112 protein-coding genes, 4 tRNA genes and 1 riboswitch (2 of these 117 cut by a window edge) are annotated in these 110870 nt (G+C 65.6%); of the genes, 67 read left to right on the forward strand and 49 right to left on the reverse strand.

Annotated elements, in window-relative coordinates; genetic code table 11:
- From KQ910_RS23985 to KQ910_RS23995, 3 genes are all read left to right on the forward strand, one after another.
- Positions 1-49, forward strand: the 3' portion of a protein-coding gene (locus tag KQ910_RS23985; protein WP_068193962.1) for an integration host factor subunit alpha. The gene continues 263 nt to the left of window position 1, outside the view; the window shows 49 of its 312 coding nt (coding positions 264-312); its start codon lies off the left edge, out of view; it ends in the stop codon at positions 47-49.
- Positions 50-70: 21 nt separating this feature from the next.
- Positions 71-601: a MerR family transcriptional regulator gene (locus tag KQ910_RS23990; RefSeq protein ID WP_068193965.1), complete on the forward strand. Its 531-nt coding sequence runs from the start codon at positions 71-73 to the stop codon at positions 599-601.
- A gap of 183 nt (positions 602-784) precedes the next feature.
- Positions 785-1096, forward strand: coding sequence for a hypothetical protein (locus tag KQ910_RS23995; RefSeq protein ID WP_216966783.1), 312 nt, complete (start codon positions 785-787; stop codon positions 1094-1096).
- Here the strand turns inward: KQ910_RS23995 and KQ910_RS24000 are convergent.
- Both KQ910_RS24000 and KQ910_RS24005 read right to left on the reverse strand, forming a co-directional pair.
- On the reverse strand, positions 1059-2267 hold the full coding sequence (locus KQ910_RS24000; RefSeq protein WP_216966080.1) for a TCR/Tet family MFS transporter: 1209 nt from the start codon (positions 2265-2267) through the stop codon (positions 1059-1061). The genes KQ910_RS23995 and KQ910_RS24000 overlap by 38 nt on opposite strands.
- 28 nt (positions 2268-2295) lie before the next feature.
- Positions 2296-2372 (reverse strand) — tRNA-Pro (locus KQ910_RS24005).
- A gap of 107 nt (positions 2373-2479) precedes the next feature.
- Between KQ910_RS24005 and KQ910_RS24010 the strand changes: the two genes are divergently transcribed.
- Complete coding sequence (locus KQ910_RS24010; RefSeq protein WP_216966082.1) at positions 2480-3736, forward strand: MFS transporter; 1257 nt, start codon at positions 2480-2482, stop codon at positions 3734-3736.
- Between the two features lie 3 nt (positions 3737-3739).
- On the opposite strand, the gene KQ910_RS27305 is transcribed toward KQ910_RS24010, so the two are convergent.
- The 4 genes from KQ910_RS27305 to KQ910_RS24030 form a co-directional block, all read right to left on the reverse strand.
- Complete coding sequence (locus KQ910_RS27305; protein ID WP_216966084.1) at positions 3740-4348, reverse strand: glutathione S-transferase family protein; 609 nt, start codon at positions 4346-4348, stop codon at positions 3740-3742.
- A 68-nt stretch (positions 4349-4416) separates the two neighbouring features.
- A complete protein-coding gene (locus KQ910_RS24020; RefSeq protein WP_229600956.1) occupies positions 4417-5751 on the reverse strand; it encodes a Rieske 2Fe-2S domain-containing protein in 1335 nt (444 codons plus the stop codon).
- Entirely contained in the window at positions 5751-7085 is a 1335-nt protein-coding gene (locus tag KQ910_RS24025; protein WP_216966086.1) for a Rieske 2Fe-2S domain-containing protein, read from the reverse strand. Before KQ910_RS24025 ends, KQ910_RS24020 begins: the two co-directional genes overlap by 1 nt.
- Before the next feature lie 13 nt (positions 7086-7098).
- The gene (locus KQ910_RS24030; protein WP_216966088.1) at positions 7099-8391 is read right to left on the reverse strand and encodes an O-acetylhomoserine aminocarboxypropyltransferase; all 1293 of its coding nucleotides are present in this window, start codon (positions 8389-8391) and stop codon (positions 7099-7101) included.
- Positions 8392-8828: 437 nt separating this feature from the next.
- Here KQ910_RS24030 and KQ910_RS24035 point away from each other — a divergent pair, with 437 nt between their 5' ends.
- Positions 8829-9278 carry a tripartite tricarboxylate transporter TctB family protein gene (locus tag KQ910_RS24035; RefSeq protein WP_216966090.1) on the forward strand — a complete coding sequence of 150 codons (450 nt, stop codon included), beginning with the start codon at positions 8829-8831 and terminating at the stop codon, positions 9276-9278.
- Between the two features lies 1 nt (position 9279).
- Positions 9280-10782 carry a tripartite tricarboxylate transporter permease gene (locus KQ910_RS24040; protein ID WP_216966092.1) on the forward strand — a complete coding sequence of 501 codons (1503 nt, stop codon included), beginning with the start codon at positions 9280-9282 and terminating at the stop codon, positions 10780-10782.
- Positions 10783-10786: 4 nt separating this feature from the next.
- Here KQ910_RS24040 and KQ910_RS24045 read toward each other — a convergent pair whose 3' ends face one another.
- Both KQ910_RS24045 and KQ910_RS24050 read right to left on the reverse strand, forming a co-directional pair.
- Positions 10787-11887, reverse strand: coding sequence for a lactonase family protein (locus KQ910_RS24045; protein WP_216966094.1), 1101 nt, complete (start codon positions 11885-11887; stop codon positions 10787-10789).
- A 7-nt stretch (positions 11888-11894) separates the two neighbouring features.
- Entirely contained in the window at positions 11895-12809 is a 915-nt protein-coding gene (locus KQ910_RS24050) for a DMT family transporter (protein WP_216966096.1), read from the reverse strand.
- A 105-nt stretch (positions 12810-12914) separates the two neighbouring features.
- On the opposite strand from KQ910_RS24050, the gene KQ910_RS24055 reads away from it, so the two are divergent.
- The 5 genes from KQ910_RS24055 to KQ910_RS24075 are packed head-to-tail and all read left to right on the forward strand — an operon-like array spanning position 12915 to position 17618.
- Entirely contained in the window at positions 12915-14186 is a 1272-nt protein-coding gene (locus KQ910_RS24055) for an ABC transporter substrate-binding protein (RefSeq protein ID WP_216966098.1), read from the forward strand.
- Between the two features lie 30 nt (positions 14187-14216).
- Positions 14217-15119: a branched-chain amino acid ABC transporter permease gene (locus tag KQ910_RS24060; RefSeq protein WP_216966100.1), complete on the forward strand. Its 903-nt coding sequence runs from the start codon at positions 14217-14219 to the stop codon at positions 15117-15119.
- Between the two features lie 6 nt (positions 15120-15125).
- Positions 15126-16133, forward strand: a complete 1008-nt coding sequence (locus KQ910_RS24065; RefSeq protein WP_216966102.1) for a branched-chain amino acid ABC transporter permease — start codon at positions 15126-15128, stop codon at positions 16131-16133.
- 1 nt (position 16134) lies between these two features.
- Positions 16135-16905 carry an ABC transporter ATP-binding protein gene (locus tag KQ910_RS24070; protein WP_216966105.1) on the forward strand — a complete coding sequence of 257 codons (771 nt, stop codon included), beginning with the start codon at positions 16135-16137 and terminating at the stop codon, positions 16903-16905.
- The gene (locus KQ910_RS24075) at positions 16902-17618 is read left to right on the forward strand and encodes an ABC transporter ATP-binding protein (RefSeq protein WP_216966107.1); all 717 of its coding nucleotides are present in this window, start codon (positions 16902-16904) and stop codon (positions 17616-17618) included. Before KQ910_RS24070 ends, KQ910_RS24075 begins: the two co-directional genes overlap by 4 nt.
- On the opposite strand, the gene KQ910_RS24080 is transcribed toward KQ910_RS24075, so the two are convergent.
- Together KQ910_RS24080 and KQ910_RS24085 are read right to left on the reverse strand one after the other, a co-directional pair.
- Positions 17603-18988 carry a sensor histidine kinase gene (locus KQ910_RS24080; protein WP_216966109.1) on the reverse strand — a complete coding sequence of 462 codons (1386 nt, stop codon included), beginning with the start codon at positions 18986-18988 and terminating at the stop codon, positions 17603-17605. The genes KQ910_RS24075 and KQ910_RS24080 overlap by 16 nt on opposite strands.
- Positions 18966-19640, reverse strand: coding sequence for a response regulator (locus KQ910_RS24085; RefSeq protein WP_216966111.1), 675 nt, complete (start codon positions 19638-19640; stop codon positions 18966-18968). The genes KQ910_RS24080 and KQ910_RS24085 overlap by 23 nt, the downstream gene beginning before the upstream one ends.
- 135 nt (positions 19641-19775) lie before the next feature.
- Between KQ910_RS24085 and KQ910_RS24090 the strand changes: the two genes are divergently transcribed.
- On the forward strand, positions 19776-21290 hold the full coding sequence (locus tag KQ910_RS24090) for a Do family serine endopeptidase (protein WP_216966113.1): 1515 nt from the start codon (positions 19776-19778) through the stop codon (positions 21288-21290).
- A gap of 285 nt (positions 21291-21575) precedes the next feature.
- Here the strand turns inward: KQ910_RS24090 and KQ910_RS24095 are convergent, their stop codons facing one another.
- Both KQ910_RS24095 and KQ910_RS24100 read right to left on the reverse strand, forming a co-directional pair.
- Positions 21576-22592: an LLM class flavin-dependent oxidoreductase gene (locus tag KQ910_RS24095; RefSeq protein ID WP_216966115.1), complete on the reverse strand. Its 1017-nt coding sequence runs from the start codon at positions 22590-22592 to the stop codon at positions 21576-21578.
- A gap of 296 nt (positions 22593-22888) precedes the next feature.
- Complete coding sequence (locus KQ910_RS24100) at positions 22889-23377, reverse strand: CoA-binding protein (protein ID WP_216966117.1); 489 nt, start codon at positions 23375-23377, stop codon at positions 22889-22891.
- A 13-nt stretch (positions 23378-23390) separates the two neighbouring features.
- Here KQ910_RS24100 and KQ910_RS24105 point away from each other — a divergent pair, with 13 nt between their 5' ends.
- Together KQ910_RS24105 and KQ910_RS24110 are read left to right on the forward strand one after the other, a co-directional pair.
- Positions 23391-24551 (forward strand): NADH:flavin oxidoreductase/NADH oxidase, encoded by a 1161-nt coding sequence (locus KQ910_RS24105; RefSeq protein ID WP_216966119.1) that lies wholly within the window; start codon positions 23391-23393, stop codon positions 24549-24551.
- 84 nt (positions 24552-24635) lie between these two features.
- On the forward strand, positions 24636-25175 hold the full coding sequence (locus tag KQ910_RS24110) for a peroxiredoxin (RefSeq protein ID WP_216966122.1): 540 nt from the start codon (positions 24636-24638) through the stop codon (positions 25173-25175).
- Here the strand turns inward: KQ910_RS24110 and KQ910_RS24115 are convergent.
- From KQ910_RS24115 to KQ910_RS24135, 5 genes are read right to left on the reverse strand one after another with little or no spacing between them, the layout of a single operon-like run.
- Positions 25153-25962: an ABC transporter permease gene (locus KQ910_RS24115; RefSeq protein ID WP_216966123.1), complete on the reverse strand. Its 810-nt coding sequence runs from the start codon at positions 25960-25962 to the stop codon at positions 25153-25155. The two genes, KQ910_RS24110 and KQ910_RS24115, sit on opposite strands and share 23 nt — an antisense overlap.
- Positions 25959-26855, reverse strand: a complete 897-nt coding sequence (locus KQ910_RS24120) for an ABC transporter permease (RefSeq protein WP_369408439.1) — start codon at positions 26853-26855, stop codon at positions 25959-25961. Before KQ910_RS24120 ends, KQ910_RS24115 begins: the two co-directional genes overlap by 4 nt.
- Positions 26856-26863: 8 nt before the next feature.
- Positions 26864-28000, reverse strand: coding sequence for an ABC transporter ATP-binding protein (locus KQ910_RS24125; RefSeq protein WP_216966125.1), 1137 nt, complete (start codon positions 27998-28000; stop codon positions 26864-26866).
- A gap of 4 nt (positions 28001-28004) precedes the next feature.
- On the reverse strand, positions 28005-29108 hold the full coding sequence (locus tag KQ910_RS24130; protein ID WP_216966127.1) for an ABC transporter substrate-binding protein: 1104 nt from the start codon (positions 29106-29108) through the stop codon (positions 28005-28007).
- A gap of 25 nt (positions 29109-29133) precedes the next feature.
- Positions 29134-30450, reverse strand: a complete 1317-nt coding sequence (locus KQ910_RS24135; RefSeq protein WP_216966129.1) for an NtaA/DmoA family FMN-dependent monooxygenase — start codon at positions 30448-30450, stop codon at positions 29134-29136.
- Between the two features lie 179 nt (positions 30451-30629).
- Between KQ910_RS24135 and KQ910_RS24140 the strand changes: the two genes are divergently transcribed.
- The gene (locus KQ910_RS24140) at positions 30630-31379 is read left to right on the forward strand and encodes a class II aldolase/adducin family protein (RefSeq protein WP_216966131.1); all 750 of its coding nucleotides are present in this window, start codon (positions 30630-30632) and stop codon (positions 31377-31379) included.
- Positions 31380-31580: 201 nt separating this feature from the next.
- Here KQ910_RS24140 and KQ910_RS24145 read toward each other — a convergent pair whose 3' ends face one another.
- Complete coding sequence (locus KQ910_RS24145) at positions 31581-32558, reverse strand: Bug family tripartite tricarboxylate transporter substrate binding protein (RefSeq protein WP_216966133.1); 978 nt, start codon at positions 32556-32558, stop codon at positions 31581-31583.
- A gap of 29 nt (positions 32559-32587) precedes the next feature.
- On the reverse strand, positions 32588-33385 hold the full coding sequence (locus KQ910_RS24150; RefSeq protein ID WP_216966135.1) for an enoyl-CoA hydratase: 798 nt from the start codon (positions 33383-33385) through the stop codon (positions 32588-32590).
- 33 nt (positions 33386-33418) lie between these two features.
- Between KQ910_RS24150 and KQ910_RS24155 the strand changes: the two genes are divergently transcribed.
- The 4 genes from KQ910_RS24155 to KQ910_RS24170 all read left to right on the forward strand — a co-directional run bounded on the left by KQ910_RS24155 (position 33419) and on the right by KQ910_RS24170 (position 35538).
- On the forward strand, positions 33419-33838 hold the full coding sequence (locus KQ910_RS24155; RefSeq protein WP_216966137.1) for a PaaI family thioesterase: 420 nt from the start codon (positions 33419-33421) through the stop codon (positions 33836-33838).
- 116 nt (positions 33839-33954) lie between these two features.
- A complete protein-coding gene (rplM, locus tag KQ910_RS24160; protein ID WP_068194977.1) occupies positions 33955-34434 on the forward strand; it encodes a 50S ribosomal protein L13 in 480 nt (159 codons plus the stop codon).
- Position 34435: 1 nt separating this feature from the next.
- Positions 34436-34918, forward strand: coding sequence for a 30S ribosomal protein S9 (gene rpsI / locus KQ910_RS24165; protein ID WP_216966139.1), 483 nt, complete (start codon positions 34436-34438; stop codon positions 34916-34918).
- An 83-nt stretch (positions 34919-35001) separates the two neighbouring features.
- A complete protein-coding gene (locus tag KQ910_RS24170; protein WP_216966141.1) occupies positions 35002-35538 on the forward strand; it encodes a gamma carbonic anhydrase family protein in 537 nt (178 codons plus the stop codon).
- Between the two features lie 27 nt (positions 35539-35565).
- Here the strand turns inward: KQ910_RS24170 and KQ910_RS24175 are convergent, their stop codons facing one another.
- Positions 35566-37383, reverse strand: a complete 1818-nt coding sequence (locus KQ910_RS24175) for a PHA/PHB synthase family protein (protein ID WP_229600957.1) — start codon at positions 37381-37383, stop codon at positions 35566-35568.
- A gap of 205 nt (positions 37384-37588) precedes the next feature.
- On the opposite strand from KQ910_RS24175, the gene KQ910_RS24180 reads away from it, so the two are divergent.
- From KQ910_RS24180 to KQ910_RS24215, 8 genes are all read left to right on the forward strand, one after another.
- Complete coding sequence (locus KQ910_RS24180; protein ID WP_216966145.1) at positions 37589-38869, forward strand: OmpA family protein; 1281 nt, start codon at positions 37589-37591, stop codon at positions 38867-38869.
- Positions 38870-38887: 18 nt separating this feature from the next.
- Entirely contained in the window at positions 38888-40144 is a 1257-nt protein-coding gene (locus tag KQ910_RS24185) for an LL-diaminopimelate aminotransferase (RefSeq protein WP_216966148.1), read from the forward strand.
- 25 nt (positions 40145-40169) lie between these two features.
- Positions 40170-41462, forward strand: a complete 1293-nt coding sequence (locus KQ910_RS24190; RefSeq protein ID WP_216966150.1) for a homoserine dehydrogenase — start codon at positions 40170-40172, stop codon at positions 41460-41462.
- A 60-nt stretch (positions 41463-41522) separates the two neighbouring features.
- Positions 41523-42491 carry a class II fructose-bisphosphatase gene (glpX, locus tag KQ910_RS24195; protein WP_229600958.1) on the forward strand — a complete coding sequence of 323 codons (969 nt, stop codon included), beginning with the start codon at positions 41523-41525 and terminating at the stop codon, positions 42489-42491.
- A 62-nt stretch (positions 42492-42553) separates the two neighbouring features.
- Positions 42554-44374, forward strand: a complete 1821-nt coding sequence (gene recJ, locus KQ910_RS24200) for a single-stranded-DNA-specific exonuclease RecJ (RefSeq protein WP_216966153.1) — start codon at positions 42554-42556, stop codon at positions 44372-44374.
- 46 nt (positions 44375-44420) lie between these two features.
- Positions 44421-44496 (forward strand) — tRNA-Glu (locus KQ910_RS24205).
- 399 nt (positions 44497-44895) lie between these two features.
- Positions 44896-46317 (forward strand): DUF2252 domain-containing protein, encoded by a 1422-nt coding sequence (locus KQ910_RS24210; protein WP_216966155.1) that lies wholly within the window; start codon positions 44896-44898, stop codon positions 46315-46317.
- Positions 46318-46340: 23 nt separating this feature from the next.
- The gene (locus KQ910_RS24215; RefSeq protein ID WP_216966156.1) at positions 46341-47435 is read left to right on the forward strand and encodes a hypothetical protein; all 1095 of its coding nucleotides are present in this window, start codon (positions 46341-46343) and stop codon (positions 47433-47435) included.
- A 124-nt stretch (positions 47436-47559) separates the two neighbouring features.
- Here KQ910_RS24215 and KQ910_RS24220 read toward each other — a convergent pair whose 3' ends face one another.
- Complete coding sequence (locus KQ910_RS24220) at positions 47560-48714, reverse strand: patatin-like phospholipase family protein (protein WP_216966158.1); 1155 nt, start codon at positions 48712-48714, stop codon at positions 47560-47562.
- Positions 48715-49150: 436 nt separating this feature from the next.
- Here KQ910_RS24220 and KQ910_RS24225 point away from each other — a divergent pair, with 436 nt between their 5' ends.
- The 9 genes from KQ910_RS24225 to KQ910_RS24265 all read left to right on the forward strand — a co-directional run bounded on the left by KQ910_RS24225 (position 49151) and on the right by KQ910_RS24265 (position 54792).
- Positions 49151-49372 carry a YMGG-like glycine zipper-containing protein gene (locus tag KQ910_RS24225; protein ID WP_216966160.1) on the forward strand — a complete coding sequence of 74 codons (222 nt, stop codon included), beginning with the start codon at positions 49151-49153 and terminating at the stop codon, positions 49370-49372.
- A 16-nt stretch (positions 49373-49388) separates the two neighbouring features.
- On the forward strand, positions 49389-49727 hold the full coding sequence (locus KQ910_RS24230; RefSeq protein WP_216966162.1) for a hypothetical protein: 339 nt from the start codon (positions 49389-49391) through the stop codon (positions 49725-49727).
- A 20-nt stretch (positions 49728-49747) separates the two neighbouring features.
- On the forward strand, positions 49748-50842 hold the full coding sequence (cax, locus tag KQ910_RS24235) for a calcium/proton exchanger (RefSeq protein WP_216966164.1): 1095 nt from the start codon (positions 49748-49750) through the stop codon (positions 50840-50842).
- 8 nt (positions 50843-50850) lie between these two features.
- Positions 50851-51303: a potassium channel family protein gene (locus KQ910_RS24240; protein WP_216966165.1), complete on the forward strand. Its 453-nt coding sequence runs from the start codon at positions 50851-50853 to the stop codon at positions 51301-51303.
- A gap of 190 nt (positions 51304-51493) precedes the next feature.
- Positions 51494-52138, forward strand: a complete 645-nt coding sequence (locus KQ910_RS24245) for a Crp/Fnr family transcriptional regulator (RefSeq protein ID WP_216966166.1) — start codon at positions 51494-51496, stop codon at positions 52136-52138.
- A 165-nt stretch (positions 52139-52303) separates the two neighbouring features.
- Positions 52304-52939 (forward strand): hypothetical protein, encoded by a 636-nt coding sequence (locus tag KQ910_RS24250; protein ID WP_216966168.1) that lies wholly within the window; start codon positions 52304-52306, stop codon positions 52937-52939.
- Positions 52940-53100: 161 nt separating this feature from the next.
- Positions 53101-53919, forward strand: a complete 819-nt coding sequence (gene ppk2, locus KQ910_RS24255; RefSeq protein ID WP_216966170.1) for a polyphosphate kinase 2 — start codon at positions 53101-53103, stop codon at positions 53917-53919.
- A 34-nt stretch (positions 53920-53953) separates the two neighbouring features.
- Positions 53954-54391 (forward strand): hypothetical protein, encoded by a 438-nt coding sequence (locus KQ910_RS24260; protein ID WP_216966173.1) that lies wholly within the window; start codon positions 53954-53956, stop codon positions 54389-54391.
- Entirely contained in the window at positions 54388-54792 is a 405-nt protein-coding gene (locus tag KQ910_RS24265) for a hypothetical protein (RefSeq protein ID WP_216966175.1), read from the forward strand. Before KQ910_RS24260 ends, KQ910_RS24265 begins: the two co-directional genes overlap by 4 nt.
- Positions 54793-54795: 3 nt before the next feature.
- Here KQ910_RS24265 and KQ910_RS24270 read toward each other — a convergent pair whose 3' ends face one another.
- From KQ910_RS24270 to KQ910_RS24285, 4 genes are read right to left on the reverse strand one after another with little or no spacing between them, the layout of a single operon-like run.
- Positions 54796-55977, reverse strand: a complete 1182-nt coding sequence (locus tag KQ910_RS24270) for an acetate/propionate family kinase (protein WP_216966177.1) — start codon at positions 55975-55977, stop codon at positions 54796-54798.
- A 10-nt stretch (positions 55978-55987) separates the two neighbouring features.
- Positions 55988-56767: an enoyl-ACP reductase FabI gene (fabI, locus tag KQ910_RS24275; protein WP_216966179.1), complete on the reverse strand. Its 780-nt coding sequence runs from the start codon at positions 56765-56767 to the stop codon at positions 55988-55990.
- A 6-nt stretch (positions 56768-56773) separates the two neighbouring features.
- Positions 56774-57727: a phosphate acetyltransferase gene (locus KQ910_RS24280; RefSeq protein ID WP_369408440.1), complete on the reverse strand. Its 954-nt coding sequence runs from the start codon at positions 57725-57727 to the stop codon at positions 56774-56776.
- Between the two features lie 18 nt (positions 57728-57745).
- Positions 57746-59896, reverse strand: a complete 2151-nt coding sequence (locus tag KQ910_RS24285; RefSeq protein ID WP_216966181.1) for a DUF3141 domain-containing protein — start codon at positions 59894-59896, stop codon at positions 57746-57748.
- Positions 59897-60104: 208 nt separating this feature from the next.
- Between KQ910_RS24285 and oxlT the strand changes: the two genes are divergently transcribed.
- Positions 60105-61340: an oxalate/formate MFS antiporter gene (gene oxlT, locus KQ910_RS24290; protein WP_216966183.1), complete on the forward strand. Its 1236-nt coding sequence runs from the start codon at positions 60105-60107 to the stop codon at positions 61338-61340.
- Positions 61341-61343: 3 nt separating this feature from the next.
- On the opposite strand, the gene KQ910_RS24295 is transcribed toward oxlT, so the two are convergent.
- Positions 61344-62321 carry a tripartite tricarboxylate transporter substrate binding protein gene (locus KQ910_RS24295; protein ID WP_216966185.1) on the reverse strand — a complete coding sequence of 326 codons (978 nt, stop codon included), beginning with the start codon at positions 62319-62321 and terminating at the stop codon, positions 61344-61346.
- A 36-nt stretch (positions 62322-62357) separates the two neighbouring features.
- Between KQ910_RS24295 and KQ910_RS24300 the strand changes: the two genes are divergently transcribed.
- Both KQ910_RS24300 and KQ910_RS24305 read left to right on the forward strand, forming a co-directional pair.
- Positions 62358-63635: a hypothetical protein gene (locus KQ910_RS24300; protein WP_216966187.1), complete on the forward strand. Its 1278-nt coding sequence runs from the start codon at positions 62358-62360 to the stop codon at positions 63633-63635.
- Positions 63625-63954: a hypothetical protein gene (locus KQ910_RS24305; RefSeq protein WP_216966189.1), complete on the forward strand. Its 330-nt coding sequence runs from the start codon at positions 63625-63627 to the stop codon at positions 63952-63954. Before KQ910_RS24300 ends, KQ910_RS24305 begins: the two co-directional genes overlap by 11 nt.
- On the opposite strand, the gene KQ910_RS24310 is transcribed toward KQ910_RS24305, so the two are convergent.
- Positions 63951-64388 carry a VOC family protein gene (locus KQ910_RS24310; protein ID WP_216966191.1) on the reverse strand — a complete coding sequence of 146 codons (438 nt, stop codon included), beginning with the start codon at positions 64386-64388 and terminating at the stop codon, positions 63951-63953. The two genes, KQ910_RS24305 and KQ910_RS24310, sit on opposite strands and share 4 nt — an antisense overlap.
- 14 nt (positions 64389-64402) lie before the next feature.
- Positions 64403-65944, reverse strand: coding sequence for a DHA2 family efflux MFS transporter permease subunit (locus tag KQ910_RS24315; RefSeq protein ID WP_216966193.1), 1542 nt, complete (start codon positions 65942-65944; stop codon positions 64403-64405).
- 46 nt (positions 65945-65990) lie between these two features.
- On the opposite strand from KQ910_RS24315, the gene KQ910_RS24320 reads away from it, so the two are divergent.
- Positions 65991-66440, forward strand: a complete 450-nt coding sequence (locus tag KQ910_RS24320) for a MarR family winged helix-turn-helix transcriptional regulator (protein WP_216966195.1) — start codon at positions 65991-65993, stop codon at positions 66438-66440.
- On the forward strand, positions 66437-67543 hold the full coding sequence (locus KQ910_RS24325; protein ID WP_216966197.1) for an HlyD family secretion protein: 1107 nt from the start codon (positions 66437-66439) through the stop codon (positions 67541-67543). Before KQ910_RS24320 ends, KQ910_RS24325 begins: the two co-directional genes overlap by 4 nt.
- A 40-nt stretch (positions 67544-67583) precedes the next feature.
- Here the strand turns inward: KQ910_RS24325 and KQ910_RS24330 are convergent, their stop codons facing one another.
- Positions 67584-68636 carry a WD40/YVTN/BNR-like repeat-containing protein gene (locus tag KQ910_RS24330; protein WP_216966199.1) on the reverse strand — a complete coding sequence of 351 codons (1053 nt, stop codon included), beginning with the start codon at positions 68634-68636 and terminating at the stop codon, positions 67584-67586.
- A 14-nt stretch (positions 68637-68650) separates the two neighbouring features.
- Complete coding sequence (locus tag KQ910_RS24335) at positions 68651-69865, reverse strand: ABC transporter substrate-binding protein (protein ID WP_216966201.1); 1215 nt, start codon at positions 69863-69865, stop codon at positions 68651-68653.
- A 78-nt stretch (positions 69866-69943) separates the two neighbouring features.
- Between KQ910_RS24335 and KQ910_RS24340 the strand changes: the two genes are divergently transcribed.
- The gene (locus tag KQ910_RS24340; protein WP_216966203.1) at positions 69944-70684 is read left to right on the forward strand and encodes a dienelactone hydrolase family protein; all 741 of its coding nucleotides are present in this window, start codon (positions 69944-69946) and stop codon (positions 70682-70684) included.
- A 19-nt stretch (positions 70685-70703) separates the two neighbouring features.
- On the forward strand, positions 70704-71591 hold the full coding sequence (locus tag KQ910_RS24345) for a dienelactone hydrolase family protein (protein ID WP_216966205.1): 888 nt from the start codon (positions 70704-70706) through the stop codon (positions 71589-71591).
- Positions 71592-71620: 29 nt separating this feature from the next.
- On the opposite strand, the gene KQ910_RS24350 is transcribed toward KQ910_RS24345, so the two are convergent.
- Positions 71621-72124: a VOC family protein gene (locus KQ910_RS24350; protein WP_216966206.1), complete on the reverse strand. Its 504-nt coding sequence runs from the start codon at positions 72122-72124 to the stop codon at positions 71621-71623.
- Positions 72125-72166: 42 nt separating this feature from the next.
- Positions 72167-73753, reverse strand: a complete 1587-nt coding sequence (locus KQ910_RS24355) for an ABC transporter substrate-binding protein (protein ID WP_216966208.1) — start codon at positions 73751-73753, stop codon at positions 72167-72169.
- A gap of 61 nt (positions 73754-73814) precedes the next feature.
- Between KQ910_RS24355 and KQ910_RS24360 the strand changes: the two genes are divergently transcribed.
- Complete coding sequence (locus tag KQ910_RS24360) at positions 73815-74765, forward strand: Bug family tripartite tricarboxylate transporter substrate binding protein (RefSeq protein WP_216966210.1); 951 nt, start codon at positions 73815-73817, stop codon at positions 74763-74765.
- A gap of 7 nt (positions 74766-74772) precedes the next feature.
- Here the strand turns inward: KQ910_RS24360 and KQ910_RS24365 are convergent, their stop codons facing one another.
- The 8 genes from KQ910_RS24365 to KQ910_RS24400 all read right to left on the reverse strand — a co-directional run bounded on the left by KQ910_RS24365 (position 74773) and on the right by KQ910_RS24400 (position 82528).
- Positions 74773-75927: an MFS transporter gene (locus KQ910_RS24365; RefSeq protein WP_216966212.1), complete on the reverse strand. Its 1155-nt coding sequence runs from the start codon at positions 75925-75927 to the stop codon at positions 74773-74775.
- A 76-nt stretch (positions 75928-76003) separates the two neighbouring features.
- Complete coding sequence (locus KQ910_RS24370; protein WP_216966215.1) at positions 76004-76918, reverse strand: HpcH/HpaI aldolase/citrate lyase family protein; 915 nt, start codon at positions 76916-76918, stop codon at positions 76004-76006.
- Positions 76919-76928: 10 nt separating this feature from the next.
- Complete coding sequence (locus KQ910_RS24375; protein ID WP_216966217.1) at positions 76929-78155, reverse strand: CaiB/BaiF CoA transferase family protein; 1227 nt, start codon at positions 78153-78155, stop codon at positions 76929-76931.
- Complete coding sequence (locus KQ910_RS24380) at positions 78152-78631, reverse strand: MaoC family dehydratase (protein ID WP_216966219.1); 480 nt, start codon at positions 78629-78631, stop codon at positions 78152-78154. Before KQ910_RS24380 ends, KQ910_RS24375 begins: the two co-directional genes overlap by 4 nt.
- Entirely contained in the window at positions 78631-79791 is a 1161-nt protein-coding gene (locus KQ910_RS24385; protein ID WP_216966221.1) for an acyl-CoA dehydrogenase family protein, read from the reverse strand. Before KQ910_RS24385 ends, KQ910_RS24380 begins: the two co-directional genes overlap by 1 nt.
- Positions 79791-80279, reverse strand: coding sequence for a MaoC family dehydratase (locus KQ910_RS24390; protein ID WP_216966224.1), 489 nt, complete (start codon positions 80277-80279; stop codon positions 79791-79793). Before KQ910_RS24390 ends, KQ910_RS24385 begins: the two co-directional genes overlap by 1 nt.
- Positions 80280-80286: 7 nt before the next feature.
- The gene (locus KQ910_RS24395; protein ID WP_216966225.1) at positions 80287-81639 is read right to left on the reverse strand and encodes an MmgE/PrpD family protein; all 1353 of its coding nucleotides are present in this window, start codon (positions 81637-81639) and stop codon (positions 80287-80289) included.
- Positions 81640-81922: 283 nt separating this feature from the next.
- Positions 81923-82528, reverse strand: coding sequence for a class I SAM-dependent methyltransferase (locus tag KQ910_RS24400; RefSeq protein WP_216966228.1), 606 nt, complete (start codon positions 82526-82528; stop codon positions 81923-81925).
- 129 nt (positions 82529-82657) lie between these two features.
- Here KQ910_RS24400 and KQ910_RS24405 point away from each other — a divergent pair, with 129 nt between their 5' ends.
- Genes KQ910_RS24405 through KQ910_RS24435 form a run of 7 tightly spaced genes read left to right on the forward strand, consistent with a single transcriptional unit; the run spans position 82658 to position 90132 of the window.
- Positions 82658-83644 (forward strand): ABC transporter substrate-binding protein, encoded by a 987-nt coding sequence (locus KQ910_RS24405; protein WP_369408449.1) that lies wholly within the window; start codon positions 82658-82660, stop codon positions 83642-83644.
- Positions 83645-83660: 16 nt separating this feature from the next.
- Positions 83661-85394: an ABC transporter permease gene (locus tag KQ910_RS24410; protein ID WP_216966232.1), complete on the forward strand. Its 1734-nt coding sequence runs from the start codon at positions 83661-83663 to the stop codon at positions 85392-85394.
- Positions 85391-86452: an ABC transporter ATP-binding protein gene (locus tag KQ910_RS24415; protein ID WP_216966234.1), complete on the forward strand. Its 1062-nt coding sequence runs from the start codon at positions 85391-85393 to the stop codon at positions 86450-86452. Before KQ910_RS24410 ends, KQ910_RS24415 begins: the two co-directional genes overlap by 4 nt.
- Positions 86453-86476: 24 nt before the next feature.
- Positions 86477-87655 carry a CaiB/BaiF CoA transferase family protein gene (locus KQ910_RS24420; protein WP_216966236.1) on the forward strand — a complete coding sequence of 393 codons (1179 nt, stop codon included), beginning with the start codon at positions 86477-86479 and terminating at the stop codon, positions 87653-87655.
- A gap of 2 nt (positions 87656-87657) precedes the next feature.
- Entirely contained in the window at positions 87658-88452 is a 795-nt protein-coding gene (locus KQ910_RS24425) for an enoyl-CoA hydratase (protein WP_229600959.1), read from the forward strand.
- Between the two features lie 10 nt (positions 88453-88462).
- Entirely contained in the window at positions 88463-89344 is an 882-nt protein-coding gene (locus KQ910_RS24430) for a phytanoyl-CoA dioxygenase family protein (protein ID WP_216966238.1), read from the forward strand.
- On the forward strand, positions 89341-90132 hold the full coding sequence (locus tag KQ910_RS24435; protein ID WP_216966240.1) for a hypothetical protein: 792 nt from the start codon (positions 89341-89343) through the stop codon (positions 90130-90132). The genes KQ910_RS24430 and KQ910_RS24435 overlap by 4 nt, the downstream gene beginning before the upstream one ends.
- Before the next feature lie 22 nt (positions 90133-90154).
- Here KQ910_RS24435 and KQ910_RS24440 read toward each other — a convergent pair whose 3' ends face one another.
- Positions 90155-91012, reverse strand: coding sequence for a polysaccharide deacetylase family protein (locus tag KQ910_RS24440; RefSeq protein ID WP_216966242.1), 858 nt, complete (start codon positions 91010-91012; stop codon positions 90155-90157).
- A gap of 83 nt (positions 91013-91095) precedes the next feature.
- Between KQ910_RS24440 and KQ910_RS24445 the strand changes: the two genes are divergently transcribed.
- The 7 genes from KQ910_RS24445 to KQ910_RS24475 all read left to right on the forward strand — a co-directional run bounded on the left by KQ910_RS24445 (position 91096) and on the right by KQ910_RS24475 (position 97382).
- Positions 91096-92127, forward strand: a complete 1032-nt coding sequence (locus tag KQ910_RS24445; protein WP_216966245.1) for a hypothetical protein — start codon at positions 91096-91098, stop codon at positions 92125-92127.
- Between the two features lie 11 nt (positions 92128-92138).
- Positions 92139-92885 (forward strand): SIR2 family NAD-dependent protein deacylase, encoded by a 747-nt coding sequence (locus KQ910_RS24450; RefSeq protein WP_229600960.1) that lies wholly within the window; start codon positions 92139-92141, stop codon positions 92883-92885.
- Between the two features lie 62 nt (positions 92886-92947).
- On the forward strand, positions 92948-93955 hold the full coding sequence (locus KQ910_RS24455) for a TAXI family TRAP transporter solute-binding subunit (RefSeq protein ID WP_216966247.1): 1008 nt from the start codon (positions 92948-92950) through the stop codon (positions 93953-93955).
- A gap of 15 nt (positions 93956-93970) precedes the next feature.
- Positions 93971-94711, forward strand: a complete 741-nt coding sequence (locus KQ910_RS24460; RefSeq protein WP_216966751.1) for an SDR family oxidoreductase — start codon at positions 93971-93973, stop codon at positions 94709-94711.
- Between the two features lie 2 nt (positions 94712-94713).
- Positions 94714-95340: a bifunctional 4-hydroxy-2-oxoglutarate aldolase/2-dehydro-3-deoxy-phosphogluconate aldolase gene (eda, locus tag KQ910_RS24465; protein ID WP_216966248.1), complete on the forward strand. Its 627-nt coding sequence runs from the start codon at positions 94714-94716 to the stop codon at positions 95338-95340.
- Positions 95341-95392: 52 nt separating this feature from the next.
- Complete coding sequence (locus KQ910_RS24470; RefSeq protein ID WP_216966250.1) at positions 95393-96397, forward strand: YncE family protein; 1005 nt, start codon at positions 95393-95395, stop codon at positions 96395-96397.
- 7 nt (positions 96398-96404) lie between these two features.
- Complete coding sequence (locus KQ910_RS24475) at positions 96405-97382, forward strand: sterol desaturase family protein (protein WP_216966252.1); 978 nt, start codon at positions 96405-96407, stop codon at positions 97380-97382.
- Here KQ910_RS24475 and KQ910_RS24480 read toward each other — a convergent pair.
- Positions 97357-98289 carry a sugar kinase gene (locus tag KQ910_RS24480; RefSeq protein WP_216966254.1) on the reverse strand — a complete coding sequence of 311 codons (933 nt, stop codon included), beginning with the start codon at positions 98287-98289 and terminating at the stop codon, positions 97357-97359. The genes KQ910_RS24475 and KQ910_RS24480 overlap by 26 nt on opposite strands.
- Positions 98290-98388: 99 nt before the next feature.
- Between KQ910_RS24480 and KQ910_RS24485 the strand changes: the two genes are divergently transcribed.
- A complete protein-coding gene (locus tag KQ910_RS24485; protein ID WP_216966256.1) occupies positions 98389-100188 on the forward strand; it encodes an IlvD/Edd family dehydratase in 1800 nt (599 codons plus the stop codon).
- Between the two features lie 19 nt (positions 100189-100207).
- Here KQ910_RS24485 and KQ910_RS24490 read toward each other — a convergent pair whose 3' ends face one another.
- Together KQ910_RS24490 and KQ910_RS24495 are read right to left on the reverse strand one after the other, a co-directional pair.
- On the reverse strand, positions 100208-100843 hold the full coding sequence (locus tag KQ910_RS24490) for a hypothetical protein (protein WP_216966257.1): 636 nt from the start codon (positions 100841-100843) through the stop codon (positions 100208-100210).
- Between the two features lie 191 nt (positions 100844-101034).
- Positions 101035-101913 carry an SDR family oxidoreductase gene (locus KQ910_RS24495; protein WP_216966259.1) on the reverse strand — a complete coding sequence of 293 codons (879 nt, stop codon included), beginning with the start codon at positions 101911-101913 and terminating at the stop codon, positions 101035-101037.
- A gap of 124 nt (positions 101914-102037) precedes the next feature.
- Here KQ910_RS24495 and KQ910_RS24500 point away from each other — a divergent pair, with 124 nt between their 5' ends.
- A complete protein-coding gene (locus KQ910_RS24500) occupies positions 102038-102556 on the forward strand; it encodes a cold-shock protein (protein ID WP_082751885.1) in 519 nt (172 codons plus the stop codon).
- 10 nt (positions 102557-102566) lie between these two features.
- Here the strand turns inward: KQ910_RS24500 and KQ910_RS24505 are convergent, their stop codons facing one another.
- The 3 genes from KQ910_RS24505 to KQ910_RS24515 all read right to left on the reverse strand — a co-directional run bounded on the left by KQ910_RS24505 (position 102567) and on the right by KQ910_RS24515 (position 104952).
- The gene (locus KQ910_RS24505; RefSeq protein WP_216966261.1) at positions 102567-103508 is read right to left on the reverse strand and encodes an ABC transporter substrate-binding protein; all 942 of its coding nucleotides are present in this window, start codon (positions 103506-103508) and stop codon (positions 102567-102569) included.
- Positions 103509-103510: 2 nt separating this feature from the next.
- A complete protein-coding gene (locus KQ910_RS24510; RefSeq protein WP_216966264.1) occupies positions 103511-104248 on the reverse strand; it encodes an ABC transporter permease in 738 nt (245 codons plus the stop codon).
- Positions 104245-104952, reverse strand: a complete 708-nt coding sequence (locus KQ910_RS24515) for an ABC transporter ATP-binding protein (protein WP_216966266.1) — start codon at positions 104950-104952, stop codon at positions 104245-104247. Before KQ910_RS24515 ends, KQ910_RS24510 begins: the two co-directional genes overlap by 4 nt.
- A riboswitch (TPP riboswitch) is annotated at positions 104949-105052 on the reverse strand. Its footprint overlaps the gene before it by 4 nt.
- An 81-nt stretch (positions 105053-105133) precedes the next feature.
- Between KQ910_RS24515 and KQ910_RS24520 the strand changes: the two genes are divergently transcribed.
- Positions 105134-105628 carry a DUF192 domain-containing protein gene (locus KQ910_RS24520; protein ID WP_216966268.1) on the forward strand — a complete coding sequence of 165 codons (495 nt, stop codon included), beginning with the start codon at positions 105134-105136 and terminating at the stop codon, positions 105626-105628.
- An 8-nt stretch (positions 105629-105636) separates the two neighbouring features.
- On the opposite strand, the gene KQ910_RS24525 is transcribed toward KQ910_RS24520, so the two are convergent.
- Positions 105637-106296 (reverse strand): O-methyltransferase, encoded by a 660-nt coding sequence (locus KQ910_RS24525; protein ID WP_216966270.1) that lies wholly within the window; start codon positions 106294-106296, stop codon positions 105637-105639.
- A gap of 72 nt (positions 106297-106368) precedes the next feature.
- On the opposite strand from KQ910_RS24525, the gene KQ910_RS24530 reads away from it, so the two are divergent.
- Both KQ910_RS24530 and KQ910_RS24535 read left to right on the forward strand, forming a co-directional pair.
- Positions 106369-108036, forward strand: a complete 1668-nt coding sequence (locus KQ910_RS24530; protein WP_216966274.1) for a formate--tetrahydrofolate ligase — start codon at positions 106369-106371, stop codon at positions 108034-108036.
- A gap of 1 nt (position 108037) precedes the next feature.
- Entirely contained in the window at positions 108038-108931 is an 894-nt protein-coding gene (locus tag KQ910_RS24535) for a PhzF family phenazine biosynthesis protein (RefSeq protein WP_216966276.1), read from the forward strand.
- On the opposite strand, the gene KQ910_RS24540 is transcribed toward KQ910_RS24535, so the two are convergent.
- Positions 108928-109335, reverse strand: a complete 408-nt coding sequence (locus KQ910_RS24540; RefSeq protein ID WP_216966278.1) for a DUF2237 family protein — start codon at positions 109333-109335, stop codon at positions 108928-108930. The two genes, KQ910_RS24535 and KQ910_RS24540, sit on opposite strands and share 4 nt — an antisense overlap.
- Positions 109336-109418: 83 nt before the next feature.
- Here KQ910_RS24540 and KQ910_RS24545 point away from each other — a divergent pair.
- The 4 genes from KQ910_RS24545 to KQ910_RS24560 all read left to right on the forward strand — a co-directional run.
- Positions 109419-109495 (forward strand) — tRNA-Pro (locus KQ910_RS24545).
- A gap of 26 nt (positions 109496-109521) precedes the next feature.
- Positions 109522-109824, forward strand: coding sequence for an ETC complex I subunit (locus KQ910_RS24550; RefSeq protein WP_216966280.1), 303 nt, complete (start codon positions 109522-109524; stop codon positions 109822-109824).
- Positions 109825-109858: 34 nt separating this feature from the next.
- A tRNA-Arg gene (locus KQ910_RS24555) sits at positions 109859-109935 on the forward strand.
- Between the two features lie 156 nt (positions 109936-110091).
- Positions 110092-110870, forward strand: partial view of a TonB-dependent receptor gene (locus tag KQ910_RS24560; RefSeq protein ID WP_216966282.1) — the beginning only. 1510 nt of this gene lie beyond the right edge of the window; 779 of the gene's 2289 nt are visible here — the first part of the coding sequence; the start codon lies at positions 110092-110094; its stop codon lies off the right edge, out of view.

A 110870-nucleotide genomic window follows, 5' to 3' on the forward strand; every position in this document is an offset into this window, starting at 1 on the left:
TGTCCTGAAATCACTGATCAACGGGGCGCCCGGCGAGAACAAGGGCTGATGGGGACACGAGGGGAAATAGATGGCCGTTTCTGTTCAGACCGTCGAAAGGCGGGTTGAGAAATCGGCGCAGGCTTTTCGGACGATCAGCGAGGTCGCGACCGAGCTCGACGTGCCGCAGCACGTTCTGCGTTTCTGGGAGAGCAAGTTCACCCAGGTCCGTCCGCTGAAGCGGGGTGGCGGCCGTCGCTATTACCGGCCGGAGGATATCGACCTCCTGCGGCGTATCCGGACGCTTCTCTATGAAGACGGCTATACCATCAAGGGCGTGCAGCGCCTCCTGAAGGAAGGCCGCGGCCGCCTGCCGGCCCAGCGTCTCGACATCGCGGCCGAAAGTGCGCTGGAGAGCCTGCGTATCGTCTCGGCGCGCGCCGAGGCCATGGCCAGCGGGGCCGCCCGGCAGCCGCTGCCGCGCACCGGTCCGCAGCCGTCGACAACCACGCCGCGGGCGGCCGTTCTCGACCTGCACAAGCGGCGTGAGATCGAGTCGGTTCTCGAGGACCTCGAACAGGCGCTGACGCAGTTGCGTAGCACGCTGAAGGCCCAGCACTAGGATTCAAGTCGCGAGAGCCGCCGGGGGGGCGGCTCAAGGGCTTGCAGGTGTTGTGCTTTAAGGCCACCAGATCGGGTGGGCCTTGTAAGAAAGTGTATCAAGTCTCTGATTTTATTTGGTTTCTGGCCGGGCGGGCGTATCGTGCCCGGTGAGGGGTCTCTTGCGGAATCGTCAAAGGGGGACGTGACCGTGCTTGTGAATCGCGATTTCGCGCGCCTACGGGCGCGCTCATTTGATTTATCTTCAATTAATGACAATGGCTTAGAGGATGAATCTCCCACAATAGGTGAGATTCTTTACCTCCGCCGGGGGCTGACGCAGCCTGGCGGCAAGCTGCCCTTGTTCGATCTTGATGGGCAGGACGTCGATATTGACGTTGTCAAGAAATGCCTCAGCCGCGGCTGGGCCAAGCCATGGTTCAAGAATCCGCTGAAGCCGGACTGGATGGTCTGCAGGCTCACGGAGCTGGGGCGGCAGGTCGCGTCCGCGACGTAGCGATCCAGGCGACGGCGGCCGCCGCGAGGAGCAGCAGGCCGGCGAGCAGGAAGGCCGCGCCCGGCAGGGTGTCGATGGTCCACGCGAACATCACGGCGAAGAGACCGGGCGAGACCAGCCCTGCAATGCTGCGCGACGCCGAGTTGGCGCCCTGGAGCTGGCCCTGTTCGGAGCCGCCGACCCGGCGGGTCATCATGTCCTGTACGGCCGGCCCCGCAAGGCCCCAGAACGCCATTACCGGCACGCCGGCCCAGAACCACGGACCGGTTTCGGCCAGCCCGTAGATCGACATGCCGAGCGCGCCCGCCAGCAGGCCCGCGATCAGGGCCCGGCGCGAGCCGAAGCGGCCGACGATCGGCCCGATCAGAAGTCCCTGGACGATGGCGGTACAGATGCCGACGAAGGCGAGGGTGAGACCGACCGTCATCTCGCCCCAGCCATAACGGTGGCCGGCATAGAGCACGAAGACAGCCGGCAGGACCTGGTGGGCGAAGTTGCCGAGGAAGTCGACCGCGGCGAGGCCGAGCAGCTGGCGGTGCGAGGCCAGCAGCCTGAGCGACCCTATTGGGTTGGCGCGCTTCCAGGCGAATTCCATGCGCTTTTCCGGCGGCAGCGATTCGGGCAGGACGAACCAGCCGAACGCTGCATTGGCGAGACAGGCGGCCGCCGAGATCCAGAACGGCAGGCGTGGATCGACGCTGCCCAGCAGTCCGCCGATCGCCGGCCCGACGACGAAGCCCAGCCCGAAGGCCATGCCGACCAGGCCAAAGGCCCTGGCCCGCTCCTCGGGTTTCGTCACGTCGGCGATGTAGGCGAAGGAGGTGCCGATGGTGGCCGAGGTGATGCCCGAGATCACGCGGCCGACCAGCAGCAGCAGGAGCGAAGGCGCCAGTGCCATGAAGATGTAGTCGAGCCCGAGTCCCAGGCAGGAGATGAGGATGACCGGCCGGCGGCCGTACCGGTCCGACAGGGCGCCGAGCAGGGGCGAGCAGAGGAATTGCATCAGCGCCCAGACGGTCGCGAAGACCCCGAACATCTCGGCCGCGCCGGCCGTATCGCCGCCCATGAAGCCCAGCACGATCGTCGGCAGCACCGGGATCATCACCCCGAGCGCCAGCACGTCGAGCGCCACCGTGCAGAAGATGAAGGCAAGCGCCCGGCGCGTGTTCATTGGGATACAATGGAGGGGGGAGATGAATTGGTCGGGGCGACAGGATTTGAACCTGCGACCCCCAGTCCCCCAGACTGATGCGCTACCAGGCTGCGCTACGCCCCGACCGGTGCCGCCGGCTGGTCGGCCCGCAGCAGGGGGGCTTTAGCGCGAATGGCAGCGTTGCCGCAAGCCGGCTTGCACGAGGTGCGGCGACAAAGGATACAGGCCCCATGATCGATTTCGGCCAGCGCGTCCTTCTCTTCTCGTCGATCGGCCACGCGCTGATGCACATGATGACGGCATTCTACGCCGTCATCGTCTTGACCCTGGCGGTTTCCTGGAACCTGCCGCCCGAAGACCTGCTGCGCCTCTACGCGCCGGCCACGATCCTGCTGGGCGTCGTGTCGCTGCCGGCCGGCTGGGCATCGGACAAGTTCGGCGCCCCGGCCATGATGGTCGTGATGTTCCTCGGCCTCGGCCTGTCGTCGATCGCCTGCGGGCTCGTGCCGACCGGCGACACGCTGGCGCTGTCGCTCGCCCTTTGCGGGATCGGTGCATTCGGCGCCTTCTACCATTCGGTCGGCATCGGCTGGGTGATCCGCACGGCCAAGGAACAGGGCCACGCCATGGGCGTGAACGGGCTGTGGGGCAGCGCTGGCCTCGCGCTCTACGGGATCGTGCCCGGCGTGCTGATCACGCTGGCCTCGTGGCGGGCGGCCTTCATCGTCCCTGGCATCGTCTGCCTCGTCGTCGGCGCCGTCCTCTGGGTGCAGATCCGCCAGGGCAAGGTCGGCGACCGGGCGATGCCGCAAGCCAAGGGCACGCAGGTCGGTCGCCGCGACTTCTGGCGTGTCTTCTCCGTGCTCTCCGTCACCATGGCGCTGGAAGGCGTGATCTGGCAGGCGGTGATGTTCGGCGCGGCGATGGTCTTCGAGGTGAAGCTCGCACCCGAGATTTCGGCGCTGCGCGACGGGCTCGCCTCGTGGGGCGTCGCCACCCAGATCGTGCTGTGGGTCGGCCTGGCCACGTCGATGATCTATGTCGTGTCGGGCGTCGCGCAGTACGCGATGGGCCGCCGTATCATCGACCGCTATCCGCTCAAGGCCACGTACATCGTTGCCTCCGCGCTGCAGGTGGTGGCGATGCTGGCGCTCGCCATGGGCAACGGCTACGTCGCGCTGCTGGGCGCCATCGGCTCGGCAGTACTCAGCTCGGCAGCGGGCCCGATCGAGAACATCCTGATCGCCCGCTATACGCCCAGCCGCTATCACGGGCTGGGCTTCGGCGCGAAGTTCGTCGTGGCGTTCGGGGCGGGGCCGCTCGCGATCCTGCTGATCGCCTGGGTGCGTGAGACGACGGGAAGCCTCGAACTGCTGTTCCTCGGCCTCGCCGTCATCTCGGTTGTGATCACGCTGGTCGCCCTGCTGCTGCCCGGCAACGAGCGCGATGCGTCGTTGCCGGCGCCGCAGGCCGCGCCGGCGGAGTAGGCGCTACTTCGAGCCGCGCGCCGCCTTGAAGGCCGGACGCGACAGGCAGCGGTCGAGCCAGGCATTCACGTTGGGGAAGGGTGCGAAGTCGAACTTGATCGGCTTGGCCCAGCTCAGGATCGAGGCGAGGTTGAGGTCGGCCACCGTGAAGGTCGAGCCCAGCAGGTAGTCGCGGCCCTCGAGCGCACCGTTCAGCACGGCCAGCGGCTTGGGCAGCATCTTCTGCGCCTCGGCGACGGCCTCCGGCTTGCGCTTGTCCGGCGCGGTCATGAACATGTCGATCAGGATGGTGAGCAGCGGCTTCTCGACCTCGGTCATGCCCCAGTAGCTCCACTGGTTGCACAGGGCCTGATCCTCGAGGCTCGACGGCATGAAGCCATCCTTGCCGTGCTTGGCGGCGAGGTAGAGGTTGATCGCCATCGACTCGAACAGCTTGAAGTCGCCGTCGACCATCGCCGGGACCTTGCCGTTCGGATTGACCTTCAGATAGTCGGGATTCTTCAGGTCCTTCATCTCGACCGCGATGTGCTCATACGGGATGCCGAGCTCATGTACGATCCAGAGAGCGCGCGCCGCGCGCGAGGCCGTCGGCCCGTAAATCTTGATAGTCACGTCTGATTCTCCCCAAGTTCCAATGTCGGTGCGGACGATAATGCAGTGCCCGGTGCGGGTCTAACCTTCTATTCCGCGAGCCCGTATTCGCCGCCGACATAGCCGTTCCGGTGGCCGAAGCGTTCGGTCATTACGGTCGCAAGATCCTTCTCCGGCCCGGCGATCCAGCCCCCGGCCCGGACGGCGTAGCCCGTCGCCGAGGCAGCGGCACGCGGCGGTTGGCCTTGCTGCAGGGCGCGGGCCGCGGCCATCACCAGCTTGCGGAACTCGACGATGCCGACGTCGGTCGGTCCGAGATGCTCGCGCGTGCGATCCTGCACGGCACCCTGGCTGTCCTGGATCGCGGCGTCCTGGTCCGACACCCCGCTGATGCCGGTGTAGCTCAGCGTCTTCTGCAACTCGCGGTCGATCATGTAGTCGTTCCGCATGTTGCGCTTGGGCACGTAATGCTCGTCGATCTCGGCATGGAGGCTGAGGCCCGACGCGTACTTGGCGCGCTCGGCGTTGGTGAGCGGCCGGTCGGGCACCCAACTGTAGGTGTAGATCCAGCAGCTCGTGTCATCGACCGGGACCCAGGTCTGCCCGTGATAGACCTCGCCGGGGAAGGCGACCGGCACCAGCGCATGGTTGGGCGCAAGATACTGCGCGATGCGCCAGTAGACGTCCGTCGTGTCGGTCTTTCGACCGGCGGCGATGACCAGTCCGGCATCGTGGCTCTCGATCCTGAACCTGGGCCGGGGATCCTCGGTGACCCAGCGGCTGCGATCGGCGAGGCCGCCTTCCTGGCCGATCGCCGACGTCTTGCGCAGGATGTCGAGGCGCGCGGCCTCGTCCTTGGTCGGGATCGCATGCAGGAAGGAGAAGTGCGCGGTGTCGATCGCGCCTTCCAGGCTCTGCACCCAGTTGCAGTCTTGCCATTTCTTCGAGACGAAGCGATGCCCCGCGGGGACGAGACCGAGCTCGAGTTGAGGCAGTTCCGGCATGTGCTCGCGCGGGCCCATGTAGACCCAGACCATGTCGGCCCATTCGCGCACCGGATAGGACAGGAGCTTGATCGTGTCCTTGTACGCCGACTCCGGCGGCGAGGTCGGCAGGTCGACGCAGTTGCCGTCGATGTCGAACTTCCAGCCGTGGAAGGCACAGCGCAGGCCGCACTCCTCGTTGCGGCCGAAGTAGAGATTGGCGCCGCGATGCGGACAGTGCGGCTCGACGATGCCGACGCGGCCGTCGGTCTGGCGGAAGGCGAGAAGGTCCTCGCCGAGGATGCGGATCTTCTTCGGCGGTCCGTCGCGTTCGGGAAGTTCCTCGGAGAGCAGGGCCGGCATCCAGAAGCGGCGCAGCAGGTCGCCCATTGGCGTGCCGGGGCCGCCCTGCGTTAGAAACTCGTTGTCGGAGCCGAGCATCAGTCACCCAATCCGTACTGGTTGCCGATATAACCGCGATCGTGGCCGAAGCGTTCGGCCATGACCGTGGCGAGGTCCTTATCCGGCGCCGCTATCCAGCCGCCTGAGCGCACGGCGTAGCGATTGGCCTTGTGGGCCGCGGCCGGGGGCTCGCCCGAGGCGAGGCGGCGCGCCGTACCCATCACCAGCTTGCGGAACTCGACGATGCCGATGTCGGTCGGGCCGAGGTGCTCCCTGGTGCGATCCTGGATCGGTCCCTGACTGTCCTGGATGGCGGCGTCCTGCTCGGACACGCCGGTGATGCCGGTGAAGTTTTCGGAGAGCTGCACGCTGCGATCGCGCAGATAGTCGTTATCCCTGTTGCGCAGCGGCCTGTAGTCGGCGTCGACCTCGGAATGGACGTTGAAGCCGCCGCGATACTTGGCGCGCTCTGAATTGCTGAGCGGCCGGTCGGGCTGCCAGCAATAGGTGTAGATCCAGCAGTTCACGTCGTCGACCGGCACCCATGTCTGTCCATAATAGATCTCTCCGGGGAAAGCGGCGGGCGTGTAGGCGTGGCTGGGCATCAGGAACTGCGCGATGCGCCAGTAGAGTTCGGGCCCGTCGGTCTTGCGGCCGCCCCCTATGACGAGACCGGTATCGTGCCCCAGCACGCTGAAGCGCGGCCGTGGATCGTTCTGCACCCAGCGCACGCGGTCGTCGGGCTTGGCCTGGTCGCTCAGCGCGGCGCGGCTCATCGCCCGGCGCGCGGCCTCGTCGTCGGTCGCCAGCACCTTGTGCAGGAAGGAGAAGTGCGAGGTGTCGATCGCGCCTTCGAGGCTCTGGACCCAGTTGCAGTCCTGCCATTTCTTGGTGACGAAGCGCGAGGCGGCGGGGACAAGGCCGAGTTCGAGCTGGGGCAGCTCTGGCATCGTCTCGCGCGGGCCCATGTAGACCCAGATCATGTCGGCCCACTCGCGCGTCGGATAGGCCAGCAGCTTGATCGTGTCCTTGTACGCGGACTCCGGCGGCGAGGTCGGCAGATCTACGCAGTTGCCGTCGACGTCGAACTTCCAGCCGTGGAAGGAGCAGCGCAGGCCGCAATTCTCGTTGCGGCCGTAATAGAGGTTGGCGCCGCGATGAGGACAGTGCGGCTCGACGAGGCCGACCCTTCCGTCGGTCTGCCGGAAGGCCAGCAGGTCCTCGCCGAGCAGGCGGATCTTCTTCGGCGGTCCGTCGCGTTCGGGAAGTTCCTCCGAAAGCAGCGCCGGCATCCAGAAGCGCCGCAGCATCTCACCCATCGGCGTGCCCTTGCCGGCACGGGTCAGGAACTCGTTGTCCTCCTTGCTGAGCATTTCCTTCCTCTTTTCATTGGCTTGTCGCCTTGGCCAGAGCCTGATCCAGATCGGCGATGATGTCTGCAACCGTTTCGATGCCGATCGACAGGCGCAGCACGTCGGGCCCGGCGCCCGCGGCGACGCGCTGCTCCTCCGACAACTGGCGATGGGTTGTCGAGGCGGGATGGATGATCAGGCTCTTGGCGTCGCCGATGTTGGCGAGATGCGAGAAGAGCTCGACGCTGTCGACCACCTTCATGCCGACGTCGTAGCCACCCTTCACACCGAAGGTGAAGATCGAGCCCGCGCCCTTGGGAAGGTACTTCTTCGCCAGCGCATTGTACTTGTTGGAGGGCAGGCCGGCATAGTTCACCCAGGCCACGGCCGGATGCTTCTCGAGGTGCTGTGCGACGGCCAGCGCATTGGCGCAGTGGCGCTCCATGCGCAGTCCCAGCGTCTCCATGCCCAGCATCGTCAGCCAGGCATTGAACGGCGCCTGCGTCGGACCGAGATCGCGCAGGCCGACCGCGTGGCTGTGGAACGTGTAGGCCATGTCGCCGAACGTCTCGTAGAAGTTGAGCCCGTGATAGGCGGGCTCGGGGCCGGCGAGACTGGGGAATTTCCCGCCCCTCGACCAGTCGAACTTTCCGGAGTCGACAATTGCGCCGCCCATCGACGTGCCGGTTCCGCTAAGGAACTTGGTGGTCGAATGCACCACCAGCGTCGCGCCGTAGTCGATCGGCTTGCAGAGCCAGGGCGTCGCCAGCGTGTTGTCGACCAGCAGCGGTACGCCGGCATCCTCCGCAATGCGGGCGATGGCCTCGATGTCGCTGATCACGCCGCCGGGATTGGCGAGGCTCTCGATGAAGAAGGCCTTGGTCTTGTCGGTGACGGAGCGCTTGAAATTGTCCGGCGTGTCAGCGTCGACGATGTTCGCCGTCCAGCCGAACTTCGGATAGGTGTTCTTCATCTGCTGCAGCGAGCCGCCGTAGAGGCGCGAGGCCGCGACGATCTCGGCACCGGGACCCATCAGCGGGAAGAGGGCGAGCACCTGTGCCGCGTGACCCGAGGAGGCGACGGTGCAGCCGCGGCCGCCTTCCAGCGTGGCGAGCCTGGTCTCGAGCGCGGCGTTGGTCGGGTTGGTCAGGCGGGAATAGATGAAGCCGACGGTCTGCAGGTTGAAGAGAGCGGCGGCGTGGTCGGCGTCGTCGAAGACATAGGCCGTCGTCTGATAGATCGGCAGGGCGCGCGCCCCGGTCGTCGGATCGGGCGCGGCGCCGGCATGCAGCGACAGGGTCTCGAAGCCGTAGGTCTTGTCGCTCATTTTTCTCTCCCTTTCATTCCTCGCCAGCGGAACGCTACGTCAAACGCATGTCCATGTGCCGTAGCATACGTTGAGAAGTTTCGTATGGCGCAAGTGCAGGACCCGAAAGGTGGCCTGAAGGTGTAGCCGGTAAGGCTGCGAATGAGCGGCTGCGGCGATGTTGCACTGACTGATTTTCAGGCAGCTTTCTTCAGCCACACCACTACCGAGCGCGGTTTCGTTGGGATTCCAGACGACAAAACGCAGCAACGGCGGTGTCTCGGCTGGCCCAGATTGCGGCAGGAAGTGGACTTTGCAGCGACCGTGTTTCGTTCCGGCCAGCGGGGCTCGCTGACGCCGCGTCAGCTTGGCGTAAGCATGGGCAGATACGGTCGCTTGCTGTGATTTGCGACGGTTGCCGTCGCGGCACAGCGTAAATGTTTAGGGAGCGAAACACCGTGCAACGGTTTCTGACCAAGGACTTCTTGTCCGGGTTGATGTTTGTCGCCTTTGGTCTGGGCGCTCTCTATATCGGCCAGCATCTCGCCGTGGGCACACCGGTCCGCATGGGACCGGGCTACGTGCCCCGCATGCTCTCGCTGATCTTGCTGGCGCTGGGCGTTGTGATCTGCATCGTCGCCGTGATCAGCGGCAGCGAACCGGTGGAGCGGCCCAAGTGGAAGCCGATCACGCTGGTGACCATCGGCATCGTCTGTTTCGCACTTCTCTTCGAGCGCGCCGGACTGATCCCGGCGCTGGTCGTGCTGGTCCTGATCTCGTCGCTGGCCGGCGAGGAATTCAAGCTCATGGAAGTGATCGGCAACATCGTGGTGCTTTCCATCCTTTGCACGGTCGTCTTCAAGGTCGGACTCGGAATGAACATTTCTGTCGTGCAGGGGATTTGGTGACATGGATCTCCTTGGCAACCTCGGGCTGGGCATTACAGTCGCCTTCACCTTCCAGAACCTGACCTACGCCCTGCTGGGCTGCATGGTCGGCACGCTGATCGGCGTTCTTCCGGGCATCGGGCCGGTGGCGACCATCGCGATGCTGCTGCCCATCACCTTCCACCTGCCGCCCACGGCGTCGCTGATCATGCTGGCGGGCATCTACTACGGCGCGCAATACGGTGGCTCGACGACGTCGATCCTTGTGAACCTGCCGGGTGAAGCCTCCTCGGTCGTGACCTGTCTCGACGGCTACCAGATGGCGCGGAGGGGACGCGCGGGTGCCGCGCTCTCGATCTCGGCCGTCGGCTCGTTCTTCGCGGGCACCGTCGGTACGATCATCATCGTCATCTTCGCCGAGCCGCTGACGCGCATGGCGCAGAAGTTCGGGCCGGCCGACTACTGCTCGCTGATGGCACTCGGCCTCGTCGCTGCGGTCGTCCTGGCCAGCGGCTCGATCACCAAGGCGATCGCGATGGTGTTCCTCGGCCTGCTGTTCGGCCTGGTCGGCACCGACGTGAACACCGGCGCCCAGCGCTTCACCTTCGACGTTCCGGAGCTGAGCGACGGCATCGACTTCGCGCCAATCGCGATGGGTCTATTCGGTATCGCCGAAATCGTGGTCAACCTCGAACGACACTTGGAACGCGGGGGAGCGATCAAGGTCGGATCGCTATGGCCAACCCGCGAAGAAATCCGGCGCTCGATTCCGGCGATCCTGCGCGGCACCTTGCTGGGGTCGCTACTCGGCGTGCTCCCCGGCGGTGGTCCGACCCTCGGCGCCTTCTCGGCCTACACGCTCGAGAAGAAACTCTCGAAGACCCCCGGTGAGTTCGGCAAGGGTGCGGTGGAGGGCGTCGCAGCCCCGGAGGCGGCCAACAACGCCGCCGCCCAGACCTCCTTCATCCCGATGCTGACCCTAGGCATCCCGTCCAACGCCGTCATGGCGCTGATGGTCGGCGCCATGATCATCCAGGGCATCCAGCCGGGGCCTGAGGTCATGACCAAGAAGCCGGACCTGTTCTGGGGCATGATCGTCTCGATGTGGATCGGCAACGCCATGCTGGTCGTCATCAACCTGCCGATGATCGGCATGTGGGTGAAGCTGTTGACCGTGCCATACCGCTTCCTGGCACCGGCCATCCTGCTCTTCTGCTGCATCGGTGCGTACAGTCTGCAAAACAGTACGTTCCATGTCATGCAGGTCGCCGCCTTCGGTGTGCTGGGCTACATCTTCGTCCGCCTGGGCTGCGAGGGTGCGCCGTTCCTGCTCGGCCTCGTGCTGGGGCCGCAGATGGAGGAATACTTCCGGCGCGCCATGCTGCTCTCGCGCGGCGACGCCATGGTCTTCCTGGAGCGGCCGATCAGTCTCGGCCTGCTCATCACGACGACGCTGCTGCTGATCCTGATGGCCTTGCCGAGCATCAAGAAAGCCCGCGAGGAGGCCTTCCAGGAGGAAGGCTGACCTTCTAGCGGGAGAACACGATACACGCCGGGCTGCCGACCTTGGTCTGCAGCTTGGTGGGGGCCAGCAGTCCCGTGCGGCCGACCTTGTAGGCGATGATCGAATCGCCACCCTGGTTGGCGACATACAGAAAACGCTCCGCCGGATCGAAGGCAAAGAAGCGCGGCACGCTTCCCCTGGTCGGCACCCACTGGCGCGGCGTCAGCGTCCCCCTGGCCGGATCGATCCCGAATACCCCGATACTGTCGTGACCGCGGTTCGAGACGTAGACGTTGCGTCCCGCGCGGTCGACCCAGATCTCGGCGCCTGTGCTGTAGCCAGTGAAGTCCGAAGGCGTCGCCGGCAGGGTCTGGAACGGCGTCAGCGCACCCGTCGATACATCCTGTCGATAGCTCGTGATCGTCGAGTCGAGTTCATTGATGACATACGCGAAGGGCTTTCGCGGATGGAAGTCGATGTGCCGCGGGCCGGAGCCGGGTCGCGCGGCGACTCGGCCGGTCTCTACCAGAACGCCTCGCCTGGCATCCAGGCGGTAGCCGATCACGCAGTCGGCGCCCTTACACGGGAGGTAGAAGGTGCGGCCCGCGCGATCGAGTGGATTGTGATGTGGCCGGACGTTCTTCTGCTCCGTGCGGTGCGGCCCGAGAGGCGCCGCGACCGCGGTGAGCGTGGAGTAGGGCGAGAGGCTGCCGTCCTTCGCGATCGGCAGGGCTGCCAGCGAATCCGAGCCGTAGTTGCTCACGACCAGGAAGCGCTGCTTCGCGTCGAACGCGAGATGGATCGGATTGTATCCGCCAGTGGGCTGCCGGTTCAGGACGGCGAGACGACCGGTTTCCCGGTCGACCGCAAAGGACGTCGCCTCGCTGCGATCGCCATGCACCGAATAGAGGCGGGTGCCCGCCTCGTTCATCGCCAGGAACGACGGATTCTCCAGCCCGCCCAGATGCTGGACATGCCGGAACGCGCCGTTGCGCGGATCGACGCGATAGACGTTGATCCCGTTGCCATGGCCGTTGCGTTCCGGCGAGGTGTAGCTGCCGACATAGGCGAAGATCGGATGTGTTGTCATGGCGGCATAGTCGGCGCCGCGACCGAGCGAGGTCAACGCCCCTTCAGTGTGCGGTCGAAACGATCAGCACGACGCCCGCCATGACGAGGAGAATGCCGGCAAGTTCGCGGCGGTTCATCGATTCATGGAAGACGCGACGCGAGACGACGTAGCTGAACACGACCTCGATCAGGATCAGCGTGCGCACCTGGGAGGCGGGGGCGAGCGCCAGCGCTGTCACGTTGGCCAGCGAGGCGGACGCGCCGGCGACGCCGGCGAAAGCCGAGATGCGCCATTGGCGCAAGACGCCCAGTACGATGGAAGGATTGCGGGCCAGTAGCCAGGCCGTCAGCAGCACCGCCTGCAGTAGTTGGCTCCAGAACAGTGTCTCGGCAGCGGCCAGGAACGGCGAGCCGGCATGAAGCGCCAGGTTGGCGCCACGATAGCCTACCACCGAGATGGCGAACGCCGAACCCGAGGCGAGGCCGTAGAACGCCGCCGGATCGGCCCAGCTTCGCTTCTTGCCGTCGAGGGCGGGCGGTCGCGGCGAGAGCAGCACCACGCCCAGAGTCGCCACGACGATGGCGGAGATCGCCAGCATCGAGATCGTCTCACCGAGGAAAAGGACGGAGAAGAGCGCGACCTGGATGACCTCGCTCTTCGAATAGACGAGGCCGATGGCGAAGCTGCGCTCCTCCATGGCCCTGAGAAGAAGCGCCGTGCCCGCCATCTGGCTCAGGGCCGCGACAACGACCCAGCCGCCGAATGCCGAGGTGAGGGTGGGCTGAGGATGACCGCCGACCAGGAGCACGAGGCAAAGCCACACTGCGAGAACGGGCATGCCGTAGAGGAAGCGGACGAGAGTCGCGCCGAGTGTTCCCAGTTCGGCCGTCAGGTGACGTTGCGCGGTGTTGCGAACGGTCTGCGCCGCGGCGGCGAAGAGCGTGAGGGGAATCCAGAGCCAGGACGGAGAAATCATTTCCCCGACTCGAAGGACGGTTGTCGTTTGACCATGTCGAAGGATTGACCATAGGATCGCGCCAACCGGTCACGGACCGCATAAGAATTTTCGGGAGTGAGCACCATGGCATCCATCGAGTCACGCCGCGCGAGTCGTCGTCAAGTTCTCAAGGGTGCTGGCGCCATCGCGGCAGCCGGATGGATTGGCGCTCCGGCGATCAGCAGGGCGCAGACCGGCGCCATCAAGATCGGCGTACCCACGATCCTCTCCGGGCGTGTGGCGATCCTGGGTCAGACCAGCGTCGGCGGTCTGAAGGTGGTGTTCGACAAGTTCAACGAGGCCGGCGGCATCAACGGCCGCAAGATCGAGATGGTGGTCCGCGACTCCAAGGGCGCGCCGCAGGAAGCCGCCAAGGTGACGCGAGACCTGATCAACAACGACAAGTGCGAGATCATCCTCGACGCAGAGGCGTCGAGCGGCGCCTTCGCCGTTCAGGAGGTCATCCGCGAAGTGGGCGTGCTCTGCCTCCATTCCAATTCAGAGACCTCGTCCCTGACCGCCGATCCCAAGCTGCACGTGCCGACCGCCTTCCGGACGGCCCGACAGGGTATCCATGATGCGATCGGCGGCGGCGACTACGCCGCGAAGATCGCCAAGGCCAAGGGGCTGAAGAAGTGGGCGACCTGCTCGCCGGACTATGCCTATGGCCGCTCGAACACCGCCGAGTTCATGGAGTACGCCAAGCACTTCGACGGCAGCATCCAGGTGGTCGAGGAATCCTGGCCCAAGCTGTTCCAGCCGGACTACACCGAGGTCGTGACCAAGCTGCTCAACGCCAAGGCCGATGCGATGTACTCGGCGCTGTGGGGCGGCGATCTCGTCGCCTTCATCGACCAGGCGAACCTGTACGGCCTGTTCGACAAGCAGGCGTCTTTCATGGTGAACCTCGGCGACTACGGTGTCGTCGACCAGGTGAAGCAGTTCCCCCAGGGCGTCTACTCGGGAGGCCGCTACAACCGCACGGTGCCGGCCACCAAGGAAAACGAGGAGTGGTACCAGAACTACGTCAAGACGCAGAAGCACAAGCCCACGAACTGGTCGTGGGAGAACGCCGTCGCCGCCGAGTTCATCGTCGAGGCGCTGAAGAAGACCAACGGCGACACCAACGGCAAGAAGATGGCCGAGGCCATCAAGGGCATGACACTCAAGAGCCAGTTCGGTACCAAGGGAACGGTGACGATGCGCGCCGAGGACAACACCCTGGTCGACTACATCATCGGCTACGGCGTCTCGCTCTCCAAGGATCCCTTCGTGAAGGACTTCCAGGCCTCGGCCTGGGAACCGATCTTCGAGCTCGAGAAGCAGTGGAAGAAGAAGCAGGGCTACATTTCCTGACCGCACACGGCTTTCGAGTAGGATAATCAGGTGGATCTCGACGCGTTGCTACGCTGCGTCGGGACGACGTCATGCGTCGTCACGCAGCTCACCAGTGGCATGATCATCGGCATGCTGCTGTTCCTGATCGCGTCGGGTGTGACGCTGATCTTCGGCGTGCTGAACGTCATCAACTTCGCGCACGGCTCCCTCTACATGATCGGAGCGTATGCGGCCTGGACCTTCTACCAGATCACCGACAGCTACTTCGTCTCCGCACTGGGGGCGGCCGTGGCGGTCGGTTTGCTGGGGGTCCTGTTCGAGCGCGCGCTGATGAGCAAGGTCTACGGCTCCAACGTGCTGATGCAGCTGCTCGTCTGCTACGCCGTCGTTCTGATCTCCGACGATCTCGTCAAGATCATCTGGGGACCGGTCCCGCTCTCGATGGGCATGCCGCCCGAGTTCCGGCTGCCGCCGATCCGCTTCATGGGCGGCGTCATTCCGCCGTTCTATCTCTTCATGATCATCGCGGCGATGGCGATCGGGCTGCTGCTGTGGCTGGTCATCGTGCGCACCCGCTTCGGCAGCATCGTGCGGGCCGCGGCCATCAACGGCCCGATGGTGTCGGCGCTGGGTATCCGGGTGAACCTCTACTATGCGGCCGTGTTCGGCATCGGCAGTGCGCTGGCCGGAGCGGCGGGGGCCCTTGCGGCGCCCGTGCGCTCGCTGACGCCGGGCATGGGCTTCTCGATCCTGATCGAGTCCTTCATCGTCACGGTGATCGGCGGGATGGGGTCTATCGTCGGCGCCTTCGTGGCCTCGATCATCATCGGCCTCACACGCTCCTTCGGCAGCATCGGCTTCCCGTTGTTCGTCGACGGGGTGATGTTCCTGATCATGGCGCTCGTCCTGATCTTCAAGCCCAGCGGCCTGTTCGGCCGCCCACACCGGTAGGCGGCGATGGCGGGACGTTGGCGTGATCTCGGCCTCGCGCTACTGGGGCTCCTGCTGTTGCTGCTGGTGCCGCTGTTCGGTGCCTCACCGGCAATCCGCGACTTCATCATGTTCGGCATGGCCTATGGGCTGCTGGCCATGTCGCTCAACCTGCTGATCGGCTACACCGGACTTGTGTCGTTCGGCCATGCGATGTTCTTCGCCGCCGGTGCCTATGCATTCGGCCTTGCGATGCAGTCGGGCAAGTTTTCGATCCCGGGTGCTTTCCTGCTGGCGATGGCGTTCACGGCGACGATGGCGCTGGTCGTCGGCGCCATCTGTGTGCGGCTGAACGAAATCTACTTCGCGTTCCTCACGCTCGCCTTCCAGATGCTGTTCTACAACGTCATCCTGGGCTGGGTGTCGTTCACGGGCGGCGACCAGGGATTGATGGGCGGTATCCCGCGGCCGAAGTTCCTGGGCATCGACCTCGCCGACCGGACACAGCTCTACATCTTCTGCTCCGTGGCGTTCGTCGTCTGCATCGCCATCCTGCGGCAGGTCGTGACATCCCCGTTCGGCTACACGCTGCGCATGATCCGCGACAATCAGGAGCGGGCGGCGTTCCTGGGCATCAACGTGCCGATGGTGAAGCTCGCGTGCTTCGTAATCTCCGCCTGCATCGCGGGCGTGGGCGGCATCCTGCTGACCCTGTTCGTGTCCGGCGCCTATCCCAACTTCGGCTTCTGGACGACGTCGGGCGAGGCGATCTTCATGATCATGCTGGGGGGATCGAATGTCTTCCTGGGGCCGCTGGTCGGGACGGTGATCCTGCGCCTGCTGAACGACATCACGGTCAGCTACACCAGCCACACTGAACTCGTGCTCGGAGTCGTGATCCTGGTGCTCGTGCTCGGCCTGCGCAAAGGCCCGCTCGACCTGCTGGCCGAGCGCTGGGAGAACCGGCGCCAGGCGGCGGCTCAGGCGGTGCGCGATGCGGCCGACAAGGATGCGCAAAAGGGCAGGGACGGCTGAGATGCTCAAGCTCGAGAATCTCAAGAAGTCCTTCGGCGGCGTCGCGGCCACCCGCGACGTGACGCTCGACTTCGCCGACGGCTCGCTGAGCGCCATCATCGGTCCCAACGGCGCCGGCAAGACGACGCTGTTCAACCTGATCACCGGCCGCTTTCCCCCCGACTCCGGGCGCATCCTGCTGGCGGGCGAGAACATTGCAGGCCTGTCGCAACGGCGGATCGTGCGGCTTGGCATCGGCCGCGCCTTCCAGGTCGCCAGCCTGTTCCCGACGCTCACCGTGACGGAGGCCCTCGCGGCTGCGGCTCAGGCGCATCAGCACCGCGAAACCGTACTCCGGTCGCCCTTTCCGCTCGCCGCGACCACGCGACAGGGCGATGAGATCATGGAACTGCTGGGGCTCACGCGGGTCGCCGGCATCCTCAGCCGCAATCTCAGCCACGGCGACCAGAAGCTGCTCGACATTGGCCTGGCGCTGGCGCTGGAGCCGAAGGTGCTGCTGCTCGACGAGCCGACCGCCGGCATGGGGCCCGAGGAACGCTGGCGGATGATCGAGACGGTCCAGCGCCTGTGGCGCGCCCGTCGCATGACCCTGATCTTCATCGAGCACGACATGGATATCGTCTTCAAGGTCGCCGAGACCGTTCGGGTCCTGTCCTACGGCGCGGTGCTCGCCGAGGGCACGCCCGACGAGGTCAGAACCAACCCGAAGGTCATCGAGGCCTATCTCGGCAAGTCCGCGCACGGAACTTCCGGACAAGGGGCGGCGGCATGAGCGCCGCGGAGATCCTGCGCGTCGAGGACATCGACGTTTTCTACGGCGCCAGCCAGATCCTGTTCGGCGTATCGTTCGGGGTGGAGAAGGGCCAGTCGCTCGCGCTGCTCGGCCGCAACGGCGCGGGCAAGAGCACGACGATGAAGTCGATCATCGGCATCGCGCCGGCCAAGCGTGGCACGGTCACCGTGCGGGGAACGCCGGTGCAGATATTCACGCCCGATCGCATCGCGCGCGAGGGTGTCGGGTTCGTGCCCGAGGACCGGCAGATCTTTCCCGAGCATTCGGTCGACGACAATCTCAGGATTGCGATCAAGCCGGGCATCGGCGGCCGGATCGACTGGACGCTGGAGAAGATCTACGACGTTTTCCCGATACTGGCCTCGATGCGCGGCCGCATGGGCGGTCGCCTGTCCGGCGGCGAGCAGCAGATGCTCACCATCGCGCGCACGCTCATGGGCAATCCGGACGTGGTGCTGCTGGACGAGCCCAGCGAGGGGCTGGCGCCGATCATCGTCGAGAAGATCGGCGAACTGATCCAGCGCCTGCGCGACATGGGCACGACCCTGATCGTGGCCGAGCAGAACATGCATTTCTGCCTCGATATCGCCAGCCATGTCGCGGTGATCGACAAGGGTCATATCGTCTTCCGCGGCTCGATCGACGAGCTGCGCGCCAACGACGACGTGAAGAAGCGCTACCTGGCCGTCTGAAGGACGACGCGCAGCCCGGGCTTTGCATCCTCGAGCCGGATCGTGAGCCCATGCAGGCCCGCGATCGCCTTGACCATGGCGAGGCCGAGGCCGCTGCCGGAGGTCGATCGGCTGCGGTCGAGCCGGTAGAAGCGGTCGAACACCTTGTCGCGCTCGGAAGCGGGGATGCCGGGGCCATTGTCGGCCACCTCGATCTCGAACCCGTCGTCCTGGCGCTTCAGGCCAAGCCGGACTTTCGTGCCCGCTTGCGTGTGGCGCAGCGCGTTTTCCAGCAGGTTGGAGACGAGCTGCGCGATCAGCTGGCGGTCGCCGGTCATGGTGGCGCCGGGCTCCACCCGCACGTCGAGAGCACGCTCGCAATCCTCCGCGACAGGCTCGTAGGTCTCGCCCAGGCTCGTCAGCAAGGCCGAGACGTCGAACGGTGCGAAGCCGCTCTTCTGGGCTCCGGCCTCGACCTGGGCGATGCGCAGCAAGGCCGAGAAGGTCTCCAGCAGCGCGTCGGCCTCCTCGATGGCGGCGTCGGTGGCGGCGCTGTAGTCGGCCACCGTGGTGGCTCGTTCGCGGGCATCCTCGAGCTGCTGGCGCAGCCGGCCGAGCGGGGTGCGCAGGTCGTGGGCGATGTCGCTCGATACCTGCCGCAGCCCATCCATGAGCTGCTGGATTCGCGCCAGCATGGCGTTGAGGCTGGCCACGAGCTGGTCGATCTCGTCGTGGGTGCCGCGCTCGGGGATTCGGGCGGAAAGATCGCCTTCCATGATCGCGCGGCTGGTGCGCGTGATCGTGTCGATGCGCCGGAGGAAATTGCTGCCGAGCAGCGCGCCGCCGGCGATGGCGAGCAGCAGGGTGAGGCCGCCGGACCAGGCGAAGGCGCGGATGATGGCGCGCTGCATGTCGACCAGGCGATTGGCGTCCTGCGCCACCAGCAGGAACGATCCGTCGGGCAGCGTCAGGCCGAAGCCGGTAAGCTTGGGGCGCTCGCCGGCGCGCTCGGGGTCGATGGGCTCCGGCTGTTCGCCCTGGGGCTCGAAGTCGACGGCGCCGTTGACCGGCGGCATGCCGGGCAAGTTGCCGACGACCACCCGGCGGTTGGGTGCCTGCAGCAGGTAGAAGATCGGTCCCTTGGTGCGGAAGTTGATTCGCCGGGTGATCTGCTCGGCCAGTCCCGCGAGCCCGGTGCGGCGATGGACTTCGGCGAGCTGGTAGGCCTCGGAGCGCAGCACCGCCGCCATGTCGTTCTGCATCGCCGCGGTCGCGGTCCAGTAGACGCTCACGAACAGCACGGCCGCCGACAGGATGAACAGCACCGCGTAGAGCAGCGGCAGGCGGAAGCTCGCCGAGCGCAGGATCCTAGTCAGGCGCGCGGATGACATAGCCGGCCCCCCTGATCGTATGGAGAAGCGGCTTGTCGAAGCCCTTGTCGATCTTGGAGCGGAGGCGGCTGATGTGCGTCTCGACGATGTTGGTCTTGGGATCGAAATGGAAGTCCCAGACCTTCTCCAGCAGCATGGTGCGCGTCACCACCTCGCCGGCATGGCGCAGCAGGTATTCGAGGACCTTGAACTCCTGGGCCAGCAGCTCGATGCGCTTGCCGGCGCGCGTCACCGTGCGGGCCAGCAGGTCCATCTCCAGGTCACCGACGACCAGTGACGTGGCGGCCACGATCGGCGGACGCCGCGAGAGGGCGCCAATGCGCGCCCGGAGTTCGGCGAAGGCGAAGGGCTTGGTGAGATAGTCGTCGGCGCCGGCTTCGAGGCCGGCCACCCGGTCGTCGACGCCGCCCATGGTCGTCAGGAACAGGACCGGCGCCTTCACGCCGGAGGCGCGGGCCGCCTTCACGAGCGACAGCCCGTCCATCTGCGGCAGCATGCGGTCGACGATCAGAACGTCGTATTTCTCGCCGGTGGCGAGGTACAGGCCGTCGCGCCCGTTGTCGGCATGGTCGACCACGTGGCCGTGCTCGCGCAGGCCCTTGGCGATGTAATCGGCGGTTTGCTTGTCGTCTTCGACGAGGAGGATCTTCACGGCGCCCGTCTATCCGGCGCCGGCTCCCGGCGCAACGTTCCCCAACTATACAAACATTCAATCCTGCGGCCATCAGGGCGCTACGGGTCCTCCCCCATATTCCGCTCACCCCCCAAGGAGGAGGCTGTAGTTATCATGACCAAGACCAAGTCCCGTATCCTGACTGCCCTGGCGCTCACCACCGCCCTGACGGCGCCTGCCCTGATCGCCCCGATGTTCACCGCCCCCGCGGCCATCGCCGGCCAGACGGCCATGCCCGTTCAGGACTTCTCGGACCTGGCCGCCAAGGTGACCCCTGCGGTCGTCAACGTCGCCGTCACCATGAAGGCCGGCGCGGACGACGACGGCGAGGCCCGCATGTCGGACTCGCAGCAGAAGCAGATGGAAGAGTTCATGAAGCGCTTTTCGGAGCGTTTCGGCCAGCCGATGCAGCCGGGTCGCCCGGACGGCAAGGGCCGCCCGCAGTCGAAGGACAAGGCCCAGGCCGTCGGCACGGGCTTCATCGTCGACGCCAAGGGCGTGATCGTCACCAACTATCACGTCGTCGGCAAGGCCGACTCGATCACGATCACCATGGCGGACGGCACCAAGCTGCCGGCCAAGATGGTGGGCGGCGACGAGAAGACCGACCTGGCCGTGCTCAAGGTCGAGAGCGACAAGCCGCTCCCGTTCGTCTCGTTCGGTGACGCGACCAAGATCCGCGTCGGCCAGCCGGTGATGGCGGTGGGCAACCCGTTCGGCCTCGGTGGCACCGTGACGACGGGCATCGTGTCGGCGCGCGGCCGTGACATCCACTCCGGTCCGTTCGACGACTACATCCAGACCGATGCGGCCATCAATCGCGGCAATTCGGGCGGCCCGCTGTTCGACATGGACGGCAACGTGATCGGCATCAACACGGCCATCTACTCGCCGACCGGCGGCAGCATCGGCCTGGGCTTCGCCATCCCGTCCTCTCTGGCGCAGCCGGTGGTCGCGGAGCTGAAGGACAGCGGCCGGGTCGAGCGTGGACTGCTCGGTGTCCAGATCCAGCCTGTCTCGAAGGCGATCGCCGAGAGCCTGTCGCTCAAGGACGAGAAGGGCGCCCTGGTGGCGGTGGTCCAGCCGGACAGCGCGGCACTCGCCGCCGGTGTCCAGTCGGGTGACGTGATCATGAGCGTCGACGGCAAGAAGATCGACGGCATCAAGGAGCTGACCCGCACCATCTCCGCGGTCAAGCCCGGTAACTCGGTGAAGCTGGGTGTCTGGCGCGACGGCAAGGAGATGAGCCTGACCGCCAAGGTCGGTGGCCAGAAGGACGACGCGATCGTCAAGGCCAGCGCCGACGGCAAGGGCCCGGCCGCCAAGGCCGAGCCGATGGCCTACGGTGTCTCGCTGGCGCCGCTCTCTGCGGAGGCGCGCAAGCAGCTCGGCCTCGATGGCGACGTGAAGGGTGTGGTGGTTGCCACGGTCGAGCCGGGTAGCCCGGCAGACGACCAGGGCCTCAAGGCCGGCGACATCCTCCAGCAGGTCGGCAAGGACGCCGTCGACAGCCCGAAGGTGGCCGTCGAGAAGCTCAAGGAAGCGAAGACCACCGGCAAGCCGGTGCTCATGAAAGTGTTTCGAGAGGGGATGACGCGCTTTGTCGCTATCTCTCCCCGGGCGGCCTAGCAAACCTCTCGATCGGTCGGAGCCTTAGGGCTCCGACCGTAGCCTTCTACTCAAGCGTAGCGCTTGTTCTTCGAGGTTGAAGCGGAGCCATTATCTTTCCCCGGATGGCCGAGCGAACCTCTGTAAGAGGCCGGCGGTGGCCCCACCATCGCCGGCTTTCTTACAACCGACGCCTTCTCTCAGGGGGGCCGCGTCATTCCCGGCGAAGACCGGGAAGACGCGATCATGAGGGGGAGCGGGAGGTCCGCAGCCTGGTGTGGCGGTGCTGCGGATCTCCCCAACCCCTCAGGCGCCGACTGTAAAGGCCGGCATCACTTCCTTGGCGAGCAATTCGACCGAGCGTGCCGACTCCTCGAACGTCAAGTCGCCGAAGGCCAGGCGGAAAAGGCAGTAGTTGATGCCGGAGGTCTCGTTGTCGCGCCGGAGCCGGTCGCGCACGGTCGCAGGTGAACCTGCCACGATGTAACCGGCCTCCAGGGCGTTCTCGAATTCGGCGGGGATCATCTGACGGGGGAGGCCCACGCCATGGGCGCGCCACAGGTGGATGAGCGCATCGTACCAGAGCGCGAACGCACGCTTGGCGGCTGACCGCGCCTCCACATCGGTATCGCCCACCACGACATGGCGGCTCAGCCCGATCAGCGGCATGTCGGCGTCGGCCCGCCCCAGCGCCTTCCAGGCCGCGCGATAGCGGGTCGAGAACCGCCCGACGCCTTCGGCATTCATCCCGACCACCGCGTTGCAGCCCTGTTGCGCCAGGCGATCGGCGCTTTCGAGCGAGTTTGCGCCGTACCAGAGCGGCGGGTGCGGCTGCTGTACCGGTCGCATCTCTATCGGCACGTCCGTGAACGTGAAGTACTTGCCCTCGTGTTGGAGCCGCCGCTCCGTCAGTCCCTTCAGCAGTACTGTCAGCGCTTCGGCAAAGCGCTCCGCGCCGGTGGCCGGGTCGACGCCGAAGTAGCCGACCTCGTAAGGCGAGATGCCGCGCCCGACACCGAGTTCCAGCCGACCTCCGCTCATCTGGTCGAGCATGCAGATCTCGTCGATCAGACGCAGGGGGTGATAGAGGTTGACCGTGTAGACCAGTGGCCCGAAGCGCAGGGTCTTCGTGCGCTGGGCGACTGCAGCGAGAAAGACGCTGGGCGAGGGGGCCATGCCGAGTGGCGTCGCGTGATGTTCTGCCAGGTGATAGGCGTGAAAGCCCGCACGCTCGTAGAGCTCGATAAGCTTCAGCCTGTCGTCGAACTGCTGCCCGAGGTCGGGACCGGCACGGTCCATATGATCGAAGACGCCGAACTTCATGGTCGTTTCCCCGCTTTCAAGTCTTGGCGCGACGCGGACCGGCGGCTCACAGCAGATCGCGCCAATCGTAGCTTTTTTGCACGCCAGGTTGTTGCGCGGCGTCGATCATCAAGGCTCAGTCGAGCGAAAGGCGGGTTCGTCGGTATGTGCCAGGCTGCCGGAAGGGTTGCCTTGGTGCAGGTCAGCGCGATAGCTGAATCCCGAAAGTGAACGTTGCTTGCAGGGCGTGCCGTGGACCCGAAGCGTGATGGCGACCCATCGGGTGAATGGTGAGCGGTTCACGCCGACGAGGTGGATCACAGCGCGCGCTTCTTCGAGGAGATGACGCCGCTGGCGATGCCGTGCCACTCGATGGTGCCGGCGAGGCGGGAATGCTCGATCTTGGGGCAGCGATTCATAACCACCTTGAGCCCGGCCTTTTCGGCGCGCTCGGCGGCTTCCATGTTCACCACGCCGAGCTGCATCCAGACGACCTTGGCGCCATGCCTGATCGCCTCGTCGGTGATCGGCCCGGCGGCCTCGGAATTGCGAAAGATGTCGACCATGTCGGCCTTTACCGGCAGTTCGTCCAGCGAGCCATAGACCTTCTGGCCGAGGATCTCCTGGCCCTTGGCGGCGGGATTGACCGGAATGACCTTGTAACTGCGGTCCAGCAGATATTTCGCAGCAAAGAAGCTGGGTCGATTCCAGTTGGCCGATAGGCCGACCATGGCGATAGTCTTCGTGTCGCGCAGGATCTTGCGCAGGTAGAGATCGTCATAGCGGTCGCTGAAGGCGGCTTTCATGGGGGGATTATACATGGCCGGTCCGATGCTGTTCGAGCCGATTTCGATCCGCGACGTCACCCTGAAGAATCGGGTGGTCGTGGCGCCTATGCATCAGTACGCGGCGGAAAAGGGCTTCGCGATCGACTGGCACCTGGTGAATGCCGGCCGCTACGCCGCCGGCGGCGCCGGGCTGGTGATCATGGAATCCACCAAGGTGGAGCGCCGCGGCTGCGGCACGGTGGGCGACCTCGGCCTGTGGGACGATGCGTTCATTCCGGGCCTGAAGCGCTGCGTTGACTTCATCCGGCTGCACAATTCCGTGCCGGGCATCCAGCTCGGCCACTCCGGCCGCAAGGCGCGGCGCTTCCGTCCGTGGGAAGGCGGTGCGCCGCTGAAGCCTTCGCCCGAGATCGACGACTGGGACGAGTGGGAGCTCGTCTCGTCCAGCGGCATCAACTCGCCCGACACCGATCCGACGCCGCGGGCCCTGACGCTCGCGGAAATTCCGGAAGCCGTCGAGCGCTGGGGGCAGGCGGCGCGCCGCGCGCACGAGGCGGGCTTCGACGTGCTCGACATCCACATGGCGCATGGATACCTGATTCATCAATTCCTTTCGCCGTTCTCCAACGTGCGCAACGACCAGTATGGCGGCAGCGAGCTCAACCGCATGCGCTTCGCCATCGAGGTGGTGGAGAGCGTCCGCGCGCACTGGCCGGCCTCGAAGCCGCTGTTCGTGCGCTTCTCGGTCGAGGACGATTCCGGCTGGGGACCGGACCAGAGCGTGGCGCTGGCGAAGATCCTTAAGCCCAAGGGTGTCGACGTGATCGACTGCAGTTCGGGCGGCATGCGCGGCTCGCCGGTCGTGAGCGCCGGTCCGGTGACGTACGGCTACCAGGTTCCCTATGCAGACCGGCTGAAGAACGACGCCGACATCCTCAGCATGGCCGTCGGGCTGATCGTGCATGCCGACCAGGCCGAGAAGATCCTGCAGGAAGGCCGGGCCGACCTGATCGCGCTGGCACGCGAGCTTCTCTACAATCCGAACTGGCCGATGGATGCGGCGCAGAAGCTGGGCGTCGACCCGAAGTTCGCCTCGGTGCCGGCGGCGCAGGCCTATTGGCTGGCCAAGCGTGCCCAGTCCGTGAAGTCGGTCGTGCCGTCGACATACATGAAAGGCCTGCACGTCGACTGAACGAGGCAGTCACCGGGACGTGACACCGCCGCGACGCGTCGCGCGTTATGATCTTCGCCACCCTGAATTCCGGCGGAGAAGATCATGAAGCGGATTGCGGCAACGGCCCTCGCGCTCGCCTGTGTCCTCGCAATGCCCGTGTGGGCCGCCCTGAAGCCCGGCGACACGGCGCCGGTGTTCACGGCCCAGGCCGCGCTGGACGGAAAGGACTATGAGTTTTCACTGGCCGACGCGCTGAAGAAGGGTCCGGTGGTCCTCTATTTTTTCCCCAAGGCCTTCACGACGGGCTGCACGGCCGAGGCGCATGAATTCGCCGAGGCGGCGGACCAGTTCAAGGCATTGGGGGCGACGCTGATCGGCATGTCGGCCGACGATATCGGCACGCTGCACAAGTTCTCGACGCAGGCCTGTTCCGGCAAGTTTCCGGTCGCTGCCGATCCCGACCTCAAAGTCATCAAGGCCTATGATTCGGCGCTGATTCGTGTCGGCAGCGTCGGGATTGCCGACCGCATTTCCTATGTCATCGGGCAGGACGGCAAGATCGTTTACGCCTTCTCGGACCGCAATCCCGACAAGCATGTCGCCAACACGCTGGCGGCGGTCAAGGCGCTGCAGAAGAAGTAGCCATCCGGTTCCGTTCGGCGCGCTTGCGCAGGAGATGCGCGGCGCCCATCAGCGCGGCCGTCAGCACGATCGTCAACGTCGAGACGGCGGCGATGGTCGGATCGATCTGGAAGCGCAGATCGTCCCACATGCGGCGCGGCAGGGTGACGGCGCCGGTGCCGGAGATGAAGAGCGCCACAATCAGCTCGTCGAACGAGGTGATGAAGGCGAAAAGCGCGCCGACGAGTACGCCCGGCTGGATCAGAGGCAGAGTCACCTGGAAGAAGGTGGCGCCCGGCGTGGCGCCGAGGCTGAGGGCGGCCTGCTCCAGCCGCGGGTCGATGCCCGACAGGCTCGCCGTCACGCTGGTAACGACAAAAGGTACGGCGAGACAGGTGTGCGCCAGCACCATCGCGATCGGCGTGCCGACCAGGCCGTAGCGGGAGTAGGCGTAGTAGATGCCGATCGCGACGACGATGCCGGGCACGATCAGCGGCGACAGGATCAGGCCGGCCGCAACGACGCGCATCGCCTTGGGCAGGCGTGCGATGCCGAGCGCGGCCAGCGTGCCGAGGAAGGTCGCCAGCACGACGACGGCGCACGCGACCCAGATGCTGACCCAGGTGGGCTTCAGCCAGTCCGGATTGCTGAAATACGCCTCGTACCAGCGCAGGCCGAAGGCGGGTGGCGGGAAAGTGAGATAGGTCGCCGAGGAGAAGGACACGATCGCCACCACGACGATCGGAAAGGCCAGGAAGAACAGGATGAGGCCGACGATGCTCGCCGGGACGATGCGCGCCAGCATCATCGCATGCTCGTCTTGAAGGCATTGCCGACGCCCGGCAGCTTGCGCGCCACGGCAAGGATGGCGAGCGCCGTCGCCAGCAGCACGGCGGAGAGCGTCGCGGCATAAGCCCAGTTGAGCTGGTCGACCTGCTGGGCGATCAGCATCGAGAGCGTGATGTCGCGCGGCCCGCCCACCATGGCCGGTGTGATGTAGAAGCCGAGTGCCAGCACGAAGGTGAGGAGGGTCCCTGCCGCCACGCCCGACATGGAGAGCGGCAAGATCACCTGACGGAAGGTCATGAAGGGTGTCGCGCCGAGTCCCGACGCGGCGCGGATCAGCGACGGATCGATCTGCCGCAGCGCATTGGCGATCGGCAGGATCATGTAGGGCAGGAGGATATGGATCATCGCGATCTGCGTCGCGAGGGGCGTGTTCAGGATGCGGATCGGACGGTCGATCATGCCGAGCGCCAGCAGCGACTCGTTGACCAGCCCGTGGCGCCCCAGCAGCACCATCCAGGCGTAGCTGCGGACCAGGACGCTGGTCCAGAACGGCAAGAGGATGATCACCAGGATGAAGGGCGCCATCGACTTGGCGCGGACCAGGCCCATCGCCACCGGATAGCCCAGAATCAGGCAGCCCAGCGTGACCGTGACCGAGGTGTTGATTGTGATCCAGAACGTCTTCTGGAAAACCACGTCGTCGAAGAGGGTGGCGTAGTGAGAGAGCGTCCAGGAAGGATCGTTCACGCTTCGCAGCAGCATCGCCACGACGGGCAATGCGTAGAAGACAAGCATGTAGACAAGAAGTGGCGCCGCCAGCAGCAGGGGCACCGCACGGCGCCAGTCGAACGGTGCCGACTGCGGTCGGGCGACCGCAAGGGCAAGCGAGGCGGGCTGTGCGACCTCAGACACGGCCCACCTCAGACAAGGATCGTATCCGCGACCGACCAGGCGATTTCCGCCCGCTCGCCGACGGCGCGGCGGCGGATGGCGGCGCTGGACGGCTCCTTGAGCACGATCGAGGTGCCGTCGCCGGCCTGCAGCATGTAGCGGCAGCGCTCGCCGGCAAAGACTGCTTCGGTGACGGTGACGCTCATCCGGTTCTGCGGTGTCGTTGCAGCCCATGCACTGTCCGCAAATCGCAGGCGCTCCGGCCGGGTCGTGAGGGTCACCTTCTCGCCGCTAACGGGCCGGCCGGGACACAGGGCGCGGATGAGGGTGCCGTCGCACTCGGCGATGACCACGTCATCCTCCATGCCGCGCACGACCGCCGGCAGGAAGTTCGATTCGCCGATGAAACCCGCGACGAAGCGATTGTCAGGTCGGTCGTAGAGATCCTCCGGGCGCCCGACTTGCGCCACCTTGCCGTCGTTCATGACGGCGATGCGGTCGGACATGGTGAGCGCTTCTTCCTGATCGTGCGTCACGTAGATGAAGGTGATTCCGAGATCAGCATGCAGGCGGCGCATCTCGAGTTGCAGATTTTCGCGAAGCTGCTTGTCGAGCGCGCCCAGCGGCTCGTCCATAAGCAGCAGGCGCGGCTTGAAGACGACGGCGCGGGCCACGGCGACACGCTGCTGCTGGCCGCCCGAAAGCTGGCGCGGATAGCGGGCGCCGTAGCCGGGCAGGTGCACCAGCTCCAGCGCTTCCGCCACCAGCCTGGCCCGCTCGGCCTTCGGCACGCCGCGCTGCTTCAGCGGGAATCCGATATTCTCCTCGACGGTGAGGTGGGGAAAGAGCGCGTAGTTCTGGAACACCATGCCGATGTTGCGCCGGTAGGGCGGCATGGCGACGACCGACGTGCCGTCTATGGCGATGTCGCCCGCGGTCGGCGTCTCGAAGCCGGCGATCATCATCAGGGTGGTGGTCTTGCCCGAGCCGCTGGGGCCGAGAAGCGTCAGGAACTCGCCCGAGCGGATGTCGAGCGAGACGCCATCCACGGCTTTGGCGGCGGCATTGGCGCGATCGTAGGTCTTCTCCAGGCTGGAGAGCGTCACCGACGCGCCCCGGCCGGACAGAGGATCCGAGCCAGTCCGGCTCGCGCCAGTGCCGTTCATGGCTTCAGCTCAACAGCCACTTGTTGAACTTTGGAATGACCGTCTCGCGATTATCGATCCACCAATCGTAGTTGTAGTTGACGAGTTGCTTCTTGATGTCCGGCGCGCTGGGCAGAACGGCCAGCCGTTCCGCCGGAATGTACTCGTTCGACTTGGCGTTCACCGAGCCGTAGGGGATGCCGAGACAGACGCGGGCCTGCGGGATGGCCATGGTCGAATAGGCGGCGAACTTCATGGCGTTGACCTTGTTCTTGGCGCCCTTGGGGATACCCCAGGCATCCCGCTTCAGCAGACCCTGGTTCCAGTTGACGGCCGCCGGCACGCCGGCGGACTGAAGTGCAGCCATCCGGCCGTTCCATACCGTGGTCATCGTGACCTCACGGTCGGTCAGCAGCTGGATCGGCACGGCGCCGGTGTCCCACCACTTGAAGACGTCCTTCTTGATCTTGGCGTAGCTCGCCAGCGCCTTGTCGACGTCGATCGGATAGAGCTGATCCGGTGGTACACCGGCCGCCATCAACGCAAATTCCATCTCGGGCCAGCCGCCGCTGTTGGTCCCGAACATGGCGCGATCGCCGGGGAATTTCTTGGTATCCCAGAAGTCTGCCCAACCGGAGGGCACGGCGCCCTTGAAGGCATCGGTGCGGTAGGCGAGGACCTGCGCCCAGACCAGCATCTCGAGCCCATACTCGAAGCGGTACTGCTTCTCGACGCCCGGATCGACGATGTCGTAGTCGATCTTCTCGAAGTAGTCGCCGCGCTTCTGGAGGTTCATGATCGAGCCACGGCTGAGCTGGGCCATGTCCCATTCGACGTTGCCGGTGTCGACCATGGCCTTGATCTTGGTTGCGTCGGAACCCGGGAAAGCGCGCACCTTGATTCCCGTGATTTTCTCGAAGGGCTCGAAATAGGCCTTTTGCTGAACCTCCTGCATCGAGCCGCCGAAGGTGGCGATGCGGACCTCGCCGCTCCCCTTGAGGATGTCGGGCACCGTCGTTTGCTCGGGCCAGGCGGCCTGGCCGAAGCTCGGCCGGATGAAAGGGGCCGCCACGAGGCCCGCACCCACGATACCGAGAGTAGCGCGCCGGCCGATTGTCTTCCTGCTCATGGTGTCATCCCTTCGTTCGGCTGGATCAGTAGGCCAGAAGATTGTCCCTGAACTGCTTGTGCTCGTAGGCCTTGCGCACCAGGCCGCGGTCCTGGAGCGCGGGCACCAGACCGTCCTCGATCTCGGCCAGGGTGCGGCGGTTGACGTTGGGCATGGAGAAGAGGAAGCCGTCGCCACCGACTTCCTGCATGACCTCGCCCATTCGCGCGGCCACCGAATCGCAGGTGCCGCAGAGGTCGATCGACAAGTCGACGGCATTGAACGAGGCCATCGTCTTGCGGATCGAGCGGCCGTTGGCCAATGCCCGGAACTGCTCGAGGTTGAGCTGGTGGCCATTGGTGGTCACGTCGTCGGGCAGGGGCTTGTCGAGGTCGAACTTGCCGAAGTCGATGTTGGTGACCTTGCCGAAGTGGGCGAGGCGCTCCTGGATGTTGGCCTGCGCCATGCTCTCGCGCTTCTTCTTGCGCTCCAGTGCCTCTTCCATGGTCTCGCCGAGGATCGGATTGATGAGGTACAGCACCTTGCAATCGCTCGGCTTGCGGCCCTGCGCGACCATGTGCTTGTGCACGTCGTCGCGGTAGGCGCGCATGGCGTCGATGCCCTTGGCGTTGACGACGATCGTGTCGGCATGGGCGGCGGCGAAGCGGCGGCCGCGCGGCGAGCCGCCGGCCTGGGCAATCACCGGCCGGCCCTGCGGGCTGGGGCCCGAGTTGAGCGGGCCGCGGGTCTGGAAGTACTTGCCGGCGTAGTTCACGCCGTGGACCTTGGTGTGGTCGATCAGGTTCCCGCTCTTGCGGTCGGCGATGATCGCGCCGGGCTCCCACGAGCCCCAGAGGCCGCGGACCACGTCCATGTACTCGTCGGCCATGTCGTAGCGCAGGTCGTGCTCGGGCATGCCGGGCATGCCGAAGTTCATCGCCGCGAAATCGGAGCTGCCGGTGACGGCGTTCCAGCCGGCACGGCCCGCCGACACCTGGTCGAGTGTCGCCATGAGTCGGGCCAGCAGATAGGGGTGATAGGCATAGGTGCCGAAGGTCGGCACGATACCGATGCGCGAGGTCACCTGGGTCATCAGCGCGGCGACCACGGACGGGTCCTGCCGCGGCACGGCGATGGCCTTCTTAAGATAGATCTCGGTCGAGCCCCCGAAGCTCTCGCCCACATAAGAGGAGTCTTCGAGAAGGATGTAGTCGAAGCAGGCCCGCTCCAGGCTACGGGCCATGTCGAGGAACAGTTCCGGCTGCTCCCAGGTCGTCCCGATGTGTCCGGTCCAGGGTTCTCCCCAGGCCTGCACACTGGAGCCTTGCAAGAACCACGCGAGATGAAATGGGTTGGTCGCCACGCACGCCCTCCGATCCGCCCAGACACCGGATCGGAGACGCAAATACTGTGCCGAAAATTCGCAGGGCGGCTCTGCGTGCCGCAGGGGCAAGAGTGCGTCGCACCCCCGCTAAAGTTGCGTTACGATGACCGCCACGGTATCGGCCGACACACAAGCAGGAGCGCGAGATGGATACGGTGATGCAATCCGACAAGCAGGATATGACCGAAGCCGAATGGCAGGCTCGTTGCGACCTGGCGGCGCTCTACCGGATTACCGACCTCTTCGGCTGGACCGACACGATCGACACCCACATGACGGTGCGCATCCCGGGCGAGCCCAAGTGCTTCCTCATCAACAACTACGGCGACCTGTTCGACGAGATCACCGCGTCGAGCCTCGTGAAGATGGACATCGACGGCAACGTCTACGCCAAGGACGGCAAGTTCAACGCCGCGGGCTTCACCATCCATAGTGGTGTCTACAAGGCACGCCCCGATGCAAACTGCGTGATGCATACGCACACCCGCGCCGGCACCGGCGTCTCGGTCCTGAAGAAGGGCATTCGCCCGATCAGCCAGGACGCGCTCTCGGTTTATGACGACCTCGTCTATCACGAGTACGGCATGCCGACGTCCCAGGAAGAATGCGACGCGCTGGGCGTCTCCTGCCAGCACGGCAACTCGGTGGTGCTGCGCAACCACGGCCTGCTGACCGTCGGCGGCACGATCCCGGGCGCGCTGCGGCGCATGTACATGCTCGAGCGTGCCTGCGAGGTCGAGGTCATCGCCCGCAGCCTCGACGAAGAGGCCGCGCCGATCGAGGAGGATGTCATCCGCCAGTACGGTGAGCGCGCCAAGCAGCAGCGCGCCAATCCGGAGTACGGCATGACCTACTGGAAGGCCGCGCTCCGCCAGATCGAGGGCAAGGGCATCGACTGGCGCCAGTAACCCTCCAGGCTCAGGGCCAAACGTAAAGAGCGCGCCGCAAGGCGCGCTCTTCTGATTCAGGGTAGGGCAGTCATATGAATTAAGGATCCCTCATTTCGTTCGGGATGACACCGATTCTAGAATCGGCGCACTGCGAAAGCCCAAGCAATGGTGTCATCCCGAACGACAGTGAGGGATCCTTCGCTTCGGAGGCGGGCGTTCCTATTTGGCGGGCGCCGACAGCTTGACGATCTCGGTCCAGCGGCGAAGCTCGCCGGCGAGATAGGCGCTCAACTCGGCGGGACCGCCGCGCCTGTCCTCGATGCCCTGGACGCGGAAAGACTCCTTGAGCTTCGGACTGTCCAGCGCCTTGTCGACGGCGCGGTAGAGCTTCTCCACGATCGGCTGCGGCGTACCCTTCGGCGCCATCATGTAGAAGGAGACGTCGGCCACGATATCGGGATAGCCCAACTCCTTGAAGGTCGGGGTGTCGGGAAACACCGCGGCCCGCTTTTCGCCGGTGACGGCGAGCAGGCGCGCCTGCTTGGCGTTGTAGACCGGCACGCCGGAGGCGACCGGCGTGAACCAGATCTGGATGCGGTTGGTCAGCAGGTCGCCCAGCGCGTCGGTCGTGCTCTTGTAGGGCACCATCACCGTGTTGATCTTGGCCGCGCGATTGAGCATCTCGCCCAGGAACTGCGGCACGCCGCCGACGAAGCCCGAGAAATTGATCTTGCCGGGTTCCCGGCGGGCGAGTTCGACCAGCTCGGCGACATTCTTTGCCGGCAGTTCGTTGGGCACGAACATCGAATAGAGCACGCCGCCGGTAAAGCTGACGGGCGCGAAGTCGTTGAGCAGGTTGGCGGTCGTGTTGCCGGTCGCCTGGTTGATGATGTTGCTCAGCGAGGCGATCACCACCGTATGGCCGTCGGGGCGCGACTTCGCGACATAGTCGGCGCCGATATTGCCCGTGGCGCCAGGCCGGTTCTCGACGATGACGCTTTGACCCAGGGTCGCCGTCATGTCCTGGGCGAGCAGGCGGGCGATGATGTCGTTGGTCGTTCCGGGACCGAACGGCGCGACGATCGTGATCGGCTTGCCCTGCTGGAAGTCCTGCGCCTGCGCTGGAGCCGTCGCCGCCGCGACACTCGCCATCGCCGATGCGACGGCTGCGCGCCGCGACAATTTCATGATCCTCATGAGTTCTCTCCCTTTGCTTTCTTGATTGTTTACTTGCCCGTCCAGTCCGGCTTCGGCCTCTTGTTCACGAAGGCGTCGATGCCGGCCTGCGCATCCTCGCGCTGGATGGCACCGGCCATGTAATCGGTCGCGTAGGCATAGGCCTGCTCGACGTTCATCTCCATGTGCTTGCGGAACATCGCCTTGCCGGAGGCGATCTGCTGCGGGGGCTGGCTGGCGATGCGCTCGGCCAGCGCCTTTGTCTCGCGGTCGAGATCGGCCGCGGGGACGACTCGGCTCACCAGCCCGTCGCGCATCGCGGTCGCGGCATCGACGAACGTGCCGGTGAACAGCATGTCGAGGGCGCGCTTGGGCCCGATGTTGCGGCCGACCGCCACGGAGGGCGTGCCGCAGAACAGGCCGTTGTTGATGCCCGAGGTGGCGAAGGTGGCGTCGCTCGAGGCGACGGCGAGATCGCAGGCGGCCACGAGCTGGCAGCCGGCGGCGGTCGCGACCGCTTTCACCTTGGCGATGACGGGCTGGGGCAGGCGGCCGATCGACAGCATCATCGCCGAGCAGCGCGTCATCAGGCTGTGATGAAACGCATAGTCGCGGGTCGAGGCGACCTCCCGCAGGTCATGGCCGGTCGAGAAGGCGCGGTCGCCCTGGGCTTCGATGACGACGCAGCGGATGGCGGCGTCCCCGGCCAGCCTGTCGAATTCCGTCTGCAGCGCATCTATAAGTTCGCCCGAGAGCGCGTTCATGGCGCGGGGGCGGTTGAGCGTGAGGAAGGCGACGCGACTCTCGTCGCGGCGGAGAAGCACGGATTCGTTGGAGGCAGCGGTCATGGCGGCATTCTATGGGAAGCGACGAGGGGCGTCATGCCGGTGATGTCGCCCGCGGAACTGATCGAGTTCCTCGACGAGCACTTCCCGCAGGCTGCCCATCTCGGCCTCGCGATAGAGCATCTCGACGACAAGACGATCCGGCTGCGGCTGCCGACGCACGAGCGGCATCTGCGGCCCGGTGGCACGATCTCCGGCCCGACCTTGATGTGGCTGGTCGACTGCGGCTTCTACCTGCTGATCCTGGCCCAGCTCGGGCCGGTGGCGCTGGCGGTCACCACCAGTCTCAACATCAACTTCATGCGCAAGCCAGAGCCCGCCGACCTGATCGGGGAGGGGCGGCTGATGAAGCTCGGCAAGACCCTGGCGGTCGGCGACTTCACGATCTGGAGCGACGGCAAGCCCGAACCGGTGGCGCACGCCACCGTGACATATGCCATACCACGCAAGGCTTAAGTGAGAGGTAATATAATACCTCAATTCTAAGTTCTTGATTTTGCGTCGCTATTTGCGGCGATTTGACAAGTCGCCAGACACTCCCCATAAGCGCGCGCTCATTGGAAGAAAGACTCATGCACGCCCTCACGCACTCCACTCCCAGCATCAAGACCGCCGACGTCAAGAAGAAGTGGTTTCTGATCGACGCTGAAGGCCTCGTTCTCGGCCGGCTCGCCACGATCATCGCCATGCGCCTGCGCGGCAAGCACAAGCCGATGTTCACGCCGCATATCGATTGCGGCGACAACATCGTCGTGATCAACGCCGAAAAGGTTCGCCTCACCGGCCGCAAGGCCGAGCGTGAAGTGTTCTACTGGCATACCGGTCATCCCGGCGGCATCAAGGGCGAGACCCTGGGCAAGCGCCTCGAAGGCCGCTTCCCGGAGCGCGTCCTGATCAAGGCCGTCGAGCGCATGATCACGCGCGGGCCCCTCGGCCGGGCGCAAATGAAGAACCTGCGCGTCTACGCCGGACCGAACCACGAGCAAGAGGCCCAGCAGCCCGAGAAGCTCGACATCGCTGCTATGAACCCCAAGAACTCGAGGATCGGCTAACATGGCTACCGAACTTTCGTCGTTTGCCGAACTGAAGAAGGCTCCGGCCGCCGGAGCGCAGGTTGCCGGCGCTCCCCGCGAAAAGGAAATCGACGCACAGGGGCGTGCGTACGCCACGGGCCGCCGCAAGAACGCGGTCGCCCGCGTCTGGGTCAAGCCCGGCACCGGCAAGATCACCATCAACGGTCGCGACCAGACGATCTACTTCGCTCGTCCCACGCAGCGCATGATGATCCAGCAGCCGTTCGATGTGACCCAGCGCAACGGCCAGTTCGACGTCGTCGCCACGGTTTCCGGCGGCGGCCTGTCGGGCCAGGCGGGCGCCGTGCGTCACGGCATCTCGCAGGCCCTCACCAAGTTCGAGCCCGGCCTGCGCGGCAGCGTCAAGGCTGCCGGCTTCCTCACCCGCGACAGCCGCGTGGTCGAGCGCAAGAAGTACGGCCGCGCCGGTGCCCGTCGCCGCTTCCAGTTCTCGAAGCGCTAAACCCGCGTTTCCGATATCCTCGAAGGGCGCCTCAGGGCGCCCTTCTTTTTTGCGCTCTTGCTGGTTTGTGGAGTGACGATCCGATGTCCGGACTCATCGTGCCCTTCAACGGCTTCGTGCCCCAGGTCCACAGCACGGCCTTCATCGCGCCCAACGCGACGCTGATCGGTGAGGTCGAGATCGCCGCCAACTGCAGCATCTGGTTCGGCGCCGTGCTGCGCGGCGACGGGCCAGGCATCAGGATCGGCGAGAACTCGAACATCCAGGACGGGACGGTGATCCACATCGCCGCCCGGGGCGTCAGCACGGTCGTCGGCCGCAACGTCACGGTGGGTCACCTCGCATTGCTGCACGCCTGCGAAGTCCAGGACGATGCCTTCATCGGCATGCATTCGACGGTGCTGGACGAGGCGGTGGTCGAGACCGGCGCCATGGTTGCCGCCGGAGCGGTGGTGACGCCGCGCAAGATCGTGCGCAAGGGCGAACTGTGGGCCGGCAACCCCGCCGTGAAAATGCGCGACGTTACCGAGAAGGACCTCGAATCCTTCCGCCGCTCGGCGGCCGCCTACGTGCGGCTGGGCCAGGCCTATCGCGGCGGCGTTCCGAAGGCGGCGGAGTAGGCTGGTCAGGCTGCTCCGGAGGCGAGTTTACTGCTCGCCGGAGCGGACCTTCACGTAGCTGCCGGGCGCATCCTCGAGTGCAGGCAATCCACCGGCGCCAGGTACGCGCGCCGGGACCTTCGCGCCCGACAGGGCCGACAGCCACTTGTCCCAGTCGTGCCACCACGAGCCCGGGAATTCCTGGGCGCCGGCCTGCCATTCGGCCAGAGTCGGAGGGTTCTTCGCCGTCTCGTTCAGCCAGTGCTGGTACTTCTTGTTGCGCGGCGGATTGACGACGCCCGCGATGTGACCCGAGCCCGCCAGCATGAAGCGCGCCGGACCGCTGAAGATCTGCGTCGCCTTGTAGACCGAGCGTGCCGGCGCTATGTGGTCTTCCTTGCCGGCCTGGATATAGACGGGGATCTGGATCTTGCGCAGGTCGATCGGCACGTTGTCGATGACGATGCCGCCCGGCTGGCTGAGCAGGTTCTTCTGGTACATGTTGCGCAGGTAGAAGCTGTGCATCGCTGCGGGCATGCGCGTGGCGTCGGCGTTCCAGAACAGCAGGTCGAAGGGGAAGGGGTCCTTGCCCATCAGGTAGTTGTTCACGACGAACGACCATATGAGATCGTTGGCGCGCAGCATGTTGAAGGTCGTTGCCATCTCGCTGCCTTCGAGATAGCCCTTCTTGCTCATCATCTCCTCGACGCTGGCGAGCTGGTCCTCGTCGATGAAGACGCCGAGTTCGCCCGGTTCGCTGAAGTCGACCTGGGCGGTGAAGAAGGTGCAGGCGGCGATGCGGTCGTCGCCGCGCGCGGCCATGTAGGCGAGCGTCGCGGCCATCAGCGTGCCGCCGATGCAGTAGCCGATTGCCGAGACCTTGCGCGCGCCCGTCGCCTTCTCGATGGCGTCGAGCGCCGCGAGCGGGCCCTGGTTCATATAGTCCTCGAACACCATCTTCGCGAGGCGCTCGTCGGGATTGACCCAGGAGACCACGAACACCGTGTAGCCCTGTTCGGTCGCCCACTTGATGAACGAGTTCTCGGGCTTGAGGTCGAGGATGTAGAACTTGTTGATCCACGGCGGCACGATCAGCAACGGCACCTCGTAGACCTCTTCGGTCGCGGGCGCGTACTGGATGAGCTGGATGACGTCGTTCTGGAAGACGACCTTGCCGGGCGAGGTGGCGACGTTGCCGCCGACCTTGAAGGCATCCATGTCGGTCTGGCGGATGGCGAGGTTGCCCTTGCCGCGCTCGAGATCGCCCAGCAGGTTCTTGAGGCCCTTGAGAAGGTTCTCGCCCTTGGACTCGACTGTCGCCTTGACGACCTGCGGATTGGTCATGGCGAAGTTCGAGGGCGACACCGCGTCGATGAACTGGCGGGTGTAGAAGTCCACCTTCTTGGCGGTCTTCTCGTCGACGCCCTCGACTTCCTTGATCGTCCCCTGCAGCCAGCGCGCCGTGAGCAGATAGGACTGCTTCAGGTAATCGAAGACGACCTCGTCCTTCCAGGCGGGATCGTTGAAGCGCTTGTCGCCGCGCGCGGGCTCCGCCACCGGCTCGACCGTCTGGCCCATCATGCGCTGGGCCGTGACCTGCCAGAGCTTCATGTACTGCTGCCAGAGTTCGACCTGCGCCTGAACCAGCCGGTTCGGGTCAGCCATCATCTTGGCCGTGAAGTCCATGAAGGTCTGGGTGAGGTGCAGCGGATCGGTCGGCTGCGGTCCTTCGGACTGGTACTTCTGGGAAAAATCCTGCAGCAGCTTCTGACTGCGCGTCGCGATGTCCTTGAAGGCCTCCTGGAGCTTCGCGGACTCCTCCGGCGACAGGCCGCCAAGGGCCGTGGGGGCGGGCGTGTCGGACATGCGTTTCCCCTTCCGAATCATTGCCTTTGCAGCATTTCTTGCGGTAAATTCACCGCTTCGGTGCCATACCTAGTGCAGAACCTACCGGAATCGATACTTGCTTCCCATAGGTAGGCTGCGACAACTGACGGGTCAAATTTCCTCTCGGTCTCCGCTAGACAGGCGGAGGATACCGGGCTTCAAGCGGACACAGCAGGTGATGAAGATGCAGCGACCCCAGGACACGATCGGCAGCGGCCGCTGGCTCGGCCTGCTCGGAGTGTCTGCGTTCGCCCTTTTGACGGGCTGCGGCTGGTTCGACGGCTCCGCACCTGTCGGTCCGCCGCCGCGTCCCGGCGTCGAGCGCGACGTCGCGCCCGCCAGTGCCCTTCCGCCGGCGCCAGGCAACCGCCAGTACGATGCGGCGGTCACCGCAGGAGACGAAACGCGCAACACAACGGCGTCAATCGGCTCGGTGATTTCGGCCAAGGGCGGGCAGAAGGCACAGAAGGAAGCACTCGAGAAGGAGCAAGCCGAGCGCGACCGCAAGGACCGCGAGGCACGCCTCGAGCGGGAAGCTGCCGACAAGGAACTGAAGAGCAAGGAGAAGCAGGAGGGAGCGCCTGCCGCGGCTCCGGCCGCCGCTCCGGTCGGTGCTCCGCCCGTCGGTGCCGGCACCATCACGTCTGATCCGGCGCCGGTTTCGGCACCCGTGCCGCCGCCGGCTCCGGTGACCACGGCGCCGATGGCGCCGCCGTCTGCCGCGCCCGATCCCGCGACAGCACCGACGCCCGTGCCGGCGCCGGCACCTGCGGGAAATCCGAACCGGGCATTCACTCCGCCACCGAATTGGACGCCGCCGGGAGCGGAGCCGGGGTCTGTGACGACCGGTGCACCGCCAGCCTCTCCCGCGCCGCCCGCCGCGGCGCCCCCACCGGCACCGCCGGCAGATCCGAACAAGGCCTTCGCGCCGCAGCCGGGCTGGAAACCGTCGGGCGTCGACGTGGGATCGCTGCTGCCTCTGGCGCCACTGCCGGTGGCACTCGCGGCTTCTGACTTCGCGGACGATGCCTGCGGCGAGCCGATGCCCGCCATGGCCAACATCGCCGCCGCCCAATCGGGTGCGGTGCCGTTCAGCAGCCTCAAGTCGCCGCCCTTCGATGGGTCGATCCAGGTTGCCCTGATCCAGTTCGGCCAGGCCTCGGCAGGCCTCGACGAAACCGACCAGGCCGTGCTCGCCCGCGTGGCCGAGATTCAGCGCGATAACGGCGGGACCGTGCGCATCGTTGGCCATGCTGCCGCGGATGCGGTGTCGATCGCTCAATCGGACAACTTCGACGTATCGCGCCATCGCGCGCTCGCGGTCGCGCGGCAATTGCTCCGTCTCGGCGTGCCCGCCGACCAGCTGATGGCGGAAGCCGCTTCCGACGACGAACCGATCTATCAGACCAGCACTGCTCGCGGCCTCGCCGCAAACCGGCGCGCCGACGTCTTCATCGATTTCTAGGCGCCAAGGAAGAACGACATGGACGACTCGGAATTTCACCGCCTGAAGCGCCTGCCGCCCTACGTGTTCGCGGAAGTGAACGCCATGAAGGCTCGCGCCCGTGGCGCCGGTCAGGACGTCATCGATCTCGGCATGGGCAATCCCGACCTGCCGACCGCGCCGCACATCGTGGCCAAGCTCGCCGAGGCCGCCGCCAACCCGCGCGCCCATGGCTACTCGGCGTCGCGTGGCATCCCGGGCCTCCGCAAGGCGCAGGCTGCCTACTACTCGCGCCGTTTCGGCGTCGAACTCGATCCTGATTCCGAAGTCATCGTGACCCTGGGATCGAAGGAGGGGCTGGCCAACCTCGCGCAGGCGATTACCTCGCCGGGCGACACGGTGCTGGTGCCGAACCCCAGCTATCCAATCCATCCCTACGGCTTCATCATCGCAGGCGGTTCGGTGCGCCACATTCCGGTGCCGGGCTCGACCTCGATCGAGGAGTTCCTGCCGGCGCTGGAGCGCGCCGTGCGCCATGCCGTGCCGAAGCCGCTGGCGCTGGTGCTGAACTATCCGTCGAACCCGACGGCGCAGGTCGTCGATCTCGATTTCTATGGAGCCATCGTCGATTTCTGCAAGCGCGAGGGCATCTGGATCCTGTCCGACCTCGCCTATGCCGAGATCTACTTCGACGGCGTGCCGCCACCGTCCGTGCTGCAGGTTCCGGGCGCCCGCGACATTGCCATCGAGTTCACCTCGATGAGCAAGACCTACTCGATGGCCGGCTGGCGCATGGGCTTCGCGGCCGGCAACAAGACGCTCATCCAGGCGCTGACCCGCATCAAGTCCTACCTCGACTACGGCGCCTTCACGCCGATCCAGGTCGCGGCGACGGCGGCGTTGAACGGGCCACAGGATTGCATCGCCGAGGCGCGCAACACCTACAAGGAGCGCCGCGACGTCCTGATCGAAGGGCTGAAGGGCGCGGGCTGGGACCTGCCGGCTCCGTCGGCGAGCATGTTCGCCTGGGCGCCGCTGCCCAAGGAATTTGCCGAGCTGGGCTCGCTGGCCTTCTCGAAGCTGCTGCTGACCCAGGCCAATGTCGCGGTCTCGCCCGGCATCGGATTCGGCGAGCACGGCGACGCTCATGTCCGCATTGCCCTGGTCGAGAACAAGCACCGGATCCGCCAGGCCGTCCGCAACATCCGCACGGTGATGGCCGACCCCGGTCGCGCCATCGACCTCTACCTGCGGGGCGTTGGGGACAATATCACGCCGATCAAGGCTCGCGCCTGATCCTATCCTGTCGTATCAGGCGCCCATGAATTCTCCTCTCAGGATCGGCATCGCCGGGCTCGGAACCGTGGGCGCCGGCGTCGTGAAGCTGCTGGCCGAACACGGCCGGCTCCTCTCCGTGCGCGGTGGACGGCCGCTCAAGATCGTGGCCGTCAGCGCGCGCAGCAAGGCCAGGAAGCGCGATATCGACCTCTCCGGCATGCGCTGGGAGAAGGATCCGATGGCGCTGGCGACCGCGCCGGACATCGACGTGGTGGTCGAGCTGATCGGCGGTTCGGGTGGCGTCGCGCGGCGTCTCGTCCAGAAGGCGTTGGCCTCGGGCAAGCACGTCGTCACCGCCAACAAGGCGCTGCTGGCGCTGCATGGCACCGAGCTTGCCGCGCTGGCCGAGAAGAAGCAGCGCAGCCTCGCCTTCGAGGCGGCGGTGGCGGGCGGCATTCCGATCATCAAGGCGCTGCGCGAGGGTCTGGTCGGCAATCGCGTGAAGCGGCTCTACGGAATCCTCAACGGCACCTGCAATTACATCCTGACGACCATGCGCGAGACCGGTCGCGATTTCGACGTCGTGCTGGCCGAGGCACAGGCGGCGGGCTACGCCGAGGCCGACCCGACGTTCGACGTCGACGGCATCGACGCCGCCCACAAGCTCGCGGTGCTGACCGGCGCGGCCTTCGGCGCCAGGGTCGACTTCGCCGGCGTGCATGTCGAGGGTATCCGCCGCGTCACCTCGATGGACATCGAATTCGCGCAGGAGCTGGGCTACCGCATCAAGCTGCTGGGCCTCGCACGCGAGACGCGCCACGGCATCGAGCAGCGCGTGCATCCCTGCATGGTGCCGCTCGACACGCCGATCGCGCATATCGAGGGCGTGTTCAACGCCGTCGTCGTCGAGGGCGATTTCGTGGGTACGACGATGTTCCAGGGCCGCGGTGCGGGGCAGGGACCGACCGCCTCGGCCGTCGTCGCCGACCTGGTCGACGTGGCGCGCGGCCGGCACATGCCGGCCTTCGTCGTGCCCGCCGAGAAGCTCGCGACCAAGAAGGCTTCGCCGATGGACCGTCATGTCGGCGCCTACTACATGCGCCTGATGGTGCAGGACCGGCCGGGGGTGATCGCCGCGGTGTCGGGCGCGCTCGCCAAGGAACGCATCTCGCTCGAATCGATGCTGCAGCGCGGGCGCTCGGAGTCGGGCGAAGTGCCGGTGGTGCTGACGACACACGAGACAGAAGAGGCTGCGATGCGGCGCGCCCTGGCGCGCATCGCCAAGCTCGGCGCCGTCGCCGAAGAGCCGTGCGTGATCAGGATCGAGGCATTCTAGAAGGCGCTGAGAGACGCCGCGGAGGGAACGATGGCCGATACGAGAGAAGAAACAGGCAGGATGGACCGCAACCTTGCGCTGGAAGCGGTGCGGGTGACCGAGGCGGCAGCCCTCGCGGCCTCCAAGCTCATGGGACGCGGCGACGAGAAGATGGCCGACCAGGCCGCCGTCGATGCGATGCGCACGTCGCTCAACTCGCTGGCCATCGAGGGCACCGTCGTGATCGGCGAGGGTGAGCGCGACGAAGCGCCGATGCTCTATATCGGCGAGAAGGTCGGCATGGGCGGCGGCCCGAAGATCGACATCGCGCTCGATCCGCTGGAAGGCACGACCATCACCGCCAAGGGCTTGCCCAATTCGCTCGCCGTGATGGCGATGGCCGAGCATGGCGGGTTCCTCAATGCGCCCGACGTCTACATGGACAAGATCGCCGTCGGCGGCGGCCTGCCGGAAGGTATCGTCGACCTCGACAAGAGCGTGTCGGAGAATCTCAAGGATCTGGCGAAGGCCAAGCAGGTCGACGTCCTCGACCTGGTGGTCTGCATTCTCGACCGGCCGCGCCATTCCGAACTGATCGCCAAGGTCCGTGAGGCCGGCGCGCGCATCATGCTGATCGGAGACGGCGACGTGTCGGGCGTGATCGCCACCTCGACCGGCGATTCGGGCATCGATATCTACATGGGTTCGGGCGGCGCGCCGGAAGGCGTGCTCGCGGCGGCGGCCTTGCGTGCGATCGGCGGCCAGATCCAGGGTCGCCTGCTGTTCCGCAACGACGACGAGAAGGCCCGCGCCAAGAAGTGGGGCATCACCGACCTCAACCGCAAATACTCGATGACCGACATGGCCAAGGGCGACGTGATGTTCGCGGCGACGGGCGTCACCTCGGGTTCGATGCTGAAGGGCGTGCGCCGCTTCCACAACGGCGCCGAGACCCATTCGATCGTGATGCGCTCCAAGACCGGCACCGTGCGCTGGGTCTCGGCGCACCACAATTTCTCGATCAAGACCGGCCTGCCGAGCTGGGCGTAAGCCTGGCTTCGACGGCCGGCTCGCCGGAGCGGTGCCATCGCGCTTCGGGTTAGGGTGGCCGTATGTCCGATTCCTTCAGAAACGAGCGCGCAGCATTCCTCGGCGTCGAGCGCTCGCTGACGGGAAAGCGCTGGGCCACGCGGCTCGGCGACGAGCGGCTGGCGTTGGCCATCGCACAGCGTCACGGCCTGCCCGATGCAATCAGCCGCCTGCTGGCGGCTCGCGACGTCGACCTCGACTCTGTTGCTGACTTTCTCGAACCGACTCTTCGCAAGTTCCTGCCCGATCCCTCGCACCTGAAGGACATGGATGCCGCCGTGGCGCGCCTCGTCCGGGCCGTGCAGACGGGCGAGCGCATCGTGGTGTTCGGCGATTACGACGTGGATGGTGCGACCTCCTCGGCGCTGCTGCTGCGCTTCTTTCGGGCGGTCGGCGGCAATATCGGCGTCTATATTCCGGACCGCCGCAAGGAAGGCTACGGCCCCAATGCGCCGGCGCTGCTGAAGATCAGGGAAGAGGGCGCCTCCGTCGTCGTCACGGTCGATTGCGGCATCACCGCCTTCGAGCCGCTGGCCGAGGCCAGGCGTGTGGGCCTCGACCTCATCGTGATCGACCATCATATGGCGGAAATCGCGCTGCCCGAGGCGGTGGCCGTGGTCGATCCCAACCGGATCGACGATGCCAGTCCCCACAAGCATCTTGCCGCCGTCGGCGTCGCGTTCCTGCTGGCCGTCGGCGTCAACCGGGCGCTGCGCGACGCCAACTGGTACGGCACCTCGCGACCCGAGCCCGACCTTCGGCAATGGCTCGATCTCGTGGCCCTGGGCACGGTCTGCGACGTAGTCCCGCTGCTCGGCGTCAACCGCGCGCTGGTGAGGGCGGGCCTGCAGGTCATGGCTCAGCGGCGCAATGTGGGCCTCTCGGCGCTGGCCGACGTCGCCCGCCTCAAGGAAACGCCGGAAGCCTACCACCTCGGCTTTCTGCTGGGCCCCCGGGTCAATGCCGGCGGCCGGGTCGGCCAGGCCGATCTCGGCGCGCGCCTGCTGTCGAGCGACGACCCGCACGAGGTCGGGGCGCTCGCGATCCGGCTCGATGAATTCAATGCCGAGCGACGCGCCATAGAGCGCGATGTGCTCGACCAGGCGATCACGCGCATCGAGGGCCTGTACGGCGCCGACCGCCAGAACCTCCCGTCGGTGCTGCTGGTCGAGAGCGAGGGTTGGCATGTCGGCGTGATCGGCATCGTGGCGAGCCGCCTGGTCGAGCGTTACGGCCGGCCGGCTTTCGTGATCGGCATGGACGGGGCGTTGGGCAAGGGCTCGGGCCGCTCGGTGCGTGGCGTCGATCTCGGAGCGGCGGTGATCGCGGCACGGCAGGAAGGTCTGCTGGTCAATGGAGGCGGGCATGCGATGGCCGCCGGCCTCACCGTGGCGCGCGATTCGCTGCCCGAACTGATGCGCTTCCTCGACGGGCGGATCGCGCCCCAACTCGGCGCCGCCCCGCCGGTTCGTGAATTGGGGATCGATGCCGCGCTCGCTCCCGCGGCGGCCACCAAGGAACTCATCTCGATGATCGAGCGTGTCGGACCATTCGGCTCCGGCAACGCCCAGCCGCGATTTGCCCTCACCGGCGTGCGCGTCAGTTATGCCCAGCCCGTCGGGGAGGGGCATGTTCGCTGTACCCTGGTCGGCGCCGAGCGCGGCCGGGTCGACGCCATCGCCTTCCGGGCCAATCAGAGCGAGCTGGGACCGGCGCTTCTGGATTCCGCGCGGCCCGTGCTGCATGTTGCCGGAGCGCTCAAAATCGACCGCTTCGGCGGCCGGGAGACGGTGCGCCTTCAGATCGATGACGCTGCATCGGCAGCCGGCTCCGTGCTTGCTTGATTTTCTGCTTCCAAGCCGGTATCTCACCCACGCGCTTGGAGGCTTCGTTCCCTTCGTCTAGAGGCCTAGGACACTGCCCTTTCACGGCGGCGACACGGGTTCGAATCCCGTAGGGAACGCCACTCCCGAAAAAAGAGAGAACTTCGGGAGACGACTTTGACAGCCCCCGGTACGCGAGCTTCTCCAGGATGACGGGGAGAGCCTTCGAGCCGGATGCTGTTGTGGTCGACCGGGACGAGTTTATACGACCACACTTGGTTGGCTCCCGCTGGTGTCTGGGCATCTGCTAGTCGGACTTTTCACGTTCTTGGCGGATACGCCATAGGACGTCCCGCCGATCGACGTCGCGTACTACGAGGAAGTCCGCCGCCATCCCTGCCCGCGGTTTCAATTCCGCTGACGGCAATGGGGTCGACGCGAAGGCCTCTTGATCTGCGTCAAGGTTCCTTGGCCTTTGGGCTATAGCATTAATAAATTCGTAATGTGAGCTGCGGTGCTCACCGCCTTCCGGGAAGAGCTCGATGAGCAACGTGACAAGGCTGCCAACCAAGACCGGCGTGCCAGAAGCCGAGCGTCCAGTGCACTCAGTGCCAGCGAATGATCTCGTCGCAGCCGGCAAGCGCCTGCGCGACGCGGTCCCGCGGGCGAGCCAGGGCGTGTGGAAGCGGCACAAGGACCGGCCGGACCCGCTCGAGCTTCTTCAGGCCTCCGATGTCGGTCGCGTTCCTGAACTGATCCCGATTAAGTATGGCCGGATGCTGAAGTCGCCGTTCACGTTCTACCGGGGAGCGGCTGGCGTCATGGCCGCCGACCTCGCCACGACTCCCTCGATGGGGGTCAATGTCCAGGCCTGCGGTGACTGCCATCTGTTGAACTTTGGCGGATTCGCTACGCCCGAACGCAACATTGCCTTCGACATCAACGACTTTGATGAAACGCTGCCGGCTTCTTGGGAGTGGGACGTCAAGCGGTTGGTCGCCTCGTTCGTGCTGGCGGCCAGGTCCAATGGCCTGTCGAACTCGGCTGGTCGCGACGCGGCCGTGAACTGTGCCCGCAGTTATCGCGAGCGACTACGGGAAGTCGCGGAGATGAGTCCGCTGGAGGCTTGGTACGCACATATCAGTGCAGAGGATGTCATCGCCCGGCTCGACGACGCGGGTTTGAAGAAGCGCGTGCGGCGCCGGATCGATAAGGCACAGGAGGAGGGCGGATCGGACGTCGACTACCCGAAGCTGGCCGAAATGGTCGGCGGTCAGGTACATATCAAGGACCAGCCTCCGCTGATATTCCACGCCGATGCAACACGTGAAGAAGGCTTCCGAGATTTCCTGGACAAGGCGTTGGCCGAGTATCGGGAGACGCTCCCCGACGACCGGCGCGCGCTACTGGACCGCTACCGCCTTGTGGATGTGGCCATAAAGGTCGTGGGGATTGGCAGTGTCGGGCGGTACTGCTCCATTGGCCTGTTCATGTCCTCGTCCAATGAGCCTCTGTTTCTGCAGTTCAAGCAGGCTGTCGCATCGGTGCTCGAGCCTTACGCGGGCAAGAGCCTCTATAGTCACTCGGGCCAGCGCGTGGTTCAGGGGCAGCGCCTGATGCAATCCTCGTCAGATGTCTTTCTTGGCTGGTTGACGGGTCTCGAAGGCCGTCAGGTCTACGTGCGTCAGTTGCGTGACGCGAAGATCAAGCCACTCGTCGAAACGTTTGATCGCAGCATGCTGGCGATCTACGGCGAACTCTGTGGTTGGGCGCTGGCGCGGGCGCATGGCCGGGCCAGCCATCCGTGGCTGATCAGCGGCTACCTTGGTAGCAGCGATGCCTTCGACGTGGCCATGGGGAATTTTGCGGTTGCCTACGCCGACCAGGCCGAGCGCGACCACGCCGCCCTCAAGGCTGCCGTAAGTGCCGGCAAGATTCAGGTCCACGTTGAGGAAGACAGGTAGCCGTCGGCCTTGGGAGACGCCTTATGGCCGCATGTCGGATTTCAGCCGTTGTTGCGGCCCTATTGATTACCTCAGTAACCGGGGCATGTAGCAGTATTGGTCCATCCACCGTTTCACGGGATCGATCCGATTACAGCGCGGCGATTGGTGACTCCTGGAAGCAACAGACGCTGCTCAATATCGTCAAGCTGCGCTATGCGGATTTTCCAGTGTTCATGGAAATTGCGCAGGTGATCGCCGGCTACCAGCTACAGACTACTGTCGGTGCGGGCTTCACCGCGCAAAACTACTTGACCAATGCCGTAAATATTCCGGCCGCCGTCGGGGGCACTGCCGCCGTTGGCGCAACCTACATCGACCGTCCGACGATCATGTACGCGCCGCTGACGGGAAACGATTTCATCAAGAAGCTGATGACGCCAATCCCTCCCAGCGCCGTAATGTTCCTGTTGCAGTCTGGGTATCCTGCCACTCTGGTCATGCCGCTCGTGGTCGACTCGATCAATGGCATTGCCAATGAATCCAAGCGTTCTGCTATGAGCCGCCCCGGCGACCCGGAGTTTTCTCGCCTTGCGCAGCTCCTTTACGAATTGCAGCGCGCCAATGCGCTCCAGATCCGTGTTGAGCGCGCGAAAAACAATTCCGAAATCTCAATCGTCGGTTTTCCGCCCACCAATGTATCGCCCGACATCGCCGCAAAGATCGCGGAAGTAGGGCGCATCCTGCACCTTTCTGGGACGGGCCGGGTCCATCAGGTTCGCTATGGCGGCTGGTCGGGCAAAGGTGACGAGATCGCGCTAGTGACCCGCTCGATGCTGCAGGTCATGGTTGAGTTGGGTGTGCTCGCACAAGTTCCCGAAGACGACATTGCGGCAGGCAAGGCCGCACCCGGAGGGCCGCCACGCGCCGATGAACGGCCGTCGCTACTCAATATTGCGAGTGGAACTGCACCACCAGCTGAGGCGCATGTTGCCGTCCAGTACAAGGGACGCTGGTTCTGGATCGCGGACACCGACTTCCGCTCGAAGTCGACTTTCAACAGCGTAATGCTGCTCTTCGCGATTTCGGACGTCGGCGTGCGCTCGGCCCCGCCGGTCGTCACGGTGCCAGCCAATTGAAAAACCTCGTCGGGGACGCGATCCGCCCATCCGCCTTGGCAATCAACATGGTGCCCAAGGCGAATCAATTTTTTGCTATAGCGATCCAGTGCCAGCTGATTTGACGTGACGCAACCTCAAGTCATCACACGGCAAATGGGGGCTTCTTTGACCAAGGATAACCCTGTCGTGCCCGCACATAGCCATACTCAAACAGTTTCCGCATATAGCTTTGGTCGAAGGGTGCCGGCGACACGTCATTGAAATCGGTGCCGATGTAGGCAAGGTTGAAGTCGATGCCATCAGTTCGCGTCGTGTTATACATGCGCACCACATCGTTTATTCCACTGACGGTGATCATGGTGTCGATCGTCCGACCGATGATCCCCAGGGTCTGTCGCTTGGTGGTCGACCAGTTGGGATCGAGCCTGCCGTTGCGAATGATGTAAGCATCAACGGGAAGGACGCGCTGACGCGCCGCGGCGCGTTGACGGCGCTGCTGCGTCAGTGAGGGGGGATAGAGGAAGGCTTGGGCGAAAGCGCCGCCGTCCACATGCATCTCCTGATACGGCTTTCCGTCCAGAGTCACATCGAACATGGTCGGTGGAAATGCACCTGGGATCGCCGCCGAAGCGAGCAGGATGCGCGCTATGGTGTCCTGCGCGCGCGGATGGCCACTTGCTGCAATCGCGCCGATATTCCAGATGACTCCCTGCTGCGAGTCGAGGTCACTCGTGCCGATCAAAAGCAGCCGACCGTCGTTGTAAGCCTTGGCAAGATCAGCGACCATCTGCTGGTCAAGGTAACGGGACAGGGTAATGAAGAGTGGCGCATTGTCCGCTAGCGCATCGTCGTTGAGCGCCGCAATCAGTCCGCGCTCCCTCAGGACATCCTTAGCCGTGATGTTCGTATATACTTCGCGTAGCTTGGCGTCATAAGCGGTACCAAGGAACGCAAATGGCGCGGTCAGGGCTCCTGTGCTGATGCCCGTCACCCAGTCGAACACCGGACGGTCGCCGCGTTCGCTCCACCCACACAAAAGGCCGGCCCCGAAAGCCCCATTCTCGCCGCCGCCGGATACCGCCAGCATGTTGTACTCCGGCATATCGAACGGGGTCGCCACGCCAAAGAAGCGTCGCCGGCGCTCCGCTGCCTGCAACAACTCGTCCTGAGCGAGCTTCACATCGACAATGGGATGGAAACGCTCATTGGCGACGCCGAGCACGGTTGCGTGCGTCGCCTTCGCGCGTGGCACGGCGGGCCCACGTGGAACTTCGCCACAGGCCGACAGGCCGATCATCGCTCCGCTTCCGGCTAGTAGCCGGAAGGTGCTTCGACGTGTTTTTGTCATCCTGCCCCCTAGTTTGCGAGACTTCGTAGCTACCACCGTTGGGGCGGCCTTGATCTAGCTCAATGGAATGTTCGTTAGTGCGCTTGATCATACAGCTAACGATGCGGCGCGCGCTGGGTAGTCAAACACCGCCCAGTGGCTATCGGCGACCTGCGTGGATACTCAATCATTTCGGCTGCTCCGACTAAGATTAAGACAACGACTCGTGGCCACTCCGACACGCCAAGCGACTACTCCGGCGACAAGTCGACCTTCCGGCGGCATCGCGAGCCTTGGACCTCGCGGCGCGATGCCAAAAGCTGCGCCTGTCGCGGCCGGCTTTGACTTTAGTCAAACCGGCCCACGGCCGGACCCTTCACAATGGTCTCCCTTAGGGGAGGCACCGATGCGTACCATGGTTCTGTTGATCGCCCTGGCAGGCGTGACCTGCGGCTGCGACCAGTTCGACAATATGTCTTCCGGCCAGAAGGGCATGGTCACCGGCGCGGCGCTGGGGACCGGCATCGGCCTGGTGTCGGGCGGCAGCTTCGGGACCGTCGTCGGCGCGGGCCTGATCGGTGGCGCGGTCGGCTATGTCGGTGGCACGGCCATCGGCAACAAGAACTGAGCTGGAGGATCGTCGCATGACCAGCAGGACGCTTGCCGTACTGACCACGCTCGCCGGGCTCGCCGCCGGTTCCACCGCCGCGCTCGCCCAGACCGCGACCGTCACCTTCGACCAGGCGGCCTACGTCACCTGCCGCGAAGCCCACATCATGCCGCCGAACCAGCGCATCGCCCTCTCGGTGTTTCTCGCCAATCATGCGGCGCGGCAGCGTGGCGTCACGATCCCGGACGGTGACCAGGGTGCCCAGCTCGCCGGCCTGGTCCGCGGCGGCTGCACGCTTTCGCCGGATGCCTATCTTTTCGCGGTGATCGACCGGGCGATCGTCGCCGAGTCGAGCAGACTGCCGAAGCGCTGACGAGCCGGCGGGCCATACCGATGAAGACGATCCGCAGTGTACTGGCCGAGGCGCCGCTGGCATGGCTGCTTCTGGCCGTCCCGATTGCCGCCTGGATGCACCATGCCCGTCCCGACGCGCCGCTCCTGGTGTTCGGGCTCGCCTGCGTCGCCATCGTGCCGCTGGCCGGCCTGCTGGGCGTGGCGACGGAGAAGCTGGCGGCACGGCTGGGCGAGGGGATCGGCGGCTTTCTCAATGCGACGCTGGGCAATGCCGCCGAGCTGATCATTGCCCTTGTGGCGTTGCGCGCCGGCATGATCGACGTGGTCAAGGCGTCGCTCACGGGATCCATTATCGGCAACCTGCTGCTGGTGTTGGGTGCGGCCTTCTTGGCCGGCGGCCTGCGCCACAAGGTCCAGAGCTTCGCCACCATCGGCGTCCGCACCCAGATCGGCATGATGGCGCTGGCCGCCATCGCGATCCTGGTGCCGTCGATCTTCGCAGCCACGGGCTCGGGTGAGATGGCGAGCCGGTCCATCACTTACAGCATCGTCGTCTCGGCCGTCCTGCTGGTGGTCTATGCGCTCAGCCTCCTGTTCCTGCTGCGCACCCATGCCCACCTGTTCCGCGGCGGGGAGCCGGCGGCCGAAGGGGAGCATCACGGCATTCCGTGGCCCGTCTCCATGACGGTCGGCGTCATGACCGGCGTCACGCTGCTGATCGTCTGGATGAGCGAGATCCTTGTCGGGACGGTGGAACATGCTTCTGCCGCCCTGGGCCTATCCAAGCTGTTCGTCGGCATCGTGGTGGTGGCTGTCGTCGGCAATGCCGCCGAGCACAGCACCGCCGTTCTGGTCGCCATGCGCAATCGCATGGAAATGGCGGTCGGCATCGCCATCGGCAGCAGCACGCAGATCGCCCTCTTCGTGGCGCCGCTGCTGGTGCTGCTCAGCCTCTTCGTGGCGCCCGAGCCGCTCAGCCTGGCTTTCTCCGGCGTCGAGGTCTTTCTCATGCTTGCCGCCACCTTCGTCGCCTCCGTCCTGATCGTCGATGGCAAGTCGACATGGTTCACCGGCGTGCAGCTCATCGCTGTCTATCTGGTGATGGCGATCACCGTGTTCGCGATTCCGGCCTAGGCGGGGCGATGCTGCTGCAGTTCGTTGTCGGCGCGGCGGCCTGCGTGAGCAACATCGTCATCCACGCCCTGGTCATGCTCGTCCTGGTGCGCGTCGCTCAGGGCGTCGCCGCGAACCCGAGACGGTCGCCATCCCTGCTTCTGACCTCGACCATGGTGGCGACAGTCTCCGTCCTGATGATGGCGCACGGTCTCGAAGTCTGCGTGTGGGCTTTGACCTACGAGATAGTGGGGGCCGTGCCTGCTGGCGCCGATGTTCTTTACTTCGCCTTCGTGAACTACACGACGCTCGGGTATGGCGACGTCGTTCCCGTCGAGCGGTGGAGGCTCATCGGACCGACGACGGCGATGTGCGGGGTGCTTATGTTCGGCTGGTCGACGGCCGTGATCTTCGAGGTTCTGCGGCAGGCGCTATCGATCGTCTCGACGACGCCACGGCGAGGTATCAGGGCCGGAGATTGAGCCTCCCGGGCCCTGATCGCGCCTTTCGCGTCCGGATGGCGAGGGCCTGAGTTCCATGTTATCGTGCATGGTGAATGAGATTACGAACTTAGGTCGGCCGCCGGTTCTTGGAACGTCGCAAAGGACCAAGGCCGCCCTGAGTCTGCCCTGCGACGCCTGTATTGGCAGGACGCTGAATTTGTGCCGGCCGTTGGACGATTCGCGCCTGCAGCACATGCTTTCCCTCGGTGGCGTGCGGCACTGGAAGAGGCATGAAACGCTCTTTCGCGCTGGCGATCCGATGGGTGCTTTCTTCAAGATCCGCAAAGGCATCGTCGCGGTTTCGCACACGCTCGATGACGGCCGTCGCCAAATCGTGGCCTTGCGCGCGCCCGGTGATTGCGTCGGCTACCTCGACGAAAATGGTGCGTATGCCTTCGAGGGGGAGGCCCTGACCGACGTGGAGGCCTGCGCCTTCGATCGACGCAAGTTCGATGTCTTTGCCTCACAACACCCGGACCTGGCGGCGGCCCTCGCCGAGGCCCTGTCGAGCGCGTTGAAACAGACTGGTGTCCTGACACTTGTACTCGGGCAACTCCGGTCGACGGAGCGGGTGGCGCATTTCCTGGCCGCGATCAGCGCGCTCTATGCCGAGCGGCATGTGTCCGCGGCCCAACCCCTGACGCTGCACATGGGGCGGAACGAGATTGCGGACTATCTCGGCCTCACGATCGAAACCGTCAGCCGGTCGATCGGTAAGCTCAAGAGCCGCAACATCATCGCCCTGGTCGAGAGCGGCGAGGTCGTGATCCTGGATTTCAATCGACTTCGCGAGGCCGGCAAGGTGACGTCCTAGAGCTGTGCGCGGAGAGGTCTTCACAATCCGATCGCACCGGTGGTTTGATTTTGGTCAAGGACAGGCGTTGACCCGTAGCTGAAGCTTGCTGTCCTGGCATGCGATCCACTGGCCGGGCAGGCTTGGGAAGCAGCCGTACTTTCAACCCGAGGGGAGAGACCGACAATGACCCATTCATCCCGCCGTACCGCACTGAAGCTGATGGCTGGCGGCACGCTTGCCGCAACCGGTATGGCCGCGTTCGCCACGACGGCCTCGGCGCAGGAGTTCGTGGTCACCAACAACTACCAGAACTTCAAGCGCGGCAAGATCGACGGGCTGCATCCGGATCGCCGCGTCCTCAACATCACCTGGGAGGATATGGGACGCATCAAGATGCGCGCTGCCGACCTGGTCACCAACTACTCGTCGCTGCGCGAGGGCATGATCGTCGATTGCAACTACTTCGACTATATCGACGTGCTGATCGCCAAGAAGTCTCCGCAGACGGACGCTCAAGCCAAGTCTTTGATCGAGAAAGGTGCGCAACTCACCGGAATTCCAGGCGCGCGTGAGCCGATCCGCATGTGGAGCATGTCGGGCATGGTCACCCAGGTGTCGCCGGCCAGCGGTGGCCTGTCGATTATCAACGCGTCGAACGGCCGGCCGGAAGAGCCGTCGCCCAACAGCGGCGAGGTCATCACCCTGCCGCAGATCCAGACCGCGGCCGGCAAGCAGGCGCTGGGCACCCTGAAGCCCGGCGACATCGTCAACACGGTCTGGACCCACCAGACCGCCATCGCCGTGAAGATCATCCGCTAGGACGGCGGTCGCCGATTCAGGCGGCAGTGCCATAATGCCGGGCGTTGCAGACCATGCAGCGCCCGGTTCTTTGTGGAATGCTGTGCGAGCGGTTGACCAAAATCAAAGGCTGCATGGATTATCGAGGATAGCCTCTTCCCTTCACACCCATCGAGGTGCGTATGGCCAAGAAGAATGATGCCGGCACCGGCAATGGTCCGGACAAGTTGAAGCGCAAGGTCTACGAGAAGGAATTGCGCGAGCTGCAGGTCGAGCTTTGCCGCCTGCAGGAGTGGATCAAGGTCTCCGGCGAGCGCGTGATCATCGTGCTGGAGGGACGCGACGCGGCGGGCAAGGGCGGGACCATCAAGGCCCTGACCGAGCGTGTCAGCCCGCGGGTGTTCCGCGTCGTCGCGCTGCCGGCGCCGTCCGACCGCGAGAAATCGCAGATGTACGCCCAGCGCTACGCCGAGAAGTTCCCGGCCGGCGGCGAGATCGTGATCTTCGACCGCAGCTGGTACAACCGCGCCGGCGTCGAATACGTGATGGGCTTCTGTACGCCCGAACAGCACCAGCGCTTCCTCGAGATCTGCCCTATCTTCGAGAAATTCGTCATCGACGGCGGCATGCGGCTCATCAAGATCTGGCTGGAGGTCGGGCAGGAGGAGCAGGACCGGCGTTTCAGGGCGCGGATCGAGGATCCCGTGCGCCAGTGGAAGCTGAGCCCGATGGACGTCGAGTCCTACTCACGCTGGTACGACTACTCCCGGGCGCGCGACCTGATGTTCCAGTACACCGACTCCGAACACTCGCCTTGGCACATCGTCCATTCAGACGACAAGAAGCGCGCGCGCCTGAACGTGATCGCGCACATCCTGTCGCAGATTCCCTACAAGAAGGTCGATCGCGCCAGGGTGAAGCTGCCGTCGCGCTCCGACAAGCGCGCCTACGATGACCGGGCCTCGATCGCCGATCGTCGTTACGTCTCACAGAAATACTAGGCGTAAACACTTCATTTCATCCGGGGAGTTGAGGATGTCCAAGCTGCTGAGTGTCAAGGAACTGCACATAAAGCTTGCCGAAGCGGAGGGCGCCAAGGCGTCGGCTGCGCTGAAGGCTCAGGCGGCGGAAGAGGCCGAGAAGAAGGCCTTCATCGAGCACCTGCTTGCGCCGTCGGGATTGACCGACGAGCAGGCAAGCGAGAAGGCCTCGCTCATCATCGGCCGCGCGATGGACAACGGCCTGACTTCCGTCCAGGTGCTGCGCTTCCCCAACCATATCTGTACCGACAGCGGCCGGGCGATCAATCAGGTGGAGGAGGGCTGGGAGAAAACGCTCACCGGACTTCCCAAGGAAATCTACGAGTTCTGGAAGCGCAAGCTGCGGCCGCTCGGCTACCACATCCGCTATCACATCGTCGACTATCCAGGCGGCATGCCGGGCGATGTCGCGATCACGCTGAGCTGGGGATGATGGTGAATATCCATATCCAGTCGAGACGGGTATTCGTCGCCGGGATACTGGCGTCGCTGAGTTCGGCTGGTTTTGCCCAATCGGCGGGGAGCATCTTCGTCGGAACCTGGAAGGGCGACGTTCCCGGCATCGGCGAGGCCACCCTTATCGTCACCTCGATCGGTGCCGGCGGACGCGTGGAAGGCAGGATGGAGTTCGCGCCTCAGGGCTTCGTCTCGACCTTCGGCGACAAGCCTGACTCGATCAAGCGCATCAATCAGGGCATCGTTGCCGATGGCACGCTCACGATCGAAGCTGCGCTCGGCGGACGATACGTGCTCCGGCGCAATGGCGATGCGCTGAGTGGCCGATATATCCGGGGCACGACCATGGACGTGCCGGTGACCTTCAAGAAATCCTGACGGTCAGCCGCGCAGCGCCGCCCGTGTGTAGCGGGCGATCATGCGTTGCTCGTCGGTCGGCACGACCCAGGCCGATACGGCCGCGCTGTCGACGCTGATGCGGCCGTTGCCGGCGGCGTTGAGCGCCGGGTCGAGCTTCAGCCCAAGCCAGGCGCAGCCGGCGGATATCTCGGCACGCGTTGCGGGGTCGCGTTCGCCGATGCCGGCAGTGAAGACGATGCCGTCGACCCCACCCAGCGCGGCCGCGAGCGATCCGATTTCCCGGACGATGCGATAGACGAAAAGGTCGATGGCCTCGCGCGCTTCCGGCGCCGCCGAGGCGCGCAGGGTGCGCATGTCGGATGAGATGCCCGACACGCCCAGGAGCCCGGACTTGCGATAGAGCAAATCCTCGATGCCTGTGGCGTCGAGGCCTCGTTCCTTCAGCAGGTAGAGCAGGACCCCCGGATCGAGTGCGCCGGTGCGGGTGCCCATCATCAGCCCGTCGACCGCCGTGAACCCCATGGTGCTGGCGACGCTGCGACCGTCGCGTACGGCGCACAGGCTGGCGCCATTGCCGAGATGGGCAATGATCAGCCGGGACTTCGCCAGCTCCGGCTGGATCTCCTTCAGGCGGGCCATGACATAGTCGTAGGACAGGCCGTGGAATCCGTAGCGACGCACGCCGTCCGCGGTCAGTTCGCGCGGCAGGGCGAACTTCTGGGCGAGTGCCGGTTGGCTGCGATGGAAGGCGGTGTCGAAGCAGGCGATTTGCGGCAGGTGCGGGGTTGCTTTCAGAATCGCCGCGATGGGCGCCAGATTGTGCGGCTGGTGCAGTGGCGCGAGCGGCACGAGCTTCCGAAGCTCGGTGAGGACGGCTGCGTCGATCCGTGTCGGCGCGGCGTAGGCGGTTCCGCCATGTACGACCCGGTGGCCGAACGCCAGTACGTGCCGGCCGGACAGCAGCTCGCGCCCTGCGGACATGATCTCATCGGTAGCGCCATGGTGATCGAGCGTACCGTCCCGCCAGTCCTTCTCGGCGACGAGCGTGCCGTCCGCCTTGAATGCCTGAAGGCGGGGGCTGGTGCCGATGCCTTCGACCTGGCCGTGAAAGAGTTGCGTGCCGTCGTCATGGGCATCGTAGATCGCGAACTTGATGCTCGACGAGCCGGCGTTGAGGACGGCAATGCAGCCGATCTTGTCCATGCCTTGTTCCTCAGGCGACGATGTTCGTGCCGCCATCGACATAGACCGTACCGCCGGTCACGCGCTGCGCGAAGGGAGTGGCGAGATAGGCGCAGGTATAGCCCACGTCCATGATGTCCACGAGCTCGCCCAGCGGCGCCTTCTTCGCGGCCTCGTTGAGCAGCAGTTCGAAATCCTTGAGGCCCGAGGCGGCACGTGTCTTCAGCGGGCCGGGTGAGATCGCATGGACGCGGATGCGCTGGGGCCCGAGCTCGTAGGCGAGATAGCGGCAGGAGGCTTCGAGCGCGGCCTTTACCGGGCCCATGACGTTGTAGTTCGGCACGACGCGATTGGCGCCGTAGTAGCTCATGGCGAACATCGTGCCGCCGTCCTTCATCAGCGGTGCGGCGAGGCGCGACATGCGGATGAAGGAATGACAGGAAATGTCCATCGCCTTGGCGAATCCTTCGGCCGAGCAGTCTAGCAGGCCGCCCTGCAGGTCGTTCATCGGCGCGAATGCGATGGAGTGGACCAGTATGTCGAGCTGGCCCCATGTTTTGCCGATCCGGTCGAACACCGCTTCGAGCTGCCCCGGTTCGGCGACGTTCAGCTCGGCCGTAATCGGCGCCTCCAGCTCCTGCGCCAGGGGCTCGACATACTTGCGCGCCTTTTCGTTCAGCCATGTCACGGCGAGATCGGCGCCGGCCTCGCGGAAGGCCTTGGCACAGCCGTAGGCGATGGATTGGTCGTTGGCGATGCCGACGACCAGGGCCTTCTTGCCGGTGAGGACGGGACGGATCTGCTCGTTCATGTTTCCTCAGGGGATTACGGAAGCTGCACTCGCCCGTCGCGCCGCAGCGACGAGGCAGGCCACGGCACAGGAGGCGAGACGCGTCGTCACCGAGTCGGCCCGGCTCGTCAGGATGATCGGAACGCGGGCGCCCAGAACGATGCCCGCGGCATCGGCGCCGGCCAGGAAGGAGAGGCTCTTGGCCAGCATGTTGCCGGCCTCCAGGTCAGGCACGATCAGCACGTCGGCGCGGCCCGCCACCGGCGAGACGATGTTCTTGATGGCGGCCGCTTCGACGCTGATCGCATTGTCGAGCGCCAGGGGGCCATCGAGGATGCCGCCTTTGATCTGGCCGCGCTCGGCCATCTTGCACAGCGCCGCGGCATCGATCGTCGAGGCGACCTTGGCACTCACCGTTTCCATGGCGCTCAGGATCGCAACGCGCGGCTGGGTGACGTCCAGCGCATGTGCGAGGTCGATGGCGTTCTGGACGATGTCGACCTTGTCTTCCAGAGTCGGCGCGATGTTCACGGCGGCGTCGGAGATGATGAGCGCCTGGCCGTGGCCGGGCACGTCCATGACGAAGCAATGGCTGATGCGGCGCGCGGTCCGGATGCCGCTCGTCCGCGACACCACGGCACCCATCAGCTCGTCTGTATGCAGGCTGCCCTTCATCAGCGCCTCGGCGCGCCCGCAGCGCACCAGTTCGACCGCCTTGGCGGCCGAATCGTGACTGTGGGCCGAGTCGACGATCTCGAAGGATCCGATATCGAGGGATGCCTTGTGCGCGACGTCGAGGATGCGTGCCGACGGTCCGACGAGGATGGGCTTCAGGAGACCGTTGCCGGCTGCCTGTACGGCGCTCTCCAGCGAGACCGCGTCGCACGGATGGGCGACGGCGGTCAGCATCGGTGGATGCTTTCGCGCCACGGCAATCAGCCGGTCGTACTTTTCGTGCGGCTGTGCCGTCAGTGTCGTCACGTCAGATCCTCTCTGTCATCACCGCGAAGGGCGTGCCGCCGCGAAGAGCTGCTGCAGGTGGGCAAGGCGTTCGCGGCCCTCCGCCGACAGGTCGCCGGAAGCGCCGAGCACCTCCTCGACGACCTGCCACCCGCGTGCCCGTTGATCCGGATCGTCCGGCAGCAGGAACGGGATGGCCCGCACCGCACGCTCCTCGTCGAGATGCAGCAGCAGGTACTGATCGCGGAACAGCGTCTTCAGCTCGTCGAAGCTCAGGCGCCGGTTCGCAGGCTGCATGCGACGCACGGCCTGCAGCACGGAGAAACCGCGCTCGTCGACGGTCCGCTGCGGCAGGCGCACATGCATGATCGAACGGATCACCGCCTCGACGAGACCGCCGACCTCGAACATCTTCTCGAGATGAGCCCGCCAGTTCGCGGCGATGGCGTCCTGGGCCGGGTCCGTGCCGTGCTTGGCCGGCGCCGTTGTTTCTGCCGCCAGCCCCACCATCGCCTGGAGGGCCGGGGAGCCGTAGGTGCCGAGGAACATCGCTTCCGTCATGGCATCGCGTGTCAGCCGGTAGGTCTCCCAGCAGGTCGAGATCCAGGTGGACGCGACCTTCTCCATCGTGTGGAGGGGATTGTCCGGCGAGACCGGCTTGCGGCCGGCACGTACCGCCTCGGCCAGCGGCTTGACCGACGCCATGAAGGGATTGCGGTCGGAGAAGGCGGCGAACCGCATCCGGTGCGGATGGGTCTCGCGCAGCATCTTTGCCGATGTCTCGCTCGCCATCGCACGGACGACCGGCTGGGCAAACGTCCGGTAGAGGCCAGTGTTGATCTCCGAAACGCGCGCCGCGGCGGCGAATCGCCGGTCGTCTTCCTCGCTGTTCGCACCCAGCGCCCGGATGTCGTCGAGAGTGCGCGCTTCCAGGCGAAACAGGTGCTTGCCGTGGATCAGGCCGGGGTTGGCCGTCGTCTCGTCGATCTCCGTGATGACCGCCTCGTAGAGGCCGGGCGGCAGCAGGTCAATCATCTCCATGCAGGAGGCGAACTCGGCATGCTCCTTGGTTGCCACCTTGCTCGACACGAAGATGCCGAGATGGCCGATCGTCTGGTGCAGCGTATAGACGATGGTCTGTCCATTGGCGACGATCTGCTCTTCGTGGTCGTAGAGGTCGGTGACCCAGCCGAGCGCCTGCTGCGGCGGCGTGATGTTGTCGCCCCAGGAACACAGTACGATGATCGGCGAGCGGATGCTGCGCAGGTCGACGCGGGTACCGTCAGGCGTACGGATTTCGCCCCGGGTGAGCTTGTTGCCGACGAACAGATTGTCGGCGATCCACTGCATCTCGACGGCGTTCAGCGTCACCGGGCTGCCCCACCAGGTCTCGAAGTCGAGGAAGCGCGCGCCCTCGGTGTCGGCCCTGGCGTAGAGATTGTAGGGCTTCTCCCAGTAGGTGTTGGCCGGGTTGAGCGATTCGAAGTTGGCGACGAGATTGGCGCCGTCGAACGTGCCATGGCCGAGATCACCGGAGAGTGCGGTCAGCCAGGTGCCGCCCAGCGTGCCACCGAGATACCGCATCGGATTGCGGCCGCGAACGCCCGCCCAGTAGGAGAGCGGCGAGCCGGCCAGCAGGATCGGGCCGAACAGGTCGGGCCGGATGGCGGCCGTCATCATGAGCTGCCAGCCGGCTTGGCAATTGCCAATCACCACGGGCTTGCCTTCGGCATCCGGATGGCGCGCGGCGACGGCTTCCAGGAACGCCGCTTCGGCGACGCAGACATCGGCGATGGTCTGTTCCGGCATGGGCTTGGACAGGAAGCCCACGAAGTAGCAGGCGTGCCCGGCGGCGAGGGCGACGCCGATTTCGCTCTCCTGCTTCATGCCGCCGATGCCGGGCCCGTGCCCGGCGCGCGGGTCGACGATCACGAAGGGTGGCTTGGCGGGGTCGACGATCGCGCCCTCGGGAGGAACGATGCTGACGAGGACGTAGTTGACCGGGCGGGGCAGGGTACGCCCGTCCAGCACCACCTCGAAGGCGAAGCCCAGGACGTGCGGTGCATTCTCGGCGGCGCGTTCGACGAACGTGTTGCCACGCTCACGCAGGATATCGAGCGTGAGGATCGAGCGCTGCCAGGCGTCGATCCAGTATTCCTGGAAGAAATTGAGGCTGGCTTGATCTGCCATAACCGCACCCTCGGGTTCCTGAACGTCTCCCTCTGATCCACTTTATGCTGCACTGCGTCATTGACTTTGATCAAATGAAAGTTCGATGTCGGAACATGCCCTCGCGCCGCCGAGCCGGGCGCGGCGGCCGATGATCGACGAAATACGACGACTCATTTACGGTCCAGCATCATCAGCTTTTCGGCAGGCGATCATTGCAACGGGGAACATGACGGGGTTTCTTCACAATCGCTGGGCCCAGCTTTTCGCCGGCATCGTCTGCATGGTGATGATCTCCAGCCTCCAGCACGGCTGGACGCTGTTCGTGCACCCGATCAACGAGAAGCACGCCTGGGGACGGGCGGCCATCCAGATCGCCTTCACGGTGTTCATCCTGAGCGAGACCTTGCTGGTGCCGTTCGAGGGCTGGGTTGTCGACAGGTTCGGTCCCCGCCCGGTGGCGCTCGCGGGCGGCGTGCTGGTGGCCGTCGCGTGGAGCCTGAACTCCGTGGCCGACTCGCTGCCTTTGCTCTATCTCGGTGCCGCGCTGGGAGGAATCGGCGCGGGCTGCGTCTACGGCACCTGCCTGGGCAGTGCGCTGAAGTGGTTCCCCGACCGCCGGGGCCTGGCCGCCGGCCTGACCGTCGCGGGCTATGGGATCGGCTCGGCGTTCACCATCATCCCGATGCATCACACGATCGAGCATCACGGCTACGAGGCGGCGTTCCTCTGGTTCGGCCTGGGACAGGGCGCGATGATCTGCCTCGTGTCCCTGGCGTTGCGCAAGCCGGAGGCGGAGGTCCTGGCGATTCCGGAGCGACTGCCCCACGCGGTACACGACCACAAGCCCGGCGAGGTGCTGCGCTCGCCGCTCTTCTGGATCCTGTTCGCGATGTCGCTGCTGGTGACCGCGGCCGGGCTGACCTTCACCGCCAATCTGGCAGGGATCGCCCGCAGCTTCGGGGTGGCCGACGTGCCCGTCAGCCTGGTGGGTCTCACTTTGCCGGCGCTGACCTTCGCGCTGACGCTCGACCGCGTCGCGAATGGCATTGCGCGGCCTCTGTGCGGATGGCTCTCGGATTACATCGGGCGCGAGAACACGATGTTCTTCGCCTTCACCCTGGGCGCGCTCAGCATCCTGGCCTTTGCGCGGTGGGGCAACGAGCCGGTCATGTTCGTGCTGCTCGTCTGCCTGGTCTTCTTCGCCTGGGGCGAGGTGGCGAGCCTCTTCCCGGCGACCTGCACCGACTATTTCGGGTCCGGTTACGCCACCACCAATGCCGGCATGCTGCACACGGCCAAGGGCTTCGCCGCCATGCTGGTGCCTCTTGCGGATCCGCTGGTGCGCGCGACGGGCGACTGGCAGCTGGTCTTCGCGCTCGCCGTGGGCGCCAACGCGGTCGCCGCGTTCCTGGGCATCGCCGTCCTGCGGCCGATGCGGGCGGCCTGGCTGCGGCGCGAGTGAGGTCTATTCGACCTTCAGAAGGCCGCTCTTCTGCAACTCCTCGATCAGCGCATCCTCCTTCTGCAGGAAACTGACGAGCTGTTGCGGCGTGAGCGCTTCGGTCTCGGCGCCGAGATCGTTCAGCTTCTCCCTGACCGCCGGGTCCGACAGGGCACCGGCGACGGCTTCGTTCAGTTTCTTCACGATATCCGCTGGAGTACCGGCCGGCGCCATGAGGACGATCGGCGTGGTGCTCGCGAAGTCCTTGACGCCGGTCTCCTGCAGGGTCGGTACATCGGGAAGCTGGCCGGCACGGCGCGCGGTCGTCACGACGATGGCGCGCAGGCGACCGCCGCGGATATGGCCGATCGAGGCCGGCACCTGGTCGATCACGGCATCGATCTGGCCGGCCAGGAGATCGTTCAAGGCGAGGCCGTTGCTCTTGTAGGGAATGATGTTGAAGCGCACGTCGAGCGCCTTCTGCATCTGCAGCAGGGCCAGGTGGTTGGTACTGCCGTTGCCGGGATGACCGACCGTGAGCTTGCCGGGGTTGGCGCGCAAGTAAGCGAGCATGCCGGCCCAATCCTTGATCGGATTGTTGGCGTTGATCACGATGTCCATCGGCGAGGTGCTGAGGAGCGCGACCGGCGCGAAGCTCGCCAAGGTGTAGGGCGGCTTGCCGCCGGTCATGCGCGGGCTGACGAGGAACGTGCCGGTCGATCCCAGGACCAGCGAATAGCCGTCGGGCGCCGACTTCGCGACCGCTTCGGCGCCAATGGCCCCGCCGGCGCCGCCGCGATTCTCGACGATCACCTGCTGTCCCAAACGCTTGGTCAAGGCCTCGGCGAAGAGCCGGCCTGTGAGATCGGCATTGCCGCCGGGGGCGAACGGCACCACGAGGCGGATCGGCTTGTCGGGATAGCCGGCCTGCGCAAGGGCGCGGGCGGCCGGCAGGGCCGCCAGAAGGGCTGCGATCGTCGTGCGCCGCGTCAACGACTTCATTTCCTGAAACCTCTCCTCACCGTCTAATGTCGGCGCATGATAACCGAGGGCAGGCTGGGCGCACGCGCCGTCATCGTCGGAGCGGGCATTGCAGGTCTCGCCGCCGCGGCTTCCGTCGCATCGTTCTTCGAAACGGTGGAAGTATTCGACAAGGACGAGTTGCCGGACACGGCGCGTCCGCGAAAGGGCGTTCCGCAGGACCTGCAGGTCCACATCCTCCTAAAGGGCGGTGAGCTGGCGCTCGAAAGTCTGCTGCCCGGCACGCGGGCGGCGTTGCTGGCCGCCGGCGCCGTCGAAGTGCGGCAGACGGGCGACGTCTCGCTCTGGGAACGCGACGCCTGGCATCCGGCCCGCGACCTTGGGTACAGCCAGCTCATGATGAGCCGGCCGGCCTTCGAGCAGGTGTTGCGCCGGCAGGTGCTGAAGCTCGGCAATGTCGCGATCCGGGATCGGACGACGGTCGACTTGTTGCCGTCCGATGCCGACCTGACGGTGGTTGCGACGGGACGGGGAGATCGGCTGCTGGCCAATTTCGACGTGCCTGAAACAAAACTCGGCATCGAGGTGAGCTACAGTTCGGCGAGGTTCACCAAGCCGGATCGCTTCCGCGGCGAGGGGCGGTTCATCGGCTGCATCCCGCAGCCGCCGGACGATCGCTATGGGCTGGTCTGTCCCATCGAGAACGACGAATGGCTGATCACGCTCTGCAGCCGTTTCGACAACAGGGTACCGGACGATATCGACGGATTTCGTGCCTACGCGGCCGCGCTACCTGCTCCGGACATAGCAGACCGGCTCCGCGAGGCCGTGCCGCTGACGCCCGTGCGCAGCTATCGCATCGGCGAGGCGCGCTGGCGGCACTTCGAGCGCGCCGTGGGCCTGCCGTCGCGCGTGCTGCCGATCGGCGACTGCATCTCGAGCTTCAATCCGACCTTCGGGCAGGGAATGTCTGTCGCGGCCGGCCATGCCGTCGCGTTGCGCAACGTGCTGGCGAACTGGAGCGGCAGCCTCGACGGTGTCGCCGCGGCCTATCTGCCGCTTGCGGCCGAAGTCAGCCGGCAGGCCTGGTCGCTCGCCGCCATGGTCGATCTCGAATATCCCCGCACGGAGGGCGAGCGGCCGGCGAACTTCGACAAGTTCGTGGCGGGAAGCGAGGCGATGCGGCGGGCGGCGATGCTGCATCCCGAGGTCCAGCGCCTGCGTTTCGAGATCGGCAATCTCGTCAAGCCGGACTCGGCAGCCCGTAGTGGACCTGCCGCGCGGCTGGTGGCGCGCGAGATGGCACGGGCGGGAGGGCGGTCGCGTGAGCGCTGAGCCCCCGCCCGATCTCGACATGCTGCGTCGGATCATGCGGCAGCGGCAGCAGCAGGCGACGGCGGAGGTTCGGACCTACAATCGCGGCTCGTGGATCCGCTTCGCCCTGATGTTCATCCCGGTGCCTCTGGTCGTCGTGATCTTCCGGCTCTATCTGGAGGCTTGGCACTACTACATCCTGGGCGGCGCCTTCCTCTTCTTCGCCTGCCTCCTCTACGCACTCGACGACCGCGCGGCGACGCGGCGCGAGGCGTCGCTCAAGGCCGCGAATGCAGCGCGCGTCGCCTATCAGGAGGCGCGGTCAGCGGCGCAACGTTAAAGACGATTGCGCGCCGTGCAGCGGCATTTGTCGACCTGGTGAAGCTCGACCATGTTGCCGCATGGATCGTTGAGGAAGAGCTGCAGCGAATCGGGACTGGTGAGCCCCTCGATTGCCCAGTAGGTCACGCCCAAGCGCTCCAGTTCCTTGCGACTGTCGACGATGTCGGCCACGGCGAGCGCGATGTGCGGCAGGGTCGGGTCCTGGCCGGGCCCCTTGGCGACGGGCGAGGGCTGGTTGCCGCCGAACAGGTGGATCTGGCCGACTTCGCCGACATTGATCCAGAGGCCGGGTATGCCGGGTATGGTGGGGCGACCCTTGTCGCGGTCGAGGCCCAGCACGTCGCTGTAGAAGCTCGCCGTGTCCTCGAGCTTCTCCGCGCCGGTGTCGAGCCGGTATCCGGTGTGATGGATCTCCAGGACCTTGATCGCCATGTTCGTTCCCTCCGTCATCTTCTTGCGCGCCGGCCGATCAGCAGGATCAGGGGAATCGCCAGCGCCGAGCAGGCCGTGTAGAGGCCGAAGGCGTTGATATAGCCGATCATCGCGGCCTGCCGGTTGATTTCCTTCGACAGCTTCGCAAGGCCCGACACGGTCTCGTAGTCCCAGCCCCCCGTCACCCAGGGTAGCGCCAGCGCCTTGTTATAGGGATTCACCAGCTCGACCATGCGGCTGTAGTTGGTGCTGGTGGCGCGGACGATCTCGGCGACGCAGATCGAGATGAAGAAGCTGGAGCCGATGTTGCGCAGAAGGTGATAGACCGCCGTGCCTTCGGCCAGGTTCGCCGCGCTCATGTTGGAGAAGGTGACCAGGGTGAGCGGCACCCAGATCACGCCGACAGCGATGCCCTGCAGCAGGCTGTTCAACATCAGCGTGTTCATGTCGACGTTGAGGTCGATCGCCATCAGCCATACGCCGGACAGGGTCTGTACCGTGAAGCCGGCGATCAGGCCGATGCGCGGGTCCATGCGGCCGACGAAGATGGCGAGGAAGAAGCCGATCGTGGCGCCGACTCCGCGGGCGGCGATGACCTCGCCGATCAGCGCGTCGGGAAAGCCCGCGTGCTGTTGCAGGAGCGGCGGCAGCAGGACCATCGGCGTGAAGTTCAGCATGCCGTAGATCAGCACCAGGACGAGACCCAGCGCGTAGTTTCGGTCGAGCAGGAGCTTGAGGTTGAGGAACGGCCGCTCGGCGGTGAGGCTGTGGGCCAGGAAAACCCAGAAGGAGACGACGGCGATGAAGGCCTCGATCTGGATCTCGGCCGATTCGAACCAGTCGAGCCGCTGGCCGCGCGACAGGACGAGCTGCACGCAGGCGATGGTGACCGAGAGGGAGAGGAAGCCCGTCCAGTCGAGACTGGTCCGGCCGGTCGGCCGGTCGTAGGGAAGGGTGAGGCGCAGGCCGAGGAACGAGAGCAGGCCGACCGGCACGATCATGTAGAAGGCCCAGCGCCAGCTGTAGATCTCGGAGAGCATGCTGCCGACGGTCGGGCCGATCACCGGGCCGATGACGACGGCCATGCCGAAGATCGACGTGACGAGCCCCTGCTGCCGCTTGGGGAACGTGTCGAGCAGGATGGTCTGCGACAGCGGGATCACCGGGGCGCCCAGGGCGCCCTGCAGGACGCGCCACAGGATGAGCGTTTCCAGCGAATCGGCCAGCCCGCACATCAGCGTCGTCAGGGTAAAGGCGAACACCGACCAGATCATCGTCTCGCGCCGTCCGAAGCGCGCCGCCAGCCAGCCGGTCATGGGCGTCGCGACGGCGGTGGCCAGGATGTTGAAGGTCATGGCCCAGGCGATCTCGTCCTGGGTGGCCGACATGGTGCCCTGCATCTGGGGCAGCAGCGTCGAGGCGATCAGCAGCGTGGTGGCGTAGAGGGTGGAGCCCAGGACCACCATGACGAGAATCAGGATGCGCTTGCCCAGCGACGTCTCGGACTCGTCGGGGGCCGGCGGAGCGATGTCGGCGGTGGTAGCGCTTGAACTCATGGCCTGGGCTATTGTAGCCTAGGCAACAATCTTCAGCGAGCAGCGATTGGGCCCCGACGACGACGAATATATCGGTTACGTGCTGTCGGATGTGGCGCGCCTCATCCGCACCGTGTTCGACCGGCGCGTGCGGGACATCGGCCTGACGCGTGCCCAATGGCTCGTGCTCACCCGCCTCTATCGCCGGCCGGGCGCCAGCCAGACCGAGCTGGCGGACATGTTGGAAATCGACCGCGCCAGCGCGGGCCGCATGATCGACCGCATGCAGAAGAACGGCTGGGTCGAGCGCCGCGCCGACACGGGCGACCGCCGCGTCAACCGTCTGCATCTCACCGCCGACGCCCGCCGCGCGCACAGAGGCATGTGGGCGATCGCGGAAGCCACCGTCGACGACGCGCTGGCGCCGCTCTCGGCCGCCGAGCGTGACCAGTTCACGCGGCTCGCGGCGCGGGTGAAGGGCCAACTCCAGTCGATGGCAGGGGCGAACGGATCATGAGCCGCCGCCCCGTCCCCGTGCTGCGCCTGGCCCTTTTGTTCGTGGTTCCGTTGCTCGCGGTCGCCGGGGCGGGGTGGTGGTGGCTGTCGGGCGGACGTTACGTCTCGACCGACAATGCCTACGTGAAGGCCCACATCGTCCAGATCTCGCCCGAGGTCTCGGGCCAGGTCCGTCGCGTCCTGGCCAAGGACCATGCGACCGTCGAGGCGGGCCAACCACTGCTCACCATCGAATCGAGGCCGTTCCGGCTGGCGCTCGACAGCGCCGAGGCCGAGCTCGATACGGCGCGCGCCCATGTCGAGACCCTGCGTGGCATCTGGCGCGAGGCCGTCGCCGAACTGGCCGACGCCGAGGCACGGGCCGTCTATTTCCAGCGCCAGGCGCAGCGGCAGGAGGAACTTGCGATCAAGGGCGTGGCCTCGGCGAGCAAGCGGGACGAATCGCAGAACGACGCCCGCGCGGCGGCCGATCGGGTGTCGACCGCGCGCGAGAAGCTGCAGCGCGTGCTGACGGCGCTGAACGGCGACCCGCAGCTTCCCGCCGATTCCCACCCCATGGTTCGCGAGAAGATCGCGGCACGGGAACGGGCGGCCCTCGATCTTTCACGCACGACAGTCCGCGCGCCGGTGGACGGTGTGGTCGTGAATATGCGCCTGCAGCAGGGCGAGCAGATCAGGGCGGCGACGCCGCTCTTCTCGCTGGTGGTGCTGAGCCGTCCCTGGGTCGAGGCGAACTACAAGGAAACCGAGCTCACCCATGTGAAGGTCGGCCAGAAGGCGACCGTGATGCTCGACACCTATCCCAACGAAACCTGGGAAGCGATCGTCGAGAGCGTCAGCCCGGCGACGGGCGCGGAGTTCGCGATCCTGCCGCCGCAGAATGCCAGCGGGAACTGGGTGAAGGTCGTGCAGCGCCTGCCGGTGAAGTTGCGGCTGCTGCCGCATGTCGGCGAGTCGCCGCTGCGCGCGGGCATGACCGCCACGGTGAAGATCGACACCGGCCGCCAGCGTGACCTGACGAGCTTGATCGGCAGCACGAAGGAGGCGCCGCGGCCGCCAGCGTCATCGTCCACGCCGCACGACGTGACGGCTCAGTCGAAGTAAAAACCCGTCGTCTCGAGCGGCGTGTTTGTGTCGAGCCTTTCTAGCCGCAGGCCAGCGAATAGATGTGCTGGACTTCGCCGGGCAGCGGCATCGCCTGCCAGGTCTTGCCGGCATCGCGGGTACCGAAGACTTCGCCGTCGTAGCGGGCGCCGATATAGACCTGCCCTGCATCGGTCGGGTGGAGGCCGATCGACATGATGGTGCCGTTCACCTTGACCTTGTCGAAGCGGCTCCAACTCTCGCCGCCATCCTCGCTGCGGTAGAGACCGCCGTCCTTGCTGGCGGCGGCGACCGAGAGGGCGGAGTAGAGCGTGTTGGGCTCGACCGGCGAGACGCGGATGTCGCGGCCGTAGGTGGTCGGCGAAAAGCGACCGACCTCCATGTCCCTCCAGGTACGGCCCTGGTCGGCACTGCGGAACAGGCCCATCCGGACGGCAAGCCAAAGCCCGTCGGGGTCGGCGGGATTGATGGTGACGGCGTGGCTGTCGAGCATCCCTTCGGCGGTGGTGTCGCTGACGATCCTGCTCTTGAGATGCTCGTGCTCGGCGAGCTTCAGCAGGCCGGCACTGCAATCGGTCCAGGTCTGGCCGAGATCGATGCTGCGCATGACACCGTTGATCTCGAGGGCCGCATAAATCTCGTCGTGGCGCTTCGGGTGCTGCACGAGCCGCATCACGCGCGACGCAAAGGGACCCTTGCAATGCGTGTCGATGGCGGGCGTCGGCAGGCGCCGCCAAGAGGCCCCTCCATCGTCACTGCGGTAGACGTCGATCGGCGACGCCCCAGCGAAGATGCGGCTGGGATCGCGCGAATCGACCATGAAGGACCAGACCTCCTTGCCCGCGTCGGGAAAGGCGGTCCGGCGGAAGGTGGCGCCGCGGTCCGTGCTGCGCCACACGCCGTCGTTGGTGCCGGCGAACACCGTCTCCGGATCCTTCGGATGGACGAAGACGGTGAAGGCCTGGACGGTGCCCAGCACGTGCTGCCAGTCACCGCCCGCGGTGCCGCGGCGGAAGATGCCGACGCGGCCTGGATGATCGGGTTTCCCGAAATAGCCGGCGACGCCGACATAGATGTTCGACTGCTCGGCCATGACGGGACTCCGGCTCAGTTCTTCTTGACCAGCGGGCACTCGCTGTCGGCCAGCGGCCGGAACGCGTCCTCGCCCGAGATCTCTGACAGCAGCTTGTAGTAGTCCCACGGGCCCTTCGACTCCGACGGCTTCTTGACCTCGAAGAGGTACATGTTGTGCATCTTGCGGCCATCCTGGCGGACATAGCTCGGGCCGAAGATCGGGTCTTCCCACTTGGTGGCCTTCATCGCGGCCATCACCTTGTCGGCATCGTCGGTACCGGTCGCCTTGACCGCATTCAGGTAGGCGAGGGTGGCCGAGTAGAAGCCGGCCTGCACACTGGTCGGCATCTTGCCGTTGAAGCGGGCGGCAAAGCGCTTGGCGAAGGCACGCGTCCGGTCGTTGAGGTCCCAGTAGAACGCCTCGGTCAGGTTCAGCCCCTGCGAGCGCTCGAGGCCCAGCGAATGGATGTCGGAGATGAAGACCAGGAGGCCGGCGAGCTTCTGGCCGCCCTTGACGATGCCGAACTCGGAGGCCTGCTTGATCGAGTTGATCGTGTCGCCGCCGGCATTGGCGAGACCGATGATCTGAGCCTTCGAGCCCTGCGCCTGCAGCAGGAAGGACGAGAAGTCGTTGGTGTTGATCGGGTGCTTGACGCCGCCGACCACTGTGCCTCCCGCCTTCTTGACGACGGCGGAGACGTCGCGTTCCAGCGCGTAGCCGAAGGCGTAGTCGGCGGTGAGGAAGAACCAGGTCTTGCCGCCGGCCTTCACGACCGCCGAGCCGGTGCCGTTGGCGAGGGCCGCCGTGTCGTATACCCAATGGATCAGGTAGGGGTTGCAGAGCTTGCCGGTGAGGTCCGACGAGGCGGGGTCTGGGGCGATGAAGATCTTCTTCTTGTCGCCGGCGACGCGCGCCGCGGCGATCGACGAGGACGAGGCGCCGGCGCCCATCACCATGTCGACTTTCTCGTTGTCATACCAGCGGCCGACGGTGGTTGCCGCCACGTCCGCCTTGTTCTGGATGTCGCCGGAGACGAACTCGATCTTCTGGCCGAGCACGGTGCCGCCGAAATCCTCGATCGCCATCTGGGCCGCGAGAACGGCACCGGGGCCGTTGATGTCGGCGTAAAGGCTCGACAGGTCGGTGGCGAGACCGATCTTGAGCGTGTTGTCGGATAGCTGGGCGGCTGCCGGAAGTGCCCATGCCGCAAGGCAGAATGCGGCCGTGCCAAGCAGGTTACGTCTCATCGTTTCTCTCCCTAGGTTTTGTCGTTGAGACAAGCCTAGCAAGCTGGCGCCAAGCCGCAAAGCCGTAGGAGACGGAAGATGATCGAGAAAATTCTGGACATCCCGACCAGGGATGGAGCGATGGAGACCTTCATCTGCCATCCGGAGCGGGGCGGCCCGTATCCCCCGGTGCTCATGCTGATGGATGCCCCCGGCATCCGCGAGGAACTTTACGACATGGCCCGCCGCCTCGCGACGGTCGGCTACTATGTGATGCTGCCCAATCTTTACTACCGCGCCGGCACCGACACGAAGTACGGGCCGGACGTGCTGAAGCATGGCAGCGACGAGCACAAGCGCATGCGCGCGGTCCGAACGAAAATGACCATCCCGCCGGTCATGGACGACGTGGCGGCGATGATCGCCTATGCCGACGCCCAGAAGGAATCGAAGAAGGGACCGGTCGGGACCCATGGCTACTGCATGAGCGGCCCATATTCCCTGGCGGCGGCGGCGCGCTATCCCGACCGGATTGCGGCGGCGGCCTCGTTCTACGGTACTTGGCTGGTGAGTGATGCGGTCGAGAGTCCGCACCTGACGCTCGGCAAGGCCAAGGGCGAGCTCTACATCTCCTGCGCCGAACACGACGAGCTGGCGCCGCCGGACATGGTCAAAGACCTCAAGGCGCTGTTCGACAAGTCAGGCGCCAAGGGTGAACTGGAAGTCCATCCGACCGTACATCACGGCTTCGCCTTCCCGCAGCGCTGGTGCTACGACAAGCCGGCTGCCGAGCGGCACTGGGAGCGCCTGATCGCGCTCTACCGCCGCAATCTCGGCTAGACGACGCAGGGGGCTCGCGATGGATGGGCAGGTTCTGACGCAGACGGAGATCGATCGGCGCATCTTCGATCTCTACGACGAGTACTGTCATGGCGGCATGGATCGCCGCACTTTCCTGTCGCGAGCGGCCGCCGTGACGGTCGGCGGACTTGCCATGGCGCAGGCCCTGATGCCGCGCTATGCGCAGGCCCAGACGATCTCCTTCACCGACGATCGCATCAAGGCCAAATACGTGACCTATGCGTCGCCCGGCGGGACGTCGGGCACGATGCGCGGCTACCTCGTTCAACCGAAGGGCAATGGCCCGTTCCCGGTGGTGTTGGTCGTCCACGAGAATCGAGGGCTCAATCCCTATATTGAGGACGTGGCGCGCCGCGCGGCGACCGAGGGGTTCCTGGCGCTGGCCCCGGACGGCCTGTTCCCGGTTGGCGGCTATCCCGGAAACGACGATGACGGCCGCACGCTGCAGGCCAAACTCGACCAGGCCAAGCTGCGCACGGACATGGTGAACAGCGCGCGCTTCCTGAAGGCCCATGCGATGTCGACCGGCAAGCTGGGCGTCACCGGCTTCTGCTGGGGCGGTGGCACGACCAACTTCCTGGCCGCGACCCTCGGCGCCGACATGAATGCCGGAGTGCCGTTCTACGGCGCGGCGGCGGAGACCGCTTCGGTGCCGAACATCAAGGCACCCTTGCTGGTGCAGTACGCCGAGACCGACGAGCGCATCAACGCCATGTGGCCGGCCTACGAGGCCGCGCTGAAGTCGGCGGGAGCATCCTACGAGATGTTCATCTATCCCGGCACGCAGCACGGCTTTCACAACAATTCGACGCCGCGCTACAACGAGGCCCAGGCCAAGATCGCCTGGGACCGCACCATCGCCTTCTTCAGGAAGAACCTGGCCTGACTTGGCGTCCGCAAGATCGGACGGCAGGCTCAGGCGGCTCTTGCAGGCTTGGGCTTGCCGGCCTGCCATTCGTCGAGCTTGCGGCGAGCACCGTTCTTGGCCGGGTCCAGCGCCGATTCCTGGCCCGGCACCTTGGCGGACAGCTCGATCACGTAGCCATTGGGATCGCGGAAGTAGATCGACCGGATGAAATGATGGTCGGAGACGCCACGGACCTCGCGGCCTTCCGCCTTGCCTTTGGCGAGCATGCGGTCGAGTGCGTCGGGTTCGACCTCCAGCGCGATGTGGAGGTCGAAATCGTGCTGGTCCTTGAAGGCGAATGGCATGTCCGGCGCCTCGAAGAAGGCGAGGCAGGAGCCGTCGTCGAGCTGGAAGAAGGTGTGCAGGACGCCCGCGCCGGTCGCGCGGCCGGTCTTGGTCTGCTCGATCTTGAGCGTATGAACGAGGGGGAGGCCGAGGAAGTCCTCGTAGAACTTCCTCGTCTCCTCCGAATCGCGGCAGCGATAGGCGTTGTGGTGCAGACCCTTGATCATCGAAACCTCCGATCAGATCGTTTGCACGAGCCTAGCGCGCTCCTAGCGGTCGAGCCAGACGTCCTCGAAGCGCCAGTGATTGTAGATCGTGTTGACCGCAAGATTGACGGCCTTCACTTCGGGGCGCCAGCAGGTGCCGCCCCAGCCATGCTGGATGACGGGACGGGCGCCGTCTTCCTGCAGCTTCTTGTCGATCTCCCACACGAGCTTCCGGCGGGCCTCGATGTCGGTCATCATCGACTGCTGGTCGAACAGCTTCTCGACATCCGGATTGCAGTAGTTGGTGTAGTTGCGCTCCGAGCCGCAGCGGAAGGTCTCGTAGAACACGACGTCCGGATCGTCGACGCCGACACCTTGGATGTTCATGCCGATGGCGAAGTCGCGGCGCATCATGCGGTTGTACCAGACCGCGGTTTCGAGCGGCTCCAGCTCGGCCTGGATGTTCACCTGCTTCAGATGGTCGATCAGGATGACTGCGGGATCCCTGTAACTCGGGATGTTGCGCGTCGAGACCTTGATCTTCAGTGGCTTGTCGGTCGTGTAGCCGAGCTCCGCCATGATCTTGCGGCCTTCCTCGCGCGCCTTGGCGACGTCGGGGCCGTAGCCGGCCACAGTCGAGAGGAACTCTGTCGGCATGCCCCAGAGTCCCTCCGGTGGCGGCAGCATGGCGCCGCCGATCCGGTAGTTGCCTTGTCCCAGTATCTCGTTGAAGGCATTGCGGTCGATCGACAGGGCCATGGCCCGGCGGATCTTCGCGTCGTCGAAGGGTGGCTTCTCGCGGTTGACCAGCAGGTTGGCCTGCGTGTTGGTCGGCTGCGCCTCGCAGATCGCCGTCGGTGCCTGGACCTTGAGATCGTTGACCATGGCCGGCGTGACGACCGACGTGAAGGTCATGTCGAGCTTCCCGGCGACGAAAGTCAGGAGCGAGGTCGCTCGGTTCGGGATGATGGAGAATTCGATCGCGTCGAGATAGGGGCGACCGGGTTTCCAGTAATCCGGATTGCGGGCGAGCTTGATCGACTCGTTCTGTTTCATCTCGACGAACTTGAACGGGCCGGTGCCGATCGGCTTCTGCCGCATCTGCGCCGTCGGGACGTGGCAGGGATAGACCGGTGAGAAGGCCGCGGCGAGCATGGTGAGCAGGGAGGGCTGCGGCCGCTTGAGATGAAAGGTCGCCTCACGGTCGCCGTTGACCGTGACCTTCTCGAGATTGAAGTACCAGGTCTTGCGCGGGTTCTTGCGCAGCTTCGATTCGTCGGAGATCACCATGTCCCAGGTGCACTTCACGTCGGCGCTGGTGAAGGGCTTGCCGTCATGCCACTTCACGCCGTCGCGCAGCTTGAAGGTGAGCTGCTTGCCGTCGTCGCTCCATTTCCACTCGGTGGCGAGGTCGGGGATGATGTTGTCCGGCCTGTTCTGCTTGGTCTTGGGGTCGAACATCACCAGGTTGTTGTAGACCGACATGAACGGCATGACGGTCGAGATGGTCGCTTCCTCGTGGATCGACGCGCTCGGCGGATTGTCCATGTGGGCGATCTTGAGTGTCCCGCCGGATTTCTGCGCCCAGGCGGCCGGCGCCGCAGACAAGGCCAGGATCGCCGCGACGAGCGGCAGTGTCGGATTTGCCATCCTTCGTTTCCTCCTCTTGTTTGTGATGACGCTAGCACTTCGCTGTGCCTAGAGTCGGTCCATGAAGCTCATAAGTTTGCTGGTCGGAATGCTGCTCGCGATGCCGGCCGCCGCCCAGGACTATCCGGCCAGGCCGATCAAGATCATCACGGCCTTCGGGCCGGGCACGGCAACCGACATCGCCGCGCGCGTGATCGGCCAGGACATCGCCGTCCAGACCGGCCAGACCGTCGTCATCGACAACAAGTCAGGTGCCGAAGGCCAGATCGCGGCGCAGTCCGCCGCGGCGGCGGCCCCGGACGGGTACACGCTGTTCTTCACGACGCAGACCACGCAGGCGATCAACCCGCACGTCTACAAGTCGCTGGCCTACGATCCGGTGAAGAGCTTTGCGCCGATCGCCGGCATCACGCTCGGCGCCCAGATCGTGATGGTACGCAACGACCTTCCGGCGAAGACCATCCAGGAGTTCATCGCACTTGCGAAGGCGCAGCCCGGCAAGCTGAGTTTCGGCAGCGGCAACGGGTCGAGCCGCGGCGGCGCCGAGCTGTTCCGCATCATGACCAGGACCGACCTGCTGGGTGTGCCCTACAAGACCCAGCCGCAGGCGATCACCGACCTGCTGGGCGGTCGCATCGACATCATCTTCTCGGACTTCACGGTCGGCCTCCCGCCGGTCCTCGACGGCCGTGCGCGCGGGCTCGCCGTCACCAGCAAGCAGCGCATCCCGGGCCTCGACCAGTTCCCGACGGTCGACGAAAGCGGCGTGCCGGGCTTCGAGATGTGGGCGTGGACGGCGATGTACGCGCCAGCCGGTACGCCGAAGCCCATCGTCGACAAGCTGAATGCGCTGGTGCGGCAGGCAGCCAAGTCACCAGCCTATCTCAACCTGCTCAAGGCCAACTATGGCGTCTCGTTCGTCGGCTCGCCGGAGGAACTCGCTGCCTTCCAGGCGACCGAAACCAAGAAATGGGCCGAGATCGTGTCGATCGCCGGCATGAAGGAACCCTGAGGGAACCTCAGACCGGGCGCCGCCGCAGCCGGGCGGAGACCATGATCTGCCAGATCGCGGCGAAGAGGACGCAAACCGCGACGAGGAAGAAGGCGCTGCGATAGTCGGCGACCGCCGCGATCAGGCCGAAGAGCGGCGGTCCGATGACGGCGCCGGAAAAGGCGAGGGCGGTCTGTACCGCGGCCACGGCGGCGACCTGGCCCGGTGGAGCGAGCGCCGCGAACTCCGCGATCGACACGCCGTTCCAGCTTATGACGACCGTTCCGTAGGCGAAGACGATCAGGCCGATAAGCCAGTAGGGCGTTTCGGCCGATATGAGGCCGGTGGCCACGGCGCCCAGCGCGATTCCGATGCCGGTCCAGCCCAGCAGCATCATGCGCGGGAAACGGTCGCCCAGCGCACCCAGGATCAGGCGCTGAACCGTGCCGCCGATCTGCGCCAGGAACAGCAGGAAGCCGGCCTCGGCGATACTGAGGCGGCAATGCTCGTAGAGGTAGGTGACCAGGAAGAACGTGAAGGTGTGCTGCGCCACGACGTACAGCAGGGCCGACCAGCCGAGCACGCGCATCTCCGGATGCCGCATCACGTAGGCGACGGACGACCAGATTCCCTGCGACGGCGCGGAGGGCGCGACGGACGCATCGAGCCGCGCTCGCAGGAGTTCCAGAACGCCGACGCCGACCAGCATGAGGGCGGCGGCTGCAAGCGAGGCGCCCTGCCATCCCAGCGCGGGCAGCAGCAGCGGCAGCACGATGCCGGCAGCGGCGAAGCCCAGCGGCACGCCGGTCTGCTTCACGGAAAAGACGAGGCTGAACCAGGCTCGCGGCACGCGCTGGCTGAGAATGTGCGCCGAGGCCGGATTGATCGGGCCTTGGGCAAAGCCGATGAAGGCAACCGCGACGACAGTCGCCGCCACGAACGCCGTCGCGTTGAGGGCGAGGCCCGCTGCCGCCGCCAGCATCGCGAACTGGCAGACGCGGACGGCGCCCAGCCGCGAGATCGGCGCCGCGCTCCACAGCGCGACGCCCGAGGCGATGGCGTAGGTGACGGCCGTGAAGGCACCGACCAGTTTCGGTGCGATCCCGAGGTCGCTTGCAACGGCCGGCATCAGCACGCTGAGCGAAAGCACCGCCAGCGAGATGAGCACCTGCGTGCCCAGCATCGCCCCAACCGGGACGAGCGCTTGGCGCAGTCCCGGGCGCGGAGTGTCCGTATCGGGAACCGCGCCCGGTGACATCCTACAGACCGTAGAGGTCGGCCTTGTTCAGGATCGTGTTGCGCAGGATGCGGATCGAGGCGACGTCGACCATTATACCGTCGACGTTGATCGCACCCAGGCCGGCTGCCTCGGCCTCGGCATAGGCCTTCTCGAGCTTGCGGGCACGCGCGATGTCCTCGGCCTTCGGCGAATAGACATCGAGCGCGATGTCGATCTGCGAGGGGTGGATCGCCCACTTGCCGACGCAGCCCAGAATCATCGAGCGCTGGCACTCCTCGCGATAGGCGTCGGGGTTCTTGAAGTCGGCGAACGGGCCGTCGACCGGATCGATACCGGCGGCGCGGCAGGCCATCACCAGCCGGAAGCGGGCATAGTGCCAGACGTCGCCAGGGTAGCCGGCGGAGTCGCCGACGTTCTTGTTGGTGACGCCCATCGAAGCCGAGAAGTCGCCCATGCCGAACACCAGGCATTCGAGGCGCGGCGTGCAGGCAGCGATCGCGTCGACGTTCTGCATGCCCTCGACCTCCTCAATCAGCGCCTCCAGGCCGATCTTGCGCTTCATCTTCAGCTTCTTCTCCATCTGGTGAAGCAGCTTGTCGGCGAACAGCACGTCGGCCACGGTCTGGACCTTGGTCATCATGATCGTGTCGAGATGCTCGCCGGCACCCTCGACGATCTCGATGATGTCCTCATAGGCATACTCGGTGGTCAGGTCGTTGATGCGCACGCAGCGCGTCTTGCCCTTCCAGTTCAGCTCCTTGAGGCCCTGGATGATCTTCTTGCGGGCGTCGCGCTTCTGGCTGGGGGCGACGGCGTCCTCGAGGTCGAGAAAGACGTGGTCGGCCTTCGACTCCGACGCCTTCTGGATCATCTTCTCGCTGGAGCCGGGCGTCGAAAGCTGGACGCGGCGGGCGCGCTTGGGGCGGTCAGTCATGTCTGTCTCCTCAAATCACGATCTTGTCGTCGCGCAGGCGGGCGATGTCCGCCGAACTGCAGCCGATGCTCTGCAAATACTGGTCCGTGTGCTCCCCGAGCAAGGGGGCGCGATGGCGCACTCGGCCGGGTGTCTCGGTCATCTTCACCGCAACGCCCGCAATCTGGACCTCGTGGTCGAGGCCGGGATGTGGCACCCAGGGCAGCATCTCGCGGGCCTCGAAGTGCGGATCGGCCACGATGTCGCGCACGTTGTAGACGGGTGAGAACGGCACCTTGCCGCCGAAATGCTTCAACAAATCCTGCTTGGTGCGCTGGCGGGTGAAGTCGGAAACGGCGGCGATGAGTACGTCCTGGTTGGCCCGCCGGTCCTGCACCGTGATGAACCGCGGCTCGGTGGCGAATTCGGGCTTGTCGATCAGGCGGCACAGGATCGGGAAGTGCGCGTCGGCATGCGCCGCGATCGTCACGAAGCCGTCCTTCGCCGGGAACATGCCGAACGGGCAGAGCAGGGGATGATGGTTGCCTTCGGGATGCGGCAGCGTCTGCGCATAGGAATGCTGGTGCATGATACGCTCGCAGACCGCGAGGATCGCGTCGACCATGCCGACATCGACGAACTGCCCCTTGCCGGTTTTGTAGGCGCGGAAGATCGCCGAGACGATGCCGAAGGCGCAGGTGATGGCCGGCACGATGTCGCCGACTCCGGGGCCGACCTTCATCGGCGTATCCTTGTCCGGGCCGGTGATGGCCATGATGCCGCCCATCGCCTGGCTGATCACGTCGTAGGCCGGGAAGTCCGAGTAGGGACTCTTGCCCGTGCGCACGTCGCCGAAGCCGCGGATCGTGGCATAGACCAGCTTCGGGTTGCGGGCGTGCAGCGTTTCGTAGCTGAGGCCGAGGCGATCCATGACGCCGCCGCGATAGTTCTCGACCACTGCATCGGCATTGTCGCAGAGCTTCAGGACCAGCTCGCGTCCCGCCGCCGTCTTGAGGTCGATGCCGATCGACTTCTTGTTGCGGTTCACCGACGCGAAGTAGCCGCCGAACGCCCTGAGTTTGTCGTCGGCGTGATAGGGCCCGATGATGCGTGTGTGATCGCCGTCGAGCGGCTCGACCTTGATCACTTCCGCACCCTGGTCGGCCAGCAGCATCGTACAGTAAGGGCCGGCCAGCATCTGCGTGAGGTCGACAATCCTTACGCCATCGAGCGCACCCAGAACTTCAATGTCGCTCACTTGTCTCCCCAGTGACTGCGCCGCTTGATCAGCACGGTGCGCTCACCTTCGAAGATGTTCTTGTCGTCCTGGTTCACGCCGTAGTGCTTGAAGCGGACGATGCCGGCATCTTCCTGCCTGGCATCTTTCTTCTCCAGCACCTCGGTGTAGCAGTAGAGCGTGTCGCCGTGATGAAGCGGGCCCTTGAGCCGGATCTTGTCCATGCCGAGTTCCATCAAGGCGTTCTCGGCGGTGTCCTCGGCGGCGAGGCCGATGCACATGGAGATCGTGACGCCGCCGAAGCCCAGCCGCTTGCCGTAGGGCATCGACTGGGTGAGGTGTTCGTTGAAGTGGGCCTCGGCCGTGTTCATGGTCACGTTGGTGATCCAGACCTGCTCCATCGGTTCCACGGTCTTGCCGCGCGCGTGCTTCATCACGTCGCCGACCGTGAAGTCCTCGAAGTAGTTGGTCTTGCCGGTGAGTGCGGAGACTTTCATCAGTTCCTCCCGCGGCCGAGCAGGCGGTCCGAGATGATGCGCTTCTGGATCTCCGAGGTACCCTCGAAGATCTTGGTGAGACGCGCGTCGCGCCAGTGACGCTCGACGGCATGCAGGGTGGTGTAGCCGGCGCCGCCGTGGATCTGGATGCCCTCGCTGGTGACGCGCTCGGCCATCTCGGAGGCGAACAGCTTCACCATCGAGGCCTCCTTGTCGCAGCGCTGGCCGGTGTCGATCTGCTCGCAGACGAAATACATGAGCTGGCGCGCCGCCTCGATCTGCGTCGCCATGTCGGCGATCTTGAAGCGGATGGCCTGGAAGTCCGAGATCGAGTGGCCGAACTGCTTGCGGTCGTTGGCGTACTGGATCGAATCGTCGAGCGCGCCCTGGGCGAGGCCGATGGCGCGGGCGGCGGTGTGGGCACGGGCCGTCTCGAGGCCGGAGGTGGCGTAGTAGAAGGCGTGGCCTTCCTTGCCGATCAGGTCGGACTCGTCGACGCGGAAATTGTCGAATGCCAGCTCCCAGGTCTTCCAGCCAAAATAGCCGATCTTGGGGATTGGCGCGCCGCTGACGCCCTTGGGCAGCTCGCCGCGCTTCTTCTCGACGAAGAACATGGAGAGGCCGAGATGGCGCTTGCCCAGAGGCGCCTCCGACGTGCGCGCGATGATGATCATGAAGTCGGCGCCGTCGGCGAAGGTGCACCAGTACTTGTTGCCGCTGATCAGGTAGCCCGATCCGTCCTTCTTGGCGCGGCAGGAGATGTTGGAGATGTCGGAGCCGGCATTGGGCTCGGACATCGAGAAGGCCCCCAGGAACTCGCCCTTGGCCATGCGCGGCAGGTAGCGGCCGCGCTGCTCCTCGCTCATCTCCTGCGAGCCGATCAGCAGGTTGCCGCGCGCGATGATCGACGCGACGCTCATCCAGCCGCGCGACAGTTCCTCGGTGACGAGGCAGTACTCGGAGCAGCCGAGGCCAAGGCCGCCGTATTGCTCTGGGATCAGGATGCCGAAATAGCCGAGCTCGGCCATCTTCTCGCGCAGGTCCATCGGGATATCGCCCTTTTCGGGGTCGAGCCTGTTGGCGACCGGTAGCACTTCGTTCAGCGTGAACTCGCGCGCCTGCTCCTGGATCATGCGGCGTTCTTCGGTAAGGAAAGGCATTACTGGGGATTCCTGAGACGGACGAGATTGGTGCGCTTGAAGTCGATGACGAGTTCTTCGCGCTGGTTGAAGCCCTTGCTGTGCCAGCTGACGATGCCGAACCCCTTGTGGGAGTCCGAGACACGCCGGTCGAGTACGACCGATTCGGCGCGCAGCGAATCGCTGGGATAGACGGGTTGGTGGTAGGTGAGTTCGTTGACGCCGAGGAACGGCCCGCCGCCCTCGCTCAGGTCCTCGACGGTGAGGCCGAACACGGTCGTGAAGACGAGCAGGGGATTGGCCACGATACCGGGGTGGCCGTGCGCCTGGGCGTAGGCTGCATTGTAGTAGTGCGGATTGAAGTGCAGCGTCAGCGTCGAGAAGAGCGTGCTTTCCGACTCGGTGATCGTGCGGCCCCAATGGTGGCGGAACACGCGGCCGACCTCGAAATCCTCATAGCGGTTGCCCTTGGGCACCAGCCGGGCGCGGGCCCTGAAATCCTCTGACATTCTTGACTTAGCTCCTGGCTGACGCGCGGACGAGTTTGCCCACGTCGGTGAGTTCGTCGATGCGCTCGATGGCATCGTGCAGGCGACGGGTGCCCGATACGCCAAGCAAAGGCGTCACCAGGCTGTCGAACTTGGTCTCGATCGCCTGGCGCTGCTTCTCCAGGTCCGCCCAGGGAATGCCGGAGTCGTGCTTGACCTCGATGGTCGTGCCGTCGTCGAGCTGGATGGCCATCTCTGCCAGCGAGTGCGCCCAGTGCGGCTGGAAGTCGATCGACATCTTGTCGCGCAGGTCCTTGATGCGCGGCTCCTGCGTCACGGCCTCGTTGTAGGATTCGAGATTGGCGGTATCGACGCCGGTCAACGCCATCGCCACGGTCTGGCGCAGCGAGAACTTCGCCTCGAGGCCCGTCGTCGGATTGGGGATGTTGCAGACCTTGTCGGCGCCGGAGTCGATCCTGAGAAGGATCTTCTGCACGCGCTCGGGCGGGAAGTTGTTCTTCAGCCGGATCTCCTTGGCGCACTCGATGGGGGCGTGCGTGAGGTAGCAGGCGGCGTGGTACTTGAAGAGGTTGTTGCGCAGGTGCCAGCCCGACGGCGGCTCGCCGAGCGCCGCCTCGGCATTCAGATGATCGCTCTGGGAGGAAGCGAAACCCTGGTCGCATTCCAGCGAATCGCCGCGCGCCGTGAAGCCCCTGGCGGCCAGCCGCGCCGCGCGCAGCCCGTGCTCGGAGGCGGTGCCGGCATGCAGCGGCTTGCACATGGTGCCGAAGTTCGACTTGAGGCCGGCCGCCTGCGTCGCGGCGATTCCGAAGGCGACGGCAAGCTGGCGATCGTCCAGGCCCAGCATGCGGCCGGCGGCTGCGGTCGCGGAGAAGGAGCCGACCGTGCCGGTGACGTGGAAGCCTTTCTGATAGTGACTGGGGGCCACGAGCCGGCCGACCCGGCCCGAGGTTTCGTAACCGGCGACGAAACTCTCGATGAACAGGCGGCCCGAAGCCTTCATCTGTTCGCCAAGGGCCAGCAGGGCGGGGACGACCGTGACCGTGGGATGGCCGCCCATCGAGAAGTTCACGTCGTCATAGTCGAGTGCATGGCTGGCCGCGCCATTGATCAGCGCGGCGGTCGACGGCAGCACGGTCTCGGAGCGGCCCACGAGCGTCGCGGGGCCTTTCGCCCCGTCTTCCAGTGCTTCGGCGATCAGAATGCCGGTGAGGTCTTCCTGTGCCCCAGCGATGGTGACGGCGAACCAGTCGAGCAGGCACTGCTTGGTGCGCTCGACCAGATCGTCGGGCAGGTCCTGCCAGGCGAGGGCGGCAGCGCGCTTGGCGATTTCGGCTGTGACCGGAACGACGGCAGCCATGTTTTCCTCCTGAATTTTAGGGCGCAAGTGTCCGCCAGCAGCCGCCGTCTTGTCCACCATTCGGGCTTTCGCGCATCGATATGGCCCAGACACAACAAAGCCGCCCGAAGGCGGCTTTGTGCCGACTATCGTCGATCCGTCAGTCGCAGCAGCGAGCCAAGGCAGGAACGATCCTGGTGGCGGCAACTGCAGAGATCGCCGGCGTCGTGATGGTGTAGTTCACAGGATCACCTCCTTTCGATGTTGATGGGACGTCGAGCCTCGCACAGCACGGGCGGACTGCCTAGGGCTTCCTCGCGACTATGTGGAAGATATGCCAGTGCTTGGCGTTGCCGCGGGGCGTCACGCCGTCGGCTTCCTCCTCGTCGAACATCTCCAGGTCGAGACCCTGGAGCAGCGCCAGGGCTTCCTCGCGCGAGACGAAGGTCATGCCGGGCCGACCGACCCAACTGTCGCGCGGACCATACCACTGGCCCGAAAAGCGACCGCCCGAGGGGAGTGCCTCGCGAATGCGCTCCCAGGTTCGATGAAAGGCCTGTGGCTCGCAGAGAGGCATGGCGAAGCTCGAATTGACGAGTTGGATCCCGAGCGGGATCGGCACTTCCTCGAGGCGCGCGAGGACCGGCGTGACATCGCAGCCATCGGGCAGCGGCCGCGCCTGCAACTGCCTCAGGGCCTCGGGTTCGGCATCGACGGCAATGACCCGCCAGCCTCGGCGCAGTTCCTCGATCACGTCTCGACCGTCGCCGCAGCCGAGATCGATGACGAGGGCGTCATCGGGCGGGGTGCCGAACGCATCGAGCGCGGCGAGCAGTGTCTTGCGGGGAGGCCGGTCACGAAGCTGCTGGTAATACGCGGCCCAGCCGGCGGACCGTTCGCTTTCCGTCATGCGCGTTCTCTTCGAACTCCGGCGCTTGTCGTGCCGCGCCTCGTGTGATCGTATCGCAAGCCACAAATAATGAAGCAACGTTTCGGGAGGAATTTTATGAAGGGACTAGGAAGCCTTGCGTTGGCCCTCGTGCTTGCCTTCGTGCCGCTGGCGGCGCGGGCGGATATCAAAGCCCTGGCCGAAGCCGCCAAGAAGGAAGGCGAGCTCACCTGGTACGTCGCTCATTACACGTCCGAAGGCGCCGAGGATCTCGGCCGCGGCTTCACCGAGATGTACGGCGTCAAGGTCAACGTCGTGCGCACGACGGCGCAGGTCGCCTATCAGCGCCTCCTGCAGGACATCAAGAACAACCAGACGATCTGCGATGTCTTCTCCTCGACCGATCTCGGTCACTACGCGCGACTGAAGAGCGAGGGGCGCCTGGAGAAGTACGTGCCGGAATCGACCCCGAAAATCTCGGAGGCTTTCCGGAACTTCGATTCAGATGGCTACTTCCACACCACCGCGGCCGGCCTGGTCGTCCTCACCTACAACACCGCGAAGGTGAAGGCCGAAGACGCGCCCAAGAAGTGGGAAGACCTGCTCGACATCAAGTGGAAGGGCAAGGTCTCGACCGGACATCCTGGCTTCTCCGGGTATGTCGGCACCTGGGTCCTGTCGATGAAGAAGCTCTACGGCTGGCAGTACTTCGACAAGCTCGAGAAGAACAAGCCGCAGATCGGCCGGTCGATCAACGACACGGTGACGGCGCTCAACGCCGGCGAGCGGCAGGTGGCGGCGGGTGCGGACGGCTCGACGCTGTTCAGCGCCGCGCGCGGAAATCCGCTGGCGGTCTCCTATCCCAGCGACGGCTCCGTGCTGATCATCTCGCCGTCGGCGATCATGAAGGGCACCAAGCATCCGAATGCCGCCAAGCTCTTCATGGAATATCTCTATTCAATCGAAGCCTCGAAGATCAACGCCAAGCATTTCGGCATCCCGCTGCGTCCTGAAGTCCCATCGCCTCCGGGCGCCAAGCCGATCAGCGAGATCAAGGTGATCCGACCGACCGTCGCGGAAGTCGAGAAGGGCATCCCGGAGGTGATCGAGCAGTGGCGCGACACGTTCGGCAACTGATCCTCGGCGTCACGCCATGTCGGTAGCGGCTCCGGCCTTCGATCCGGTCCCGGTGCGCCCCGTGCGTGCCAGCCGGTTCGATTCGTCCTGGCTCCTGTGGATCGCGATCATCGCGGTCCTCCTGTTCCTGGTGGTGAGCCCGTTCGTCTACCTGGTCATCACCAGTTTCCAGGCGGAGCGCACGGGCGACTTCACCCTCTCCAACTACGCGACGGCCTATGGCCGGGCGCGCTATGTCGATGCGCTGTTCAACTCGTTGAAGCTGGGGGCGGCGTCGGCCGCCCTGGCCGGCATCTTCGCGGTGCCGCTGGCGTGGGCCGTCGCGCGCACCAACATGCCGGGGCGCGGGCTCACGCGCATGCTCGTGCTGGCGACCTTCATCACGCCGCCCTACACCGGCGCCGTCGCCTGGATCCTGCTGGCCGGCCCGAACGCCGGCTGGCTCAACCGCTTCTTCATGATGGTGACGGGCGCCGAGGCGGGACCGTTCAACATCTACAGCTTCACCGGCCTCGCGGTCGTCATCGCGCTGTATTCCTTCCCCTACATCTTCATCTTCACGACGGCAGCGCTGGAACTGGTCTCTTCGGAGATGGAGGATGCCGCCAACATCCTGGGCGCGGGGCCATGGCGCACCATGCGCAAGGTTACCCTGCCGCTGGCGCTGCCCGCCATCCTGGGCGGCCTGATCATCTGCTTCCTGGAGGCGATCGCGCTGTTCGGGTCGCCGGCGATGATCGCCATTCCAGCGCGCTTCAATGTCGTCACGACACAGCTATTCCAGTTCTTCGGCAACCCCGTCCGGGTCGAAGTGGCGGCGGCCTATGCCATGCCGCTCCTGGGCGTCACCATCCTGCTGGTGCTGGTCCAGAGGCTGATCGTGCGCCGCAAGGGATTCGTCGCGCTGACCGGCAAGGGTGGAGAGCGCCGGCCGATCCTGCTCGGCCGCTGGCGCTGGGTGATGTTCGGCTACGCCATGTTCGTCTCCGCGCTGGCGGTTTTCCTGCCCTACATCTTCCTGATTCAGTCGGCTTTTGCCAAGGCGTGGGGCCGCGGCTTCCTGCTCGATAACATTACCCTGGCGAACTTCCACTTCATCCTGTTCGAACATGCGACGGCTGCGCAGTCTGTCATCAACAGCTTCGTCTATGGCGGGATCAGCGCCACGATCGCGGTCTTCCTGACTTTGGGCGTCGCCTATATCGTGGCGCGCAAGCTGATCCCGTTCGGCGGCGTGCTGGGCTTCCTGTGCGTGGCGCCGTTCGTGATCCCGGGCGTGGTGCTGGCGATCGGCTTTTATGCCGCCTACGCGCCACCGCCGCTCTCACTCTACGGCACCGCCCTGATCCTGATCCTGGCCTTCACCACGCGCTTCCTGCCGGTGGGCTACGTCAACGCGAGTGCGGCGATCAACAGCCTCAATCCCGAGATGGAGGAGGCGGTCCGCGTGCTGGGGGGCAGTCGCATGACGGCATTGCGCCGGGTCGTGGCGCCGCTGCTCAAGCGCAACCTGCTGGGCGCCTGGCTGCTGATCTTCATTCCGGCGACGCGCGAACTGTCGGCAGCGATCTTCCTGTACGGTCCCAACACCAAGGTCGCCTCGGTCATGATCTTCGACATGAGCGAGGAGGGCAATTTCGAGCGCCTGGCGGCACTGGCGCTGGTCTTGCAGGTACTGACTCTGCCACTCCTGTATCTGGGCCAGCGAGCACTGGGCCGCGACTTCATGCTGAGGCGTACCGCGACATGAGCAAGCTGGTTTTGAAGAACGTCGCCAAGCGCTACGGCGCCTTCGAGGCGGTGTCCGATTTCTCGCTGGAACTGGCCAAGGGCGAGTTCGTGTCGCTGCTGGGCCCGTCGGGCTGCGGCAAGACCACGACCCTGCGCATGATCGCCGGCTTCATGCCGCCCACCGACGGCAGCATCGAGATGGACGGCAAGCAGATTTCGTCCGCCTCGGGCGTCGTGCCGCCCGAGAATCGCCGCATGTCGATGATCTTCCAGAGCTACGCCATCTGGCCGAACATGACGGTGGGCGAGAATGTCGGCTTCGGCCTGCAGGTCCGGAAGCTGTCGCGCGCCGAGATCGACCGCCGCGTCGACAAGATCCTGGACGTGGTCCAGATGCGTAACCTAAAGGGGCGCTATCCCGCCGAACTGTCGGGCGGCCAGCAGCAGCGTGTGGCGCTGGCCCGCGCCATCGTCGTCGAACCGGAAGTCCTGCTGCTCGACGAGCCGCTCTCCAATCTCGACGCCAACCTGCGCGAGGAGATGCGCTTCGAGATCCGCCGCCTGCACGACGAGTTCAAGATCACGACCGTCTACGTGACCCACGACCAGTCCGAGGCGATGGTCACTTCCGACCGCATCGTCGTGATGAACAAGGGCAAGATCGAGCAGATCGACGCGCCGCACGTTCTATACGGCCGGCCCAAGAGCCGCTTCGTGGCGGGCTTCATCGGCCGCACCAACTTCGTCGAAGGGACGGGGCAGGGTAGCGACGTGCGCTTCGACGGTTTCACGGCGGCTGCATCGGCGCTCGAAGGTGCCAGCAGCGGCGGCAGGCTCCTCTACTCGCTGCGGCCGCAGGCGATCGGCCTGTCGACCCAGGTGGGCAGCGGCCCCAATCTGTCGGTCGAAGCGGAGATCGTCGATCGTTCCTACCTCGGCGAATACTGGGACTATCAGGTCCGTCCGCTGGGGGGCTCGAAGCCGCTGCGCGTATCGACCGCCCCGACTGCCGTTTTCGAGATCGGTAGCCGCGTCTGGCTGGAGATCGCGCCGTCCGCCATGGTACGGGTAGAGTAAGCATCCCAACGTTAGAGTGAGAGCATGACCGCAGGACCGTTAGCCCGTTTCAAAGTCCTCGACCTGACGCGCGTGCGCGCCGGTCCGACCGCCGTCCGTTACCTCGCTGACTGGGGCGCCGACTGCATCAAGGTCGAGATGCCGCCGTCCGCCGGCGAGATGGACATGGGCGGTCCGCGCCACGGGCCCGACTTCCAGAACCTGCATCGCAACAAGCGGTCGATCACGCTCAACCTCAAGGAGCCGGACGGCAAGGCCGTCTTCATGAAGCTGGTCGAGCAGGCCGACGTGGTGGTCGAGAACTACCGCGCCGATGTGAAGTTCCGCCTCGGCATCGACTATGAGAGCCTGAAGAAGGTGAACCCGAAGATCATCCTCGGGTCGATCTCGGGTTTCGGCCAGGACGGCCCTTATGCCGAGCGCGCCGGCTTCGACCAGATCGCCCAGGGCATGGGCGGTCTCATGATGGTCACCGGCAACCCGGGCGAGGGCCCGATGCGCGCCGGCATTGCCGTCGCCGATGTGGGCGCGGGCCTGCACTGCGCAATCGGCATCCTGATCGCGCTGCTGGAGCGTGACACGTCGGGCCAGGGCCAGTGGGTCTCGTCCTCGCTGTTGCAGGCCATGATCTCGATGTGCGACTTCCAGGCCGCGCGCTGGACGCTGGCCAAGGACGTGCCCGGCCAGGCCGGCAACAACCATCCGACCTCGATCCCGACCGGCGTCTTCAAGACCAGCGATGGCTATATCAACATCGCGGCGTCGGGCGGCCACATCTACAAGCGCTTCTGCGAGGCCGTCGCTTCGCCGGAACTCTACACCGACGAGCGGTTCAGCACCGACAAGGCGCGCGCCAAGAATCGCGATGCGCTGAACGACGAGATCAACAAGCGCGTCGCGAAATACAGCAGCGCCGACCTCGTCGAGAAGCTGAACAAGGCGGGCGTGCCCGCCGGCCCGATCTACAAGATGGACGAGATGTTCGCCGATCCGCAGGTCAAGCACCTGAAGATGGCCCATCCCGTGCACTCGCCGAAGCTGGGCGACATCGAGGTGATCGGCCAGGCGATCAACATGAGCCGCACGCCCTTCGAGATGAAGTCGGCGACGCCGGAGCAGGGCGAGCATACCGACGCCGTGCTGAAGGAAGCCGGCTTCGATGCGGCGGCCATCGCCGACTTCCGCAAGCGGGGCGTGATCTGACGATGATCAGCCCGACGCCGAACATGATTGCGGAGAAGGTGGGACCGGTCGGCCGGCTCGTCTTCAACAAGCCGCAGAAGCACAACGCCACCTCGACCGACATGTGGGAGGCGATTCCGGTCATTCTCGACGAGTTCGAGCGGGACCCGGAAATCCGCGTCGTGGTGGTGACCGGGGCGGGCGACAAGGCCTTCGTGTCGGGCGCCGACATCTCGGAATTCGAGAAGGCGCGCAACACGCCCGAGCAGGTCGCCTACTACGACAAGATCGGCGAGATGGCGAACAAGCGCCTCAACAGGTGCTCCAAGCCGACGATCGCCCGCATCCGCGGCTACTGCATCGGCGGCGGGCTGGCGGTGTCGCTGCTTTGCGACATCCGCATCGCGTCGGAGAACAGCCGGTTCGGCGTGCCGGCAGCACGGCTCGGGCTGGGCTATCGCGCCAGCGGCCTCAAGATCCTGGCCGACCTCGTGGGCCCGTCTCATGCCAAGGAAATCTTCTTCACCGCCCGGCACTTCAACGCCCAGGAAGCCTTCGGCATGGGGCTGGTCACGCGCGTCGTGCCCGACGCAGAGCTCGACTCCTATGTCGAGAATTACTGCAGGATGATCGGCGAGAATGCGCCGCTCACCATGCACGCCGCCAAGCGCACCATCGAGGAACTGACGCGCCTCGACGGCGAGCCGGACTTCGCCCGCCTCAACGGGCTGGTGAAGCAATGCTTCGACTCCGAGGATTACATCGAGGGCCGCACGGCCTTCATGGAGAAGCGTAAACCCGTGTTCAAAGGACGCTAGGGAGACGGCGATGACGGTTCTGACGCAAGAGCAGCGCGACGCGTTCTGGCGCGACGGGTATCTCATGGTGGAGGACGCCGTCACGCCGGCCCAGCTCGGGGCCCTCAAGGCGGAGATCGCAGGCTGGGTCGAGCAGAGCCGGGCGCACGCGACGCCGTTCGGTCCGCCCACCATCGACGGCCGTCCGCGCTTCGACATGGGCGCCGAGCACAGCGCGGCGAAGCCGGCGCTGCGGCGGATCAACAACCCGTCCGACATTTCCGACGCCTATCGCGAGGTCATGCTCGACGCACGCATGGTTGACATGGTGGCCGACCTGATCGGGCCGGACGTGAAGTTCCACCACTGCAAGATCAACCTGAAGCTTTCGGGAGCGCGGACCGAGGTCAACTACCATCAGGATTTCGCCTACACACCCCATACCAACGACGACATCGTGACGGCGCTGCTGTTCCTCGACGACGTCGATGAAAGCAATGGTTGCCTCACCGTTGTGCCCGGCTCGCACAAGGGGCCGGTCCTCTCGCTGTTCGAGGGCGATCGCTTCACCGGCGCCGTCGCGGCCGACGAGGAGAAGAAAGCGCTCGGCCAGTCGGTCCCCTGTCTGGGCAAGGCCGGCAGCGTCTGCCTGATGCACACCCGCCTGCTGCACGGCTCGGCCGCCAACGGCGCCGACAAGTCGCGCGGTCTCTACATCTGCGTCTATACGGCCGCCGACGCGGTGCCGATCGCCCGCAACCCGATGCCCAGCCCGAACGAGGGTCGCATCGTGCGCGGCAAGGAGGCCCGCTTCGCCCGCCTCAAGGAAGGGCTGGTCGAGCTGCCGAAGCAGCCCAAGACCGCGTCGTTCTTCACCGTGCTGGGCCAGGATTCCAAGCAGGCGGCCGAGTGAGCGATCCGCTGCCGGCGATCACGGAGGCGCAAGCCACCGGAGAGATCGCCGATCTCTTCGCGGACATCAGGGCTACCGTCGGCGTGCGTGTGGTCAATCTGGTCTGGCGTCATCTCGCGACGATGGAAGGGGCATTGCCCTGGGCCTGGGCGGCCGTGAAGCCGCTCTATCTCGATGGTCTGCCCGATGCAGCGATGGCGACCTTTCGCCAGACCATGGACATTCCGCGGCTGGCCTCGCTGGCCGGTGAGGAACCCGCCAGCGTCGATGCCGTACTGGCGAGCTACGACCATTCCAATACGATCAACTTGTTCGCTCTGGGTGCCCTGCGCGCCTGGCTGAATGACGAGGTGGCGCGTGAGGGCAGGATCGAGCCGGGACCGCGCAAGCCGGCGCCCGACCTGCAATTGCCGAAGCTCGCCTCCGAGGAAGACGTCGACGCCGCGACCTGGGCATTGGTCCTGCGCCTCAACAAATTCGGCGACGAGCCGCAGCCATTGATCCTGGCCAGCATGTACCGTCACTTGGCGCACGCGCCGTCGTTCCTGCAACGCGTCGAGACGGTACTGGGGCCAGTTGCCGCGGACGGCTCGCTGCGCCGGGCGATCCTCGACAATCGCAAGACGGCCGCCGGCCTCGCCAGCACGCTGGCCCGCTCGATCTCCGCCGAGCGGCCGGCCCATGCCGACGCCATCGAGAAGGCCGTTGGCCTGTTCGTCGACCACGCCATCGGCAAGATGGTCACGATCTGCCGTGCGATCAGGGTAACGCGGGGTACGGCGCTCTAACTGTCGCCCTGAACGCAAAAGGCTACTCGGCCGCCTTGCGCGCACCCTGGTTGCGCGCCAGCCATTCCGCCATCGCCTGTTCCATCGTCATGAACACCGCGCCGCCTTCCATCAGGCGTTGGATCAGTCGCTCCAGCATCATCATGCGATGGCCGCGGCCGATCACGTGCGGGTGGAAGGTGTAGGTGAGGATGCCGAAGTCCGGCTGGACGCGCGTCATGTAGGTGAAGTCGTCGACGAAATTGTCGAGGACGTTGGTGGCGTTCATCAGGCCCTGCTGCACCGAGCCATTGGGCAGGCGCATGTATTCGAAGTGCGGGAAGTCGTCGAGCGACCAGCTGATCGGCATTTCCAGCAGGGGCGTCTCGCGGCCGCGCACGAACGGCTTCAGCAACTCGGCGACGTCGCCCTGACGGGCGAAGTAGCAATCGTAGTCATGGCCCATCATCGAACTGTCGTACCGGATGCCGTGCTTCAGCAGCAGTTCGATGGAGTGGGGCGAGAGGTCCCAGGCGGGCGAGCGGTAACCGCGGGCGGCGCGACCGCTGATGCGCTTGATCGACTCGTTGCCGCGCACGATCTCTTCCTCTTCCTCCTCGCGGGAGAGGGTGACGGGAAGGCGGTGGGTCCAGCCGTGATGGGCCAATTCATGGCCGGCCTCGACATAGGGCATCACGGCCTCTGGCGTACTGTCGATCGTGTGGCCCGGCGTGAAGAACGTGCCCTTGATGCCGTAGCGTTCCATCAACGCGACCAGGCGCGGGATCACCACCACGTCGTACTCGCCCCGCGAGATCGCCGTCGGGGACGTCATGCCGCGGGCAATGAAGCCCGAGAGATGGTCGTGGTCGAAGGTGAGGCAGACGATATGGCGCGGCATGGCCCTGGCTCCCGCAGAGGTTTCGCGGAGCTTAGGCCGGTTTGTCGTGCGCGCCCATCGTCCGATGCTATCCTTGGACCCTCATGCGCTTCGCTCTCCTGCTCGCGCCCCTGCTCGTCCTGTCCGGCTTGGCGGCCCAGGCGCAGACGTATCTTGCGCAGCAATGCGTGCTGTTCGGCGAAGCACAGTACCGGCGGCTCGACGGCACGATCGAGAAGGTCGCGGCATTGGAGTTCCCGCCGCCGACCATCGAGAAGATCGACATGAAGGTGGGACCGCAGTCGGTCGCCTCGGCGCTCACGTTGCGCGGCCGGCTCACCTATCGCAATCGCGGCCCGCTCGAGACGCAGTTCGTCTGCCTGCTGGATGCGGCCGACAAGCCACTGTTCTTCTATGCGCTGCCGGTGCCGGCGACACGTGCCGCGCCGACCCCGTTCGGACGGGGGCCGAGTGGTACGCCGCCGCCGGTCGCGACGACTGCGTTGGCGCCGAGACCGGCGCAGAAGCCACCCGAGCCGCCCCGCCAGTCCTTGCCGGCCACGGCGATCCGCCTGCGCGGCCTTGTCCGCGAGGTCGGAGGCAAGCTGCAATTCTCGCCCTGCGACGGCGCTCCGATGGCACTGGAGGATCGGACGCCAGGGCAGGAACTGGGCAAGGCCCTGCGGGCACTGACGGCAAGTCAGGAAGGGCGGCCGATGTTCGTAGAATTCTACGGCGCCCGCGAAGCGGGGCCGGGAGGTGGCATTGGCGCGCTCGAAGTGCGCCGTGCGGCGGTCGAGACGGCGGGCTGTCGGGAACGCTTCGACCAGCGCGAATGGATCGCCTCGGGCAGCGAGCCGTCCTGGCGCCTTGAGGTCACCGGGCGGGACATGATGCTGAACGTGCTGGGTAGCCCTGCGCCCCAGCGCAATGCCCATGGTGGCCTGTCGCGGCCGGGCGACGGCAGCGTCGGCTATACGGCGCTGGACGATCCGGGTTTCACCGCCGCCTTCGAGGAGCGGCGCTGCGTCGATCCCCTGTCGGGCTCGCTCTTCGCCTACACGGTGGAGGTGCGCAGCGAGGGGCGGTCCTACGCCGGCTGCGCCGCCCACAATCCCGCCATGCCAGCCCCTTAAGGAGGACGCCGATGGATGACGCCGAACGCCTGCGCGAGATGGTCCATGCGGCCCAACGGATCGTGGCCTTCACCGGCGCGGGGATCTCGACCGAGTCGGGAATCCCCGACTTCCGCTCGCCCGGGGGAATCTGGACCCGCTACAAGCCGATCTACTTCGACGACTTCATGGCTTCCGACGAGATGCGCCGCGAGTCCTGGCACCGCAAGTTCGCCACCGACGAGACCATGCTGAAGGCCGAGCCCAATGCCGGTCATCGCGCGCTGGCCAAGCTGGTCGAGCAGGGGCGGATGAGCGCCATCATCACCCAGAACGTTGACGGGCTGCACCAGCGCTCGGGCGTGCCGGACTCGAAGGTCATCGAACTGCACGGCAACACGACCTATGCCACCTGTCTCGATTGCGGCCACCGGCACGAACTCGCCCCGATCCGCCGCGCCTTCCTCGAGAAGGGAGAGGTGCCGGTCTGCGAGAAGTGTGACGGGATCGTGAAGACCGCGACGATTTCCTTCGGTCAGGCGATGCCGGAAGTGCCGATGCTGCGTGCCCAGGAGGAGACTCTCGCCTGCGATCTTTTCATCGTGCTGGGCAGCTCGCTTGTGGTCTATCCGGCGGCCGGCTTCCCACAGATGGCGAGGCGCAACGGTGCGAAGTTCGTGATCGTGAACCGCGAGCCCACGGACCAGGACGCCGACGCCGATCTGGTCATTCACAAGGAGATCGGGCCGACGTTGAGCCGGGCGATCGGCGTCAATTGAACGGCGAGCGTTGCGGCCCCGAGCGGGACACGATTTAATCGATCAAGAGCAAGGAGACTCCGATGCGGATCAATCGCAGGACTGCGCTGCTGGGAGGGCTGGGTGCCGCCGCCCTCGGCGCGATGCCTGCCGCGGCGCAGGACATCACCTTCTTCCGCATCGGCACCGGCGCGACGGCCGGGACCTATTTCCCGATCGGCGGCCTGATCGCCAACGCCATTTCGAACCCGCCGGGCTCCCGTGCCTGCGCCGATGGCGGCTCCTGCGGTGTGCCGGGCCTCGTCGCCACCTCGGTCGCCTCGAACGGCTCGGTCGCCAACGCCAATGCCATTGCCGCCGGCACGATGCAGTCGGGCTTCGTCCAGTCGGACGTCGCCTACTGGGCCTATACGGGCACCGGCATCTATGAGGGACGTCCCAAGGCGGATGGGCTGAGGGCGATCGCGAGCCTCTATCCGGAAAGCTTCCAGCTGGTCGCTCGCAAAGGCTCCGGCATCAAGTCGGTGATGGACCTGAAGGGCAAGCGTCTGTCGCTCGACGAGCCGGGGTCGGGGACCCTGGTCGATGCGCGGCAGATCCTGGCCGCTTACGGGCTCACCGAGAAGGACATGAAGGCAGAGTACCTGAAGACCCAGCAGGCGGCCGACAAGCTCAAGGACGGCACCCTCGATGCCTTTTTCAGCGTGAGTGGATGGCCGAACGGTGCAATCTCGGAATTGGCTGTGACGACCGGCATCGACCTCGTGCCGATTGCCGGGCCGGAGGCGGACGGACTGGTGAAGAAATTCAGCTTCTTCGCGACGGACGCGATACCCGACGACGCCTACAAGAACACGCCCGGCGTCAAAACGGTGAGCGTGAACGCCCTCTGGGTGACGTCGATCAAGCAGTCCGAGGCTCTGATCTATGCCATCACGGCGGCATTGTGGAACGCCAACACCCGCAAGCTCCTCGACTCGGGCCATGCCAAGGGCAAGGTCATCCGCCTGGAAGACTCGCTGCAGGGCCTGGGGATTCCGCTGCACCCGGGGGCGGAGAAATTCTACAAGGAAAAGGGCATCATCAAGTAAGGCCCGACCGGGGAGATCGAAATGCGCTTGAAGGGCAAGACCTGCGTCGTCACGGCTGCGGGACAGGGGATCGGTGCGGCGACGGCACGGACGTTCGCGCGCGAAGGTGCCAGGGTGTGGGCGACCGACGTCGATGCCGGGAAGCTCGAAGCGCTGAAGGGCGTGGAAGGGATCGTCACGCGCAAGCTCGATGTGCTCGACAAGGCCGCCATCGGCCAGCTCGCGGCGGAGACCGGGGCGGTCGATGTCCTGTTCAACTGTGCGGGCTTCGTCCATCACGGCTCGGTGCTGGATGCAACCGACGAGCAGTGGCAGTTCGCCTTCAACCTCAACGTCCGCAGCATGTTCTGGACGATCCAGGCCTTCCTGCCGGGGATGGTGGCGAAGGGCTCCGGCTCGATCGTCAACATGTCGTCGGCGGCCTCCTCGGTGAAGGGCGCCGCGCTGCGCTTCATCTACGGTACGACCAAGGCCGCCGTCGTCGGTCTCACCAAGTCGGTGGCCGTCGACTACGTCTCCAAGGGCGTCCGCTGCAACGCGATCTGCCCCGGCACGGTCCAGACGCCATCGCTCGACGAGCGCATTTCGGCCCTGGGCGGCGGTGCCGACGCGAAGCAGTTCTTCCTGCAGCGCCAGCCCACCGGCCGGTTCGGCGCGGCCGAGGAGATCGCCGCCCTGGCGACCTATCTCGCCAGCGACGAATCGGCCTTCACGACCGGTACGGTGAACGTGATCGACGGCGGCTGGAGCGTCTGACCATGGACATGGCGGCCATCGCCGCGCTGGCGCCGGTCATTCCGGTGCTCACGGTCGAGAGCCGCGAGATAGCCGTACCGCTCGCCCGCGCGCTGGTGAAGGGAGGCCTGTCGGTTCTCGAGGTGACGCTGCGAACGGGGGCGGCGCTCGAGTGCCTGAAGGCGATCGCGGAGGAGGTTCCGGAGGCGGTCGTCGGCGCAGGGACCGTGCTCAATCCCGACCAATTGGACCGGGTGCAGCGTGCCGGCGCCCGCTTCGCCGTAAGTCCGGGCTGCACGCGCGAACTCGGCCTGGCGGCGCGGTCGTCGGGCCTGCCGTTCCTGCCGGGGGTGCAGACCGTCTCGGAGGCGATGACGCTGGCGGAGCAGGGGTTTCGCTTCCTCAAGTTCTTTCCCGCGGACGCGGCCGGCGGTTTGACCTGGCTCAAGGCGGTCAGTGCGCCGCTCGCTGATCTTCGCTTCTGCCCGACCGGCGGGATCACGCCGGAGACGGCGCCGGCCTATCTGGCGCTGCCGAACGTGGCCTGTGTGGGCGGCTCGTGGGTCGCGCCGCGTGGCGCCGTGGCAACAGGTGACTGGCAAAGCGCCGAACGGCTGGCCGCCACGGCCTCGGCACTGAAACGCCGCTAGCGAAACGTCATGAAAGGTGCTTCAAGACGGCACCAAGGAGTAGCGGCTACCGATGAATAGGCTGTCGTTCGCAGCGTTGGCGCTTTCGATCGTGGTAGGCGGAACAGCGCGAGCCGATTCCGTAATCATTCTCAATTCCGAGGAAGCGTCCTACAGCATCCTGAGCCGCAGCACGCGGACCGAGGTCGTTCGTCTGCCGGTCGGCCGGGAGCCGCATCACCTGATCCTGTCCCCGGACGGCAAGGAAGTGCTGATCGGCTCGACGGCGACAAACGAACTCCTCAGCCTCGACATCAAGACCGGCGAGCGCAAGCGGGTCATCAAGGACATCCTCGACCCCTACCATCTGGGCTTCAGTCCCGACGGCAAATGGTTCGTCACGGCGGCCTACCGGCTCGATCATGTCGACATATACCACGCGGACGGCTTCAAGCTGGCCGGCCGGATCTTCATCGACGGCCTGCCGAGCCACATCGCCTTCGACGCCGAGTCCAAGACGGTCTTCGTGACCCTGCAGCAGAGCGGACGGCTCGCTGCCTTCGATCTGGCGACCCAGGCGCTCAAGTGGAACGTGCCGGTCGGCAATGCGCCGGCGGGCGTCGTCATGCTTCCGGACAACAAGCGCCTGCTGGTGGCACTCACGGGTGAGGACAACATCGTCGTCGTCGACCCGAAGGACGGCGCGGTCAAGAGCAGCCTGCAGACCGGCAAGGGTGCGCACAACTTCTTCCCGAAGGGCGACGGCCGGCATTACTTCCTCAGCAACCGGGTCGAGGGGACTGTTTCCCTGATCGACACCAAGGATGAGCCGAAGGTCGTGGGCAGCGTCCGGATCCCGGGCGGTCCGGACTGCATGGACATCACCCCGGACGGACGGGAGCTCTGGGTCACCCAGCGCTTCCTGCGCCGCGTCGCGATCGTCGACATCGAGACGCTTAAGCTCGTCGCCAGCATTCCCGTGGGCAAGTCGCCACACGGCGTCTTCATGCTGAAATCCACGGCGACCGTCGCGGGCGCGCCGGTCCGCGCGGCGTCGACGGCGGGCGAACGCAGGTAGGCGCCCCGTGCGCGAGCTGATCGACCTCTGGGTCAACGTCCAGGCCTGGCTGTTCGAGACCCTCGTCAGTCCCGTCCTTTTTCATTTCGGCCTCATGGCCTGGTACGAGCCGGGCTACAGCGCCGTCGAGTTCGTCATGCTGGGCCTCGTCCAGATCGCCGTGATCGCGATCGGCATGCGCTTCTTCGAGCGCCGCTGGCCGCTCGAGAAGTCGGGCGAGGACGACAGGCTCATCATGGTCGACCGCGTCTACACGGTGCTGAACAAGCTTGGCATCGTCCCGCTTGCCATCTTCATCCTGACCTACCCGGTGGTGCAGGAGATCGAACTGACGGTGCGGACGTGGGGCTACATGCCGCCGCGCCTGGAGCGCCTGCTGCCCTGGATCGGGGACAACGACCTGCTCTCGTTCCTCGTCTATTTCGTGCTCTACGACTTTGCGGCCTACTGGCTTCACCGGGGACAGCACGCCTTCGGATGGTGGTGGGCGCTGCACAGCCTGCACCACAGCCAGCGACGCATGACGGTATGGACCGACGACCGAAACCACGTGATCGACGACCTGATCGTCACGCTGGCGCTCGTGCTGTTCTCGCAGTTCGTGGGCGTCCAGCCGGGCGAATACGTAGTGATCCTGATGGTCGGCCGGCTGGTCGAGAGCTGGTCGCACGCCAACGTCGACATGTCGTTCGGCTGGCTGGGCGAGCGGCTGCTGGTCGGTCCACGCTTCCACCGCCTGCACCATGCCCTGTCGACGCCGACCGAGCGGCACATCCAGGACCACAATTTCGCGCCGGTGTTCCCGATCTGGGACATTCTGTTCGGCACGGCGATCTACGATGAGAAGCACCGGCCGACCGGCGTCGACGATGCCGCCGCCGATGCCGACAACGGTCGCGGCTGGTTTGCCCAGCAGGCGACGGTGTTCGGTCGCTTCGTGCGGGCGCTGCTGCCCCGGTTCAGCCGGCGCGCGTCAGCACGCTGAGCACGTCCGACTTGTGCGGCATCGGCGTCACGGCGCCGTAGCCCGTGGTCGACAGCGCCGCCGCGACATTGGCATAGCGCGCTGCGGTCTCCGGATCGTCGCCGGCCAGCAGGCGGGTCAGGAACGCGCCGTCGAACGTGTCGCCCGCCCCCGTGGCGTCGACCGCCTCGACCTTGTACGGCCGGATGCGGACCTGGCGCTGGCGCGTGGCGATCAGCGAGCCTTCCGAGCCCAACTTCAGCGCCACCAGCGGCGCGCCGAGACCGAGATAGTAGGCGGCGATCGCCTCGGGCTCCTGCAACCCGGTGAGCTGCTGGGAATCGTCGAGACTGGGGAGAGCGATGTCGCAACGCGCGATGGTAGCGTCGATCACCTTCCGCGCGACGTCGAGGTCCCAGAGGCGGAGCCGCAGGTTGGTGTCGTAGGACACCTTCACGCCTGACGTCTTCGCAACAGTGATGGCGGCATCGCAGGTCGCGCGGGCACTGTCGCTGATCGCCTGCCCGATGGCGGACAGGTGGAACACTCTGGCGCCGGCGATGTAGTCGGCGGCGAGTGTGTCCGGCGTCATCAGCGAAGCCGCGGAATTCTTGCGCAGATAGTCGAACTTGTGGCCGGCCGCGCTGTGCGTGACGAAGCTGACGCCGGTCGGCGCCGTCGGGTGGCGCGTGACCCTCGAAGCATCCACGCCCTCGCTCTTCCAGAGGTCGAGAAACGCGTCGCCCATCCAGTCCTGGCCGACGCCGGTCAGGTAGCCGGTCGAGGCGCCCTGACGCGCCGCCGCGATCGCTACGTTCTGGGAGTCTCCGCCGAAGCCCTGCAGCCATGTGCGGCCGTCGCCTTCCTTCGGGCGGTTGAATTCGATCAGGGGTTCGCCGAGGCAGACGATGTCGGGGGAGGGTGCCATGGCCGAGATTTCTCACGCCACAGGGTGAACCTCAAGCGATGCGCTGGACTTCCCGCACGCCTTCTCCCAGGGTTGCGGCAACAAATCTGGAGGAAGCGGATGGCCAAGAAGAAGAACGGCAACGGCGGCAAGCGCCCGTTGCGCAGCCGCGAATGGTTCGACGCCAAGGGCGACCCGACGATGGCTGCGCTCTATCTTGAGCGCTACATGAACTTCGGCCTGACGCTCGCCGAATTGCGCAGCGGCCGCCCGATCATCGGCATCGCCCAGACCGGCAGCGACCTGTCGCCCTGCAACCGCCACCATCTCGACCTGGCCACGCGCGTGCGCGACGGCATCCGCGATGCCGGCGGCATCCCTATCGAATTTCCCGTTCATCCGATTCAGGAAACCGGCAAGCGCCCGACGGCGGCGCTCGACCGTAACCTTGCCTATCTCAGCCTCGTCGAGTGCCTCTACGGCTATTTCTTCGACGGTGTCGTGCTGACGACCGGATGCGACAAGACCACGCCGGCGATGATCATGGGCGCGGCCACCGTGGACATTCCGGCGATCGTGCTCTCGGGCGGGCCGATGCTGGATGGCCATTTCGCCGGCGGCCTCGCGGGCTCGGGCACCATCGTCTGGTATGCGCGCCAGGAACTGGCGGCGGGCCGCATCGACATGGAGCAGTTCATCGAGATGGTGGCGTCGAGCGCGCCCAGCGTCGGTCATTGCAACACGATGGGCACGGCGCTCTCCATGAACAGCATGGCGGAAGCGCTCGGCATGTCGTTGCCGGGCTGCGCGGCGATCCCCGGCCCGTACAAGGAGCGGGGCCAGATGGCCTACGAGACGGGCAAGCGCATTGTCGACATGGTTTGGGAAGACCTGAAGCCGTCCGACATCCTGACGCGCAAGGCCTTCGAGAATGCCATCGTGGCGGCGAGCGCTCTGGGCGCCTCGACCAATTGCCCGCCGCACGTCAACGCCATCGCGCGCCATATCGGCGTGAAGCTCGAGAACAAGGACTGGGACAGGGTCGGCTACGATATCCCGCTGCTGGTGAACTGCATGCCCGCCGGCAAGTATCTCGGCGAGGCTTTCCATCGTGCCGGCGGCGTGCCGACCGTGATGAAGGAGCTCCTGGATCGCAAGAAGATCCATGGCGATGCGTTGACCGTCTCGGGCAAGACCATGGCGCAGAACCTGCGCCATGCGATCAAGGCCGATGGCGAGGTGATCAAGACCTACGACAAGCCAATGCTCGACCAGGCAGGCTTCGCGGTTCTGGGCGGCAACCTGTTCGATTCCGCGATCATGAAGACCTCAGTGATCTCGGCTGAATTCCGCGAGAAGTATCTCGAGCGCAAGGGAGACCGGGACGCCTTCGAGGGTACCGCGATCGTGTTCGAGGGGCCGGAGGACTACCACCACCGCATCAACGACCCGAAGCTGCCGATCGACGAGAACAGCATTCTGGTCATCCGCAATGCCGGCCCCGTCGGCTATCCCGGCGCCGCAGAGGTCGTGAACATGCTGCCGCCGGACCGGCTGGTGAAGGGCGGCATCCTGCTGCTGCCGTGTATTGGCGACGGCCGCCAGAGTGGCACCTCGGCCAGCCCGTCGATCCTGAACGCCTCGCCGGAAGCGGCCGTGGGGGGCTGGCTCGCATTGCTGGAGACGGGTGACAGGGTCCGGGTCGATATCGGCAGGCGTACGGCGAACATCATGATCACGGCCAAGGAACTGGCGAAGCGCAAGAAGGCGTGGAAGCCCAACGTCGTGCCCAGCCAGACTCCATGGCAGGAGCTGCAGCGCAAGTTCGTCGGCCAGCTCGCCAGCGGCGCCTGCCTCGACTTTGCGGTGAATTATCAGAAGATCGCGAAGACGAAGGGCGTCCCGCGGCACTCGCACTGAGTGCCGGCACAGGGCGGCTTCAGCGGAAGAGGCGCTGCTCGACCGAAACCGGGAGATCGGCCCGGCTTATCAGGATGATCGCCCAGGGAGAGGTCGGCTGACCTACCGGACGGGCCGTCGGGGGCGGTGGCGCGGACAGCGCAGCCGATCCGCCGGGTGCGGCGAAACCCGAGACACCGGGCGGCAACGCCGAGGGGGCGCTCGAGGCTGCGGGTCCGTTCGTCAGCGGCCCCACAGCCACCGGGCGGGGGGCGGCGCGCTGGGCCATCATCATCTCGGCAGGCATACGCTCCTCGAAGACGACCACGATCCGGTCGCGCCGGCGAGCCGTGGAGAGGATGTTCACCGCGTAGCCTTCGCTGCCGCGCCGTCCGAGAAAAATGCCGACGGCGTTCATGCGGCCGGCCTCGAACATGTCGGGGGCGGGGGAGCCGACACGGCTCCACAGGCTGCGCCATTCGGCGATGGTGGTGGCGACGACGTGCTCGGGCTGCCTCGTGACGGCCGTGGTGCCCTGCCAGTGGCGGGCGTCGATGCTCTGGGCAAAGACCGCCGGGACCATCGACATGCCGGCCACGGCACTGCCCATGAACAGCATCTGCCGACGGGGCAAATGCGGGACGAAGCGGTTGGCCGGCTTGTTACTGGACTGCACGATTGGATCTCTCGGGGACCCGGAAATTGCTCTTTTTCAGGAGCCTACAAACACCATGACACTTTGGCTCAATTGAGGCCGGAGCCCCAGGAACGCTGCCACCCTAGCACTTCGGCGGGGTGGCGTTTCTCAATCGTGCCGACCTGTGGCGCGAATGCCACAGGTCGGCAGGGGCCGCGAATCAACCCTGGCTAGCTGCGCTTGACCTTGTCGGCGGCGTTGGTCGACTGGATCTGTTCGCGAATGCGAACCCAGTCCTGCTCGCTGTAGGACATCATGTTGGAGAACGTGCCGTTGCCCATGATGCCCATGGCGCCGTCGATCGCGATGACCTCGCCGTTGATGTACTCGACCTCCTCGCTCATCAGGAAGGCCGCCATGTTGGCGAGCTCGCTGGGCCGGCCGACGCGACCCATCGGGTTGCGCGTGTTGTAGCGCGAGTCGTTACCTTCCTGCAGCGGATTGAGCCGTGCCCAGGCACCTTCGGTCGGGAAGGGGCCCGGCGCGATCGCGTTCAGACGGATGCCATGGCGTGCCCATTCGACGGCCAGGCTCTGGGTCATGACGGCGACGCCGGCCTTCGACATGGCGGACGGCACGACGAAGGGGCTGCCGGTCCATACCCAGGTCGTGAGGATGCTGAGGACACTCGCCTTGCGCTGCTCGGCGATCCAGCGCTTGCCGCAGGCATTCGTCATGTAGAACGTGCCGTGCAAGACGATGTTGGCGATGGCGTCGAAAGCGCGGGGGCTGAGGTCCTTGGTCTGGGAGATGAAGTTGCCGGCGGCATTGTTCACCAGACCGTCGAGCGGCCCGGTGGCCCAGATCTGATCGATCATCTCCTCCACTGCGGTGGCCACGCGGATGTCGACCGAATGGAAATCCACCCGGCGCCCGGGGTTCTTCTCCATCACTTGCTTGGCCGTCTCTTCGAGGACACTGCCGCGGCGGCCGCATATCACACAGTCTGCACCCAGCTCGACGAACTTCTCCAGCATCATGCGACCGAGGCCCGTACCGCCGCCGGTGATGAGAAATCGCTTGCCCTTGAACAGGTCGGTCTTGAACATCTACGGCTCCTCCCGAAACACTTCTGGTGAATCGTCTAGCGTGAGGCGGCAATCCCATACAAGGACTGTTGCTTCCTTCGCAAAGCACGTTTACGATTTCCGCATAACAACACGGGATCGTTGAATGACGACCCATCTGGGAGAGACGAGCGGGGACGTCGGTACGGTTGAGCTGCGTGGTAAGGTCAAGTGGTTCAACGCCGTCAAGGGTTTTGGGTTCTTGGCCCTCGACAGTGATAACAGCGACGCGTTCCTGCATGTAACGACGCTACGCCAATCCGGGCATGAGGATCTCAAGCCCGGTGCAACCGTAGTGTGCGCCGGTGTCCGCGGCCCGAAGGGTTGGCAGGTCATGAGGGTCATAGAGGTCGATTCGTCGACCGCCGTTGCCACGACTGCAAAGCCGCCGCCCATTCCAGACGGCATCGCAATGGGCGACTACATCACCGCTTTGGTGAAATGGTACAATAACGAGCGCGGCTATGGCTTCGTCACGCGCGAGGCGGCCGACGGCGACATCTTCGTGCATGCCGCCGTTCTGCGGCGGCATGGAATGGAATCGCTGGCGCCGGGCCAGAAGGTGATGATCCGCATCGCCGAAGGCCAGAAAGGCCTTCAGGTCGTCGAGATCCGCGGCGCCTAACTGAAGGTTCCTACTTGATTTCGCGCAGGTAGCTGTCGAGCGGAGGCGCCTGCCTGATCAGACCGCGCTTCACGAGAAACTCGGCAAAGGTGGCGTAGCGCGCGCGATCGAGCGCGGCGGGATCCGGAGCCAGCAGCGGTACCGTATCCTTCCACGCCATCCGGTTGAGATCGTTGTCGAGATCCTTGCCGTACTTCGAGAAGCTGGCCCAGGCTTCTGTGGGATTGGCCGTCAGCCAGGTGGTGGCTTCGGCGAGCGCCGCGAGAAGCTTCTTCGTGCGGGCGGCGTCGACGGTCTCGCGCTTGGCCAGGATCACCAGCTCGTCATAGGCCGGCACGCCGTGCTTCTCGACCAGCCACATCCGGCCCTTTGCCTTGTTCAGTTCGAGGTCGTTCAGCTCGAAATTACGGAAGGCGCCGATGACGCCATCGACCTGTCGGCTCATCAGCGCGGTGGTGAGCGCGAAGTTGACGTTTACCAGGGTCACGTCCTTGAGCGTGAGGCCCGCGCTTTCCAGCATCGCCCCCAGCACGGCCTCCTCGAACCCCGAGACCGAGAAGCCGATCTTGCGGCCCTTGAAGTCGGCGATGGTCTTCACGGGTGAGTCCTCTAGCGCGACCAGCGAGTTGAGCGGCTGGGCCACCAGCACGCCGACGCGCACCAGCGGCAACCCTTCGGCTGCCAGCATCTGCAGTGTCGGCTGATAGGAGAGGGCATAGTCGGCCTGGCCGGCGGCGACCAGCTTGGGCGGCGCGTTGGGATCGGCCGGCGCGATCAGCTCGACGTCGAGGCCCTGCTTCCCGAACAGGCCGCGCTGCTTGGCGATAACCAGAGCGGCATGGTCTGGATTGACGAACCAGTCGAGCAGGATCCGTACCTTGTCCTGCGCGCTGGCCGGAAGGGCCAGGCAACACAAAGCGAGTACGGCGATCAGTCGGGTCACGAAGGGCATGGTCAGTCTCCTTGAAAGGGTTGCCAGGGCACGAGCCGTCGCGCCAGCCGGTCCGTCGCAACGTACAGAGCGAGTCCGAGCAGGCAGAGGATGAAGAGGGCAGCGAAGGCGAGCGGCGTCTGGCCGCGCGCGAGCGACTGCGTCATGAGGAAACCGAGGCCGGCGCTGGCGCCGACCCATTCGCCGATCACCGCGCCGATCGGCGCCACGGCGGCGGCGATTCGCGCGCCCGAGGCGAAGGCGGGCAGGGCGGCCGGCAGCCGGATCTGCAGGAGGATGGCGCGCGGCGAGGCGTCCATCGTTCGCGCCAGTTCGAGCCAGCCCGGATCGGTCCGGCGCAATCCGTCATATAGGCTGCTGACCACGGGAAAGAAGATCACGAGGGCGGCCATCGCGACCTTGGAGGCCATGCCGTAGCCCAGCCAGAGGACGAGCAGCGGCGCGACCGCGATCACGGGCACGGCCTGCGAGACGATCACCAGCGGCAGCGCCCACCGTCGCCAGCCAGCCGACGCGGCGAACAGCACTGCAAGGGCGGCGCCCAGGAACAGGCCGAGCGCCAGACCGAGGATCATCTCGGCCGCCGTCCATGCGGCCTGCTCGATCAGCAGTTCGCGGCGGTCGATCAGCACGACGGCGACACGCGAGGGCGGTGGCAGGATGTACGGCGGCACCCCGGTCAGCCAGACCAGCAGTTCCCACGCGACCAGCAATCCGAGGGCGGTGATCAGTGGTCTCACGAGCCGCGCCTCAATTCCTGGATCAGCCGTGCCTGGAGGGCGAGCAGTTCCGGATCGGCGGGATCGCGCGGCACCGCGCCCACCGGTGCGATGAGCGGACCGGAGGCGAGGGGATTGCCGGACAGCACGCGGATCTCGTGACCCATGCGCAGCGCTTCCAGCGGATCGTGCGTTACCATCACGACCGTGCGGCCCTCGAGGAGCCTGGCGGCGAGGTCCTGCAGGTCGAAGCGCGTGACGGCGTCGAGATGGCCGAACGGTTCGTCCATCAGGACGATCCGCCGGTCTTCGCAAAGCGTGCGGGCAAGGGCCGCGCGTTGGCGCATGCCGCCGGAGAGGGTCTGCGGAAGGGCATCGAGACGGTCACCCAGGCCGACCTCCGCGAGCAACGATCGGGCGCGCGGTTCGGCGGAGCGGCGCGCGGTCTCGTCGCGGCGCAGTCGATGGCCAAGCAGCACGTTGTCGAGCACCGACAGCCATGGCAGCAACAGGTCGCGCTGGGCCATGTAGGCCACCGGCCCGGCCGGCGCGGTGCCCGGCAGCAGCCCGGCAAGATGACGAAGCAGGGAGGTCTTGCCGACGCCGCTGCGGCCCAGCAGGCAGGTCGTGCAGCCGGCCGCGAAGTCGAGCGACAGGTTCTCCGCCACGACATGGCCGTCGAGAACGATGTGCGCCGAACGCACGGAGAGGGCAGGAGAAGACATTGACGAGCCACCAGTCCCTACGCCGGCATTAACCGGATCAGGTTCGGGGTCGTCCTTCCGGACCTCTCAGCCGCGCGGCGCGGCTCCCCCCGATGAGCGGACGCCACTATGGTCAGGCGTCTCCCTTCACGCAAGCGTCATCGGTTTGACGAAATCGCCGTCCACGCTCTATGCCATGGGTATGGTTCAAGCAGTTTCCAAGTCGCCGCTCGGTCGGCGTCTTTTCCTCGCGGCGCCGTTCGTGCTGGCCGGCGGGCTTGCGCAGGCGCAACAGGGCGGTAGCGATGTCCACTTCAAGCGCTCGTCGCTCGTGGTGGTGTCCGGCGGCCGGGACATCAAGTTCGACGTCGATCTGGCGCTGGACGATACGCAGCGGGCGCGCGGCCTGATGTTCCGCGAGAAGCTCGGGCCCTACGAGGGCATGCTGTTCGATTTCTACAAGGAAGCGCCGGTCAGCTTCTGGATGAAGAACACGCTGATCCCGCTCGACATGATCTTCATTGCCGCCGATGGCACGATCAAGTCGATCCATGCCAATGCCGTGCCGCATTCGACTGAGACGATTCCCAGCCAGTTCCCCGTGCGCGCCGTCCTCGAAATCAACGGTGGCAGCGCCAAGCTCCTGGGCATCAAGCCGGGCGACAAGGTCCTCCACCCGATCTTTGGCAACGCCTAGCGCCTGGTTCAGCGCTTAAACGCGCAGCTCATGCCGTCGCCGACGGCCAGCAGGGCGATGTCGACTCTCTGGTCGGTCTTGAGCTTGGCATTGAGGGCGCGGAGCGCCTGCGTATCTCGATCGACGTCGGTGGGATCGGCGACCGAACCGCCCCACAGGACATTGTCGATCAGCACCAGGCCGCCTTTTCGCACCAGTTTCAGGCAGCGCTCGTAGTAGGCGTCGTACTCGTCCTTGTTGGCGTCGATGAAGGCGAGGTCGAGCTGGCCGGTCAGCCCCTGGGCCAGCAGCCAGTCGAGCGTGGCGAGCGCCGGTCCGATCGTGAGTTCGATGCGGCTCTCGACGCCGGCTTCCTTCCAGTAACGACGCGCGACCTTCGTGTAGTCGGCGCTGACATCGCAGCACCAGAGCTTGCCGTCTGACGGCAGCGCCTCGGCGATGCATAGCGAGGAGTAGCCGGTGAAGGTACCGACCTCGACGGCACGCCGGGCGCCGATCGTTCGGGCGAGCAGGCCGATCTGCTGGCCCTGATGGGCCGATATCTGCATGCCGGCGCGGGGCAGGGTCGCCGTCTCCTCGCGCAGCCGGCGGCGCAGCGGCGGCTCGCGCAGCCAGTTGATATCGACATAGTCGCTCAAGGCACCGTCGATTCTCGGCCAGCTCTTCATGCTCTCTCCTGTTGGCTCGCCACTCCAGTCTCGCTACGGTCGCCCCCCTGAATTGGAGTGGTGGGAGCGGGTATGTCGGATATCGAGATCGCACGGCGCGCAATCAAGAAGCCAATGAAGGAAGTCGCCAGCCGCCTCGGCATTCCGGAAGATGCACTTGAACCCTATGGTCGCGACAAGGCGAAGCTCGACGGCGACTATGTGAAGTCGCTCGGGAACCACAAGCAAGGCCACCTGATCCTCGTGACGGCGATCAACCCGACCAAGGCCGGCGAGGGCAAGACCACGACCACGATCGGCCTCGGTGACGCGCTCGCCCGCATCGGCAAGAAGACGGCCATCGCATTGCGCGAGCCCAGCCTCGGCCCGTGCTTCGGCCAGAAGGGCGGCGCCACCGGCGGCGGCCAGGCGCAGATCGTGCCGATGGCCGACATCAACCTGCATTTCACCGGTGACTTCCACGCGATCACGACGGCGCACAACCTGCTGGCGGCGATGCTCGACAACCATATCTACTGGGGCAACGCGCTGGGCATCGACGCCCGCCGCGTGTTCTGGCCCCGGGTGCTCGACATGAACGACCGCGCGCTGCGCGACACGGTCGTCAGCCTGGGCGGCGTCGCCAACGGTTTCCCGCGACAGGCGCGCTTCGACATCACGACGGCCTCGGAAGTGATGGCGATCCTATGCCTGGCCAACGACCTCGAGGACCTCGAGCAGCGGCTGGCGCGAATCGTCGTCGCCGAGACCCGCGAGGGCAAGCCGGTCACCGCCGGCGACCTCAAGGCGGCCGGCGCCATGGCCGCCGTTCTGAAGGATGCAGCCAAGCCCAATCTCGTGCAGACGCTGGAGAACAATCCGGTCCTGATCCATGGCGGCCCGTTCGCCAACATCGCGCACGGCTGCAACTCCGTGATCGCCACGCGCGCAGCTCTGGCGCTGGGCGACTATGTCGTCACGGAAGCGGGCTTCGGCGCGGACCTGGGGGCGGAGAAGTTCCTCGACATCAAGTGCCGCCAGGCCGGGCTGAAGCCCGAACTCGCCGTGGTCGTGGCCACCGTGCGCGCGCTCAAGCTGCACGGTGGTGCCGACGAGAAGGCGCTGGAGAAGGAGGACGTCGGCGCGGTCGAACGTGGCCTGCCGAACCTGTTGCGCCATGTCGAGAATCTGCGGAAGTTCGGCCTGCCCGTGCTGGTCGGCATCAACCGCTTCCTGACCGACACGCCGGCCGAGCTGGAACTGATCGAGACCAAGTGCGCGGAGGCTGGCGCCAAGGCCTACCTGTGCGAGCATTGGGCCAAGGGCGGTGCGGGCGCCGAGGCACTGGCGCGTGCGGCAGTCGGGACCATCGACGAAGGCAAGGCCGCCTTCAGGCCGCTCTATGCGGACGAGCTGCCTCTGGCCGAGAAGATCGAGACCATTGCGACCGAGATCTATCGCGCGTCGGGCGTGTCCATCGCGGGGCCCGCGAAGCGGCGTCTCAAGGCGCTGGAGGCGGCGGGGTACGGCAAGCTGCCGGTCTGCATCGCCAAGACGCAGTACAGCTTCGCCGCCGACCCCGAACTGCGCGGCGCGCCGACCGGACACGTGCTGCCGATCCGCGAAGTGCGTCTGTCGGCCGGTGCCGGCTTCGTGGTCGCGATGGCGGGCGAGATCATGAGCATGCCGGGCCTGCCGCGGGTGCCGGCGGCGGAGCGGATCCGCCTGACCGAGAATGGCGAAGTGGACGGGATTTTCTGAGATGCGCACCTATTCGTTCGTCACGGTCGACGTCTTCACCACCACGCGCTTCGGCGGCAATCCGCTCGCGGTCTTTCCCGATGCGCGTGGCATGAGCGACGCCGAGATGCAGTCGCTCGCAGCCGAGTTCAATCTGAGCGAAACGACGTTCGTGCTGCCGCCGGAGGATCCGGCGCACACCGCGCGGGTGCGCATCTTCACGCGCACGCGCGAGATGCCGTTCGCCGGCCATCCCAACGTCGGCACGGCCTATGTGCTGGCGCAGCAGGGCAGGGACAAAGGGGGCAAGCTCCTGTTCGAGGAACTGGCCGGCCTCGTCGAGATCGACGTCGAGCGCGACGCCTCGGGCATGCCGGTCGGCGCCACCATCGCCGCGCCGCAGCCGCTGTCGCTGGGGCCGGAACTGCCGGTCGCGACGGTCGCTGCCTGCGCCAGCCTGCAGCCGGCCGACATCCGCGCCGGTGCCCACAAGCCCGTCGGCGCGTCGCTCGGCAATCCGTTCGTCATCGTTGAGGTCGAGCCCGCGGCTCTGTCACGGGCGACGCCGGATTTCCCGTCCTTCCGTCAGGCCCTGGAACAGACCCCGGCCCTCAACGGCCGGCTCGGCCTCTACCTCTATGCCCATGACGGGCCGGGCAGCGTTCAGGCCCGCATGTTCGCGCCGCTGGGCGGCACGATCGAGGATCCCGCGACGGGAAGCGCCGCTGGACCGCTCGGCGCGCTGCTCCTGTCGCTGACCAGCGAGCCGGAGCTGTGCCTCGACATTCATCAGGGCGTGGTCATGGGGCGCCCGAGCCTGCTGCGGGTCGTCGCGCGCCGCGCGGCGGATGGCATCCGGGCCACCATTGCCGGCCAGTGCGTACCGGTGCTGCGGGGCGAAGCCGAACTTGGCTAATTCGGCCTGAAGGCGTGCTGTTTCAGGGCGGCGAGCGAGACCACCTGCAGCGTGACGGCGTGGGTGGCCTCCAGAACGACCTGGGGCGCCGCATTTGCGTCGTAGGCTTCCTTCCAGCGGCTGGCGCAGAGGCACCAGCGGTCGCCGGGATTGAGGCCGGGGAAGCCGTATTGCGGCATCGGCGTGCTGAGGTCGTTGCCCCGGGATTTGGAGAAGGTGAGGAATTCGGCGGTCAGGACCACGCAAACCGTGTGCAGACCGAGATCCTCGGCGCCTGTGTTACAGCAGCCGTCGCGGTAGAATCCGGTAACCGGCCGGGTGGAGCAGGGCTTCAGCACGCCGCCGAGCACATTTATGGACGGGGCACGGCCCGGGCGGCCCTGCTCGGGCGTCTGATCGAACATGGACCTATCGTAGCATCTGGAATTTGCCCTTTCGAGCGGAGAGGGCCGCTGGTAGAAACCCTCGCGTCATAGAGGTGTATCGGCGGGGCGTAGCGCAGTCTGGTAGCGCGTCTGCCTTGGGCGCAGAAGGTCGTCGGTTCGAATCCGGCCGCCCCGACCACGCCCGAAAACGGAGTAGCGAGAGCCATGCAGGTTCGCATCTTCAAGCCGGCCAAGACGGCCATGCAGTCCGGAACCGGCAATACCCATGAGTGGGTGCTGGAGCCGGAGCCGTCGCGCAAGGAGATCGACCCGTTGATGGGCTGGACGAGCTCGCGCAACACGATGCAGCAGGTCCGCCTGTTCTTCCCGACGCTGGAAGAAGCGAAGGCCCATGCCGAGAAGAACGGCTGGCAGTACACGGTCGAGCAGCCGCACAGCCGGCCGGTGCGGGCCAAGGCCTACGCCGACAATTTCGCCTACACTCGCGTCGGTCGCTGGACGCACTGAATTGAATGCCGCTGGCATGGAATTGGAACGGCAGGCGCCCGTAGCTCAGGGGATCAGAGCAACCGCCTTCTAAGCGGTAGGTCGTTGGTTCGAATCCAACCGGGCGCGCCATTCTTTCGAAAATCAATTGCAGTCGGTGTGTCACTCTCTTGCACGGCTGATTCCCTCCAAGAGGTGCGATTCATTATCAGTGCCATTTTCTTTGCATGATAATAACTCGCATTCTCCCCAATTGAGGGGAGGTGAGTTTGCTTCTGGGGAGAAGACATGGTGAAGCGCGTACCGGTAAAAACCGCCCTTGTTGGATTGCTCGTAGCCCCCGCGGCGATGGCCCAGCAGGAAACCGCCCAAACGCCAACGTCTCCGCCAGCCGATCCATCCCAGAACCAGCCGGCCAATCCGTCCGGCGCACCGGCAACGATGCAGACCGTGACGGTGACGGGCAGCCGTCCCAGCGAAGATTTCCAGGTTACCCGCGGCTCCATCAACCGTCTCGGCGCGGCCAATCTGATGGACGTGCCGCAGTCGGTGGTCGTCATCAACCGGGCCCTGATGCAGTCGCAGGGTGTCACGCGGCTGGAGGACGCGGTCCGCAACGCGCCGGGCGTCACGATCGGCTCGGCCGAAGGCGGCAACATCGGCACCAACATCAACATCAACGGCTTCTCGGCCCGTACCGACCTCTACCTCGACGGCATGCGCGATCGCGGCCAGTACTACCGCGACGTCTTTGCGCTGGAGCAGGTCGAGGTCCTGATGGGCCCGTCCTCGATGCTGTTCGGCCGCGGCTCGACCGGCGGCGTCATCAACCAGGTGACCAAGAAGCCGTTCCTGAAGCAGGCGAACGAACTCAGCGTCCAGGCCACGACCAACGGCCTCGTGCGCACGACGGCCGATGTGAACACGCCCTTCCAGGAGAACAACGCAGCGCGCGTGTCGGCGATGTTCCAGGTCGGCAAGGCCTCGACCGTCGACCAGACGAACGTGCTGGATTTCGGCCTGGCGCCGACGGTCAAGCTCGGCATCGGCACGCCGACCGAGATCAC

Source organism: Reyranella humidisoli, from assembly GCF_019039055.1.
GTDB lineage: Bacteria > Pseudomonadota > Alphaproteobacteria > Reyranellales > Reyranellaceae > Reyranella > Reyranella humidisoli.

Coding starts and splice junctions, on each gene's coding strand:
- KQ910_RS24080 (WP_216966109.1), bottom strand. CDS start 18,988: ATGTCATCCGCGCGCCTGACTAGGATCCTGCGCTCGGCGAGCTTCCGC.
- KQ910_RS24125 (WP_216966125.1), bottom strand. CDS start 28,000: ATGAACGGCACTGGCGCGAGCCGGACTGGCTCGGATCCTCTGTCCGGC.
- KQ910_RS24190 (WP_216966150.1), top strand. CDS start 40,170: ATGAATTCTCCTCTCAGGATCGGCATCGCCGGGCTCGGAACCGTGGGC.
- KQ910_RS24210 (WP_216966155.1), top strand. CDS start 44,896: ATGAGCAACGTGACAAGGCTGCCAACCAAGACCGGCGTGCCAGAAGCC.
- KQ910_RS24550 (WP_216966280.1), top strand. CDS start 109,522: ATGCAGGTTCGCATCTTCAAGCCGGCCAAGACGGCCATGCAGTCCGGA.
- KQ910_RS24055 (WP_216966098.1), top strand. CDS start 12,915: ATGGCATCCATCGAGTCACGCCGCGCGAGTCGTCGTCAAGTTCTCAAG.
- KQ910_RS24525 (WP_216966270.1), bottom strand. CDS start 106,296: ATGAAGAGCTGGCCGAGAATCGACGGTGCCTTGAGCGACTATGTCGAT.
- KQ910_RS24395 (WP_216966225.1), bottom strand. CDS start 81,639: ATGGCTGCCGTCGTTCCGGTCACAGCCGAAATCGCCAAGCGCGCTGCC.
- KQ910_RS24075 (WP_216966107.1), top strand. CDS start 16,902: ATGAGCGCCGCGGAGATCCTGCGCGTCGAGGACATCGACGTTTTCTAC.
- KQ910_RS24385 (WP_216966221.1), bottom strand. CDS start 79,791: ATGCCTTTCCTTACCGAAGAACGCCGCATGATCCAGGAGCAGGCGCGC.
- KQ910_RS24480 (WP_216966254.1), bottom strand. CDS start 98,289: ATGGCACCCTCCCCCGACATCGTCTGCCTCGGCGAACCCCTGATCGAA.
- KQ910_RS24355 (WP_216966208.1), bottom strand. CDS start 73,753: ATGGCAAATCCGACACTGCCGCTCGTCGCGGCGATCCTGGCCTTGTCT.
- KQ910_RS24370 (WP_216966215.1), bottom strand. CDS start 76,918: ATGACTGACCGCCCCAAGCGCGCCCGCCGCGTCCAGCTTTCGACGCCC.
- KQ910_RS24350 (WP_216966206.1), bottom strand. CDS start 72,124: ATGATCAAGGGTCTGCACCACAACGCCTATCGCTGCCGCGATTCGGAG.
- KQ910_RS24040 (WP_216966092.1), top strand. CDS start 9,280: ATGGATCTCCTTGGCAACCTCGGGCTGGGCATTACAGTCGCCTTCACC.
- KQ910_RS24100 (WP_216966117.1), bottom strand. CDS start 23,377: ATGAAAGCCGCCTTCAGCGACCGCTATGACGATCTCTACCTGCGCAAG.
- KQ910_RS24230 (WP_216966162.1), top strand. CDS start 49,389: ATGACCAGCAGGACGCTTGCCGTACTGACCACGCTCGCCGGGCTCGCC.
- rpsI (WP_216966139.1), top strand. CDS start 34,436: ATGGCTACCGAACTTTCGTCGTTTGCCGAACTGAAGAAGGCTCCGGCC.
- KQ910_RS24265 (WP_216966175.1), top strand. CDS start 54,388: ATGATGGTGAATATCCATATCCAGTCGAGACGGGTATTCGTCGCCGGG.
- KQ910_RS24140 (WP_216966131.1), top strand. CDS start 30,630: ATGCAATCCGACAAGCAGGATATGACCGAAGCCGAATGGCAGGCTCGT.
- ppk2 (WP_216966170.1), top strand. CDS start 53,101: ATGGCCAAGAAGAATGATGCCGGCACCGGCAATGGTCCGGACAAGTTG.
- KQ910_RS24130 (WP_216966127.1), bottom strand. CDS start 29,108: ATGAGCAGGAAGACAATCGGCCGGCGCGCTACTCTCGGTATCGTGGGT.
- KQ910_RS24155 (WP_216966137.1), top strand. CDS start 33,419: ATGCCGGTGATGTCGCCCGCGGAACTGATCGAGTTCCTCGACGAGCAC.
- KQ910_RS24410 (WP_216966232.1), top strand. CDS start 83,661: ATGTCGGTAGCGGCTCCGGCCTTCGATCCGGTCCCGGTGCGCCCCGTG.
- KQ910_RS24250 (WP_216966168.1), top strand. CDS start 52,304: ATGACCCATTCATCCCGCCGTACCGCACTGAAGCTGATGGCTGGCGGC.
- KQ910_RS24530 (WP_216966274.1), top strand. CDS start 106,369: ATGTCGGATATCGAGATCGCACGGCGCGCAATCAAGAAGCCAATGAAG.
- glpX (WP_229600958.1), top strand. CDS start 41,523: ATGGACCGCAACCTTGCGCTGGAAGCGGTGCGGGTGACCGAGGCGGCA.
- KQ910_RS24415 (WP_216966234.1), top strand. CDS start 85,391: ATGAGCAAGCTGGTTTTGAAGAACGTCGCCAAGCGCTACGGCGCCTTC.
- KQ910_RS24315 (WP_216966193.1), bottom strand. CDS start 65,944: ATGAGTTCAAGCGCTACCACCGCCGACATCGCTCCGCCGGCCCCCGAC.
- recJ (WP_216966153.1), top strand. CDS start 42,554: ATGTCCGATTCCTTCAGAAACGAGCGCGCAGCATTCCTCGGCGTCGAG.
- KQ910_RS24150 (WP_216966135.1), bottom strand. CDS start 33,385: ATGACCGCTGCCTCCAACGAATCCGTGCTTCTCCGCCGCGACGAGAGT.
- KQ910_RS24220 (WP_216966158.1), bottom strand. CDS start 48,714: ATGATCGGCCTGTCGGCCTGTGGCGAAGTTCCACGTGGGCCCGCCGTG.
- eda (WP_216966248.1), top strand. CDS start 94,714: ATGGACATGGCGGCCATCGCCGCGCTGGCGCCGGTCATTCCGGTGCTC.
- KQ910_RS24175 (WP_229600957.1), bottom strand. CDS start 37,383: ATGTCCGACACGCCCGCCCCCACGGCCCTTGGCGGCCTGTCGCCGGAG.
- KQ910_RS24380 (WP_216966219.1), bottom strand. CDS start 78,631: ATGAAAGTCTCCGCACTCACCGGCAAGACCAACTACTTCGAGGACTTC.
- KQ910_RS24215 (WP_216966156.1), top strand. CDS start 46,341: ATGGCCGCATGTCGGATTTCAGCCGTTGTTGCGGCCCTATTGATTACC.
- KQ910_RS24050 (WP_216966096.1), bottom strand. CDS start 12,809: ATGATTTCTCCGTCCTGGCTCTGGATTCCCCTCACGCTCTTCGCCGCC.
- KQ910_RS24430 (WP_216966238.1), top strand. CDS start 88,463: ATGACGGTTCTGACGCAAGAGCAGCGCGACGCGTTCTGGCGCGACGGG.
- rplM (WP_068194977.1), top strand. CDS start 33,955: ATGCACGCCCTCACGCACTCCACTCCCAGCATCAAGACCGCCGACGTC.
- KQ910_RS24310 (WP_216966191.1), bottom strand. CDS start 64,388: ATGGCGATCAAGGTCCTGGAGATCCATCACACCGGATACCGGCTCGAC.
- KQ910_RS24020 (WP_229600956.1), bottom strand. CDS start 5,751: ATGCTCGGCTCCGACAACGAGTTTCTAACGCAGGGCGGCCCCGGCACG.
- KQ910_RS24440 (WP_216966242.1), bottom strand. CDS start 91,012: ATGCCGCGCCATATCGTCTGCCTCACCTTCGACCACGACCATCTCTCG.
- KQ910_RS24485 (WP_216966256.1), top strand. CDS start 98,389: ATGGCCAAGAAGAAGAACGGCAACGGCGGCAAGCGCCCGTTGCGCAGC.
- KQ910_RS24325 (WP_216966197.1), top strand. CDS start 66,437: ATGAGCCGCCGCCCCGTCCCCGTGCTGCGCCTGGCCCTTTTGTTCGTG.
- KQ910_RS24180 (WP_216966145.1), top strand. CDS start 37,589: ATGCAGCGACCCCAGGACACGATCGGCAGCGGCCGCTGGCTCGGCCTG.
- fabI (WP_216966179.1), bottom strand. CDS start 56,767: ATGAACGAGCAGATCCGTCCCGTCCTCACCGGCAAGAAGGCCCTGGTC.
- KQ910_RS24185 (WP_216966148.1), top strand. CDS start 38,888: ATGGACGACTCGGAATTTCACCGCCTGAAGCGCCTGCCGCCCTACGTG.
- KQ910_RS24425 (WP_229600959.1), top strand. CDS start 87,658: ATGATCAGCCCGACGCCGAACATGATTGCGGAGAAGGTGGGACCGGTC.
- cax (WP_216966164.1), top strand. CDS start 49,748: ATGAAGACGATCCGCAGTGTACTGGCCGAGGCGCCGCTGGCATGGCTG.
- KQ910_RS24500 (WP_082751885.1), top strand. CDS start 102,038: ATGACGACCCATCTGGGAGAGACGAGCGGGGACGTCGGTACGGTTGAG.
- KQ910_RS24335 (WP_216966201.1), bottom strand. CDS start 69,865: ATGAGACGTAACCTGCTTGGCACGGCCGCATTCTGCCTTGCGGCATGG.
- KQ910_RS24345 (WP_216966205.1), top strand. CDS start 70,704: ATGGATGGGCAGGTTCTGACGCAGACGGAGATCGATCGGCGCATCTTC.
- KQ910_RS24420 (WP_216966236.1), top strand. CDS start 86,477: ATGACCGCAGGACCGTTAGCCCGTTTCAAAGTCCTCGACCTGACGCGC.
- KQ910_RS24065 (WP_216966102.1), top strand. CDS start 15,126: ATGGCGGGACGTTGGCGTGATCTCGGCCTCGCGCTACTGGGGCTCCTG.
- KQ910_RS24400 (WP_216966228.1), bottom strand. CDS start 82,528: ATGACGGAAAGCGAACGGTCCGCCGGCTGGGCCGCGTATTACCAGCAG.
- KQ910_RS24450 (WP_229600960.1), top strand. CDS start 92,139: ATGGATGACGCCGAACGCCTGCGCGAGATGGTCCATGCGGCCCAACGG.
- KQ910_RS24225 (WP_216966160.1), top strand. CDS start 49,151: ATGCGTACCATGGTTCTGTTGATCGCCCTGGCAGGCGTGACCTGCGGC.
- KQ910_RS24360 (WP_216966210.1), top strand. CDS start 73,815: ATGAAGCTCATAAGTTTGCTGGTCGGAATGCTGCTCGCGATGCCGGCC.
- KQ910_RS24495 (WP_216966259.1), bottom strand. CDS start 101,913: ATGTTCAAGACCGACCTGTTCAAGGGCAAGCGATTTCTCATCACCGGC.
- KQ910_RS24390 (WP_216966224.1), bottom strand. CDS start 80,279: ATGTCAGAGGATTTCAGGGCCCGCGCCCGGCTGGTGCCCAAGGGCAAC.
- KQ910_RS24445 (WP_216966245.1), top strand. CDS start 91,096: ATGCGCTTCGCTCTCCTGCTCGCGCCCCTGCTCGTCCTGTCCGGCTTG.
- KQ910_RS24340 (WP_216966203.1), top strand. CDS start 69,944: ATGATCGAGAAAATTCTGGACATCCCGACCAGGGATGGAGCGATGGAG.
- KQ910_RS24070 (WP_216966105.1), top strand. CDS start 16,135: ATGCTCAAGCTCGAGAATCTCAAGAAGTCCTTCGGCGGCGTCGCGGCC.
- KQ910_RS24115 (WP_216966123.1), bottom strand. CDS start 25,962: ATGATGCTGGCGCGCATCGTCCCGGCGAGCATCGTCGGCCTCATCCTG.
- KQ910_RS24010 (WP_216966082.1), top strand. CDS start 2,480: ATGATCGATTTCGGCCAGCGCGTCCTTCTCTTCTCGTCGATCGGCCAC.
- KQ910_RS24090 (WP_216966113.1), top strand. CDS start 19,776: ATGACCAAGACCAAGTCCCGTATCCTGACTGCCCTGGCGCTCACCACC.
- KQ910_RS24145 (WP_216966133.1), bottom strand. CDS start 32,558: ATGAGGATCATGAAATTGTCGCGGCGCGCAGCCGTCGCATCGGCGATG.
- KQ910_RS24505 (WP_216966261.1), bottom strand. CDS start 103,508: ATGCCCTTCGTGACCCGACTGATCGCCGTACTCGCTTTGTGTTGCCTG.
- KQ910_RS24535 (WP_216966276.1), top strand. CDS start 108,038: ATGCGCACCTATTCGTTCGTCACGGTCGACGTCTTCACCACCACGCGC.
- KQ910_RS24170 (WP_216966141.1), top strand. CDS start 35,002: ATGTCCGGACTCATCGTGCCCTTCAACGGCTTCGTGCCCCAGGTCCAC.
- KQ910_RS24240 (WP_216966165.1), top strand. CDS start 50,851: ATGCTGCTGCAGTTCGTTGTCGGCGCGGCGGCCTGCGTGAGCAACATC.
- oxlT (WP_216966183.1), top strand. CDS start 60,105: ATGACGGGGTTTCTTCACAATCGCTGGGCCCAGCTTTTCGCCGGCATC.
- KQ910_RS24540 (WP_216966278.1), bottom strand. CDS start 109,335: ATGTTCGATCAGACGCCCGAGCAGGGCCGCCCGGGCCGTGCCCCGTCC.
- KQ910_RS24285 (WP_216966181.1), bottom strand. CDS start 59,896: ATGGCAGATCAAGCCAGCCTCAATTTCTTCCAGGAATACTGGATCGAC.
- KQ910_RS24110 (WP_216966122.1), top strand. CDS start 24,636: ATGAAGCGGATTGCGGCAACGGCCCTCGCGCTCGCCTGTGTCCTCGCA.
- KQ910_RS24365 (WP_216966212.1), bottom strand. CDS start 75,927: ATGCTGGGCACGCAGGTGCTCATCTCGCTGGCGGTGCTTTCGCTCAGC.
- KQ910_RS24000 (WP_216966080.1), bottom strand. CDS start 2,267: ATGAACACGCGCCGGGCGCTTGCCTTCATCTTCTGCACGGTGGCGCTC.
- KQ910_RS24095 (WP_216966115.1), bottom strand. CDS start 22,592: ATGAAGTTCGGCGTCTTCGATCATATGGACCGTGCCGGTCCCGACCTC.
- KQ910_RS24520 (WP_216966268.1), top strand. CDS start 105,134: ATGGTTCAAGCAGTTTCCAAGTCGCCGCTCGGTCGGCGTCTTTTCCTC.
- KQ910_RS24030 (WP_216966088.1), bottom strand. CDS start 8,391: ATGAGCGACAAGACCTACGGCTTCGAGACCCTGTCGCTGCATGCCGGC.
- KQ910_RS24105 (WP_216966119.1), top strand. CDS start 23,391: ATGGCCGGTCCGATGCTGTTCGAGCCGATTTCGATCCGCGACGTCACC.
- KQ910_RS24455 (WP_216966247.1), top strand. CDS start 92,948: ATGCGGATCAATCGCAGGACTGCGCTGCTGGGAGGGCTGGGTGCCGCC.
- KQ910_RS24025 (WP_216966086.1), bottom strand. CDS start 7,085: ATGCTCAGCAAGGAGGACAACGAGTTCCTGACCCGTGCCGGCAAGGGC.
- KQ910_RS24515 (WP_216966266.1), bottom strand. CDS start 104,952: ATGTCTTCTCCTGCCCTCTCCGTGCGTTCGGCGCACATCGTTCTCGAC.
- KQ910_RS24260 (WP_216966173.1), top strand. CDS start 53,954: ATGTCCAAGCTGCTGAGTGTCAAGGAACTGCACATAAAGCTTGCCGAA.
- KQ910_RS24295 (WP_216966185.1), bottom strand. CDS start 62,321: ATGAAGTCGTTGACGCGGCGCACGACGATCGCAGCCCTTCTGGCGGCC.
- KQ910_RS24470 (WP_216966250.1), top strand. CDS start 95,393: ATGAATAGGCTGTCGTTCGCAGCGTTGGCGCTTTCGATCGTGGTAGGC.
- KQ910_RS24270 (WP_216966177.1), bottom strand. CDS start 55,977: ATGGACAAGATCGGCTGCATTGCCGTCCTCAACGCCGGCTCGTCGAGC.
- KQ910_RS24330 (WP_216966199.1), bottom strand. CDS start 68,636: ATGGCCGAGCAGTCGAACATCTATGTCGGCGTCGCCGGCTATTTCGGG.
- KQ910_RS24300 (WP_216966187.1), top strand. CDS start 62,358: ATGATAACCGAGGGCAGGCTGGGCGCACGCGCCGTCATCGTCGGAGCG.
- KQ910_RS23990 (WP_068193965.1), top strand. CDS start 71: ATGGCCGTTTCTGTTCAGACCGTCGAAAGGCGGGTTGAGAAATCGGCG.